Here is a 115,343-nt window from a genome sequence, read left to right as displayed (position 1 = left end):
AGCGGAGCCGGTTGGTGCGGAGGACGGAGCAGCGGCGGGAGCGGCCGAGGCGGGGGGCGCGGCGGCCTCCTTGGCCCGCGGCTTCTCGCGCTCGACCGGCTTGCGGCGCTCGGCGACGCGTGGCTTGGGCGGCGTCGGCCTGCGTTCGACGACCTTCGGCTTCTCGGGGGCAGGCGGAGGCGGGGGAGCGAGCACAGCTGCGGCATCGGGCAGCTGTGGCAGTTCGGGCAGCTTGATCTCAGGCTCGGGCAGATGGACCGGCTCGGGTGTCACCTCGGGCTCCGGAGGCGGCTCCGGCTCCTTGATCGGCTCGGGGACAGGCTCCGGGGTGGGCGGGGGCGGCTCGGCCTCGGTCGCCTGAGGGGCAGGGGGCAGGTCGGCAGCGGGCGCCTCGGGCGCAACGGAAACCGCGGCAAGCTCGATCATCACGGCAGGCTCGGGCGCGCCGGCCGCAGCCTCTCCCGGCCGCCAGCTCAAGGCCAGCCAGGCAATGCCGCCATGGGCCGCCACGACGACGAGCCCCGCCGAGCTCCAGCGCAGCAGCGCCGGCCAGACGCGTCGCGAGACGCCGCCATCAACAGGCCCGGTCTTCATGGCTTTGCACCCGCACCCGGCACGGCCACCTGGCCGGTATCCTCGAGCCCGACCAGCGCGATCTTCAGATAGCCGGCATTGCGCAGGAGGTTCATCACATCCATCAGCTCGCGATAGGCGACGGTCCCGTCGGCGCGCAGGAAGACCCTCTGCTCACGGTCGCTGCTGGTTTGCCGGTCCAGGACACTCTGCAGCGTTTCGCGCGGGACAGGATCGTTGCCGAGCGCGAGCGAGAGATCGCCCTTCACGGTAAGAAAGACGGGCTTCTCGGGGCGCGGCTGCGGCTGCGCGTTGGAGACGGGCAGATCGACGGCGACATCGACGGTGGAGAGCGGGGCCGCGACCATGAAAATGATCAGCAGCACGAGAATCACGTCGATGAAGGGCGTGACGTTGATCTCGGAGACCTCAGCCAGATCGCCGTCCTGCGGATCCTTGAGCGAAACGGCCATCGTTCACTCCGCCGACATCAACGGCGGCACCGCATGCAGCGAGCGGCCAGGGCGCTGCGCCGCGCGCCGAGCGCGCTCGAGGTCGCGCGAGAGGTGGCGCAGGACATCGCCCGAGGCGTCCGACAGCACGGCGCGGTAGCCTGCGATCGAACGCGAGAAGACATTGTAGATGATGACGGCGGGGATCGCCGCGACGAGGCCGATCGCAGTCGCCAGCAGCGCTTCGGCGATGCCGGGCGCGACCACGGCGAGATTGGTGGTCTTCGACTGCGAGATGCCGATGAAGGAGTTCATGATGCCCCAGACAGTGCCGAACAGGCCGACGAAGGGGGCAGTGGAGCCGATCGTCGCGAGCAGGCCGGTGCCCTTCGCCATGTCCCGGCCGGCGCGGGCCTCGCGCCGTGACAGCGCGATCGCAACGCGCTCCTTGATGCCGTCATCCGAGAGATCAGCCGAACGGCGGACTTCATCGCGAGCGGCCTGAACCAGCTCGGCGACTACGCTGCGCCGTGCATGGCCGGCAGAGATCCTCTCGGCGGCAATCTCGAGGCTGTCCGCCTCGTCCAGCCGGCGTGCTGCCAGCCGCGCCCTGGTCTTGGCAGTCGTCAGCTCGAGGCTCTTTGCGAGCCAGATCGTCCAGGTCACCAGCGAGGCGAAGGCAAGCCCGAGCATCACCGCCTTAACGACGATGTCCGCCGCCATGAACATACCCCAGGGCGAAAGGTCATGAGGAATCGCAGCAGCGGCGACAGGGGCGGAGGCTTGCGGCGCAGGTGGCTGCTGGGGGACCGCCATTTGCTCATGGGCGCCGCTCGGGCTTGGGGCCATGCTCGGAGCCGGCGTCGCAGGCGTCGCGCTTGGCGGTGGCGCGGGCTGCTGGGCAGCCGGCGTGCTTGCGGGCGCCTGTGCGAAACTTGCGCCGATTGCGGGGCCAAATGTGAGGGACAGTGCCAGCAGCAGGCTGCCCGCTGCGCTGCGTTTTGCCCGACCGGCAGGAGTGGTCGTGGCTGTACTGCGGCGGGGCTCGTCCTGGGCACTCATACCGGTTGGCTCTCTGTTGTCAGAATGATGGGCGGTTCATTTCGTGGATGAAGGCAATAGTTGTACTATTAATTTAGAAAAAATCTAATCTATGAATACTTCTATGGGCGCGTTACTGGCGATTAACAAAGCGAATGTCAAAGATAAAGATTGTGGTTGTGCCGAGTTGTAACCATTGTTTGGGCAGTTCGCGCTCGGCGGCAGCCGCTGTCCGACGTAAGACTTTATCGCACCGCTGCTGCCGACCGGTCGTCCGCTCGCCCATGCCGATGATGTCAGCTCAGGTATTCGCAGGATGGCGTTGTCTCCGGCCGCGAGTCGAAGAATGGTCATCCGGTCGCACCCCGTGATGCCGTCAGCCGGATGATCTAATCTCGATGCCGAGCCTGCCTTCGCCCTTGCCGGTGCCCTCTACGGGACGTGGGCTCGGCCTCATCCTGACCCTCGGCGTGACACAGGTCGCCGGCTATGGCTGCCTCTACTATGCCTTCGCGGTGCTGGCCCCAAGCATGACCGCAAGCTTCGGATGGGCTCCTGAATGGACCTATGCCGGGTTCGCCGCGAGCCTTCTTGCCGGCGGTGTCGTTGCTCCCGTCGTCGGCCGGCAGGTGGACCGTCGAGGAGCACGCCTGGTGATGACGCTCGGTTCGGCTCTTGCCGGGTTGGCGCTGCTGGCGCTCGCCGAGGCACGCGGCGGCCCGAGCTATTTCGTAGCGATGATTGCCCTTGGCATGGTCTCGACCATGGTCTTCTACGACGCCGCCTTTGCGGCACTGACGCAGTCGCGCGGTGCCGGCGCGCGGCGCTCGATCAGCCAGCTCACTCTGATCGGTGGCTTTGCCTTGACGATCTTCTGGCCCCTGACGACGGCGCTGCTCGCACAGTTCGACTGGCGCGAGATCTACCGGTTCTACGGCCTGCTTCAGCTGGGGCTCTGTGTGCCCTTGCATCTCCTTGGGCTGCCAGGGCGTGTCAAACGGGCCGCAGAGCGCGAGCATGCCGCGAGCGTGCCGGCATTGCTCCATGCCGATTATCTCGAAGGCGAGGCGCGCCGGCTCGCCTTTGTTCTGCTCGCTCTCGCCTTCTCGCTGCAGGGCTTCGTCGTTTCGGCCATGTCGGTGCATTTGCTGAGCATATTGCAGGGGCTGGGCCTGAGCGCCGCTGTCGCGGTGGGTATCGGTGCCCTGGTCGGCCCCGCCCAGGTCGCCGGACGGCTGGCGGAGATGCTGTTCGGCGCTTCTCTCTCGCCGGTGACCACGGCATGGATTTCGGCGGCGATGATGCCGCTCGGTTTCATCCTGCTGATGACAGGCCAGACGACCGCAGTGCTCGCCGGTCTCTTTGCGATCGCCTACGGGATCAGCGTCGGACTGAGCTCGATCGTGCGTGGAACCGTGCCGCTCCAGCTCTTCGGCCCGGCGGGATACGGCGCGATGCTTGGCAAGCTCTCGGCGCCGGGGCTGGTGGTCAAGGCGGCGGCGCCGCTTGTCTGTGCGGTTTTGATCGAGCGGGCTGGCCTGATGCCAACGGCGGGGCTCATGGTGTCGCTGTCGTTGCTTGCCACCGGGGCCTTGTTCGTGCTCGCGCGCAAGGTCGCCTGACCTGCATCAGATCCGTCGTGCGCGCCACCATGAACGGACCGCGTCGCGCGTGCGCAGGATGAAGGCATGGATCGGACTGCGCCTCACCCAATCCAGCGCGCGCGCGCGCAATTCGGTGATGACAGCCATTCCGCGCGCGAACCAGCCGATGGTGAGGAGCTTCTCCCGGCCGGCATTGTAGATACGCTCGACGATCACGAAGCTCGTCAGATACGCCAGCCCGAGCATGATCAGGCCGCTGATCACATGGCCGCGCGCGATCACGATGAGGCTGACGAGCTTGAGAGGCTCAACGACTGCGAACGGCGCTGCCAGCAGCGCCAGGATCGCAAAACGCGGCATCTGGGCGATCGCCGCCTCGGCGCGTGCCACGAACCGCCGTTCCGACAGCCAGCGAATCGCCGGGCGGTAGAGCGGGCGCACGAGCTCGTCGAACAGGATCAGGAACGAGATCAGGCCTCGTAGCGGCAGCGCAGCAACGCGGCCGATCGCGACTGCCAGACGATGGAGAGGTGACGATGCCATCGATGCTTCCTTGCCGCCCGCGTGGCGGAACAGCAAGTGGAAACGCCACGCCTCCCAGCCGTGGACGGCTGGAAACCCGCTGTCATCCTCCCAGGCGTGGGAGGAATGCCGCAACGATTGAGACGACTCGGACCTCCCCGATCGCGGCGACCTCAGTCGGTGAAGACGACGGTCTTTTTGCCGTTCAGAACGACGCGGTCCTCGAGATGATGCAGCACGGCGCGCGCCAGCACCCGCCGCTCGATATCGCGGCCCTTGCGCACCAGCGCGTCGGGCGTGTCGCGATGCGAAATGCGCTCGACATCCTGCTCGATGATCGGGCCCTCATCGAGATCGGGCGTCACGTAATGGGCGGTCGCGCCGATCAGCTTCACGCCGCGCTCATGCGCCTGATGGTAGGGCTTGGCGCCCTTGAAGCCGGGCAGGAAGGAATGATGGATATTGATGCAGCGACCAAGCAGCTTGGCCGAGAGCCCGTCGGACAGGACCTGCATATAGCGCGCAAGCACGACAAGATCGGTCCGGGTCTCATGCACGAGCTGCCAGATCTGGGCCTCCTGCTCCATCTTGGTCTGTCGGGTGATCGGCAAATGATGGAAGGGGAGGTCGCCGATATCGGTCGAGGCGATGCTGTCGCGACCGTGGTTCGAGATGATGCCGGCGATCTCCATCGGCAGCTCGCCGATACGCCAGCGATAAAGCAGGTCGGCGAGGCAGTGGTCGAATTTCGAGACCAGCAGCATCACGCGCTTCCGCACATGCTGCTCGCGCAGGGTGAAATCCATGGCGAAGCGCCGGGACAGTTCGCCGAAGGCTTCCGTGATCTCGGCGTGCGACCTGCTCTCGGCGAGGCGCTCGAAGACGACGCGCATGAAGAAACGGCCGGTCTCGGTGTCGTCGAACTGCTGTGCGTCACGGATGTTGCAGCCGGCCTCGAACAGCAGCGTCGAGACGGCGGCGACGATGCCTGGACGGTCGGGGCAGGAGAGGGTGAGGATCGAAATGCGGTCGGACATGGCTGATGCTGCCCTTCGAGGGGCGGCCCTTCGCTGGGACAATGGGACGGGTTTCGGCTTGGAGGGCGCGCGACGCGCTGCGCTCAACCTCGTCCCGTTGCCGTCACCTTGCAGCCGAACTCCGCCGCGGAGGCGGAAAGCCAGGACCAGAAACTGCCTGCCATGCTGCGTGCGACCATGATCTCGAAAACGGCGTCACCGGTGTCCGGATCGTCAGCGATCCGCCAGAGATGCACACCCATATAGGCGATGCTTGTCAAGGCGGTAGCGCCGACCGGGAAGGCGGACGGGTGCAGATCGAGCATGCAGCCCTTCGCCAGGGCATCATGCAGCCTGGGTCCGGAAAGCCGCAGCGTAGCCCGCCCGTCGGACTGGTCGGAGATGGCGGCCAGCGGCGCGAGATCGCGCAGCAGTTCATCGAACCCGTTCCTGTCCGTCGCGATCAGATGCCACTGATCCGGGCCGGCCCAGACCAGACTGTGGCTCGTGCTGGAGACGATGCGCGGCGTCACAGGCAGGCCGAGTCCGGTGCGGCCCTGGAGCGCCTGCGCAAGCGCCTCAACCCGACCCTCCCCGACAATCAGGCTGGCGATGCCAAGGCCGTCGCGCGCCTCGATCGTGATGCCGGGCTGCCCGGCGGCACCAAAGGCGCCCGAGGCCAGAATGCCGGCCCAGGAGCCGCGTGGCGTCCAGGCAGTTGTCACGGCGTCAGCCATGGAGGCGCGCTCCTTCGGGATCGACGAAGACCGGATTGCAGATTTCGAGAACGATATCGCCGTGGCGCACCGGGTCGACGGCGCGGACGCGTTCGCCGATGCGTTTGGGGCCATTCTTCAAGAGGCCGAGGCCGATCCAGTGCTTCAGCACCGGGGAATAGGCGACCGAGGTCATGTAGCCCTCGTCATGCTCCATCGCCGCAGGCTTGCCGAGGCCGATGAAATGCGCACCGGCTCGCAGTCGCTGCCCGATTTCCACCGGCCTGAAGCCGACCAGGGCGGGACGATCCGACTCGATCTGGGCTTCGCGCCCAGCCATGACGCGACCGACGAAGTCCTTCTTGGCGGACATCATCCTGCCCAGGCCGAGATCGCGGGCCGTGGTCTGGCCGTTGAGTTCGTTGCCCGCGACATGGCCCTTCTCGATACGCATCACGCCGAGCGCCTCGGTGCCATAGGGCGTGATCCCGTACGGCGACCCCGCCGCCATCAGGGCGCGCATCATCGCATCGCCATGATCGGCCGGGACGGCGAGCTCATAGGCGAGCTCCCCCGAAAAGGAGATCCGGAACAGCCGTGCCGGGATGCCGCCGCCGACGGTGACGCTGCGCGCCGCGAGATAGGGACAAGCTTCGTTCGAGAGATCGTGCTGCGCATCGACGACGCCGCGCAGAACCTCGCGAGCCTTTGGACCGGCAACCGCGACCTGTGCCCACTGCTCCGAGACCGAGACCATGCGGACATCGAGCGTCGGCCAGAGCACCTGATGGCAGAATTCGAGATGCTGCATCACCTTGGCGGCGTTCGCGGTGGTGGTCGTCATCAGAAAATGCGTTTCGGCCAGGCGCGAGGTCGTGCCGTCATCCATGACGAAGCCGTCCTCGCGCAGCATCAGCCCATAGCGCGCCTTGCCTACGGGCAACGCCTTCCAGCCATTGATATAGACCCGCTCCAGGAACTCGGCGGCGTCATCGCCCTGGATGTCGATCTTGCCGAGGGTCGAGACATCGCAGATGCCGACGCCGTTGCGCACGGCCAGCACCTCGCGATTGACGGTGGTCAGCCAGTGGTCCTCGCCGGGCTTCGGATAATACTGCCCGCGCAGCCAGAGCCCGGTCTCGACGAAGACGGCGCCCTGGTCCTTCGACCATTGATGGGTGGGCGCAAGCCGCGTCGGCCGGAAATCCGGGCCGCGATGGTGGCCGGCCAGTGCACCGATGGCCACAGGCGTATAGGGCGGCCGGAAGATCGTCGTTCCCGTCTCGGGAATGGTCTTGCCTGTCTGCTCGGCCATGATCGCGAGGCCGGAGATGTTCGAGGTCTTGCCCTGATCGGTCGCCATCCCGAGCGTGGTGTAACGCTTCAGGTGTTCGACCGGTCGGAACCCCTCGCGCGCCGCCAGCTCGACATCTGTATCGGTCACGTCGTTCTGGAAATCGACGAAAGCCTTGCCCTTGCCGCCCTTGACCCGCCAGAGCGGAGAAACCGAGACCGCTTCGGGATCGGTCTTCGCTGCGGAAGCCGGCGGCTTCGCCGCGAAACCGCAATCGGCGGCAGCTTCGCTGCCGAGGCGGGCGCCGTCCGTCAGTGCCTCGGCCAGGCTGAAATGCCCGGCAGCGCTGCCGGCGGCGCTGAGGCCGGCGGGCATCGTGCCCGGCACGAAGGCCTGGATCGCCTCGTCCCAGACCGGCCGCGTGTTCTGATGCGAGGTCAGGTGCAGCGTCGGATTCCAGCCATTCGAGACGGCGAGCAGATCGCAGGCGAGGCTGGTCTCGCGGCCGGACGCTTCGCGGATCGTGACCTGTTTGAGGGCCTTGCCGCCGGTGGCGCGGCTGACCGCGCTGCCGGCGAAGACGCGCGCGCCGATCGCGTTTCCGAGTGCGACCAATGCGGAATCCACTTGCGGACGCGGATCGACGATCGCCGCGACCTTTGCGCCAGCCGCAGCAAGATCGCGGGCCGTGGCCCAGCCATCATTGCCGGTCGTGAAGACCACAGCATCGCGCCCGGGCAGTACGGCGTAGCGATTGACATAGGTTCGCACCGCACCTGCCAGCATGACGCCGGGGGTGTCGTTGCCGGCGAAGACGACAGGCCGCTCGATCGCGCCGGCCGCCAGCACCGCGCGTTTGGCGGTGATGCGCCAGGAGCGCTGGCGTGGCTGATACGCAGCTGGCACCGGCAGATGGTCGCAGACGCGTTCGACAGCGCCGTAGATGCCGTGGTCATAGACGCCAAACACTGTCGTGCGTGTCATGATCCGGACATCGGGAAGGCTGGCGAGTTCCGCCAGCGCGGCAGCAGCCCATTCGGAGCCGGCGCGGGCGTCGATCTCGCGCTTGTCGGCGAGCAGCCGGCCACCCGGTCGGAAATCCTCATCGCACAGGATGACGCGGGCGCCGCTGCGGCCGGCCGCCAGTGCGGCGGAGATCCCGGCCGGCCCGGCGCCAATGACGAGGACGTCGCAAAAGGCGAACGCTTTCTCGTAATGGTCGGGATCCTCCTCCATGGCGGCCCGACCAAGACCGGCGGCGCGGCGGATCAGCGGCTCGTAGAGTTTTTCCCAGAAGGCCGCCGGCCACATGAAGGTCTTGTAGTAGAAGCCCGCGGTCAGCGCCGGCGCGAGCAGCGAGTTGATCGACAGGATGTCGAAATCGAGCGAGGGCCAGCGGTTCTGGCTCTGCGCCTCGAGCCCGTCATAGAGCTCGGTCACGGTCGCTCGCGTATTGGGCTCGCGCCGCGCGCCGGAGCGCAGTTCGACGAGCGCATTCGGCTCCTCCGGACCTGCCGAAAGGATGCCGCGGGGCCGGTGGTACTTGAAGGATCGGCCGACGAGGCGCACGCCATTGGCCAGAAGCGCGGCTGCAAGCGTGTCGCCGGCATGACCCTGATAGGTGCGACCATCGAAGCGGAAGCTGACGGCGCTCGCCCGGTCGATCAGGCCGCCATCGTCGCGGCGGAAGGGCTGCTTCGGGCTCATGCCGCATCTTCCTTGGCGCGCGCCCTGGCGGTCTCGACGGTCTCAATGGCGTGGGTTCTCGTGTCGCGGGTCACGACCAGCCAGGCATGGCAGCCGGCGCCGTGATACCAGAGCTCGTGATGCCGCCCGGCCGGATTGTCACGCTGATAGACATAGTCGTGCATCGCCGCTTCCGTCGTTGCCATTCCCTCGGGCCGCTGCGGATTGGCGTCACCGAGATAGGTGAATTCCTGGACGTCGCGGGCGCCGCAATGTGGACATGTGATGCGCATGGAGAAGGTTCCTGAGCCGGCTCAGTGCAGGTTCGGCTGGGCGCCAGCGCCCTTTTCGTCGATGAGACGGCCCGTCGCGAAGCGGTCTAGCCGATAAGCAGTCGCGACCTCGTGGGGTTCGTCGCGGGCGATCAGATGGGCGAAGCACCAGCCGGAGGCCGGCGTCGCCTTGAAGCCGCCATAGCACCAGCCGGCATTGAGATAGAGGCCCTGGACCGGGGTGTGGTCGATGATCGGCGAGCCGTCCATCGACATGTCCATGATGCCGCCCCAGTGGCGCAGCATGCGGATGCGGCCAAGGCCTGGCCACAAGGCCATGGCCGATTCCATCACGTCCTCGATCACCGGCAGGTTGCCGCGCTGGGCGTAGGAATTGTAGCCGTCGATATCGCCGCCGAAGACGAGGCCGCCCTTGTCGGACTGGCTGATGTAGAAATGGCCGGCGCCATAGGTGACGACATTGTCGATCAGCGGCTTCACGCCTTCCGAGACGAAGGCCTGCAACACGTGGCTTTCGATCGGCAGCCGCATGCCCGCCATCCCGGCGAGCCGCGAGGAATTGCCGGCGACCGCCAGCGCGACCTTCCTGGCTCTGATCGCTCCGCGCGTCGTCTCGACGCCGGTGATGCGGCCGCCTTCGATCGTCAGCCCGGTGACTTCGCAGTTCTGCACGATATCGACACCGCGCTGGTCGGCTGCACGGGCGTAGCCCCAGGCGACGGCATCATGCCGGACGGAACCGCCACGGCGCTGCAGCAGACCGCCCTGGATCGGGAAGCGGCTATCGCGGTAGTTCAGGAAGGGCACCATGGCACGGACCTGCTCGCGGTCGAGCAGTTCGGCATCGACGCCGGCGAGCCGCATGGTATTGCCGCGCCTGGCATAGGCGTCGCGCTGGGGGTCGGAATGGTAGAGGTTCAGCACACCGCGCTGGCTGACCATCGCGTTGTAGTTGATATCCTGCTCCAGCCCCTCCCAGAGCTTCAGCGACCATTCGTAGAACGGCGTATTGCCGGGCAGCAGATAGTTGGAGCGGATGATCGTGGTGTTTCGCCCGACATTGCCGGACCCGATATAGCCCTTCTCGATCACCGCGACGTTGGTGATGCCATGCTGGCTCGCGAGGTAATAGGCCGTCGCCAGCCCATGGCCGCCGCCGCCGATGACCAGGACGTCGTATTCGGCCTTCGGCGCCGCATCGCGCCAGGCCGGGGTCCAGCCGCGGTGACCCTTGAGCGTCTGTGCGGCGAGGGAGAAAATCGAATAGCGCATCGGGGCACCCGGGACGTCTATGCCGGACAGGAATTCGCGCCGGGCTTGTCATCGTGAGATTGCCGAACATAGTCTCACGGACATGACCATCAGCGACGCGAATTTGCCTTCCAACGACTGTGACGAGCAAGAAGCGCCGATGCATATCGGCTTCCTGCTGATCCCCGATTTCGCCCTGCTGGCCTATGCCTCGGCGATCGAGCCGCTGCGCGCCGCCAACCGGCTCTCGGGGCGGAGCCTCTACCGCTGGAGCCATGTCTCGATCGATGGGGCCCCGGCTCCGGCCTCCAATGGCGTCAGCATCCAGGCTGATTATGGTGTCGGCGGCGATGTCCGCTTCGACTATGTCTTCGTTTGCGCCGGCGGCAATCCAGCGGCCTTCCAGCACCAACCGACCTTCGCCTGGCTCCGGCAACTCGCCCGGCGTGGCGTCAAGCTCGGCGGCGTTTCGGGCGGACCCTATATCCTGGCGCGTGCCAATGTGCTCTCCGGCTACCGCTTCACCATCCATTGGGAGCATGCGCCCGCCTTCATCGAGGATTATCCCGATCTCGACGTGCGGCGCTCGCTCTACGAGATCGATCGCGATCGGCTGACGTCGAGCGGCGGTACGGCTCCGCTCGACATGATGCATGCCGTCATCGCCCGCGAGCACGGCAGCGAGCTCGCGCTCGCGGTCAGCGAATGGTTCCTGCAGACCCATGTCCGGGAAGGCGAGGGGCCGCAGCGCATGCCGCTGCGCGAGCGGCTTGGCGTCAGCCATGCTCCGCTGCTGCGTGTCGTCGGGCGAATGGAGCAGAATCTCGAAACGCCGCTTTCGCGCGGCGAGCTTGCGCGAACAGCGGGCGTCTCGCTGCGTCAACTCGAGCGTCTGTTTCGGCTGCATCTCGGCCGCTCTCTCGGCGAGCATTATCTTGGCCTGAGGCTCGAGCGGGCACGCCATCTTCTACGTCAGACCAGCCTCTCGGTGCTGGAGGTTGCGCTCGCTTGCGGCTTTTCCAGCGCCAGCCATTTTTCTCGCGCCTACCGAGCCCGCTTCGACCACCCACCGCGGGGCGAGCGAGCCCCATATCGACCGACGCTTTGGCGTTGATTGTCAAGAAACCGTCGCATTACGACAATTCCAACCAGGCATAGACCGGAACTCTAGGCCCCAACAAAACAAAGGGGACCGGATGCCATGAAACGCACCTTCACGCTGGCGCTTGCCTGCGCCGCCATGCTGGCGGCCTTGCCCGCTCTCGCTCAGGACTCGCTCGCCAAGATCAAGGAAAAGGGCGTCCTCACCGTCGGAGTGAAAAACGACTACAAGCCTTGGGGCTTCCTTGAGCCATCCGGCAAGATTGTCGGGCTTGAGATCGATCTCGCTCAGGCGGTCGCCGACAAGATCGGCGTGAAGCTGGAAATGCTTCCGGTCATCGCCGCCAACCGCATGGAATTCCTGAAGCAGGGCCGCATCGACATGGTGCTGGCGACGATGGGAGACACGCCCGACCGCCGCAAGATCGTCGGCATGGTCGAGCCGAACTACTATGCGGGCGCCACCAATGTGCTGGCTCCCAAGAGCGCCAATCTGAAGAAGTGGGAGGACCTGAAGGGTCGCAAGGTTTGCGGCGTGCAGGGCGCCTATTACAATCGCCGCGTCACGCAGCTCTACGCGCCCGAGCTCGTCGTCTTCCCGTCCGTGCCGGATGCGCTCAACGCTCTGCAGGGCAACAACTGCGTCGGCTTCCTGTTCGACGACACGCTGATTGTCTCGACGCTCGCTGGCGGCGATCCGAAATGGGCCAATTACGAGATGCCGCTCGTCTCCGAGGATCCGCAGCTCTGGGCCATCGGCATCCGTATCGAGGACATGGACGGACCCTTCGGCAAGCTTGTGAAGGAGATGTCGGTCGACTGGCACAAGAGCGGCAAGCTGCTCGAACTCGAGACGAAATGGGGCATCAAGCAGAGCCCATACCTGATCGAGACCAACAAGAAGCTGAAGTCGGCCTCGTAGAGAAGCCGGCTTCGTCGATTCTTGCCGTCACTTTCGGGCGCAGCGAACCGAAGATCCGAGAGTGACGGGGAGGCGCTGGTTTCCGAGATGGTCGGGTCAAGCCCGGCCATGACGGCGCACGTTCTTGAAGGTTTGTCAGTGTGATCGCCTCCTATTTCCAGTGGCTGAACGATACGCACGGACTGAATTTCTCGGTCTTCTACGATGCGTTCGACCGGTCGCGCTTCCTGACTGGGTTGTGGACGACGACCTATATCTGCGTGGTCTCGATCATCGCGTCGATGGTGCTCGGCCTGATCGGTGTCTGGCTCGCCGGTGGCGATTCGCGTCTCGGTCGGCTTGTGGTGCGCGGCTATGTGCAGTTCTTCCGCAACACGCCACCGCTGGTCCAGCTCTCCTTCTTCTACTTCGCGGTGGCGGGCCTGCTGCCGACGGTGAGCGATGGCTCCGGTGGCCAGTCTCCGCTGGTGTCCGGCACGGGGTGGGCGATCATCGCCTTCTCGCTCTTTGCCGGAGCCTTCAACGTAGAAATCTTTCGCGCCGGCATCGAGGCAGTACCGTCGACGACGGTCGAGGCGGCGGAGTCGTTGGGCTATACCCGCCTGCAGCTCTATCTCCATGTCGTGCTGCCGCTGGCCTTCCGCATCTGCCTGCCGGCGCTGAACAACAACCTGATCAACCTGGTGAAGACGACGACGCTGGCCTACGCCATCGGCGTACCGGAGCTGCTCTACGCCGCCTCGCAGATCTGGTCCGAGATGTTCAATGTCCGCGAGATGATGAACGTTCTGCTCGTCACCTATGTCGCGCTGGTCGCCGTGCTGGTCTGGATCATGGGCCGCTGGGAGAAGGCGATGCGCATCCCCGGATATTCAACATGAGGAACGGCACAACCGACCTGCCGGTACTCAAGACCTTCCGCGCGCCCGCGCCGATCGCTCCCTCGGGTTTCGCTGCGCCGACCATACTTGGAGGCGGCACGCTCGCCGCTTTCGCGATGCTCTTCGGCGCCTCGCTGGCTCTTGCTCAGGTCACGGCGCGCCCCGTTGGCGAAAGCGCGGTGACAGTGCTGCTGCGCTGGGCGCCACTGATCTTTCAAGGCTTCCTGTTCAATATCCTGATCAGCTTCCTCTCGATGGCGCTCGGTACGGTCATCGGCGTGCTCGTCGGCATTGCACAGGTCTCCCTGGTCTCCTCGGTGCGCAAGACCGCCTGGGGCGTGACACAGTTCTTCCGCAATGCGCCGTGGCTGGTCCTGCTCTTCTACGCGATGTTCCTGTTGCCCTTCGAGTTCCGGCTATTTGGCTTCACGATCGCCTTTCCTGCCTGGGTCAAGGCGATCATCGGACTTGCGCTGCCAGTCGCTGCCAATGTCTCCGAGATCGTGCGTGGCGGCATCAGATCCATTCCCTCCGGCCAGTGGGAATCTGCCGAGTCACTCGCCTTCACGCGAGCGCAGACGATGTGGATGATCATCCTGCCCCAGGCCTTCAAACGGATGATCCCACCCTGGATGAACCTTTACGCCATCCTGACCATGGCCACGACGCTGATCTCGGTCGTCGGCATCCAGGACGGGTTGACCATCACCCGCGCGGCGCTCGTCGCTGAGAGCCGTCCGGAACTGATGATCCCGATGTATCTGCTGCTGCTCCTGATGTTCTTCGCCTATTGCTACCCGATCGCGCGAGCGACGCTGGCGCTCGAGCGCCGCTTCAACGTGAAAGCCTGACCATGGCAAGCCGTCATCAACTGGGCGAGCCCGTGGTCGTGGTCGAGGGCGTCGAGAAATCCTTCGGCAGCTTTCCTGTGCTGAAGGATGTCAGCCTCACCGTCAGGCGCGGCGAGACTGTCTGCATCATCGGCCCATCGGGCTCGGGCAAGTCGACACTGCTGCGCTGCATCAACGGGCTGGTGCCCATCAGCAAGGGCTCGATCAAGGTCGCCGGCCGTGAGGTCAACGACGCAAACCTCGACAAGCTGTCGCTGCGCCGCGATGTCGGCATCGTCTTCCAGCAATATAACCTCTTTCCTCACAAGACCGCGCTTCAGAACGTGATGATGGCGCCGATCCATGTGCTGAAACAAGACAAGGCAGTGGTCGAGGAGCGCGCGCGCCGCCTCCTTGCCAAGGTCGGCCTCTCGCAGAAACTCCTAGCTTATCCTGGCGAACTCTCCGGCGGCCAGCAGCAGCGCGTCGCCATCGCGCGCTCACTAGCGATGAACCCGAAGGTGATGCTGTTCGACGAGGTCACCGCCGCACTCGACCCCGAGACCAAGAAGGAGGTTCTGGTGACGATCCAGGACCTCGCGGCCGAGGGCATGACCTGCATCCTGGTCACCCATGAGATGGGCTTTGCTCGCGAGGTGGCCGACCATGTCTATTTCACCGATGGCGGATTGATCGTGGAGCATGACATTCCCGCCGAACTCTTCGGAAATCCGCGGGAGGATCGTACCAGGAGCTTTCTGGACAAGGTCCTCTGATCCCCAATCCGCGGCCTTGTCGCATCCGGGCAGGCGCCCGCCGTAAACGACCTGCCGGCCCCGAGGCCGGCGCGGACCAATGACCGCCATATCTCGGAGACGCGCACCATGTCTTCCCAGCAGCCACTCGATCCAAAATCCGTTGCCGGCAAGGATCTGCATCTCGACGAGCGCGCGCAGCTCCTGGTCATCGGCGGTGGGCGAGCGGGGCTCACGGCTGCGATCGAGGCGGCCGAGCTGGGCCTGTCGGTGATCCTCGTCGAGGAGAGCCCGGTTCCGTTCAGGACGATGGGCGAGGAGGTACCGCTGCATTACGGGCAGGGCATGGCCGGCGAGGCGCGCAACCGCAATGCCATGACGGAAGCCTTCATCGCCTCCGAGCCGCTGATCGAGGCCGCCTTCGAGGCGGGAGTCGACCTGCGTCTCGGAACCGCCTGCTGGGGGCTCTATGGCAACGGGCCAGGTGTCTCCTGGCTGTCGGGCACGGTGGCGGGGCTGATGGACGAGGAGCGCTCCTGGCTTGTCGGGGCTGACCACGTCATCGTGGCCGCTGGCCGCCGCGACATGGGGCTCGCCTTTCCCGGATGGGAGAAGCCTGGCGTGATGGGGGTGACCGCAGCGGTCTCGCTCGCGACGCGGTATGGCGCGCTCGCGCCGCGCCGGGTCGTCATGCTTGGCTCCACGACAGAGACGCTGGCCGCCGCACTCGCTCTGCGCGAGACCGGCGTCGCGATCGCCGCACTCGTCGAGCAGGCGGTGGCGCCGGTCGGTTCTGCGGAGCTCGTCGCGGCCCTGCGTGATGGTGGGACAGAAATACTCACCGGCCATGTCGTGCGCGAAGCAAGTGGGGGCGAAAGCGTCGAGGCCGCTGTCATTGCAGCGATCGATGCCGAGGGGCGGGCGATTGGAGCCGAGCGCCGCATCGCCTGTGAGAGCATCGTGCTCGGCGTCGGTGTGACGCCGGTGATTGACCTTCTCGACGCGCTTGGCTGCCGCGTCGCCTTCCAGCCGGAGCGCGGCGGCTACGCCCCGATCGTCGACGCCGATCAGAACACCTCCCGGCCGGGCATCTACGCGATTGGCGACTGTGCGGGTATCTGGCCGGCCAAGAGCTGCGGCGGAACGATCTCGGAGAATGAAGCGAAGCGCGCGGTGGCCGCAATCCTGGGCAGACTCGGTCTCGCCGACGAACGGACAATTCCGGCAGCTATCGCGCCCGAACCGCCCGCCTTCGATCTCGGCGCCTATCGCCTCGCCTGGGTGCGCGCCAGCGTCATCGAGGCACGCGGCGAAGTGCATGTCTGCCAATGCGAGGACGTCACGGCGCGCGAGATTCTGGAGGTCAGGCCGCCGCGCTATCTCAATTGGCAAAACGAACGCCGCAACGACCGCTCCTTGGCGGCACTTCTCGGCGAGGATCCGCCCAACCCGGACCAGGTCAAGCGCCTGACGCGAGCCGGCATGGGCGCCTGCCAGGGTCGGCGCTGCCGCGAGCAGGTCGCGGCCCTGCTGGCGCTCGGCGGCGCGGTGCCGCTTCCCTCGATCCCGCTTGCGAGCTATCGCGCGCCTGTCCGCCCGATTCCGCTGGCACTGGCCGGTCAGTTGCCGGAAGCGCCCGAGCAGGCCGAGCACTGGGACACCTGGTTCGGCATGCACGCGCAATGGCGGCCATTCTGGGACGTGCCTGAACTCTTCACCGTCGCAACCAATGACGCGACCGGCCCCGTGGCGAGCGAGTGAACGAGGTTGAGATGAGTGAGATCAAGGGAGCTTCGGTCGTCATCATCGGTGGCGGTGTCACGGGCTTGAGCGCCGGCTGGTGGCTGGCGCGCGAGGGTGTCGATGTTCTCGTCATCGAGAAGGGCATGATTGGTTGGGAGGCTTCCGGCCGCAATGGCGGTGGCTGCTCGCATCATCATTCGCCGCTCTTTCTCGAGGAGCAGCGACTCTGGCCGCAAATGGACGTGCTGCTGGGCTATCCGACCGAATTCGCGCCCAGTCGCATCCGTCTTGCATCCAGCGAACACCAGATGGCGCTTTATGGCCGTGCCCTGCGCAATGCCGAGCGGCAAGGCTTCAAATCCGAGATCCTGGATCCCAAGCAGATCCGCCAACTGGTACCGCTCGCGGGCGATACGATGATCGGCGGCTATTTCTATCATTTTGGCGGGCATGCCAATCCGCATCGCACGTTGCAGGGCTATGCCTGGGCGCTACAGGATCATGGCGGCCGCATCCTGCAGCATTGCGCGGTCACCGGCTTTCGCAGCCAAGGCGGCAAGGTCGTTGCAGTGGAGACGGAACGCGGCCTGATCGCCTGCGATCGGCTCGTGATCGCGGCTGGTCCGCAGACCGGCCGGCTGTCCGCGATGCTCGATCAGGAGGTGCCGATGGCCTCCGCCCGGGCCGAGATGATCATCACCGAGCCGCTGCCGTTGATGCCCTATGGCGGTGTCGATGGAAACGGGCTCTATGGCCGCCAGACCCTGCGCGGCAATCTTGCCTATGGTGGCGGCCCGCATGAATGGCTCGATGTGCCGGATCGTGTCGCTCCTGCCAAACCCTCGACACCGCTGATGGGCCATATTGGTCGCCGGTTGGCAGAGCTCCTACCCAGGGCGGCGCATGCCCGTATCATTCGGTCTTGGGCCGGCGTGATCGAGAACACGCCGGATGGCAGGCCAGTGATTGACCGCCTTTCGTCCCGCGACAACGTCGTGGTGGCGACGCTCTCGAGCGTCGGGTTCGGCCTCTCTCCCGCGAGCGGGCGCGCCATCCGGGATCTCGTCGTTGATGGAGCTTGCGCCTTCGCCGACATCTCTTCGTTCAAGCTCGCCCGTTTCGCCAAGCTCGAACCGAACTGGCGCGAATTGCAGGGCTGGCAGGCGCAGGCTGCCTAGTTCGCCGATGTCGCCAAAGCTGGCGTCCGGTTCTGCGCTCCGGCCAACCGACGGTTTCCGCGTGCCTGCCATGCAGTGGCGGGGCCTATGTCGTCTGCGGATGCCTCTCTAACACTAGAGGGGAAGCGAGGGAGAAATCATGCTGGACTGGACACGGGCCAAGGCGGAAGCCGCCGCGATCACGAAGAGCTGGGCCGATCAGGCTGGCCCCGGTGGTGCGGTCGTCATCTTCGATGCGGAGAGACGGCTTGAAGTCAGCGCCGGCGGTTTCGCCAACCTGGAACAGCAAACGCCCTTCACGGCGGATACGCCCAATCGCCTGGCCTCGATCAGCAAGCACTTCATGGCGGCGACGCTGCTGCTGGAGGGCATATCGCTCGACGCACCGCTCGGCAGCCTGCTGGATGGTTTGCCTGCGGCGGTCGCCGCCGTGCCTCTTGGCCGCGCACTGGATATGACCGGCGCGCTGCCGGACATGATGGAGACCCTGTGGCAGCTCGGCGTGCCCTACACGACGAGCCTCAGTGCTTCCGAAATTCATGGTTTTGCCCAGCGCCTGCCCGGCATCAATGCCGTGCCGGGCGAGGAGATGGCCTATTCCAATACCGGCTGGCGGCTGGCGCAGTCGGTGCTGCCGGCCCAACGCAGCATCACCTATCGCGAAGCCCTGCGGCTGCGCATGTTCGGGCCTCTGGCGCTGCCCTTCGTCTTCCCGGAGGACGAGAGCGAGATCGTGCCCGATCTCGCAACCGGTTATTGGCATGATGGCGTGAACTGGCGGCGTGGACGCTACGGCTTCCAGTTCTCTGCCTCAGGCGGGCTTGTCGGCAGCGCATCTGCCCTGGCGATCTGGGCCTCTGACCTGATGGCCGGGCGCGGGCCGCTCGCCGGCATCTTCGATAAGCTCACCGCACCGCGCCAGTTCGCGGATGGTCGCGAGAGCGGCTACCGCCTCGGCCTGGTCAGCACTTCGCTTCTCGGCACCACCGTGATCGGCCATGGCGGGTCTCTGACGGGCTACCGCAACCATTTCCTGATGGCGCCCGAGCATGGCGTTGGCGTCGTCGTGTTGAGCAATCGCGAGGAGGAGGTGCTCTGGCCGGCCCTGCGCGTGCTTGCGGCGCTTCTCGGCGAAGCGCTGCCCGAGGTACCGAAGGCTGGGCCGACCGGCCTGTATGTCGGCGAGGAAGGTTCCTTCTGGGCCGAGCTCGGTGGAGACTCGATCAGCGTCATGGGCGGCTATGAGCGTCTTGTCGTCGGCGAGAACGGCAGGTTGAGAAGCCTGCCTTCCTATCTCGACATCGAGCTCGGCACGCTCGGCGAAGACGAGATCCAGGCGCGGATCGGCGGCGTCGAGCGTCGTCTTCTGCGTGTTCCGGCCAGCACGCCGCTCGACCCGCGCCTCGTCGGCCGCTGGCGCGAGCGTAGCTTCGGCGCCGAGATCACGGTTGAAGCGGACGGCACGGCGCAATGGCCCTGGGCCGAGCCGGTCGGCATGACCACGCGGCTGACCCCCTTGCCGGGAGGCCGCGCGCTCGCCGATCTTGTTCATGGTCCCTGGCGGCACCGGCCTTGCTTGTGGTTGCAGCCGGACGGCTCCCTGCGCCTCGACAGCCATCGGGCGCGCGTCCTGCAATTCGATCGTGTCGACGACGTTGGAGGTACCCGATGATCCGTTCCCGCCTTGCCGGATTGTTGCTTTGCGCCGCGTCGCTGACGCTCGGCCTCGAGGCACAGGCCCAGCCGGCTCCCAGCCGCACCTTGCGTGTGGTGCCGCATGCGGATCTCAAGACGCTCGATCCTGTTGCAGCTTCGATCGTCATCACCCGCATGCATGGGCTGATGATCTACGAGACGCTGTTTGCCTGGGATTCAAAGCTGCAGCCGCACCCGCAGATGGTCGAGAGCTTCTCGACTGCTCCCGACAAGCTGTCCTGGAGTTTCACGCTGCGGCCCGGTCTCAAGTTCCATGACGGCCAGCCGGTCACAACCCGCGACGTCATCGCCTCGCTGAAGCGCTGGATGGCGCGCGATACGATCGGCGGCAAGCTCGGCGAGTATACGGAAGGATTGGAGGCGGTCGACGACCGAACCTTCACGCTGAAGCTGAAGCGGCCGATGGCGCTGGTGCCCTTCGCGCTGGGCTCGGCCGTGGGCCAGATCCCGGTGATCATGCGCGAGAGCGACGCCAAGAGTGATCCGATGAAGCCGGTCACCGAAGCGATCGGCAGCGGCCCTTTCCGCTTCAACCGGGCGGAATGGCGCAGCGGCGCGCGCGTCGTCTATGATCGCAACCCCGATTATGTGCCCCGTTCGGAACCGGCCGACGGCCTGGCAGGAGGCCGCGTCGTTAAGCTCGACCGCGTCGAATGGACCATCATGCCGGACGCGGCGACGGCTGCCGCTGCGATCCAGACCGGCGAGATCGATATCTGGGAGCAGCCGAGCCAGGACCTGATCTCGACCATCGCCAAGTCCCGAGACGTCAAGGTCGAACGCTACTCGAACCTTGCCAACCAGGTGATGCTGCGGCCGAACCACCTCTATCCGCCGTTCAACAATCCTAAGGCCAGGCTCGCCCTGGCCTACGCTACGGACCAGGCCGATTTCCTCGCCGCCGGCTTTGGGGACGAGGAGTGGTGGAAGCGCTGCAATGCCTATTTCGTCTGTGGCGCGCCGAACGGAACCGAGGTCGGCTCCGAAGCCTATGCCAAGCCCGATCTTGCAACTGCGAAGAAGCTGCTCGCCGAGAGCGGCTACAAGGGCGAGAAGCTGGTGCTGAGCACGTCGAACGACATCGCCCCGATCGGTCGCATGGCCGAGGTCGCGGCGCAGTCGCTCAAGGAAGTCGGCTTCAATGTCGATGTCCAGTTTGCCGATTGGGGCACCGTCACCACCCGCCAGCAGAATCGCGGCACCGTGGACCAGGGCGGCTGGAACCTGTTCGTCACCTACGCGTCGGGCGCGACGATGCAGTCGCCGATGACCAATATCGGCACCAATATGGGCTGCGAGAAGGCGTGGGCGGGCTGGCCCTGCGATGCCGAGGCCGAACGGCTGCGTGGCGCTGTTGTCGACGCTCCGGACGAGGCGAGCGGCAAGCTCGCGATCGAAGCGTTGCATCGGCGGCTCGCGGAAGTCCAACCCTATCGCGTGCTCGGTCAGTTCGATCAGCCCTATGCCCGCCGCAGCAACATTTCGGGCGTGCTCGCCGCGCCGGTGATGCTGTTCTGGAACATCGAGAAGAAGTAGGCAGCCAGCACTGACGGCCTCGGTGGATACGCGGTCCGGAGCGAGGCTTCTCTCGCCCCGGACCGTAAGATCGGAACATTCTGCCGGCGACAGGGCCAATCCCGGCAGGATGGGGCGCCTCCGGGCGCCAGACGGGCACGGATTGCGAGCTGCCCCTCTGCTAGAATTGCGCCTTCCCTCCTGTGCGGTCTAATCGACGGCCGCTTCAATCACGTGGCTTGTCATGACGACTGTCGAAACGGTTCTGGCCGATCTTGTGGCCTTTCCCTCTGTTTGCCGGACGCCGAATGCGGTAATCGTCGAGCATGTCCGCGGATATCTCGCGAGCCATGGCGTCGAGAGCGTCATCGTCCCGGGGCCGGAAGGGGATCGCTCCAATCTCTTCGCCACCATCGGGCCGCGCGAGCCGGGCGGGATCATTCTCTCGGCCCATCTCGATGTCGTGCCTGCAGCCCCCGAGGGCTGGGTCGGACAGCCCTTCGCCTTGCGCCGCGATGGCGACCGCCTGATCGGACGCGGCGCCGTCGACATGAAGGGTTTTGTTGCCAGCGTGCTGGCGAGCGTGCCGGACCTCGCCTCGCGCCGGCTGGCGCGGCCGATCCATATTGCGCTCTCCTATGACGAGGAGGTCGGCTGCGTCGGCGTTCGTCACCTGATTGCGCGGCTGCCGGAACTTTGTCCCCGGCCGGCCGGCTGCATCGTAGGCGAGCCGACCGATCTCCATCCCGTCTTGCGTCACAAGGGCAAGATCGCTCAACGCGTCACGGTCGACGGCAAGGCCGGGCACTCGTCGCGGACCGATCTCGGCGACAATGCCATTCACTACGCTGCGGAGTTGATGGCTGCCGTGCATGCCGAGGCGCGCCGGCATGCGGTGGAGGGTCCCTTTGCCGAGAGCTTTGCCCCGCCCTATTCCACGATCCAGGTCGGCACTGTGCAGGGCGGAACCGGCATCAACATCGTTCCGGCGCAATGCGTCTTCGAGGTGGAGGCTCGCGCCATCGCGGGGCAGGAGCCGGCCGGACTGCTTGCCTTCCTGCCGCGCGAGGCGGAGCGCATCCATGCTGCCGCTGTCGCGGATGGGCACAATGTCGTCTTCGGCTTCGAGACGATGAGCGACTATCCGCCGCTCGATCTGCCCGATGATGATCCGTTGGTCGGGTTGACGGAAGACGTTTGCGGGAGACCGCGCCAGCAGGCCGTCAGCTTCGGTACCGAGGCCGGGCTCTTTCAGGCCGCAGGCATCCCTGCGATCGTCTGCGGGCCGGGTGACGTGAACCGGGCGCACAGGCCCGAGGAGTACATCACCGATGCGGAACTGGCCGGCGCGATGGCCATGATCACGCGGTTGGCCGACCGGTTATCCTCCTGACGCAGGCTGTCAGCGCAGCTCTGGGCTGATCGGCTGAGCCCGTGCATGAATGCCGGCATGGGTCATCCGGAGGAGACTGATCATGCCTGATCGCCAGCGTGTCGAGGCCTTTGTCGCAGCCGTCGTGAGCGGCGATCATGTCGGCGCCATCCGCGATTTCTACTGCGAGGATGCCTCGATGCAGGAGAACGGCGCCGAGCCGCGCCGCGGACGCGACGCATTGATGGCGCATGAGGCCCGCGCGCTCGCCCGGCTCAACCGGATGCACACCCACCCCGCCCGTGCCGTGCTGGTCGATGGCGACCGGGTCGTCATCCACTGGGTCTTCGATGCCATCGATAAGGCGGGCGTGACGCGGCGGCTGGAAGAACTCGCGATCCAGCGCTGGCGCGGTGACCACATTGCCGAAGAGCGCTTCTTCTATGATACCGGCTCGGCCTGGCAGGTCGTCGAGCCCGTGCGTTAGATGTCGCTCAGGGCGGAGACCGCCAGCAAGCCGGAGCGGTTCAAGCTGGTCGTTGCGGTCTATGTGATCTTTCGGCGGGGGAGCGAACTCCTGCTGCTGCGGCGAGCGAACACGGGTTATGAGGACGGCAATTACGGTCTCGTGTCCGGACATCACGACGGCAGCGAGCCGCTGCGGGCAGCGGCCGCGCGCGAAGCCAGGGAGGAGGCGGGCGTCGAGATCGATCCCGCCAGCCTGACCTTCGCAACTGTGCTCCACCGATCGCAGGACGAGGAGCGGCTGGATTTCTTCTTCGAGGCGCGCAGCTGGCAGGGCGAGCTTCTCAACGCCGAGCCCGAGAAATGCGCCGAACTGGCCTGGTTCCCCATCGATGACTTGCCGGAGAACACGATCGCCTATGTCCGCACGGCCATCGTCCACTGGCAGTCCGGCACTCGCTATTGCGAGTTTTGGCGCGAGACCTGACTCGGCTTTCCCAGACAGTGCCTGCGGCCTCGCCGCTACGACAGCACTCCGCGATAGGGCGCAGCCACGATCAGGCAGCAATTGCCGGGCCGGACGCGGCCGGGCTGGCGGCGGCCGTAGAGGATGCCGTCGGCAGCGTAGTGCAGCGTCTCGGGCGGCCGGGTCGGGTCCCAGGTGCAATGGATGCGGCCGGCAGGCTGGCCCGCGCTGACCTTGGCGCCATTGGCATGAAACGGCTCGAAGACGCCGTCGGCGGTGGCATAGACATAGGCCGAGGTGCCGGGCAATTCGAGGATCTGGCCCTCGCCGCGCTTCGGCTCGGGCGTGTCGCGCGCGACGATGCCGAGGTGGTCGAGCACGTTGGCAACGCCGCGCCGGCAGACTTTCAGCGCCTCCAGCGAAACCGTGCCGCCACCCGCCATCTCGGTCCCGACAGTGACGAGCCCGCTGCGGCAGGCGGTTGCTGTTGCGGTGCGCGGCTCGCCGAGATTGCTGATCACCACCGTCATCGGCGCGTCGAATGCCTGGACTGCGGCGACATTGCGCTTGTGAAGCTCCGGATCGTCGGTCGGCTCGACGATCGCGCTCGGGATGATGTCGAGCGAGGAGCCGCCCGAATGCAGGTCGAGGAAGGCATCGCCGAGCGGCAGGATATGGTCGCTGACAAAGGCAGCGATCTGCTGGGTAATGGTGCCACGCGGGTCGCCCGGGAAGGTACGGTTGAAATTCAGGCCATCGACCGGCGACGTTCGCTGGCCGGCGATGACGGCGTGCGAGTTATTCGCCGGCATCAGGATCAGTCGGCCTTGCACGCGGCCGGGATCGAGATCGCGGATCAGATCGCAGATCGTGATCGGCCCCTCGTATTCATCGCCATGGTTGCCGCCTTCGAGGATCGCCGTCGGGCCGGAGCCGTTCTTGATGATCGCGATCGGAATCCGCGTCGCGCCCCAGGCGTCGTCATGCGGCGAATGCGGTATCATGACGAAGCCGACTTGCTTGCCGTCGCGCTCGGGATCGACTGTCAGGAAGGCGCTGGACGGACGGGGCGTGGGTTTCTGCTTGACGCTGGTCATGGCTGGCTCGCGGGCGCGCCGAGGCTGGCGGGCGGCAATCCGGCCCGGTGGCGCAGTCTGAAGGGAAAATGCCGGGCGCGGCCCGCGCCCGGCTGATGTCTGGCGTCGCTCAGAGCGTCGGCAGCGGGTCCATCGGTATGTCGAGATATTTGCGATGCAGCCGGTCGAGTTCGCCATTCATCGCATTGAAGAAGATGAAGCCGTCGAGCCAGCGCACGAGATTATGCTGATCCATCTGCACACCCATATGGGCCGGGCTGCGGCGGATGACGAACTTGCGCTCGAATTCCTTGTTCGGGTTCTGCTTGGCCAGCGCCTGCGCGACGATGCTGTTGGTGGCGAGCAGGTCGGCCTGGCCGGTGATATAGGCTGCCGCGGCCGTGGCATCGTCCTCGGTGCGCATCAGGCTCGCCTTGGGGGCGGTCGCCGAGATCGCCAGTTCCTGTGTCGTGCCCTTGGCGGCGGCGACCCGGGCGGAGCCGATGGTTTCGGGGCTGCTGACCGGCGAGGCCTTGGCGCCATAGACGGCCAGGAAGGTGTTGGCATAGGGCGCGGTGAACTGGATCTGCTTGGCGCGCTCCGGCGTCAGACCCATCACCGAGATCACGATATCGACCTTGTCGGTGAGCAGGAACGGAATCCGGTTGGCGCCGGTGATCTGCTGCATCTCGAGCTTCACGCCGAGCCCCTTGGCGACCATCTCGGCCATCTCGATGTCGAAGCCGATCGGCTTGCGGTTCTCGTCCTGGGCGCCGAAGGGCGGGGCATCGAGCGGCACGCCGATGCGCACCACGCCCTTGGACAGGATGTCCTGGAGCTTGTCGGCCCGGGCTTCGGCTCCGCCAAAGACGGCAACAGTCAGTGCAGCCAAACCTGCAAATAGCGAACGCATGTTTCGTCTCCCCTCGTTGTGCAACTGGTGTCGATCGGCCTCCTCAGTGCAGGACCGCGCTGAGGAAGGTCTGCAGTTCGGGCGTCTTCGGCTCGGCGAGCACCGCCGCGGCCTGGCCTTCTTCGTGAATGCGGCCCTCGTGCATGAAGACGACGCGCGAGCCGAAGCGGCGGGCAAAGCCCATCTCATGCGTGACGAGGATCATCGTCATGCCGTCCTGTGCCACCGATTCGAGCACCTTCAGCACCTCGCCGGTGAGTTCGGGATCGAGCGCCGAGGTGACCTCGTCGAACAGCATCAGCTTGGGCTGCATCGCGAGCGAACGGGCGATGGCGACGCGCTGCTGCTGGCCGCCGGACAGCTGGGACGGGAAGGCGTCGAGCTTGTCCTCCAGCCCGACGCGGCGCAGCACGTCGCGGGCGATCTCGCGGGCCGCGTCCGGCGCCTGCTTCTTCACGACCCGCGGCGCGAGCGTGATGTTGTCGCAGACCGAGAGATGCGGGAACAGGTTGAAGCTCTGGAAGACGATGCCGACCTCCTGCCTGAGCTTGCGCAGGTTGGTCTTAGGGTCGTTCACCTGCACGCCGTCGACCAGGATCGAACCGCCCTGGATCGGCTCGAGGCCGTTGATGCAGCGCAGCATGGTGCTCTTGCCAGAGCCCGAGCGCCCGATCACGGCGATGATCTCTCCCTTCGCGACGTCCAGCGAGACGTTCTTCAGAACCTGGACCGCACCATAGCTCTTGCTGATCCCCTTGATTTCAACGAGCGACATCGAGCTTCCGCTCGAGCGAGCGGCTCCATTGCGTGAGAGGGAAGCACATCAGGAAGTAGATGCAGGCGACGGTGATGTAGACGGCGAAGGGCTTGTAGGTGCCGGCGGCGGTGAGTTGGCCCTCGCGGGTCAGTTCGACGAGCCCGATCGTCGCGGCGAGCGAGGTGTTCTTGATGAGCTGGACGAGGAAGCCGACGGTGGGCGGGATTGCGACGCGGATCGACTGCGGCACGATGATGTGGCGCAACTGCTCCCAGAGCGACAGGCCGAGCGAGGCGCCGGCCTCCCATTGCGTCTTGGCGATCGAGATCAGCGCGCCGCGCCAGATCTCGCCGAGGAAGGCGCTGCCATAGACCGAGAAGGCGACGGCGGCTGCGAACCACGGATTGACCGAGATGCCGATCAGCGGCAGGCCGAAGAAGATCAGGAACAGCCAGACCAGCAGCGGCGTGCCCTGGACGATATGAGTGTAGCCGGCCGCCAGCCAGCGCAGCGGCGCGAAAGGCAGGATGCGGACGACGGCGATGACCAGGCCGAGCAGGGCGGCTCCGGTGAAGGCGGTGACGGTCAAGGCCACGGTCCAGCGCGCCGCCGCGACCAGGTACATCACATCGATCAGGCCGAAGGAACGGATCATCGCCTGACGAACGCCCAGTAATAGATGCCGGCAAAGAGGCCGCGGAAGGCCAGCGCGAGGCCGAGATAGAGCACGCTGATCACGGTGTAGACTTCGAAGTCGCGGAAGGTGCGCGACTGCACGATCGAGGCCGCGTGGAACAGGTCCTCGACAGAAATCTGCGAGACGACGCTCGTCGCCAGCATCAGCAGCACGAATTGGCTGGCGAGCGCGGGGAACATCGATTTAAGCGCCGGGAACATCACGATGTAGCGGAAGACCTGCAGGCCGGAGAGGCCGAGCGAGTGGCCGGCCTCGGTCTGTGCCTTCGGCACAGCTTCCAGTCCGGCTCGGACGATCTCTGTGGTATAGGCGCCGAGATTGATGACGAGCGCGATGATCGCCGCCGTCAGGCCGTCGAGCCGGAGGCCGAAGCTCGGCAGGCCGAAGAAGATCAGGAAGAGCTGGACCAGCAGCGGCGTGTTGCGGATCACCTCGACATAGCCACCGACGATCCGCTTCAGCGAGCCCGGGCCATAGACACGCGCCGCAGCACAGGCGACGCCGATGGCGAGGCCGCCGAGCATCGCGCAGGCCGAGAGCAGAAGCGTGATCCAGACGCCGTCGAGGATCGATTCCCACGCCGCAAACACGTCCCGAAATTGCAGGCCGTACTTCATCGCGCTCAGACCGCCATGGCCGCAGGCGGCGTGACGGCACGCCCACAACATACCGACAGAGTGATCAGCGATGGTGTCATTGAGCCTCCCCTTTACAAGAGGCTAGGTTGGCTTCTTATTTGATGTCAAGCTTCACATATGAAACGAGGCAGCATGCCTGACCTTCCGGAAACAGATGACGGCGAGAAGGCCTCTTATTCCGCTCCGGCTCTGGAGAAGGGGTTGGATATTCTCGAGCTGCTGGCGGATGTCGGCGAGCCGCTTTCGACCCGCACCATTGCCGAGCGGCTGGAGCGCTCGAAAAGCGAGATCTTCCGCATGGTCTTCGTGCTGCAGCAGCGCGGATATCTGGTGCGGGAGGCGGGAACGGACAGGCTCGCACTATCGCGACGATTGTTCGATCTCGGCATCAGGACGCCCAGCGGGCGGCAACTGACCTCGGTCGTACTGCCTCTGATGGAGCGCTTCAGCGAGGAGAGCGGCCAGGCGGCCCATCTCGTCGTGCTGAGCCGTGCGCAGACCGTGGTACTTGCGACGACCTCCGGACATCTCGACGCGACGGTTACCGTGCGGCCGGGCTATGGCAGGCCGGCGCTGGAAGCCAATTCCGGATTGCTCATCCTGGCGTTCCAGACACGGGCACGGCGTCTGACCCTGATGAAGGATGCCGATCATGAGGCGCTGACGCGGCTCGAGAGCACCGGCGTTGCGGCCATCTTCGAGATGATCAGGGAGCAGGGACACCAGATCGCACCAAGCCGCGACATTCTGGCGGTTACCGACATCGCCTGCCCGGTCATCGGACCGGCGGGCTATGCGCAGGCGGCGATCCTGGTGCCATGCCTGCAGCGCCATGGCGTGCAGACCGATGAGAAGGCGATCCTTACCAGCCTGAAGGCCTGCTGCCACGAGGCGGGGTTGCGCCTGGCCTATAGCTGACCAGGCGCAGGATGTTGGATCAGGCGGTGACGGGCTGCGGCGTGTAGCCGGCCGCCGTGACGATCGCCGCGATGGCGGCGCGGTCGCTGGTGCCCTGGACGCTGACCAGTTTCGAGGCCGGGTCGGCCTGGACGCGGGTTCCGGGAAGGCCAGTTTCGATCGCCTTCGTGATCGTACCGGCGCAATGCCCGTAGGTCATGTCCTCGACGCGGAAGCTGAGCGTTCCCGCGCCCTGAGGCTGTGTCTGTGGTGTCGTCTTCTCGCTATGGCTCTGGCATCCGCACATCGTGCTGCGTCCTTTCCTAGGGTTATGAAAGGAGCCTAAAGCTTCCAATGGTGGGAAGGTCAAGCGTCTTTTGCGGGCTGCCGACGTACGTCCAATGGCGTCTCCTGGCCATCTCGCGGAGTGTTGAAAATTGGCCTTGACCTTCCCATCATGGGAAGGATCATAACCCTCGCCATCAACATGCGGAGATCAAGCCATGGCGATGGCACGGACAGCGGGAAGCCCCGTTAGAGAATTTGAGATCGAGATCGGCGGGATGACCTGCGCCTCCTGTGTCGGGCGCGTCGAACGCGCCGTGAAGGCCGTCGACGGCGTCAGCTCAGTCGCAGTCAACCTCGCGACCGAACGAGCCCGCGTTACCCTGTCTTCCGGCGGTAGCGATGCTGGCGCGATCGCGGCTGCGATCCGCGGCGCCGGCTACGAACCCGCGGAGCGCGTCGTCGAGTTGAAGATCTCCGGGATGACCTGCGCGTCCTGCGTCGGCCGGGTCGAGCGGGCGCTCAAGGCGGTGCCGGGCGTGCTCGACGCGACCGTGAATCTCACGACCGAGCGTGCCACCGTGCGGGCTCTCGGCGGTGCGGACCAGATGCAGCAACTCGTTGCGGCCGTCGCAGGGGCTGGCTATTCCGCCGAAGCGGCGAGCATTGATGCCGGAGCCTCGGATCGCGAGCAACTGGCCCGCGAGGCGGAGCAGGCGGGTTTGAAGCGCGCGGTCCTCATCGCCGCAGTCGCGACAATCCCGCTGCTCGTCTTCGAGATGGGCTCGCATATGTACGAGCCGCTGCACCATTTTCTCGCAGGGCGTGTCGGCGAGTTCAACATCAAGCTCCTGTCCTTCCTGCTCGCAACATTCGTCCAGTTCGGGCCGGGTCTGCGCTTCCTGAAGAAGGGCTGGCCGGCCTTGCTGCGTGGCGCGCCGGACATGAACTCGCTGGTCATGCTCGGTACCAGCGCGGCCTATCTGTACTCGACGGTGGCGACCTTCGCGCCGGAGTTCCTGCCTGACGGTACGGACTACACCTATTTCGAGGCCGGCGCGGTCATCGTCACGCTCGTCCTGACCGGGCGTTGGTTCGAGGCCAGAGCCAAGGGCCGGACCAGCGAAGCGATCCGGCGACTGATGTCGCTGCAGGCGAAGTCGGCGCGTGTCCTGCGCGACGGCATCGAGGCCGATGTCGGGATCGAGAGCGTTGTTCCGGGCGATGTCGTCATCGTGCGTCCGGGTGAGCGCATCCCGGTCGATGGTGAGGTTCTCGACGGCGTGTCCTATGTCGACGAGGCGATGATCACCGGTGAGCCGGTGCCCGCACGCAAGGAAGCGGGAGCGGCTGTGACCGGAGGCACGATCAACGGCACGGGCGCCTTCCGTTTCACCGCCACCAAAGTCGGCGCCGATACGCTGCTCTCGCAGATCGTCCGCACCGTCGAGGCGGCGCAGGGCTCGAAGTTGCCGATCCAGGCCATGGTCGACAAGGTGACGATGTGGTTCGTTCCGGCCGTGATGGCGCTCGCGCTTGTGACGTTCGCGGCCTGGTTCGCCTTCGGCCCCAGCCCCGCCTTCTCCTATGCTCTCGTCAACGCGGTCGCCGTGCTGATCATCGCCTGCCCCTGCGCGATGGGATTGGCGACTCCGACCTCGATCATGGTCGGCACCGGCAAGGGCGCCGAGCTTGGCATCCTGTTCCGCCAGGGCGATGCGCTCCAGGGTCTGAAGGATGCGAAGATCGTGGCGCTCGACAAGACCGGAACCCTGACCAAGGGCAAGCCGGAGCTGACCGATCTCGTCACCGCCGAGGGCTTCGAGGAGGCCCAGGTGCTGCGGCTGGTCGCCTCGGTCGAGGCTCGCTCGGAGCATCCGATTGCGGAAGCGATCGTTGGCGCTGCCCGCCAGCGCGGCCTCGCCCTCGCAGAGGTGTCGGAGTTCGCGGGTGAAGCGGGCTTCGGCGTCAAGGCTGTCGTCGAAGGCCGGACGATCGAGATCGGTGCCGACCGGCTGATGCGGCGTCTCGGGCTCGACCTGTCGCCCTTCGCGGAGGCGGCAGGCCGCCTGGGCGATGCCGGCAAGACACCGCTCTATGCGGCGATCGACGGCAGGCTCGCTGCCATCATCGCGGTTGCCGATCCGGTCAAGGCCACGACCCCCGAGGCTATCGCATCGCTGCATCGGCTCGGCCTGCGCGTCGTGATGATTACCGGCGACAACCGGCGTACGGCGGAGGCGATTGCCGCGAGGCTTGGCATTGACGAGGTCGTGGCCGAGGTTCTGCCGACCGGCAAGGCCGAGGTGGTGGCCGGGCTCCAGGCCGGTGGCGCCAAGGTCGCCTTCGTCGGGGATGGCATCAACGACGCGCCCGCCCTGGCCAAGGCCGATGTCGGCATTGCCATCGGCACCGGCACGGACATCGCCATCGAGAGTGCCGATGTCGTGCTGATGTCGGGCGATCTGAATGGTGTCGCCAATGCCATCGCGCTGTCACAGGCGACGATCGCCAATATCCGCCAGAACCTGATCTGGGCCTTCGGTTACAACGCCCTGCTGATCCCGGTGGCTGCCGGCGCGCTCTATCCGAGCTTCGGCATCCTGATGTCGCCGATGTTCGCCGGACTGGCCATGGCGCTGTCGAGCGTCAGCGTCCTGACCAATGCGCTACGCCTGAAGCGCTTCCGCGCTCGCACGCCGGCCCCGGTGCAGGACCAGCGCGCCGCCAGGCTCGCGCTGGCGGGGTGAGACTGTAGGAGGAGCATGAGAGATGAACATCGGACAAGCGGCCACCGCCTCGGGCGTCAGCGCAAAGATGATCCGCTACTACGAGAGCATCGGGCTGATCGAGGCTCCGGTGCGCACCGAGGCGGGTTATCGGGTCTATGCCGGTGACGACGTCCACACGTTGCGCTTCGTTAAGCGCGCCCGGAATCTCGGGTTCTCGATTGAGGAAACGCGTGAACTCCTGGCGCTCTGGCGCGACAAGAGTCGGGCGAGTGCCGATGTGAAGGCGTTTGCCCTGCGCCACATCGGCGAGCTCGAGGCGCGGATCGGCGAGCTTCAGGCAATGGTGAAGACGCTCGGCCATTTGGCGCATCATTGCCACGGTGATGGCCGCCCCGATTGCCCGATTCTCGAGGACCTCGCCGATGCTCCCGTCCGGCAAGCGGCGGTTCCGGCAGGCTCTCGCGGCAGGGTACGGCATCACGCCTGAAGCCGGACATGGCGGGCGCCCCGAAAAGGCGCCCGCCTCACATCGGCGGCTCAGGTTTCCCGGAAAGCGCGCGCCATGCTGTCCTTCAGCGGCTGCATCAGATATTCGAAGAACGTACGTTCCTTCGTCTGGATGTAGACCTCTGCCGGCATGCCGGCCGTCGGCTGGAAATCGCGGATCGCGGCGACGCTGCTGTTCTCGAGGCGGACCCGTACGACATAGAGATCGGACGTATTCGGGTATCCGCGCTGCCTTTCATCCGGCAGGGCATCTGCCGAAATATAGATCACCTTGCCCTTGATCATCGGCGTCGTGCGCTGGTTGAGAGCGCTCAGGCGGACGGTCGCGATCTGACTGTGCTTGATCTTGTCGATATCCTGCGGACGGACATGCGTCTCGATGACGAGCTCTTCCTGCAGCGAGACGATTTCCATGATGCTCTTGCCTGCCTCGATGACGCCGCCGGCAGTGTGGTAGCGCAGCTTGACCACGGTTCCCTTGACCGGAGTGACGATCCTGGCGCGGTCGAGAACTCCCTTCACCGTGTGGATGCGTTCGCGGACATCGTTCAGATCGGCGCTGACGTCCTGCAACTGCTCCGATGCGGCCTTGATCGCGTTCTTTCTGACACCATCGATCTGCTCGACTGCGCGAGCGATGCGCTCCCGCGCGTCGCCGATATCCCCGGTGATCCGGCCGGCCTCGCCGCGGAGATTGGCCGCGTTGCGCTGAAGCGCGAGGACGTCGGGCTTGCGGATATAGCCACGGTCCAGCAGGGCCTGTTTGCCAGCGAGCTCTTCCTTGAGGAGTTCGCTCTGCTGGGCGACGGCGGCAAGCTGGGCCTTGCTGCCTGCGATTCTTTCCTCCAGCCCGTCGATGCCCTTTTGCTGAGCCGAAATGTCATTGGCGATGTTGTTCTGGCGGGCAATGAAAGTCGCCGTCTGCGCCTGGAGCATCGCGGCGACATCGGGGTCGGTGCTGCTCGCAATCAGGTGGGCGGGGAATATCAGTTGAGACCGACCGGCCGCCTCGGTGTTCAGCCGCGCCTCGACCGCTTCCAGCCGCATCTGCTTGAGCAGGTGCCGGCGGAGTTCCGCCCGGGAAGAGGTGTCGTCGAGCTGCACGAGCAACTGGCCGGGCAGGACGACGTCGCCCTCTCGCACCATGATCTCGCGGATCACGCCGCCTTCAAGATGCTGGATCGTCTTGTTCTGTCCCGTGGTCACGAAGACCCCCGGCGCGATCACTGCGCCTGAGATCGGTGCGGTATTGCCCCAGACGCCGAAACCCATGATCGTCATCAGCATGATGGCGATGCCGCTGAGTTTCGCCCAGCGGGTGTTGCGCGGGACGTCGCCATACCAGGGTTGAGCTGCGATCATTGCGGTCATCGTGCGTCTCTCCACCCTTGCAAAACGCCTGACTGCCCGCTGGGCAGGAGCGTGGCGGCACAGAACCTCAGTTCGGCCTTGGCGTGCTGTCGATGCTCCGCTGCCCGACGATCAGCGGCAGGATGTCGTCGCGTGCGCCGATCGCCTGGACCGCGCCGTCCTTGATCATCATGATCTTGTCGACGCTGCGCAGCAGGGCTGGCCGCTGCGTTACCGCCACGACTGTCATGCCTCGCGCCTTGGCGCGCTCGAAGGCTCGTGCCAGCGCGGCCTCGCCGATCGTATCGAGATTGGAGTTGGGCTCGTCGAGAACGACCAGTCTCGGATTTCCGAAGAAGGCGCGGGCGAGCCCGAGCCGCTGCTTCTGCCCACCGGAGAGCGGGCTGCCATCGATGCCGATCTGCGTCTCGTAGCCATGGACGAACTGGGCGACCATTTCGTGGATATCGGCGATCTCGGCGGCCTCGTACACGTCTTCGTCGCGCGCATCGTCGCGCATCCGGGCGATATTGGCCTTGATCGATGCCGGGAAGAGCTGGGTGTCCTGCGGGAGATAGCCGACATTCTCGCCGAACTGCCGTGGGTCCCAGTTGCGCTGCTCCATCCGGTCGAGCCGCACCGTGCCAGCCGTGGGCGTGATCGAGCCGACCAGCATGCGCGCGAGCGTCGACTTGCCGCTGCCCGAGGCGCCGACGATGGCAAGCGAGTCGCCGGGTTCGAGGCTGAAGCTGATGCCGTTCAGGATGACCTTCTTGTTCGGTGGCGGCACATAGAGGATGCGCTCGACATCAAGGCGGCCCTTGGGGTTCGGCAACCGCAGCCGATCGAGATTGAGCGGCGAGGCCTGCAACAGGGCCTGAACGCGGGAATAGGCGGCGCGCGCGTGGATGAAGCTGCGCCAGCCCTCGATCGTGCCTTCAAGCGGTGCCAGCGCGCGGCCAGCGACCACTGATGACGCGATGACCATGCCGCCGGTGAGGGATCCTTCCAGGGATAGCCAGGCGCCCCAGCCGAGCATGGCGATCTGCGTACCGAGCCGGAAGAATTTCGACAGCCCGGTCATCATGATGTTGCGATCTTGGGCGCTGACCTGCGCCTTCAGGGATTCCGCGGTCTCGCGGCCCCAGATCAGCACGCCCTCCGGGATCATGCCCATCGCGTTGATCACCTGGGAGTTCCGCGACATCGCTTCCGACTGCAGATTGGCGCGCGTCGCGAAGGCGCTTGACCTTGCGAAGGGGACGGCGGTCAGCTTCTGGTTGAAATAGGCGACCACGAACAGGACGATGGCGGCGACCGTGACGATGTAGCCCAGATGCGGGTGGATCAGATAGACCGCCAGCAGGTAGATCGGCGCGGTCGGCGCATCGAGCATCGTCAGGATGACTGGCCCGGTCAGGAAGCTCCTGATCTGCTGAAGATCGGCGAGGATCTGGAATTCCCGGTTCGAGCCGCTCTGGGCCGCCTTGGCCGCGGCGCTGAGAACGGGACCACCGAGCCGGCTCTCGACATCCACGGCAACCCGCATCAGGATGAAGCGGCGCATCATGTCGAGCAGGACATGGGCGAGGATCGCGACCATCACGATGACCGAGAGCATCGCCAGCGTATCGAGGCTGCGGCTGGTCAGCACCCTGTCCGACATCTGGAACAGATAGATCGGCACAGCCAGCACCAGCGTGTTCACGACGATCGAGAAGATCCCGACGATCACGAGGTTGTGCCGCGCCTCCGCGAGCCCCTTGCCGAGGACCTGCTGGAAATCGCGGTCGCCGAGACGTTGCTCGAGCGGCGATCTACCGCCACCGCCACCGCCACCGCCACCTCCGCCGCCACCGGTTCCGCCCTTGCCGCCTCCAGGACCGTTCGATGTCGTTGTGCCTTGCGGGCTGCCGGCGCCTCCAACCGGGTGCAGATTGGTGACGCCGCCGGCGGGAGGAGCGCCATGCTTCGCCTCAGCCCGCAGCGGGGCTTGTACTGGCGGGGCCTGGCTAACTCCGCCGGCCAGGCGGTCGTTAGTGTTGACGACCAGGGTGAGGGGAGGCGGGGGCCTCCCAATGGTGGTCCCCAGTGCCGTGGCCCCGGGCACCCTGACGTCATCTGGGCGGTTCAATGGCGTGGCTGGAACGGCTTCGTCGGTCATGAAGTGCCCTCGGATGCGTGCTGGCCTCAAGTCATGATGTTCGATGTGAGGTGATCGTGCTGGGACGGATCGGGTATCACCGGTCGCGAACCGGAGGAGTCCGATCCGGAGTGCGAATCCACGTCGTGAGCGAAGGCGACGAGCTCGGGCACCAATGTCTGGGTGTCGTGAATGGTGACCTTGTCAGTGTCGGTGATCATGTTGGTCTGGATCAGCACGCTCTCCTCATAGGCCTGCCCACCCAGGTATTTCGACGCAGACAGCGTGCCGGGGTCGATGATATGCGCTTCGTTCAGCACCGTGTTTGCGCCGGCGGCGACGCCTTGTGTCGTACCGGGCTGAGCATTGGCCTGGATGACCTGGTCAGCGTCGTTCAGCACATTGATCTGGGTGATGACGTTCACATCGTAATAGTCGCCGGGCACGTAGAGGACGTGCAGCGTCCCCGACCTGTTGCCGTTGAGCTCCCAGTCGGTATTCGGGGTCAGGATCGTGTAGTGCCGATCGAGCGCGTCTATAAGGTCGTAATGGGCCTGCAGCATCGGCTTGAATGCGGCGCTGTCATAGGTCGTGATGCTTGCGAGATTGGTGAGGTTGTTGAAGCCGGTGGTCACAACGGTGCTATCGCTGCTGTGGCCGGTTGCAAATAGCTTGGCGCTGTCTGGGTCCAGCACGATGTTGTACTGATAGATCCAGTCGGCGCGGTGATAGTCGCCGCCGATGATGATGATGTCATAGCTGTCGAGGCCGGTGAGCAGTGCGAGGTTGAGCTGGGCGTTCTCGCCGCTCTTCACGTCGAAATAGGTTCCGTTCTCCGCCTGAACGATCCGGTCGCTATCGTTCAGGCCATTGAACTGAACGACGGATTTCACATCATAGAAGCTGCCCGGCATGACATCGACCGACCAGAATGGGGTCGCTGCGGCTCCGTTTGGCGCAATCGTCATTGTGTTCGTCGCGAATTCCGCGATGTTGTGGACTTCGTTGCCATGGGTCTGAACCAATGGGGTCAGGGCACCATCGACGGCGACGTCGACATGATCGTTGTCCACGAGGACGTTCACCTGCGCGATGCCGCGGCTGAAGAAATAGTTGCCGCCCACGATCATGGAACCGGTGGCTTCGTTGGCGTCGACAATCACGGCAGCATTTGCCAACGTATTCATGCCGGTTTCGGAGATGACGGCAACGCCACCGGTGGGCTCGGCCGCTGATATGGATTTGGTGATGCTGTCGGCCGGGGCCTCCTCGGCCAGGCGCCATGGTGCAACCTCGGCAATGCTCGGCACTGACGGATCACCCGAGTTGAGCGCGCCATCGACGGTTCGGCCTTCCACGGCATGTGAGACAGGGCTGCCATCGGAATATGGGCTCCCCGTCTCGGCCCAGCGGCTATCACGGCTTTCGATGGCCTCGATCACGCTCTGTGTCGTGCCGCCTTGAAGGACCGCAACCTCCCTGGGAACAGCGTTCTCCGCCTGGTGCAGCATGCTGTCCAGCACGCCGTCGAGATGAAGCTCGGGGGGCACGACGAGAGTACCGTCAGGATAGTGGATGGCGTCGGACGTCAGCAGGTCCCGGTCGTCCGCCTGATTGACCTGGTGGATCGAGAGCAGTGTCTCCGTGCCGCCGCCCTGATACCCGACGGTGATGATCCTGTGGTTGGTGACGGCATAGCCGTAGTCGTAATCGACGCTGTCAGGCGCATCGAGGCGATGCGGAAACGGATGGCTCGATGGCAGAATTTTGGCCGGTGGAGTGAAGGGCGTGGGCGCCGGGCTGTGAAGGGCGGGACTGTCCTCGATGACGTTCCGCGCTTGAAAGAGCACGGATTGCGAGATCGTTTCATCGGCGGCGACGGGCGGGGTCCGATCGTAGAAGCGATCGTTGCCTTCGTCTGCTCCGACCCGGGATGTCTCGCCGTCATAAATCTCGCGCGCCCGGACTTCGTCAACGAAGACGCGGAGATAGCCGGCAAAATGCCATATGGTCTCGGTGAACCCGCCGGTATTCATGGCGCACTCTGCAATGTCGCCTGGTAGGGCCGATCGTGGAGGGCTCCAGGCATTGCGTGGGCTCAGCGGGGCAACTTACCCCGGGCAGGGATCGCGCGGGGCCGACCCCCGCGCGTCCGAGCATGGTTTGCCTTCTAAGCGTTGGGACGCTCAGAGCGTGCCGATGTCGTGACCGGCGACGGTCAGGTGATCGACGGAATTGAACTGGACATTCGCGCCCATGGCGATGTGCTGGGTGAAGGCTTCCTGGGTCAGGGCGACGTTGGCAGCAGCGGCGCCGATGCCGGAGTAGCCGTCGCTTCCGCCATGGATATCGCCGAAGCTCGACGATGCCGAGCCGCCGGTGGCCGTTGCGGTCATCGAGAAATCGCCAGCTGTTTCCGGCATATGGCCCGGAAGATAGCTGGATGGCTCGAGCCCACCCGAGTTGAAGTTCACCGATGGGTTGGACAGGCTATCATTGTCGGCCAGGTTGTTGACCTGCGTGATATTGAAGTTGTTGCCGTCATCGGTCGTCTGCGTCACGACGGAAGGCATCACGATCGAGTCGTGGATGTCGTGGATCGAGTCGATATCCATGACCCTGTTATCGGCAGGTGGCACGAGAGCGCCACTGAGGTCGAGGTCAACCTTCACATTGACAGTGGTGTCGACCGCGGTCTGAACATGGTTGATGTTCTCGTTATAGTTGAGATTGCCATTGGCATTCAGATTGCCGTTGCCGTTGAGATTCAGATTGCCGTTGTCATTCCAGACGGAGGTGTCAACGGCCTGCGCAGAGTACTGCGCCTGCCCTTGCCCTTGCCCTTGTCCCTGACCTTGCCCCTGGCCCTGGCCCTGCAGCTGGGCCTGAAGCGCGGCCTGCGCCTGCGCCTGGTCCTGATCCTGGTTTGGATCCTGCGGGTGATAATTGTTGCTGTTGGACATGATACTTCCCCGTTAAAAAAGGAGAAGGCACCCTTCAGCTTGTTGATCGCCGCATCTCTTCTGCGCTGCGTCGATCCACTCGCGTCGGATGCCATTAGTGCCTAATATTGATAATTAAGATCGATTGAATGTCCCGCCATCTTACGGAAAGACGTTCATCGTGATTTTGAGCTGAGGGTAGCCGAAATTCCAAATAAAGCTAAGTCATTCTGCCTTTCTCCTGATTTTATTTCTGTAATGTAGGTAATAAATATCACGATATACCGAGATAAATCGCCAAATAGAAATATATCTAATAGTACGATATTATTCTACAACGATATAAAGTTTATATTTTAATGTATATATATAAATACGTGGTATTTATTATAACAACTTACAATATCTTAATCGGTAATCAGTTGCTTTCTGATACCTAAATTAACAGAGTATCTCAGAAATAGTGTGACAACCGAGTGGCTGTGTGCATTATTTCCGAGCGGCAAGCATCCAACTATGCCCATGCGGCGTCAATGTATCGAATTATTACCCATTTTCAGACTTTATTGACTTTCATTTACCCATCTGGGACCATGCTTTTGGGGTTGGAGGTGCGCCATGCCGAACGCCATCCGCTTGCAGAACGAGCGCGTCGTCCATTTGTCGCTCGAACGAATGGTCTGGCCGTCCGGGCCGGTTTGCCCGCATTGCGGCGAGGCCGGCCGGCTCGGCCGGCTCAACGGCCTGAGCACCCCCATTGGCGCGTGGAAATGCTATTCCTGCCGGAAGCCGTTCACGATCAGAAACGGAACGATCTTTCACAATAGCCATGTACCGCTTCATGTCTGGCTCCAGGCCCTCTACCTCCTGACGGCTACCCGACAAAAGATGGGGTCGCAAAGGCTGGCGCAGACCCTGGGTGTGTCCGTCAGAACGGCATGGCACCTGAAGCAGAAGATTGTCGGCGGCCTCGCGGTCTCTCCGCTCGAGGTGGCCTGCTATGCCCCATGGCAGCATAGCGAAACGGTCGTGCGTTGCGAGTTCCTGGATTGTCAGGTCGATGGGGGTCCGGGCAGCGCGAGCTGCGTCGCGCGTTTCGAACGCTTCATGGCGGCGCTGGAGGGTATCGCGACCGCGGAAACGGACACCCTGTTCATTCAGGCGCTGCGGCGGCTTCTCGCGACCCGGCCGGAGCGGCTGGAAGAGGCGGGCGAGGCGCTGACGGAAGTTCAGCTCGAACTCGGGCTGCTCGATGATGAGCCGCCTGCGTCGAAAGTCCGAACTGCGGGCTTCGGTGGTTTCGGCATACCGATATCTCAGGTCAAGAACTGACCTTGGCGCATATGGCGCTCGACATGGTCGTGCCAGAGTTCATCCAGCGTTCTGCGCCCGGACACGCTGGAATTTGCGTCGAGCGGCTCCATTACGACCAGTTCACCTGCCGCTGGCCGGGCGGCGTCCAATGCTTCCAGAAAGGCAAGTGCTCCCGTCGATCCAGCCGTGAAGGCCGGGTCCCGGCGGCTGCTCAGCAGGCAGATTTCCTCGCCGACAAGTTCCGGACCGATCCCGGTGAGCGCATTCAGCACCGATGACTGGACCGAGGCAAGCGCGTGCGTTTGCAACTCGCCGCATCTGCGCTCGACGATCAGCGTGACCACGGTCGCCAGGAAGCCGAGAATCTGGGGCTGGAGCCAGTCGCCTGCTTGCAGGCCGGCGCCATTCGCGGAAGTCTTCAGAACGAACGGCTCGAGGACTGAATAAGCGGCCTTGCGTGCCGGTCGGGCTCTCAGAAGATCGAACATGCTGGCTCTGCCGTATAGGAGCCCTCAGGAGCGGTGGACGACATGCCTAGGCACAACCGGAACGGGCCATCCACGCTGCCGCCCCGCCCTGATTTCACCGCGCTGGAACAGGCTGCGCAACGCTCGGGCGAGCAAAGGATAGCCTTCCTGTCGTTGATAGGCGATCTCAATTTCGCCTGGTCCAACAATGAGAGCATGTTCATCTATGTGCTGATGCTGCTGCTGGACACCGATGAGGCCGCCGCAGCGATCGTCTTTTCCACGCTCAACACGACGCGGGCGCGCCTCGACCTGGCGCAGCGCCTTGCCAAGATCCGGATCGCGGATAGGGCGCTGCGCGTCGAGCTCGACGCGGTTGTCGAGGCCTTCTCCGCGGCGACGCGGCTGCGCAATGATCTCAACCACGCGACCTTCGTCGTCGACGCGAGCGGGGCGATCACCCACACACAGAGCATGAAGCTGGAGGAGGCCCGGGGCAGGTTGCGTTTCGGCACCCGCCGCGCCGTCGATCAGGCGCGGCTCGACGAGATCGCGGCGGCGACGCAGGAGCTCTATGCCCTGAACCGCCGGATCTGGGATCTTCTCCCGCAACTCGAACGGGGCGTGGCCACGTCCTGACCTTGCTTGGGGCATCGGCCCGAAAAGTGGATTGCGGTTTTCGGGAAAGCCGATGCAAGCACAGGAGGTTAGATCACCGGTTCGGAGATCTAGGGAAGGCGTAGCCGCGTCTGCGCATCGAACAGGTGCAGCCGGTCGAGATCGCATGCGAGTTTCACTGGGGCTCCAGCCGCGGGCACGAAACGGCCATCCGCCATGCCGACCACTTCGCGGCCTGCCAGTTTGACGATGACCTGCGTCGTGACGCCGAGGGGTTCGGCTACGACCACCGTGGCATCGAGCTTCTGCCGCCCCACGGTGACGTCGGGTGCATCGATCGGCTCGACCGTGAGATTGTCGGGCCGCAGGCCCATCAGAACCTTGCTGCGGTCGCCGAGACGTGCGGCTGCGTCAGGGGCGAGAGTGAGTGCCGCACCGCCGGGCTCCAGTACCAGTGCGGGAGCCCCGTTCTGCTGGGCCACCGAAACCTCGAGCAGGTTCATCGTCGGCGTGCCGATGAAGCCGGCAACAAAGGCGCTCGCAGGAGTGTGAAACACGTCGAGCGGCGTGCCGACCTGCTCGATCCGTCCATCGCGCATGATCACGATCCTGTCAGCGAGTGTCATCGCCTCGATCTGGTCATGCGTCACATAGACGATCGTGGTGCCGATCGACTGGTGCAGCCGCTTGATCTCGGTGCGCATCTGGCCGCGCAGCTGGGCGTCGAGATTGGAGAGAGGTTCGTCGAACAGGAAGACGGTGGGATCGCGCACGATGGCGCGGCCCATGGCGACGCGCTGGCGTTGGCCGCCGGAGAGCGCATTCGGCCGGCGCTCGAGCAGGTCGGTCAGCCCGAGCAGCGCGGCCGCTTCGCGCACCTTGCGGTCGATTTCGGCCTTTGGCAGTTTTGCGGCGTAGAGGCCGAAGGCGATGTTCCGGTGCACCGTCATGTGCGGGTACAGCGCATAGTTCTGGAACACCATCGCGATGTTCCGATCCTTGGGCTCCAATGTGTTCACGACGCGCCCGCCGATCGAGATCGTGCCGTCGCTGAGGCTCTCCAGCCCGGCGATCATCCTGAGTGTCGTCGACTTGCCGCAGCCCGAAGGGCCGACCACGACGATGAACTCGCCATCGGCGATCTGAAGGTCGATGCCGTGGACAATGCCGACATCGCCATAGCGCTTGACGACCTTGCTGAGCGAAACGCTGGCCATCGGCTCAAAGTCCCTTCGGCACGGAGAATGAGGCGATGGCGTCGGACAGCATCCTGCCCGCTGCGGCGTCGCGTGCAGCGTGGCGGGCGATCAGCTCGCGTGCCTCTGCAGCCTCCGCCTCGTAGTGGGAGAGGCTCTCGGCGATCGCGGCAGGCGCCGGTCCGCCTGGCAGGGTCCGCACCGAGACGAAATATTCGGGCGTCACGGCCTCGCGGAATTCGGCCTCGGTCAACACCGGGTCGCGGTCGACGACCTGACGGAACAAGGCGGCGAATTCAGCATAGGGCACCGTGCCGAGGGTCTGTCTGGTCGCCTGCAGATGCTTTGCCATCGCGGCAGCGACATGATGCGTGATGGCGAAGGGCAGCTTCTCGCGGCGGACCAGCGTATCGGCGAGCTCGGTGATCGTGGCGTAAGACGCCTCGATATTCGCCCGCGCCCGCGTCTCGTCGACCTTGGCGGATGCGAAGACCCCGCCGAGAAGGCTGAGCGCGCGTTCGGCCATGACGAAGGCTTCGTAGCCCTGACCGTGCACCTCGTGCTCGTTGTCGTTCATGTCGGTGAAGGGCGTATTGTGCAGGGCGAGCAGCACCGCGTCGCATTTGCCCGCGGTGAGCGAGGCCATCAGGCGCAGATGCTCGACGGGAACCGGATTGCGCTTCTGCGGCATGATCGAGGAGATCTGCACGAAGCCGTCGGAGAAGCGCAGTTGCCCGACCTCGAACGAGGTCCAGAAGGCGAGGTCCTGCGCGAAACGGCCGAGATTCAGCGCCAGCACCCTCAGGGCCGAATAGACGCCAGCGGTATAGTCGCTCGAGGCGATGCAGCCATAGGAGTTGCGCAGGAAATCGGGGAAGCCGAGCAGGCCTGCGACGCGGGCGCGGTCGAGCGGGAAGCCTGTCGTGGTGATGGCAGCCGCGCCCATCGTGCTGAGGTCGACGACCTCGCGCGCCTGCATCAGCCGGGTCACGTCGCGCAGCAGCACCTCGATCACTGCGCCGAGATAGTGGCCATAGGTCGAAGGCTGGGCCGGCTGGCCGTGCGTATAGGCGAGGATCAGCGTGCCGGCCTCCTCGCGCGAGCGCCGGATCAGCGTTGTGATCAGGTCGAGCAGCTGCAGGCCGAGCGCATCGAGCCGCTCGCGCAGAGCGAGCTTGAACAGGGTGTGGTCGATATCGTTGCGGGAGCGCCCGGTATGCAGGCGCCCGGCGATGTCCTTGCCGATCAGCGCCGCGAGCTTGGTCTCGATGAAGAAGAACAGGTCCTCATGCTCGCCGGTATAGGCGGCGGGTTCGGCTCCGGTGAGTTCACGCTCTACGATGTCGAGAGCGCCAAAGATCGCCGCCGCCTCGGGGCGGGTCAGCAGGCTTTGCTCGGACAGCATGACGCCATGGGCGCGGTGCAGGCGCAGGAGATGCGCGAGATGATGCATCTGGCTATGGGCAAAGCCCGGCGCCAGAACGGTGCGGGCATAGACCGGCGCCGGAAAACGGTCGTCGCTGCCGGAATGGGCGTCGGGCGTAAGCGCGTTCATGCGAGAATCAGCCTTTCAGGCCCGCGAGCACGACGCCGCGGATGATGTAGCGCTGGAAGATGACGAAGACGACGAGCGTCGGCAGCGTCGCGATAGTGGCGCCGGCCATGATCAGCTCCCAATCGGTCAGGAACTCGCCGGAGAAGGAGGCGAGGCCGACCGGCAGCGTGTAGAGCGCACGATCATTGGTGGCGATCAGCGGCCAGAGGAAGGCGGTCCAGTTGCCGAGAAAGGTGAAGATCGCCAGGGCCGACAGCGCCGGTGTCACCAGCGGCAAAGCCACCTTCCACCAGATCGCGAATTCGCCGAGCCCGTCGATACGCGCGGCGTGGATGTAGTCGTCGGGCACGCCTGCGAAGAACTGCCGCATCAGGAAGACGCCGAAGCCGGTCATCAGCCCGGGAAACATGATGCCCCAATAGCTGTTCAGCCAGCCGAAATTCTTGGCCATCAGATACCAAGGCACGACCAGCATCTCGGTCGGGATCATCAGCGTCGTCAGGATGGCGATGAACACCACCTCTCGGCCGCGGAACTTGAACTTGGCGAGTGTGTAGCCGATCAGCGAATCGAAGAAGAGCACGGACAGGGTGACCAGGAGGCTCGTCACCAGCGAGTTGACGAACCACAGGCCGAAGCGCGTGTTCTTGAAGATATAGATGTAGTTCTCGAAGGTCGGTTCGCGCGGGATGATGTTGAGTTCATAGACCTCGTTGGAGAGCTTCAGCGAGGTTGCGACCATGTAGACCAGCGGCATCATCATCGCGATGGCGCCCATGGCGAGGAGCGTCCAGGCGAGCACTTGGCCGGGACGGGCGGCGAGCTGCAGCCGCCAGTTCGGCATCGGGGATGCGGCGGAGGTTGCCGTGCTCATGATTTCTCCCGCATCAGCCAGAGTTGGAGGAGGCTGACCGTCAGAAGGATCACGAACAGCACTAATGTCTGCGCTGCCGCATAGCCCATCTGATAGGAGCGGAAGGCGGTCTCATAGATGTAGAGCACCAGAGGCTTGGTGCTGTTCAGAGGTCCGCCGGCGCCGTTGTCGGTCATGTTGTAGACCGTGTCGAAGATGCGCAGGAAGCCGATCGACGAGATCACCACCAGGAAGACGATGGTGGGCTTGAGCAGGGGCAGGGTGATTTGGCGCAGGATCATCCATTTGCCCGCTCCGTCGATCCGCGCCGCCTCGTAATAGCTCGACGGAATGGCACGCAAGCCCGCCATGAACAGCACGATCTGGAAGCCGAGCCCGGCCCAGATTGCCGGTGTGAGCACCGCATAGAGCGCCTGCGTCGTCGAGCGCAGGAAGGGCTGGGCATCGAGACCCACCGAATTCAGCATGTTGTTGAGCAGCCCGATCGGTGGCGGCTGGTAGAACCAGCGCCAGACCCAGGCCATCGCGACCGTCGTCGTCAGGTGCGGGATGAAATAGCAGGCCCGGATCAGGCCATGCGCGAAGCGGACCTGGTCGAGATAATAGGCGATGACGAAGGACAGGAGCAGGCTGAGCGGCGTACCGACCATGAGGTAGATGAACGTGTTCTTGAAGGCGAGCCAGAACACCGGATCGCCCATCATCTTCCGAAAATTGTCGAGCCCGATGAAGACCGGTTTCGAGAGCAGATTCCACTGCATGAAGGCGATGCCGAACGATTCCAGTGCCGGATAGAACCGGATCACCGCGAAGAATGCGATCGGCACGGCAAGGAACGCCCAGGCCGTGAGTGCCTGCTTCGTCTCGATCGTCAATCCCGCGTAGCCTCGCATTCGTCGCATCCCCGTTCCGGCGTCCCCGCTTTGTGTCGTCCGATTAAATCAAGTCCGTTGATTTAATACGAAGCCGGCGACATGATGCAAGCCCTGCTTCGCGCCAGGCCCACAGGCTCTGCATTTCCATCGGAAGGTTCGCGCCGCTCATGAGCGTATCCGGTCTCGCCCCGTTCGATCGCCGCGGCCATCATCGCCGCGTGGTGATCGAAGCGTTGCGGCGTTCCGGTGCGGCCTCGCGAGCGGAGATCGCCGAAGCGACCGGGCTTTCGGCCCAGACCGTCTCGACCGTGACTGACGAACTGTGCCGCGAAGGACTGGTGAGCATCGTCGGCCGCCGCGCTTCGGCGCGCGGCCAGCCGCCGATCGACCTCGCGCTGGCGCTCGATGGCGGCTTCGCCGTCGGTGCGCAGGTCGAACCTGGCCGCATGACCGGTATCCTCGTCGATCTCGGCGCCCATGTCCGGGCCGAGCGCAGTATCGATTGCGATACGGGGCGCCCTGATCTCGCCCTCCCGAGCCTGATTGCGCTGGTCGCCGAATTGGTCGAGCAAGGCCGCATTGCGCGGGCCCGGCTCTGGGGCGTCGGCATCGCATTGCCGGGCCCGTTCGGCGATGTCGCGGAGAGCGAGCAGGATCCGCTGGCCATGGCGGCCTGGTCACGGCTTCCGTTTCGTGAAGCCTTCTCTGCGGGGCTGAACCTGCCCGTCATCGTCGGCAACGACGCGACGGCTGCGGCAATCGGCGAGCATCTGCATGGGGTTGCGCGCGATTTGCGCAGCTTCGTCTATCTCTATCTCGCCGAAGGCATCGGTGGCGGCCTCTTCGTCGAGGGACAACCGGTGACCGGCGCCTTCGGCAATGCCGGCGAGATTGGCCGCATGATCGTCGGCCACGACCCTGATCGGGGTGGGCTTGTGACGCTGGAGGCAAGGGCTTCGCTGCATGCGTTGCGTCGGATGCTGGGTGAGGCCGGCGTCGGGGACGCGGACAACTGTGCCGTTGAGCGTCTCTTCGAAGGTCACGAGGCGATCGTCGCATGCTGGATCGCCGAGGCCGCGCGCCATTTGCGCATCGCCATCGCCAACATCGAGAACCTGCTCGATCCGGAGACCATCGTGATTGGTGGGCAGGTGCCGGAACGGGTCCTGGCTGCGCTGATGCAGGCCATCGCGCCGTTGCCGGCCTCCGTCAGCCAGCGCAAGGGCCGGCTGCAGCCGCGCTTGCTGACCGGACGCGCCGGCCGCAATTCGCCGGCGCTCGGCGGCGCAACCTTGCCCTTGTTCAGTGGCCTGACGCCGCATCCGCGTGCAGCAAAGCTGCCGAAGCCGGCGCGCGCGGCGAGAGCATCGGAGCTAGGAAAAACCCGTCCGGCCAATGGCAGGCGGGATCTGGCGGCGGGGAGCTGAGGCCATGGTGCCGACTTGTCCCGCAATCGAGATCGAATCGGCCAGCTTATTGGTGAAGCGGTTGGTAGGCGAGGGCGCCCGTCGCCGCGTCCTGTACGATCTGGCCGAAGGCCTCGGACTCGATGAAATGTCCGGCGGCAACGACCGCCCCGGTTCTGGCTGCATGCTCCGCCACGGCGCGGCGGCTCTGCCGCGCCAGATCCTGGTCGCGGTCGGCACGATGGCACCACTCGGGAACCGCGATCTGGGCCGGGTTGTGCCAGCTGTCTCCGGCGATCAGGATGGGGCGGCCCGCTCCTTCTATCAGGATTGCGTGATGGCCGGCGGTGTGTCCGGGTGCCGGCAGGAGCGAGGCGGTGATTTCGCCATTGCTGAAGATCGGCAGCCCGGCCTCCGCGGCCTCGAGCCGGCCGCTCTCGACGATGGGCGCAAGGCTGCGCCGGAAGGCCGCGACATGGTGCGGCAGGGCCGCCTCCTCGCCCTGATCCTGCCAATGCGCAATCTCGGCCGCCGGTGCGAGATAGCGCGCCTCGCGGAAGCGGGGAGCGCCCGTCTCGTCGAGTGCCCAGCCGACGTGATCGAGATGGAAATGGCTGAAGATCACGAGCGAGACTGCGTTCGGATTGAGCCCAGCGGCCTTGAACTCCTCTGGCAGCCGGCCGCCGAGGCCATCGAAATAGGGGCTGGGGCCGGGGCCGAGGCCGGCATCGACCATGAGGATGCGGCCATCGTGGCAGCACAGCGCGAACACGCCGAAGCGCGTGTGGAACATCCCGTCGGGGAACCAGCGCGCCGTCAATTCAGGATGCGCCGCGAAGTCGGCTTCAGGAAACGCATAGCTCGATGCAGCCGGCGTTGGCGCGGCATCGGTCAGCGCAAACAGCGTTGCGCCATCGAGGTCCAGTCGCCGCATTTCAGTCTCCAGCCACAGATGCGGGCCAGCGCCCGCCTGTTCCACGCCTGCCATCCTTCACCAGGGACAACAAGGGAGAGTAGACCATGACGACAGACAACCAGGGCTTCCGCCTCAGCCGGCGCAGCTTTGCGACCGGAGCCGCGGCCGCCGGCCTGACCGTGGCGGCGCCGAGTGTGCTGCGCGCCCAGACGGTGCAGATCGAGTACTGGCAGTACTTCTTCAAGGAACGCGTCGAGGCGATGGATGCGCTCATCCAGCAGTTCGAGGCCGCCAATCCAGGCATCAAGGTCAAGCACACGCACTTCCCCTACGCTCAGTACCGGACCAAGACGGCCGCTGCCGTGCCGGCGGGCGAGGGCCCCGATGTCCTGCAGCTCTTCTTCGGCTGGATGCGCGAATATGCCAAGTCGAAGCTGATCCAGCCGCTGCCGGCCGAGCATTTCAAAGTCGCCGATATCGACAAGAACTATTTCGAGTTCGTCCGGATGATGCGGACGAACGAGGGATACTGGGCTCTTCCGACCGCTGTCCGCAGCCTCGGCCTGTTCTACAACAAGACCCTGCTGAGCAAGCCGGGCGCGTCCGGAGGCAAGCCGCCGGTGACGCTTGACGACATGCTGAAGAACGCGCTGGCCGTCACCGAGCGCGACGCGCGCGGCAACATCACCACGGCCGGCGCGACGATCGGCATCCCGTCGCAGGACTACCATTGGTGGCGCGAGATCCTGCTGCGTCAGTTCGGCGGCAAGCCCTACTCGGACGATGGCCGCACCGTGACCTATGCCAACGACGCGGGGGCCGCCTCGTTCGGCTGGTATACCGATCTGCAACGCAAGCATAAGGTCGCCGCGGCGGGCTTCCTCTCCGAGAGCCAGGCGGCCTTCAAGGCCGGCAAGGCGGCGCAGCATGTCGACGGTTCGTTCCGCCTCGGCACCTTCAAGAGCGCGCGTGGCTTCGATTGGGGCGTCGCGGAAATGCCGACCCATAACGGCATTGCCAGCAACTACGCCTCCTATTGGGTCAATGGCCTGGCGTCGAGCGCGACCGGAGCCAAGCGCGATGCGGCGCTCAAGTTCCTCGCCTTCATCACCACCAATGACGCGATGCAGCTCTGGTTCGAGAAGACCGGCGAGCTGCCGGCCAAGCCCGAGGTCGCGCTGAGCGCCAAGAACCTGGCCGATCCGCTGTCCGGCCCGATGCTGGCTGGCCTGAAATACGCCCATGCCACCGATTTCGTGGCGGAAGAGGCTCAGGGCCAGATCTTCCAGGACATGCTCGACCGCGTGTTGCTGCAGAACCAGGATCCGCTCGCGGCCCTGAAGGAGGCTGCCGCTGCCGAGCAGAAGCTGATCGACGACTACTACAAGGCCTGATCCAGGGCCTTCGACCAAAGGCGCTGCCGCCCGGTTCTCCCGGGCGGCAGTACTGATCTCAGGCCGCTGGCCGCGCGACGACGGGGACGTATTCGTCCAGATCCTCATCGGCGAAGTTCACGGTCCGGCCGAGTTCCGCCGAGCGATAGAGCGCCATCAGCATGTGCACGACGGCGACGCCGTCGGCAAAGGTCTCCTCCGGCATGGTGCCGCGCCGGAACGCCTCGACGAAATGCCGGTTCTCCAGCGTGTAGCCATAGACGCCGGCTTCGTCCTCCAGCACGGGCATCAGGCCGTGCTCGGCATTCTGCTTCTCGACCAGGTCCTCGCCGCTTGCGCCGCTGACCGCGCGCGAGATGAAGACCTTCAGTCCCGTGTTCAGAGAGCTGAACTCCATCGCATATTCCGGCCCGAGCAGTTCGAGCGTGATTCTGAGGCCGGGGCCGACATAAGCCCATGAGGTCGTCGCCTCGATCATCAGCTCGTTGCCGTCGGGGTCCCGCAGCGTGATCAGCCCGCGCGCAAAATCCTCCGACGGCCGCTTGGCATAGTCGACCTCGGGCCCCATCCCGGCCTTGAGCTGCTTGACATAGGCGGGCCGGTTCCATTTCAGCGTTGCGACCGTGGCATTGGCTGAGACCAGGGTCAGCGCATCGCGCGGCTCGCCCGGCGCGGTCAGCAGATGGCGGGCGACCTCGACGCTGTGGCACATCATGTCCGAGAGCACGCCGCCGCCCTGCTTCTCGCCCTGCCAGAACCAGGGTTCGTGCGGGCCGCTATGTTCTTCGGCGGCGCGCGCGATATAGGGCCGACCGGCGCCGGGCACGGCGCGACGCCAGATGATCTCGCGCCCGCGCTGCACCGCCGTCGAGAACAGCTGGTTCTCGAGATAGCCGTGCAGCAGCCTGGCATCCTCGGCTAGCCTCAGCATCTCGCGCGCCTCGCGCAGTGTCCGGCCCAGAGGCTTCTCGCAGGCGATGGCGCGCAGGCGGGAGCGGCCGGACGTGACCGCCGCATGGATCTCGCGCATCGTCTCAACGCGCGTGTGGTTCGGGCTCAGCAACCAGATCGCGTCGATCTCGCCTGAGGTCAGCATGGCCTCCAGGCTGGAGAACGCCTTGCACGGGCCGAGATCGAGTTCGTTCGCGCGGGCCGCGAGGGCCTCGCGGCGTTCCGCGCGCGGCGAGTAGACGCCGGTGACCGCGACATTGCGAACTCCCATCAGCGCAGTCAGATGGAAATGCGCGATGAAGCCGGAGCCGACGAAGCCGATCCGCAGGGTGGGAAGCAGGGAGTGATCGGGCATGGCCACCTCATGATCAGTCGCGCGGGTTGAGAACGTCATTGAGCGCATCGCCCAGCAGGTTGAAGCCGATCACGACGACGACGATCGCAAGCCCAGGCCAGATCGCCATCCAGGGAGCCTCCACCAGGAACTGCCGCGCGGCGTCGAGCATGCTGCCCCAGGACGGATCGGGGGGGGCCTGGCCAAGGCCGAGAAAGGCGAGGCTCGCCTCCGCAAGTACAGCGATCGCCGTGGTCAGCGTTGCCTGCACGACGAGCGGCGGCATGATGTTGGGCAGGATATGCGAGATGATGACCTTGCGATGCGAAGCGCCGAGCGAGACCACCGCGCTGACATAGTCTTCTTCCCGCACGATCAGGGTCTGCCCGCGTGCGAGCCGCACGAAGATCGGCATCGCCGAGATGCCGATGGCGATCATCGCGTTCTGCAGGCTTGGGCCGAGGAAGGCGGCAAGCGCGATCGCCAGGACCAGGAACGGACAGGCGAGCAGCGCGTCGGTCAGCCGCGAGATCACGATGTCGGCAACACCGCCGAAATATCCGGCGATCAGGCCAAAGGGCACGCCGAAGACGAGTGCGATCGCCACCGAGAGGAAGCCGGCCGCGAGCGAGGCCCTCGCGCCGAAGATGATGCGCGACAGGACGTCCCGACCCAGATCGTCGGTGCCGAAGGGGTGGGCGAGTGTCGGGCCGAGCCGGATCGCCGACCAGTCCGAGGCATTGGGATCGTAGGGGGCGACCCAGGGGGCGAAGACGGCCATCAGCGCGAAGACGAGCACGATGCCCCCGCCGATCAGCGCCGAAGGTTCGCGCAGCAGGCGCTCCCACCCCGTACGGGTCCGCACCGGGACAGACGGCGCAATGATCTCGACCTGGCTCATCCGCGCAGCTTCGGATTGAGCGCCGCATAGGCGATGTCGGCGAGAAGGCTCATCAGCAGAAAGAAGCCGGCGGCACACATCACCACGGCCTGGACCACGGCGTAGTCGCGGCTGAAGACGCCGTCGACGATCATCTTGCCGAAGCCGGGAATGCCGAAGACCTGTTCCGTCAGCACGGCGCCGGAGAGGAGCTGTCCGAATTGCAGCGTGCCAAGGGTTACGACCGGGATCAGCCCGTTGCGCAGCGCATGGCGGACCACGACGACATGCTCGCTGAGGCCCTTGGCGCGCGCCGTGCGGACGAAATCCTGTTTCAGCACGGTCAACATCGAGCTGCGGGTATGGCGCATGATGATGGCGCCGGAGGCGGCGCCGAGCACGAGGCTCGGCATGGCCATGGTCTTCAGGTTGCCGAGTGGACTTTCGAAGAAGGGGACGTAGCCGCCTGACGGCAGCCAGCCGAGCGAGACCGAGAACAGCAGGATCAGCATGATCCCGAGCCAGAAGCTCGGAATCGAGAGGCCGGCGAGGCCGAACAGACTGACGGCGTGGTCGAGTACGGAGCCGCGCCACAGGGCGGCGATGATGCCGGCCGGGATTCCGATCGCGACCGCGATCAGCATCGAAAGCGTCGCGAGTTCGATCGTGACCGGCAGTTTCTCGGCGATCATCGTGCCGATCGGCAGTCGGGTTCGGATCGAGAGACCGAAATCACCCTGCACGAAGGCGCTCAGCCAGCTCCAGTATTGCACCGGCAGCGGCTGGTCGAACTGGTACTTGGCGCGGAGATACGCGATGATCTCGGGGCTGCGATCCTCGCCGGCGAGTGCGAGCGCCGGGTCGCCGGGCAACAGCTTCTGCAGCCCGAACACCAGGATCGAGACCAGCAGCAGCGTCGGCACCGCGACGGCCAGACGCCCCGCCAGGAAGTTGATCATTCCGCGCCCCTCTCGGCCGCCGGCAAGTGCCTCACGGCGCTGGCTTGACGCCCTTCAGCCGCAGCAATCCGTCGGGATATACGCTGAGGCCGTCGACATTGGCGCGCGCCGCGAAGAACCAGTTCGGGTGATAGAGCGGGATGCTGGGCAGGTCGGCGAGATAGAGGCCGGTGGCCTTCTCATAGAGCGCCTTGCGCTTGCCGGCGTCACCCTCGGCTCGGGCATTATTCAGGACGGTTTCGAGATCGCGGTTGCAGTACTTGTTGAAATTCTGCCCGCCTGCGCAGGAGAAGAAGGCGTAGAGGGTCGGGTCCGGATCGCCGCGCCCGCTCCAGTTGCCGATATAGACCTCGAAATTGCCTGCGAGATAGCGCTGGATCGCACTCGCCGTCTCGAGCGGCAGAAGCTTGACGTCGAAGCCCGCCTCCTTGGCCATGGATTGCACGATCTGTGCGACGCGCGCATCCGTGAGAGCGTTCTCGAAGGTGATCTCGACCGGCACGCTCGTCACGCCTGCCTGCGCCATCAGCGCCTTGGCCGCGGCGACGTCACGGGCCGGAATCGGATGCGCCTTCGAATGGAACGGGTCCGAGGGCGGGATCATCTGGTTGTCGGCGGTGTATTCACCGTTGAAGGCAACGCGGTTGATGATGGCGCGATCGAGCGAGAGCTCGAAGGCCTTGCGCAGCCGGGCATCCTTCGCAAGGGGGCCGTTGGCCTTCTCGCCATTGCCGAGATTGACCATCAGATGCGAGACGGCGAGACCGGGCGCGCCGTGCAGCTTGAGGCCCTTGTCGTCACGCACGGTCTTGAGATCGGTCGGTGCGACGCGCTCGACAAGATCGAGATCGCCGGCGCGAACGCGCGACAGGCGAACAGTTGAATCCGGCACGTAATAATAGGCCACGCTGTCATAGCCGTAATTGGCGGCGTCCCAGTAATCCGCGAACTTCGTCAGCTTGATCAGGTCGCGGGCCTTGCGCTCCACGAACTTGTAGGGGCCGGCACAGACAGGCGCGTTGGCGAAGTCGTCCTTCGCACCGGCCGCAGGCGAGACCATCATGCCGGCGCGGTCGCTCAGCACGGAGAGCAGGGGGGCGAAAGGCTCCTTGAGCGTCAGGCGCACCTGATCGGGGGCTACGACCTCGACGCTGGCCACAGCTGAAAGCTCGGCCTTCCGGCGTGAGTCCTTCATCGTCAGCATGCGCTCGATGTTGAACTTCACAGCCTGCGCATCGAAGGTGGTGCCGTCGTGGAACTTCACGCCCGGGCGGAGCTTGAAGGTGATCGCTTTCTGGTCCGGCGCCCATTCCCAGCTTTGGGCGAGCTGCGGTGCGATCGTCAGGTCAGGCGCAATATCGACGAGCTTGTCGCACATGGCCGCGAACACGAAGCGGCCGGCATAGGTCCCGCTCGTCGCCGGATCGAGCGCATCGGGGTCGTCCTGGATGCCCACCCGCAGATTGGTCCCCTGGGCCGAGGCGGCGACTGCAGCGCCTGCCAGGCTTGCTGCGAGCGCAGCGGCAAAAACCAGTGGTCTAGAATTTCGCATGATCCAGCCTCCCGAGCCGTCTCGTCACCGGCAGCCGCCGAGGCGGCGCCGTCTTGAGCGTGATGCTGACGGGAATGCATGCACGTGCTCTCGAATTTGTAAAGACGCCTGACGAACAATGCCGCTCGGAGAGAGGATTTAGTCGCATCTTGCATGTGCGAGATTGACAATTGGCAAGAACGATCCGTTATTAGTTCGCATGGTTGACGAATTGACGGATGAACCGCCTCGCCATGAGGCTTACTCCACACCGGTTGCGCGCCAGATGTCGGTACGCTCGGTGATTGAGGCCGTGCTGCATCGCGGCCCGATTTCGCGTGCCGAGCTGGCCCGCATCACCGGCCTGTCGAAGCAGACGACCTCCGAGGTCGTGCGCGCGCTGGAGGATAGCGGCTGGTTGCGTGTGCGTGGGCAGACGCAGGGCGCGGTGGGACGAAGCGCCGTGACCTACGAGATCCAGCAGGACGCCGCTTTCGTACTCGGCGTGGATCTCGGGGGCACCAAGATCCACGCCGCGCTTGCCAATGTGGTCGGTACGATCGTCGCGGAAGAGATGGAGCCGACGGATTCGCGCGGCGGCCTTGCGGTGGTCGAACAGATCGGCGCACTGGCTGAGCGGCTGGCGCGTAAGGCCGGCCTCGCGCCCGGCGGCCTGCGCTGCGCCGCTATGGGCAGTCCGGGCGTCGTCGATCCACGCTCGGGTAAGATCGAGATCGCGCCCAACATCCCTGGCTTCGACCGCATCCGGGTGGCGGACGAGCTCGAGCGCCGTCTCGGCTGCGCCGTGGTGATCGAGAATGACGTCAATCTCGCAGCGATGGGCGAGCAATGGCAGGGCTGCTGCAAGGATGTCCGCAACTTCGCCTTCATCGCAATGGGCACCGGCATCGGCATGGGCCTTGTTCTGGATGGGCGACTTGCCCGCGGCGCCAGCGGGGCTGCCGGCGAAATCGCCTTTCTGCCGGTTGGCGGCGATCCTTTCGACTCGCGCGGCCAGTTCCATGGCCCCTTTGAGACCGCGATCGGCAGCGTAGCCATCCTTCAGCGTTACCGCGGCTTTGGCGGCCGCATGGCGCAGGATGTGCGCGGTGTCTTCGCGCAACTCGCCCAGGGCGAAGAGGCCGCGATCGCGACACTCGACGAAACGGCGCGCGTCATGGTCCAGGGCATGATGGCGATCCGCGCTGTGGTCGACCCTGAACTGATCGTGCTCGGCGGCAGCATTGGCGTGCGCGAAGAGCTGATCTCGCGACTGCGTTTGCTCGTCGCCCGGCATCTCGGGGGAGCCCTGCGGATCGAGCCGAGCGCGCTTGGCAGCCGCGCGACCCTCGTCGGAGCCGTCGGCACGGCGCTGTCACGAATCCATGACAGCCTGTTCGGCCTGACCAGCCTCCAGAGCGACTTCGCTCTCCCTGCCGGGAAGGCGACCGAGACAGCATGAACGCCCATGTCACTGCCCCCGGCCTCGTCGTGCTCGACGATGCCGCTGCCGTTGCCGCGGATGTCGCGAACAGGATCGTGGCGGACCTCTCGTCGCGGCCTTCGACCGTGCTCGGCCTGGCGACAGGCGAGACGATGCGCCCGGTCTACGGCGAGTTGGTTGCGGCCTATCGCGCCGGGCGGGTCTCCTTTGCCGGGAGCACAAGCTTCAATCTCGACGATTATGTCGGTGTGCCGCCGCAGCACCCAGCCTCGTTCTCGCGTTTCATGAATGAGACGCTGTTCGACAAGGTCGATGCCGATCGCTCCCGCACCTTCATGCCAGACGGCAACGCGTCCGATCTCGCTCGTGAGGCGGCTGCCTATGAAGCCGCCATCGCGGCGGCCGGCGGCATCGACCTGCAACTGCTCGGCATTGGCTCCAACGGCCACATCGCCTTCAACGAACCCGGTTCTGCTTTTACCTCGCGCACGCGCCAGGTCTCGCTCGCGGCCTCGACCCAGGAAGCGAACCAGGGGCCCTTCGCCGGAAGCGAAACGGTGCCGGAGTTCGGCATCACCATGGGGATCGGGACGATTCTGGAGGCGCGCCGGATCATCCTGATCGCTACCGGAGCGGGGAAGGCGGCGGCGGTGGCCCGCGCGGTCAAGGGGCCGCTCGATCCTGCCTGCCCTGCGTCGATCCTCAGGACACATCGCGACGCGATCATGATATGCGACCGCGCAGCAGCAGCCGGTTTGAGCTGACGACAAAGGGAAGAGACGATCATGTTTGGGACGCGGGATTTCACCAGGCCGGGGCGTTCGCTGGCGGTGGCAGAGAACGGGATGGCGGCAACCTCCCACCCCGCGGCCACATTGGCGGCGCTCGGCATCCTGAAGGCGGGCGGCAATGCGATTGATGCGGCGATCGCCGCCGTGGCGATGCAGGGCGTCATCGATCCCCACATGACCGGCATCGGCGGCGACTGTTTCGCGATCTACGCTCAGCCCGGCAAGGCGCCGATCGCGCTCAATGGCTCAGGGCGTGCACCCGCGGCTGCGACGCTGGCTTGGTTCCGCGAGCAGGGCATGACGTCAATTGCCGATAACTCGCCTCATGCTGTGACCGTTCCAGGCGCGGCCGATGCCTGGTGCCGGCTCTCGGCCGACCATGGCCGCCTCAGCCTCGAGGAAGTGCTGCAGCCCGCCATCAAGGCGGCGGAGGACGGCTTCCTGGTGACCCCGCGCGTCGCCCACGACTGGGCGATCTACGCCAATCGCCTGCGCAAATATGAAGGTGCGGCGGCTGTCTATTTGCCGGGCGGCGAAGCCCCTCGCGTCGGCGATCGCATGGCCCATCCCGCGCTCGGGCGGACGCTGCGCCGGCTCGGCCAGCAGGGACGCGACGCCTTCTATCGCGGGCCAGTGGCGGACGAGATCGTTTCCGTCCTCAATCGCAACGGCGCTCTGCACGTCGCGGATGACTTCGTCGGCCAGACCTCCGACTATGTCGAGCCGATTTCAGCCGAGTATCGTGGCTATCGCTTGCATGAATGCCCGCCGAACGGCCAGGGGCTGACGGCACTGATCATCGCCCGCATCCTCGAGGGTTTCGATCTCGCCGAGGGGCGCGTCAGCGAGGCCGATCGTATCCATCTTCTCGCGGAGGCGACGAAGGCTGCCTATCACCAGCGCGACCTGATCGTTGCCGATCCGGCCTTTGCGCCTGTCGATGTGCAGCAGGTTCTGTCGGATGCCTTCATCGGCCGCCTGCGCGACCGGATAGACATGAAGCGGGCGCAGCCCGCCGTCGACGACGACATGCCGGTGCATCGCGATACGGTCTATCTCACCGTGGTCGATCGCGATCGTAACGCCGTCTCCTTCATCAATTCGTTGTTCTGGGCCTTCGGCAGCGGCATCTATGCGCCTGAATCGGGTGTGATGCTGCAGAACCGTGGCGCCGGCTTCCGTCTGATCGAGGGCCATCCCAACGCGATTGCGCCGCGCAAGCGCCCGCTCCACACCATCATCCCGGCGCTGCTGACCAAGGATGGCCGCACGCAGATGACCTATGGCGTGATGGGCGGCCAGTATCAGGCGACCGGCCACGCGCATGTCCTGTCTTCGATGCTCGATCGTGGCGACGACCCGCAGCAGGCGGCCGACCGTCCGCGCAGCTTCGTCGCCGAGGGCAAGCTCACGGTCGAGTCGACGATCGGCCCCGAGATCCGCGCCGATCTCGCTGCGCGCGGCCATGATGTCTCGGTGCTGCCCGAGCCGACCGGCGGCTGCCAGGCCATCTGGATCGACGAGGCGCGGGGCGTCCTGCTCGGCGGCTCCGATCAGCGCAAGGACGGCATGGCGCTCGGCTACTGAGCCCGGCGCCGGCGCACCGAGCCCGCTCGGCCGATGATATGAACACGGCCCGCCTGACACAGGCGGGCCGCTTTGCAAGAGCTGTCTATCGCCTTGTAAGAGCTGCCTATCGCGGTCTCGGCCCGATATCGGGCATGGATGGTGGCCGTGTGCTGCGCTCGGAACCGAGGCTTGCCGCCGGCGGCTTTTTCAGCAGCCGCACTGCGAGATAGCCGACGAGGCCGGCCGAGAGCAGGCCGATATAGGCCAGCAGCGCCTGCGGCCCGAACACTTGCATGAACCCGGTGGCGACGATCGGGCCGATGGCTGCGCCCGTCCCCCAGAGGAAGAGCAGCCCGGCCGAAAGACCGACCGCTTGATCCTGTCCCAGCCGGAGATAGGCATGCGTAACCGCGACGGTGTAGAGCGCAACGCTGCAGCCCCCGATCAGCGCGAAGAGCGTGTAGGACCAGAGCTTGGCGTGCGGAGCATGGGCGAAGAGCACGGCGCCGAGCGCTGCAGCAGCGAGCGTCACGATGGTTGCCGCGCCCAGCATGATGATGCGGCTATCGATCCGGTCCGCCATCAGGCCGATCGGCCATTGCAGGATCAGCGCGCCGATCTGGATCGAGGCGGTCAGCAGGATGGCCGATTGCTGGTCGAGGCCGATCAGGATGCCATAGGCCGGGGCGACATTGGTCAGCACCCCGCCCATCAATCCGACGTAAAGACAACCGACGACGGCAGCCGGGGCCTGGAGCCAGAGCGTCTTCAGCTTGACCGAGACGAGTTCGTGCGATTCCGGGGCTCTCGTGCGCGTCAGCCCGACCGGGATGAGCGCCAGCGAAAAAGCGGCGCTCGCGATCAGGAAGATATCGTGGGATTCGATGGCGACATAGCCGATCCCGATCTGCGAGCCGATGAGTGCGAGGCGATTGAGGATCTGGTAGGCGCCGAAAATCCGGCCGCGGTGGCTCGAAGGCGCTTGTCCGCTGATCCAGCTTTCGATGCAGATGCCGTGCCCGGCCGCGGCCACGCCCATGATGAAGCGCGAGACGCCCCACCATTCCACCGGCATGGCCGGAAAGCTCAGCGCAAGCACCGATTGCACCGCGGCAAAGACCGCAAAGCCACGGATATGGCCGATCCGCCGGATCAGCGAGGGGATGGCGAAACAGCCGAGCAGGAAGCCGAGCGAATAGGCGGAACCGACGATGCCGATGAGGAGAGGAGGCTGCTTTTCGACCGCCAGGCGCAGGGGGACGACCGTATGAATGATCGTGCTTGCGATCTGCAGGATCAGGGCGCCGGTGACGATCGCGCCGAGAGCTGCAACAGAGCCGGTCTGGCTTTTCTCCGTCACCGGCCTGTCCACCCGTCGGCGAGCCGCTCATCACGGAGCTGGGGCAGCGAAGACCTGGCGGCCGGGGCGAGGATCCTCATCGAACTATTTTCGTCAGGCGGGCTGATTCGGGGTGAGCGCCGGAGATGAATAACATCGTGACCGATGCTTCGCTTAGGAAAACTGTTTCCGAGGGCGGGATTATTCCGTTGCCGGCTCGCCCGATGCTAAGCGCGCAGCCCCTTTGCCAGGAACGAGACGACCGCGCGGACGCCGGGGAGCTGCCCGCGCCGATGTGTCGTCAGGATCGAGGTCGTGACCGTGCCGGCTGTCCAGTCCGGCAGGACGCGCATGATCTCGCCGGCATCGATGGCCTTTCGGCAGGCGACCTCCGGCAGACACGCGATCCCGAGCCCGGCCTTGGCAGTTCCGAGCAATATCTGCGTTTCGTCGGCGATGAAGCGCCCGAAGGGGGTGGCGAGCACCTCCTGGCCTGCGCTGTCGTGCAGTCGCCAGATTTTGGCGGAGGGGGAGACCAGGAGCCCGTCATGCACACTGAGATCGCCCGGCACGGCAGGAGCGCTCCGCTGGCTGAGATAGCCCGGAGACGCCACCAGGATGATGGTCTCCGTGGCGACCTGCAGCTGCACGAGCCCTGAATCCGGCAGTGGCGCGAAATGGCTCCGCACCGCGATGTCAAATCCCTCCTGGGCCAGATCGACGAAGCGATCGGTGGCATGAAGCTGCACCGTCAGCTTCGGATAGGCTGCCAAAAGCGCCGGTAGGCGTTCCGCCAGGTACAGCTGCGCCGTCGGAACCGACGTCGTGACCCGCACGGTGCCGCTGGGCTCGGCCTGGCGCCGGCGGACGATGTTCTCGGCGGCTTCCGCCTCGATCAGCGAGGCGCGCGCATGCTCGTAGAAGTCCCGCCCGAGTTCGGTCAGCGTGAAGCTGCGCGATGTCCGGTGAATCAACCGCGTGGCGAGACTGGCTTCAAGCACGGCGACGCGCTTGCTGATCGTCGATTTGGGCATGCCGAGGCGGCGTGACGCCGAAGCGAAGCCGCCGCTGTCGACAGCCAGGACGAAGAGATGAAGGTCGTTGAGATTGAGCATGGGGCGATCTCATCATCCACGAATGTGGACTTTCGGCTCTGGTATGGGCGACGGCCGCTGCAAGGTCCATGAATTCGTCGCAGGCGAGTCAGGGGGGAGCGCTCCGGGACTGGCCCGTCTGCTGCGGCTTTCTTTCGAATGACGGTTGCGAGGCGGCCTTTCTCCGCCCATTTTGCCGTGCTCATGCCGGCGCTGCCCCGGGCAACCGAACTTCGGGCACGGAACTTCGAATGGGGAGGCTGCGGATGCGCCCGGTCCTGTCGCTACGATCCTACCCGCCGCACGAGACGGAGCACGCGCACGACTGGCATCAGATTGTCGTGCCCGTCGATGGCACCATGCAGATGCGCATCGCGGGGCAGGATGGCATCGTCGATGACAGCAGCTTCGTGATTGTCGCCTCGCAGGCGCGTCACCGTTTCACGACACCGCATCATGGCCATTTCGTCGTGCTCGATGTTCCGACCGGAGCGGGCTTCTTTGGCCTGCCTGACCGCCTCGTCCACCAGGCGGAGGAGCAGCCATTTCACCCCCTCGACGCCGGCTTGCGGCATCTCGCGCATTACATCGCCCATGATGCGGCGGCGCGCGCGCGTCCGTCGGACCTGCTTGATCGCCTCGGCGGCATGTTACTCGAGGCGGTGGCTGAGCGGGCTGGTGGTCGGCTGCGTTGGCCGCCAGCGCTGGAGCGTGCGGTCTCGCTGCTGCGTCATGGCTACGATGCGACGCTGACAGTCCAGCAACTTGCCGTTGCCGCCGGCGTGTCGGTCAGTGGCTTGCACGCGCTGTTCCAGCGCTGGATCGGCATGTCGCCGGGGCGCTATCTGGCCGATCTGCGCCTGCGGGAAGCCGAGCGACTGATACGCGAAACCCGGCGTCCGCTTGCCGAGATCTCGCTTGCAGTCGGTTTCAGCGATCAAAGTGCGCTGACGCGAAGCCTGCGCCGTCGGCGCTCGACGACTCCCGCGGCATTGCGGCGTGGAGATTGAGCCCAAAGGTTTGGAGATCGGGACAAGAGCGGAAATCGCCGCGGGTCTATGACCGTCACCAGAGAGATGATGGAGACGGTCCATGAAGCTGCGTGATTTCACCACCCTGACCTTCGATGTCTACGGCACCCTGATCGACTGGGAGACCGGTCTGCTGGCGCAATTGCAGCCTTGGCTGAACGCTAGGGGGATTGTCGTCCGTGACCAAGGCCTGCTCGCCGAGTTTGCCCGGCTCGAAAGCCAGTGGGAGGCACAGCAGCCGCGTCTGCTCTACCCCGAGATTCTGGAGCGCGTGCACGGCGACCTCGCCAGGCATCTCGGCACGTCGCCCGATCAGTTGGCAGCACGGGAATTCGGTGCTTCGGTCGGGAACTGGCCGGCCTTCGCCGATAGCCGCGAGGCTCTGCAATATCTGTCCCGGCACTATCGCCTGGTCGTGCTCTCCAATGTCGATCGCGCGAGCCTTGGCCGCAGTGCGGCCCTGCTCGGCACGGAGTTCGACCTTCGGTTCACCGCGCAGGATATCGGCTCCTACAAGCCATCGCTCGCCAATTTCGAGTATATGCTGGCCAATGTCGGCGAGGAGCAGGGCAAGATCCTCCACGTGGCGCAAAGCCTGTTCCATGACCACGTGCCGGCCAGCGCGATGGGTATCAGCAGCGCCTGGATCGACCGCCGTCACGACAAGGAGGGTGGTGGCGCGACGCTGCCGCCGAAGGACATGCCGCGCCCGGCCTGGACCTTCCGAAGCCTGGCTGAATTCTGCGAGGCGCATGCTGCGGAGCGGTGAGGGGCAGGCTTGACCTTCCCACAATGGAAGGTTGCACGATGCCGCCGCTATCGCGGCGGGATTGTGCAAAGGAATATCATGGCGAATGCCCCGAAGGAGACGTCTCACGGTGGTCGCGAGGCCCATGCGGGCCATGGCGCCCATCATGGTCACCACGGACATGGTGCCCATGTCGGGCACCATGATGCCGGGACTACGAATGAGGGGCAGGTCAAGGACCCGGTCTGCGGGATGGCGGTCGATCCGCACGAGACCACACACCGCGCGCAGCACGGGGGGCGGCCCTACTATTTCTGCTCCTCTGGCTGCCTGTCGAAATTCGAGGCTGACCCGGCACGTTACGTCGATCCAAAGCTAGCCGCGGCAACCGATACCGCGCCGGAGGGGGCGACTTATACCTGTCCGATGCATCCCGAGATCAGGCAGATCGGGCCGGGTTCCTGCCCGATCTGCGGCATGGCGCTCGAACCGGTTCTGATTACGGCTGAAGCACAGCCCAATGCGGAGCTGGTCGACATGAGCCGGCGCTTCTGGATCGGCCTCGTTCTCGCCCTCCCGGTCGCGGTCCTGGAAATGGGTGGGCATCTGCTCGACCTCGACCACCTGATTCCGCGTCACCTCTCCAACTGGATCCAGCTCGCCCTAGCGACGCCGGTGGTGCTTTGGGCTGGCTGGCCGTTCTTCGAGCGCGGCTGGCATTCGCTGGTCAGCCGCAACCTCAACATGTTCACCCTGATTGCGATGGGAACGGGCGTTGCCTGGGTCTACAGCGTCGTGGCGACGCTGATGCCCGGGATCTTCCCGTCTGCCTTCCGCGGGCATGACGGCTCGGTCGCAGTTTATTTCGAGGCGGCGGCCGTCATCACGGTGCTGGTCTTGCTCGGGCAGGTGCTCGAGCTGCGCGCGCGGGAAAGCACGGGCGGCGCCATTCGCGCGCTTCTCGATCTTGCTCCCAAGACGGCCCGGCGCCTGAATGCCGACGGCTCCGAGGAGGAGATCCAGCTCGATACGGTGCAATTGGGGGATCGTCTGCGGGTTCGGCCTGGCGAGAAAGTGCCCGTGGACGGCGCAGTGGTCGATGGCCGCAGCGCTGTCGACGAGTCCATGGTGACCGGCGAATCCATGCCGGTGACCAAGACTGTCGGCGCCGCAGTGATCGGCGGCACGATGAACCAGTCCGGCGGTCTCGTCATCGAGGCGCAGAAGATCGGGCGCGACACCATGCTGTCGCGGATCGTGGCGCTGGTCTCGGAAGCCCAGCGCAGCCGCGCGCCGATCCAGCGCCTGGCCGATCAGGTCTCTGGCTACTTCGTGCCGGCTGTCATCGCCATTGCTCTGCTTGCCTTTGCCGCCTGGGCCATCTGGGGGCCGGAGCCGCGCCTTGCCTTCGGCCTGGTGGCCGCGGTCTCTGTCCTGATCATCGCCTGCCCCTGTGCGCTCGGCCTCGCGACGCCGATGTCGATCATGGTCGGTGTCGGGCGGGGGGCTCGGGCCGGCGTGCTGATCAAGAATGCCGAGGCGCTTGAGCAGATGGAGAAAATCGACACACTCGTCGTCGACAAGACCGGCACGCTCACCGAAGGGCGGCCGGCGGTCACTGCGATCCGGCCGGCGTCGGGATTCTCCGAGGCCGACATTCTGCGCCTTGCCGCCAGCGTGGAGCGGCCGAGCGAGCACCCCCTGGCGGTTGCGATCGTTGCATCTGCCGAAGCCAAGGGCGTTACGACGGCGGCCGTGACGGACTTCGATTCACCGACCGGCAAGGGGGCGTTGGGAACGGTGGAGGGACAGCGGATCGTGCTCGGCAATGATCGCTTTCTGGCCGAGCACGGCGTCGATGTGTCGGGTCTTGTCCAGACTGCGGAGGTCCTGCGCAGGGACGGCGCGACGGCGATTTTCATGGGCGTGGACGGCAAGCCAGCAGGCGTGATCGCCATTGCCGACCCGGTCAAGGCTTCGACGCCCGAGGCTCTGTCGGCGCTGCGGTCCGAAGGGATACGCGTCGTCATGCTCACCGGCGACAACCGCACCACGGCGCAAGCCGTCGCCCGCAGGCTCGGCATCACCGAGGTCGAGGCCGAGGTTCTCCTCGAGGACAAGAGCGCGGTCGTGGCGAAGCTCAAGCGGGAGGGGCGCGTGGTCGCGATGGCGGGCGACGGCGTCAATGACGCGCCGGCTCTGGCTGCGGCAGATGTCGGCATCGCGATGGGCTCCGGGACCGATGTCGCCATCGAGAGCGCCGGCGTCACATTGCTCCAGGGCGACATGACCGGGATCGTGCGTGCCCGGCGTCTGTCCGAGGCCACGATGCGCAATATCCGGCAGAACCTGTTCTTCGCCTTTGTCTACAACGCGTTCGGGGTGCCGGTGGCGGCAGGCGTGCTCTATCCGATCTTCGGCTTGCTCTTGTCGCCGATCATCGCTGCGGCTGCGATGGCTTTGTCCTCGGTCAGCGTGATCGCCAATGCCGCGCGGCTGCGGGCGGTGAAGTTGTGACCGATGCGAGCCGGCCGTGCGGGCGTAACCCCGCCCCGGCGCGCTGGCGGCTTGCCGGTGGCAAGCCCCCGAGAGGGCGCAGGAACACGGACATGTCCTCGGGCCGGAATGCGCCCGGACGGTGCGCCCATTCTTCGTCCTCGTTCGGATTTGAGTTCCTGACGCAGATCTGAGGGAAGCATCTCCCAGCGTCACTGCAGCATTGCCTGCGTCAGTCGTTTGAGAGATGCTGTGATCGCGGTTTGGGATGGTCGCGCCGTCGTTGCCCCATCCCGTCCGGCCTGTCGCTTGGACAAGCGAGCCTGCCTTACCTGCGGAATGTAGGAGCGTTCTCGACCGGAGGCGAAATGAGCTACGTCGCTGATCGTGATAAGCAGCAGCTCGCGCAGCTCGACGAGCAGATTTCGCAGTTCATCGCGCGCTACAGGCAGCACAGACCGGCGCGGCGCAAAACGGTCATCCTGTTCCCGGGAGGCATGGGATCCAGCATCAAATGGGCGACCACGAGCCAGGGCAATACGCCCTATTTCTACAATCTGATCTGGCTCGATTGCCCCATCCTGACCGGGGGCGCGCTGCTGCTCAAGATGAAGGGCGATGACGATGCGGGCCGGCATTTCGTGATCGCCGATGGTTGCGTCCGGTTTCCTCCGGTGCTTACCCCCTACGATGATTTCCTGAGCTGGTGCACAGCCAGGAAATTCGATTGGTTCGTCTTTGGCTGGGACTGGCGGCGCGATCCCGAGCTTGTGGCGCGCTTCTTCCTGAAGAGCTTCGTGCCGAAGTTCCGTCAGCGGGTCAGTGCGGAATGCGGCGCCGATCCCTTCGCCGATGTTACGCTGATCGGGCACAGCTTCGGCGGCATGGTCGTCAAGCTGGTACTGAACCAGGGCGGCTCGCATGTCGCTGCGGTCAGGCGGGCCATCAGCGTCGGGTCGCCCTTCTACGGCTATGCCGGGCAACTGAACCGCTATTTCAAGGGCGACCCCGACCTGGACCGGCTCTCATGGTCCTACGACCCGCGGAATCTGACCCAGTTGATCTCGTCGTTGCCGGGGCCATACACGCTTCTCTACCTGGACCAGGCGACCTTCCAGCGTGACCAGGCGGCGTTGGCTGCCGATCCGAGCTATCCGCTGTTGCGATATCCGGTCAGGGATCGCGATACCGGCGCGATCGCCGATCCTTACAACCCCCAGAAGAGCGGAACCCAGGTGCGCTATCCCGAGAACTGGGGTTTCAGCCATGTCGCCCTGGACCGGGGCGAGGCGATCTATCGGAAGGTGGCGCTGCCTCTCGGCGCGGCCACGAACAGCAAGTACTACAACATCCGTGGCGTTCAGCAGCGCAATGGCTGGACCGTCGACGAGACGACCCATGAGCAGACATGGGGCTGGATCGACCCCGCTTTCGATCCGAACTCGGATCCGTCGCCGATCGTAGATTACTCCTATTGCCCGGGAGACGGCGTGATCCCGGCCTGGTCCGCGCGTCTGGTCTCGACCCCCGCGGCCAATGTGCGCACTGTGACCGGAGACATCGACCAGGATGGTTTCGAGCATATGGATCTGATGCTGAGCCCGCAGATCCGCGCGCAGATCCTCACCATCATGCAGTAGCTCGGCGAGGTACGTCATGGCCCTGAGATCACGCAAACCCAAGTCCCCGCCGCCGCCTCCGTTGCGCGCCTCCCGGGACGAGCTCAACATATTTCTGAACGGTCTTCAGGCAGCCCAGGCGGAGGCCGCCGGAGACAGCGCGAAACTCCGGACCACGACGCTCGCGTATATCGCGAAATACAGCCTGCCTGAGCTGCAGGGGCTCCTGGGCCGGGCCTATGTCGATGCGCCCAAGAGCGCCAGCCAGAAGCTTGGGACGATGCCGACGGGAGAGGGGGGGGCGCCGAGCGAGGAACCACCGCGCGCTCCATCGGCGAAGGGGCAAGCCCGCCCAAGGCCGAAAAGCAGGTGAGTCCGGGAATCTTGCGTTATTTCTCCGGCCGCATGGCGACGATGCCGGTGTCCAGGGGAGGCGAAACCGGCAGAGGTCGTGCCGTCGGCTTGGGTTTCCGGCGGGCTTCGGCATAGGGAATGAGCCAGAGGCTCGGTTTCCCGTCGCCATCGGTGAGCGCGATAGGCTCGAAATAGCGGACGCGATCCTCCGGCGATAGATCATCCGGATGTTCGCCATATTGCGGGTCGAGCGTATCGCTCCCGGCCAGATAGGTGCGCGGTCGGGCTGGCGAGGTTTTTGACCAGGTAAAGCAATGAAAGCTCGCCGAGGCGATGATGTACCATCGCATCGGGTTGAACGAACGGCTGTGGCGGAGCCTCCGCAAGGTCTTGAGCAGGATGCGCATGCGCCCGACCACGGTCCAGGGGCGCCGGAAGATCCGTTCGAGAAAGGCGACGATCGGCTGAGCCGGCTCGGCAAGCTGCGCGTAGCAGATCGTCTCGCCGTCCAGGTCCCGGAAGCGAAGGTTGGGAGCCAGGCGCCCGCTCTCCAGATCCTCCCAGAAAAGCTGGGTTCCGGCGAGGGGAGCAACGACGCTGAGATAGGTCGGCATCGGCATCAGCGGGTTTTCGGCGATGGCTTCCATGGCCTGCTGCATCTCCGCAGCCGTCTGGTAGCGAGGGTCGAAGAGATAGCCGTAGCCGACGGCAATGCCGTGCCCCTCGGCGAAGGCGACGTCATCGATGACATTCTGGCGTCGGCTGAGGTTCTGGGTCTTGTTGTAGCGGCGCAGAAAGCTTGCATCGAGCGATTCAATTCCGACGAACAGCCCGACGCATTTGGAGGCGGCGAAGGTCTCGATGAGCGCGCGATCCTGGACGACGTTCTGGGTGACCAGCGCGCCCCAGCCCCGCACCTTGGGATGGTCGCGCAGGAACTCGCAGATGGCCAGCATATGGGCCCGGTCATCCGAGAAATTATTGTCCAGCAGCATGACCATCGGATACCAGCTGCGCATGCTGAAGCGGGGGCTCGATTCCAGCGCGCTTTCGAGCGACGCCTTGAAGCTGGCCAGCCCATGGCGCACATGCGCCCCGACTTCCGAGGGAATGACGCAAAAGCTGCATTTGAAGCTGCATCCGCGCGAAGTCTCCGCAAGATGTGTGGTCGGATTGATGCCGCTTTTGCGCAAAAGACTATAATCGACCGTGTAGTCGGAGATCTGTGCAATCGGAGAGCGGTAGATTGGTTGGAGTGAGCCGGCCAAATAATCGCTAACGACATCCCTGACGCTATCGACGCCGCCGGCGCAGACGACGTCGAAGAACTGCTGGGCGAATTCCGGGAAAAGCGTGCACACGCTCCCGCCGGCAACGACCGTCGCTCCGCTGCGTCTGAAGTGATAGGAGAGTTGCCGCAGCCGATCGAAGTCGGGCTGAAGCCCTGTGAGGAATACGAGGTCGTACTTGTTGCAATGTGCAGGGTCGAATGGGCCGTGCCAGTCTTCATGATAAAGCACGACATCAAATCGCTTTGCATCGATCAGTGCAGCAATATGCAAACCCGCGATAGGTTGCATGAAATGCGTCGAGCGCCGTTTGTCGCGACCAGGCCGAAGATGGGCGCAAATGACGACCGTTTTGATCTTTTGTGGTGCGTCGGAACTGGCTTCGGCTGATGTTCGGGAGAAAAGACGCGCTATCGTTGAGGTAGGCATGCCCGATCGCCCCCCGTATACTGGCTGAAAAACTAGAGACAGCTAGGTAATGACTTCACTCTATGCGCATATGCGGCCATATTCAAATTGACGAGACAGTAACAGAGCGTCGACGTTCCCGACACAGGAGCCTGTGCGATGACGATGAGCGAAGCCGAGCCTCGAAAACTTGTGTCGGAGAGGCGCTACGTCACGATCGTCTTCGTCGACCTCGTTGGCTACACCCAGTTGTCGGAGCAGCTTGATCCGGAAGAACTCGGTCTCGTCCAGCGCCGCTACCAGCAACTGACCCTGACGACCATGGAGCGCTATGGCGGCTTCGTTGCGAGTTACACGGGCGACGGTGTCCTCATCTTCTTCGGCTATCCCACGGCCCGCGAGAACGACGCGGAACGGGCTGTCCGTGCCTCCCTCGAGCTGATGGGGCGGATCAAGACGCTGAACACGAGCATCGAGGATGGCACCGTTCCGGACATCGCAGCGCGTATCGGCGTTCACACAGGCCTCGTCGTGATGGCTCCGGCCCGCGTCAGCAGCGGCTCCAGCGAACTTGGCGCGGTGGGCGAGGCCATCAATCTCGCGGCTCGACTGCAGGCCGAGGCTGCGCCTGGGACGGTCGTGGCGACCCGGGAGGTCACCGACCTCACCGCCGGGCTGTTTGAAGTCAAGGCCCTCGGGCCAAGACCCATCCGGGGCCTTTCGCGTGAGATCGAAGTCTTCGAGATCGCTCGTGAGCGATTGGGGACGGCACGGCGCCACGGCAGGGTCGCGAGCAGTGTTCCCATCGCTGTGGGCCGCGAAAGCCATCTCAAGAGCATCCTTGCGCGCTGGACCGGTGCAACGAGCGACAGGCGGGCGCAGTTCGTTCTCGTGGCCGCGGATGCCGGAGTTGGAAAGACGAAGGTCATCACGGAGATCTGCGGTCATCCCGCGCTGTCCGATGCGGCGATCTATATGACCTATTGCCATGAGCTGTTCGCGAGTACGCCGCTCTACCCGGTCGCGAGCTTCCTCTGGGCACGGGCTGGTCTCAAGTTCGAGGACGACAACAAGGTGCGCGGCGCAAAGATCGGCGCCGTCCTAGACGAAATCGGCCTCAATACGCCGGAGAACAACGAAATATTGGCGAGCCTGATCGGTCTGGCTGCAACCGGCATCCGCGAGCAGTTTGCCCCGGCCCCGACGATGTTCAAGCGCAAGCAGTATGAGTTCGTCATCTCGGTCATCGTGCGCACGGCCCGCCGACAGCCGACCCTTGTGGTGATCGAGGATGCGCATTGGCTGGACCCGTCCTCGGCGGAGCTCTTGCGGGAGCTCCTGGCCGCCGGCAGCGATGAGGCGCTGATGGTTGTGGCAACCGCACGGCCGTTCCCCCGCACCGAGGGGTTGCCGGAGCCGGACGAAGTCGTGACGCTGGAGCCGCTGTCAGGGGAGCAGAGTCTCGCGCTGGCGCACGCGATTCCGGGGTCGGAGGAGCTGCCTCCCGAGAAGATCGCGCAGGCGGTCGCTGCCGCCGAGGGGGTTCCGCTCTTTGTCGAGCAGTTCGTGCTCTCTTTGATCGACGAACACATCCAGACGCCTCATCCCATCCGCAAGCCGTCGAATGTCCCGCTGCTCCTCGCGGAACTCATGTCCGAGCGGCTCGATCGGCGGCCGGGCGCGCGACCCGTCGTACAGGCCGCGGCCTGTATCGGTCGTTCCTTCACCCCGGTATTCCTCGCCCACGTCCTGGAGAAGGGCATCAGGGAGGTGATTGCGCCTGTCGAGGCGCTGGTCGACGCCGAGATTCTTCTGCCCAAGCGCATAGGCGGGGAAATCCGCTATGAGTTTCGGCATTCATTGCTTCAGCGCATGGCTCATGAATCGATGCTCGCCACCGAACGGCGCGCGATCCATGACCGCATTCTGGGCCTGCTCGATCAGGGGGACGGCGTCGATATCCCCTTGCCCGAGGTCACTGCGCACCATCTCACCGAGGCGGGCCGCTACCAGGAGGCAGTCAAGGCCTGGCTGAGGGCCGGAGCGAGCGCCGGACAGCGTTCCGCCCATATCGAGGCGATCGGGCATATTCGCCACGGCTTGTCGCTGCTCGACAAATTGCCGGACGACATGGTGCGGACGACGCTCGAGCGCGGCCTTCAGGCGGCGCTGGTTGGCTCCATCACCGCCGCGCAGGGGCCGACATCGCCCGGTTTGCTGCAATGCTGCAAGCGCGGGCTGGAGCTTTGCAGCGAAGATGAGCCCTCCGCATTGATGTTTCCGTTCCTGTTCGGAAAGTTCACTTTCGCCAATTGCAGCGGCGATGTGCCAGAAGCCGCGTCCCTGGCCCAGAACTTCCTCGATCGATCCGAGCGGGCGGATTATAGTTCCGGCCGAGCCATCGGGCACCGTCTGATTGGCATGGTGCGGCTCGGCCAGGGCAAGGCCGACGAAGCGATCGAGCATCTCGAGCACTCCCTGCTCATCGGAGAGCGCGATCGCGACGAGGCCAGTACATTCATGTTCGGCCAGAACACCGAGATTCACACCAGATCACTGCTGAGTCTCGCTCATTTCTGCCTTGGCAATGTTGGCGAGTCCCTGCGCATAGGCATCGATGCGCTTCGCTCCGCAGACGCCTTGCGGCATCCTCATTCCGCGGCGATTCCGATGTCCTATGTCGGCGGCTGGGTCTTCGGGCTGTCGAACGCGACCAATGAGCTGATGCAGGAGGCGGGGCGGCTGGTGGCCTTGTCGGAACAGCACGGGCTCGCAGGCTTCCGGGCCCATGGCGCGGCGTTTCTGGGCTGGGGGCTCTGTCAGAAGGGTGATCTCGCGCGCGGCGCAGCAACCATGCAGCGGGCGATCGCGGCATTCGAACGCGTCGGTTACGTACTGTCCCTATCCGGCTATCTCGCCAATCTCGCCGAAGCGCAGCTTCAACTTGGGCAGCTGGTGGAGGCACAAGCCTCCTGCGACCGGGCGATTGCGCTGATGTCGCGAAGCGGTTCGCTGTGGCTGGAGCCGGAGCTGGATCGGATCCAGGCCGGCATCATGGCCAGGGGCGCACGGGCGCAACAGCAGGATGCAGAGGCGGCACTGCGCTCGGCGGTGGCGAAGGCAAGGCGGCTGAACTCTCCCGTGCTGGAGCACCGGTGCCTGGCTTCGCTCCGGGAGCTCCTCAGGCCAGAGGGCCCCGACCCCGGGGTCGAGGCGCGTCTAGAGGCTCTCGCACGCTTTGACGATCTGTCCGGGACTGTGTCGCGCGCCTTGCGGAAGACGGGCGTCGCGGCTGACCTGTCTCGCGTCGCTAGCCAGATGGTGTCATAGGCCGCTGCCGCGGCGAGATCTCCCGTCGGGCGCTACAGGCAGGCATAGCAGATCGCCCTGACATGGCGCAGGTCGGTGCCGCAGCAGCCTCCGAGGACACGCGCGTTTTTGAGCTGCTTGCGCAGGCTGCGATAGCGATGGGCGAGGTCGAGGGGGTCGCCAGCATCGAGTTCGGTCGCCATGTCGAGTTCGGTGTGGCTCAAGGTCGAGGCGTTCGCCCTCAAGCCTCCGATCCTGTCTAGCCAGGGCGCGCTGCCGGAAATTACCCGCTCGAAATGCAGGGGATGCACGCAGTTGATCATGTAATAGAGGGGATAGGCCTCGGTCGCCTCATCGACGCGCTCGATCGCACGGCCCAAGGGCTCTCCGCTCGGGAGCCTGCCGTCGGTCTCGAGGGTGAAGGAGATGACGGCAGGCATACGATGCGCCTGCGCAGCGGCGGCGATGCCGATCGCCTCGTTGCTGTAGGTCATCGTGATGGCGCTCACCATGTCCGCTTCGGTGCGGGCGAAGGTCTTGACCTGATCCTGATGGTAGAGCTGCGCTTGCCGCGCGCTCATGCGCGTATCGATCCGGTAACCGTCCGCACGCGGCCCGATCACGCCGTTGATCACGATCCTTGAATCGCTGGTTTCGTAGTGCGGACGCAGCTCCATCGCCAGCTGAACCGAGGCTCTCTGAACCTCCTCGAGCATGGTGCGCGAGTAATCCAGCTTGCGGCCCCAATCGGGATTGGCGCGCCAGGTCGGCGTATCCAGAATGAAGCCCTTGCCGTACTCTGCGGCGAGAGTGAGATAGGGCAGGAAATAGGCCTTGAGGCGGGCCCGGCCTTCTTCGCTGCGCACGAGCGGGAACGCGGCGAAGAACGGCAATTCAAGCCCATCACGAAAGGCGAGTGTCGTTTCCAACCCGCCGTCCGTGAGGAACTCTTGCGCCAGGACCTGCGGAAGGATCGCCCTGTACTTGGCCATGGCCTTTCCCCTGTGTGGAACTGTCGCCGAACCCTTCCCGGAACGGCGGATGCATTCTGTGATCTGGATCACAGATGCTGTCAGACGCCCCACAGCGCGACGGAGATGCGTTGGCGCCTGCCGCGAATCTCGACGGTGCGAATGCTGTCGGGTTCGCGGTGGCGCTTCCGGATGTCGCCGGATGCGACGAGGAGCTCTGCTGAAACGGCAAGCGCGGCGCCTTGCTCCTTCGCGATTTCCATCAAGCGGCTCGCGACATTGACGCTGTCCCCGGTCGCAGTGATGTGCTGATGCGCTTCGTGCCCGAGACGAGAGACGATGACCGGGCCGAAATGGACACCGACACGAAGATCCGGATGGCCAATCGAAACCTCTTCGCCGGTGGCCCACTCCTGCATATCCCTGAGCAGTGCCCAGGCCGTGGAGAGGGCGCGGCCGGCATCATCGGCGTGAGGATCTGGAATACCGAACGCGATCATTGCACCGTCGCCCATGAATGAGATGACGAGCCCGTCATGCGCGGTCACCTCGTTTTCGATGAGCGTGTGAAACGCCTTGAGAAATTCACGTGTCCGCGTGAGGCCGGCCTGCTCGCTCAGCCGCGTGAAGCCCGAGAGGTCCACGAACAGGATCGCAACCGTCTGTTGCACCGGTTCGCGCAGGAACTCCGGGTCCCGTGCAATCCGATCTGCGAGCAATGGCGGCTGAAACTGCCGTAAAGCGGCCTCAGAACGGGCGATGTCCGTGGCCTGGCGGCGGTCCCATGTCTGCCGGAAAACCATTGCGAGGACGACAGGTGGAATGACTGACGCCAGCGGGAGCGCCGAACTGAGCCAATAGCCTGCGGCGAAGAGCGCCGTGGTGGCCAGCAGCCAGGCGGCGAGACCGAAGACCACTACGCCAACGCCGATCCCGAGCGGAGCAGAGGCGATGAGCAAGACGGAGCCTGTGGCCAGCACGAGTGCCACGCCTGCGTCGAGCAACCTCACCTCGTGATCCCGGACCAGTCCGGTGCCGGCGATCAAATGAGCGATGCCGGTCGCCAGGACCTCCACGCCCGGCGTCACGGGATCGAAGGCGGTGCTGAAGGTGTCGCCGATGGCTGTGGCGGTGACGCCGACAATGACGATACGGCCCCGCAGGCGCTCTGCGGGCACGGTGCCCGCAAGCAGACGGGTTGCACTGATCGTTTCGAAGCTGCCCCGCGGGCCGTAAAACCGGAGCGGCAGATGGAAGCCGAGGTCGAGCTTCACCGGGCTGCCTGCCACGCGCACGGTGTCGACGCCGAACACTGGAGCCTCGCCCTTGAAGCCTGCCGCCGCACTTAGGACGAATGATGGCATGACCCCGCGGTCGGTCCGGAAAAGCAGCGGCACATGCCGCGGCGTGCCGCTTGCGTCGGATGAAATATTGACGAGACCGACGGCTGCGAACGGGTCGAACGGAGACAGCGGCCAGAGCATCTGTTTCGGTGCCGGGATTTGCGAGCTTCCTTCCTCGTCCCGGTCGAAGCTGCCGGCCGCGGCGACAAGTGAAGGCGTCCGTTGGAGAGCCTGGGCAAGCGCCTCATCTGCCTCGGGCGAGGTCGGGTCGACGAGCAGCAGATCGAGTGCAAGGGTGCGTGGGGCCGCAGTTCCAATGGCGAGGATCATCCGAGCCAAAGTAGAGCGCTGGAGCGGGTAGCCGCGTTGCTGAGCCACGGTTTCATCATCTATGGCGATGATGACGATTTCGCCGGGGGGTGAGCGTCGACCCGCAATAAGCAGGCGCATGTCGGCGAGTGCCGCCTCGACGCGGTCGAGAGGATTGCGCTCGCCCGCGAGATGCATTCGCCCCAGAAAGCCGGACCAGAGCGCGGCGATCACGAAGCAGAGGATGGTGATCGACGCGGGCAGGCGGACACTGCGCGTCGAGGTCACCGCCCGAACCGAGCAAGCAACCCTGCGGCGCGCTCGCGGGACCAGCGGTGCACGTCGAGCCGCTTTTCCTGGGAGACGTCAACGCCATCGCCGGGATTGAGTTCGACGGGGTCCGTGCCATCGCGGCGCGTGACACGCACGCGCCCTTGGGCGACGAACACCGATGTCTTCGAGGTCGTTACGTCGACGGCATAGATCGTGCCGCGGACCGAGGCGATGGCGTGGGGCGTCAGGATCTGGAGGGGCCCGCGGCGACGGGGCAGCTCGACCAGCAGGCCTTTGCCATCCAACGCGATTGATTGAATCGCGCGGCCGGGCTGTGGCGATTGGACCTGGAAGCGGGTGGCGGCCTCCGCTTCGATGATCAGGCCACCGCTGCACTGGAACACGGTTCTTGGCGGATCGGTCCGCACTGACGGGATGCAGCCCGTAGGTTGTTGCGCGGCGGCGGGCGGGATCGATGCGCAGATGGCGCAAGCGGCAATCGAGAAACGGAGGAAGCGCATGGCAAGCCTCTCATGCTCGGCATTCAGATCGCGCCGGACTTCGCCAGCTGCCGAAAGCTATCGATATTATGAATCACGAGGCGGCCCCGTCCAAGGGAGAGAATGCCGATCTGTTTCCAGCGCTGCAGCTGGCGGTTCACGGTTTCGCGGGTGACGCCGGTCAGCGCCGCCAGTTCCTCCTGGGAAATATGCAGCTCGCTACCATAGTCGGTGATGAGCACATCGATGCGTCGCGCCAGCCGTGATGCGGCTGGAAGGAAGGCGGCGTCCTCCATGCGCTCGCTCATGCCGCGCAGACGCTCGCAGAGCAATTCGATCAGCCGGATCGCAATCAGTGGCTCATTGTCGAGCAGGTTCAGGAAGTCACGCCGCGGCACGAAGAACATCTCGGTGTCTTCCAGCGCAATGGCGTCGGCGCTGCGGGCGCGCCCGTCGAGGAGGGCGATCTCCCCGAAGACGTCGCCGCCCCCCAGCAGGTTCATCGTCAACTGCTGGCCGGCATCGTCCGTGGTGCCAATTCGGATCCGGCCGTGTCGGATGGCATAGAGGCCATCACCGGGATCGCCCTTCAGGAACAGGACCTCGTGCGGTGTCAGGTGCTTTGGCAGGCAAATTGCGGCGATCTTGACCAGGGCGTCGTGAGCAAGCCCAGCGAAGAACGGATTCACCGATAGAAGCCGAACGACCAGATGCGGCGCACTGCGCATGCCTCAATCCCCCTGTTCTCTCCATTGCTGCGAAAGGTCGGCGCCTATGTGACCTGTTTCACAGAAGATAGCATGGGAACGGTCGAAAACCCCGCTCGAAGGCCGCAGCGACTGCAGCCCGCAGTCGCTGTGTGTGTCGCTCCGAACGGGAGTCTCGCCGTGCACCACACCGCCAACACCCATTCCACGCCGTTCAGGACAACCTCGCTCGAGCCGCTGTGCGAGCCCGAGACCATCTTGCAGGCAGGCGAATGCCCCTTCCTTGGCAAGGTGACGCGCGTGAGCCGGGCGCTGGTCACGTCACTGGCGCTCGCCTTTGGCGCGCAGCGTGGGCAGTCGCAGAGCGTTGCCATGGATGCCCATACATTGAACGATATCGGGCTGAGCCACGCCGAGGCCGCCCAGTGGGGGCCGCTGAGCCGTCACATGCCGCGCCCCTGGGGGGAGACGGATACCCTGAACTGATGCGCAGTGGCAGGGAAGCTATTGTCCGCAACACAAGAGAATTGCGGTACGCTGGAGCGCAGCGCTCACATCACAGGCCGGATGCGCTCCATGGTGGATGGTTCCTTACTGCAGGCGGCACAGCGCCTGCGCTCGCGGCCAGGACAAGCGGCGGCGCAAGCCGCGCCTCAGGCGCAGGTTGAGGCGAGCGCGGCAACAACAGGCCTGTTTGCCTATATCTGGCGCAACAGCCAGCGCCAGCAGATCCAGATCATCGCGATCGTGCTGCTGTCCTTCCCCTTCTACTATCTTTCGCTGGAGCTGCCGAAATACATCATCACCGACGCCATTCAGGGCCGTGCCTTTTCCGGTGGGCAGGAGACGGCGCGGCTCTTCCGGCTTTCCCTCTCCCTTCCTGCCTGGCTCGGCGGTAGCCGTGAACTTCTGAGCGGCTTCACGCTCGATCGCATCAGCTATCTGTTTGCGCTGTCCGGTCTGTTCCTGCTGCTGGTCCTCATCAATGGCGGCTTCAAATACGTCATCAACATGCGCAAGGGGGCCTTGGGCGAACGGCTGCTGCAGCGCCTGCGAGCCGACCTCTTCGCGACCCTGTTGAGTTTCACGCCGGAGGCACGGCGCCGGCTCAAGCCCTCCGAGGCCGCAACTGTCATCAAGGACGAGGTCGAGCCGATCGGCGGCTTCGTCGGTGATGCCTTCATCCAGCCGGTTCTGCTCGGTGGTCAGGCCCTGACCGCACTGATCTTCATTCTGCTGCAGAACCTGGCGTTGGGCTCGATCGCGGCAGGCATCGTACTTGTTCAGGCCGTCATCATTCCCCGGATGCGGCGCGAGCAGATCCGGCTTGGTCGACAGCGCCAGATCGAGTCACGGGCTCTTGCCGGCAAGATCGGCGAGGTCGTCGAGTCGCTGGACGAGGTTGCTGGCCACGGCACCTCTGCGGTCGAGAAGGCACTTGTCGCGGTGCGACTCGAGAGGCTGTTCGGCATCCGCTACCAGCTCTATGGGCGCAAATTCGCGGTCAAGTTCCTGAACAACCTGTTGGCCCAGCTGACCCCGTTCCTGTTCTACACGATCGGGGGGTACTTCGCCCTGACCGGCCGGCTCGACATCGGCCAGCTCGTCGCGGTCATCGCCGCTTATCGCGACCTGCCGACGCCAGTAAAGGAACTGATCGATTGGGATCAGCAACGTCTCGATGTCGAGGCGCGGTTTCAGCAGGTCACCCAGCAGTTCTCGCTGGACGATACCCCTGCGCCGGAACGGCCGCAGGCTCCGCTGCCCGGGGAGGGCATCGTGCCTGGTGAAGGCATGATCGCGGCCAAGGGGTTGACGGTTCTTGGGCCGGCCGGCGACCGGCTGCTCGAGCGCATTTCATTTGCTCTGCCTTTGGGGGGGAATATCGCCTTGATCGACAAGGCGGGGGAGGGGGCGGCTGCTTTCGCTTGTGTGCTCGGGGGCAGCATGGCGCCGTTCGACGGCACGGTGACGCTGGCCGGAATTCCTCTGGCCTCGTTGTCACCCGAACGGAGAGGGCGGGTGCTGGCCTATCTTGGAGGCGAACCCGTCATTCTCGATGCGTCCTTGCGCGACAACATACTCTACGGCCTGCGCCGCCCGATTTCGGCTCAGGCGGGCGGGCAGCCCTGGTCGCTCGATTTCGACGGCGCCGGCGTCGCGAGCAGGGACGAGCTCGAAAGGCTCCTGGTCGAGGTGCTGGATGTGGTCGGACTTGCCGAAACGGTGTTCCGTTTCGGCCTGCAGCGCCAACTGAGTGCGGATGACCCGACCGAGATCGTCGACAGGGTTGCCGAGATCCGTACGAGAATTCGCTCCAGGCTGATTGGGCGCGGGGCGGGCAATGCGGTGGAGCCCTACGATCCCGAGCGATACACACGGAACGCGACCATCGGCGAGAATATCCTCTTTGGTGTCGTCACCGATCCCGGGCTCGCCGGGGATCGCCTCGCCAGTCACGAGCTGGTTCGCTCCATTCTGGACGCGCAGGGACTGACCACGTTCCTGACCCAGATAGGACGGCGTATCGCAGCGACCATGCTTGAGATCTTTCGCGATCTTCCAGCCGATCACGTCCTGTTCGAGCAGTTCTCTTTTATCTCAGCTGACCAGTTCCCGGACTATCAGGTCATCCTCGGGCGGGCCGAAGCCCACACGCTCCGGGAGGGCGATCGCTCCCGGTTGATCGCGCTGGCATTTCTCTATGCGGAGCCGCGGCATCGCCTGGGTCTGCTGGGCGAGGCGGACGAGGTCCGCATCCTCGCGGCGCGGCGCGCCTTGCGCGCGCAGGCCAGCCCGGAGATGGCAGACGCCATCGCCTTCTACGATCCTGCCCGTTACTGCCCGGCAGCGCCCCTGCGCGACAATCTCTTGTTCGGCTGCGTTGCCAGCAGCAGTGCCGCCGATGCGGAGCGCGCGCTCGAGGCCATCCGTGAGAGCCTGATCGAGCTGGGCCTGGAGCGTGATGTCTATCGCTGGGGGCTTGATCAACAGGCCGGCTATGGCGGGCAGTTCCTGTTTCCGGCGGCCAAGGCGGCCGTCGCTCTGGCCCGCTGCCTGATCAAGCGCCCGCAGATCCTGATCCTGAACGACGCGCTGGCGTCTTTCGGGCAGGCCGAGGCTGCCAGGCTGTTCGCGCGGATCGCGACCTTCATGAAGGGGCGGACTATTCTCGTTGCCGGCCGGCAAATCGCTGAACTGGGCCGCTTCGATGCCAGCCTCGAATTCCATGGAACAAACTCCGTCAGTTCCACCGACGCGGCGGTTCAGACGCAGGCTCAGTCGGACGAGGTCTTTGCCGGCGATCCTCTGGACGCGGGCAATATCGAGCTGCGTGCCCTGCGCTCCGTGCCGATCTTTGCCGATGTCGATACGGTCCGCCTGAGGTTGCTGGCCTTCACTGGCGAGCGGGTCGAGTTTGCGGCGGGAGATGTCATCTTTCGACAGGGCGACGAGTCGGACGCCGCCTATCTGCTGATCACGGGCTCGGCTGACGTTTTGTCCGAGGCGCCGGGGCCGCCTGTCCGCATTTCGACCATGAACGCCAATAGCCTGTTCGGTGAAATGGGAATCGTGACCGATGATCCCCGCTCGGCAACGGTCATCGCGACCACGCCGCTGACGGTGCTCCGCTTGCGCAAGGACGTCTTCGTCGCTTTGCTGACCGAGTTCCCGAGCATGGCGCTGTCGGTGACGCGGTTGATCGTCAGGCGCCTGCAGGACAACGTCGTTACGCTCAGCCAGCGGCACTGAACTGGCCCCTGGCATGGTGCATCACGGCAGTTGCAGCGGATCGACCGAGATCGCCCGCTTCAGCGTCCTGAGCCCGAAGGTCGTGCGTGACTGACGAATTCCGGGGATCCTATAGAGCGTCTCACGGAGGAAGCGCTCGTAGTGGTCGGTGCCGCTGACCACGACCTTGACGAGATAGTCGTACTCGCCGGTGACGAGATGAGCCTCGACCACTTCGGGAATGCGCGCCAGCGCGTCCCCGAACGTGTCGAGCACCTTGTCGTCGTGCTTGTCGAGCGTGATCTCGACAAAGACGGTGTTGTTGAGCCCCAGGGCCGCGTGATCCAGCACTGCCACATAGCGCTCGATTGCGCCGCTTTCCTCCAGCCGCCTGACCCGCGTCCAGCAAGGCGATGGCGAGAGCCCGACCATCTCGGCCAGTGCGCTCGTCGTCAGGCGGCCATCGGCCCGCAGGGCGGACAGAATCCGCCGGTCGATAGGGTCGAGAGCGTCGCTGCGCCTGGACTTGCCGGTCATCGGTTGAATCTTCTGTAGATGGAGATAATAGCGGAAGGATTTGCCGAGATTGAGCCGAATGTCGAGTATCTTCAGGAAATAACTTTCTGTTTGCCGGATTAACGTCGTTGCGGCGATTGGGAGGTGTGATGACCGGGCGAACGCAACGGCGAATGGTGGTGAAAGCGTCGACCAGCAACGCCTATGACGGGTTGGCCAGGCTCCTGCTCGATGCCCAGCGCTTCGGCTTCGCCCTTGTCGAAATGTCGAGCTCCCGCCAAGATGACGGACGAACCGCGATCCGCATGGTCATCGAGACCGAAGGCGTCTCGGACTGTGCGGAGATCGGCTTCCGCCTTGCCCGCCATCCGGCGCTCGCAGCTGTTGAGGCTTTCGAGTGCGGCGACGAGCCGGGTTCATTCTATGTCGGCTCGCTGCATGCGGGTCGGCAGGGCGACCTTGCCGGAGTGCGGGCATGACCGATCAGCCGTTGCGCTTTCATGTCCCCGAACCCGCCAGCCGCCCGGGCGGCAGGCCGGATTTCTCCAATGTCGTTATCCCTGAAGCGGGCTCGGTCCGCAGGCCTCCGGTCGATATCGATCCCAAGGAAATTCGCGATCTCGCGTATTCGATCATCCGCGTGCTCGACCGGGAGGGGCAGGCCGTCGGCCCGTGGGTGCCCGCTCTCGATAGCGATGCTCTGATCCGGGGCATGCGCCACATGATGACGCTACGCGCCTTTGATGCACGCATGCAGATGGCGCAGCGCCAGGGCAAGACCTCGTTCTACATGCAGCACACCGGGGAAGAGGCGGTGAGCTGCGCCTTTCGCATTGCGCTCGGCCCGGAGGATATGAATTTCCCGACCTATCGGCAGGCCGGGCTCCTCATCGCGCATGATTATCCGCTCGTCGACATGATGTGCCAGATCTACTCGAACGAGCGAGACCCGATCAAAGGTCGCCAGCTTCCGGTCATGTACTCGTCGAAAGCGCACGGCTTCTTTTCGATCTCCGGCAATCTCGCCACCCAGTTCGTCCAGGCGGTAGGCTGGGCCATGGCCTCGGCGATCAAGGGCGATCGCAGGATCGCGGCCGCCTGGGTCGGCGACGGCTCGACAGCGGAGTCCGATTTCCACGCCGCCCTGGTCTTCGCCTCGACCTACAAGGCCCCGGTCGTCCTCAATGTCGTCAACAATCAGTGGGCGATCTCGACCTTCCAGGGCATTGCCCGCGGCGGCTCCGGCACTTTCGCGGCGCGCGGACTCGGCTTCGGCATTCCGGCCCTGCGCGTCGACGGCAACGACTACCTTGCGACCTACGCAGTGGCGCAATGGGCAATCGAGCGTGCGAGGCGCAATCTCGGGCCCACGCTGGTCGAATACGTCACCTATCGCGCCGGCGCCCACTCGACCTCGGACGACCCCTCCGCCTATCGGCCCAAGCATGAATCGGAAGGTTGGCCGCTCGGCGACCCGCTGATCCGGCTGAAGCAGCACCTGATCGCATTGGGCGCCTGGACTGAAGAGCGGCACAAGCAGGCCGAGGCCGAGATACTCGCAACCGTGATCGCCGCGCAGAAGGAGGCCGAACGCCACGGCACCCTGCATGCCGGCGGCAAGCCATCAGCACGCGACATCTTCGAGGATGTCTATGCCGAGCTGCCTCCGCACCTGCGCCGGCAACGTCAGCAGATCGGAGTCTGACGCGATGGCTCGAATGACGATGATCGAGGCGATCCGTTCGGCGCTCGATGTCTCGATGGGCCGCGACGAGAATGTCGTGGTCTATGGCGAGGATGTCGGCTTCTTCGGCGGCGTGTTTCGATGCACCCATGGCCTGCAGCAGAAATACGGGGTGAACCGCTGCTTCGACGCTCCGATCAACGAACTCGGCATCGTCGGCACGGCAGTCGGCATGGCGGCCTATGGCCTGCGCCCCTGCGTCGAGATCCAGTTCGCCGACTACATGTATCCGGCTTACGATCAGATCGTCTCGGAGGCGGCCAGGCTGCGCTACCGTTCGGCCGGCGATTTCACCTGTCCGCTGGTGATCCGCATGCCGACCGGCGGCGGCATCTTCGGCGGCCAGACGCATAGCCAGAGCCCGGAGGCGCTCTTCACCCATGTTTCCGGGCTGAAGACTGTGGTGCCCTCCAATCCGCATGATGCCAAGGGCCTCTTGATTGCCGCAATCGAGGATCCCGATCCCGTCATCTTCCTCGAACCGAAGCGGCTCTATAACGGCCCGTTCGACGGTCATCACGATCGCCCGGTGACACCCTGGTCCAAGCATGAGCTGAGCGAGGTGCCTGACGGCCATTTCGTGCTGCCGCTCGGCAAGGCCGCGATCCGGCGCGAGGGCGCGAGCGTCACCATCATCGCCTATGGCACCATGGTTCATGTCGCCGAGGCAGCCACCGAAGAAACCGGCATCGACGCCGAGGTCATCGATCTGCGCAGCCTGCTGCCGCTCGACCTCGATACGATCGTGGCCTCCGTGCGCAAGACAGGCCGCTGCATTGTCCTGCACGAGGCGACGCTGACCTCGGGGTTCGGCGCAGAGCTCACAGCCCTGGTGCAGGAGCATTGCTTCTACCATCTCGAGGCGCCCGTCATGCGCGTCGCCGGCTGGGACACTCCCTATCCGCATGCCCAGGAATGGGCCTATTTCCCCGGCCCGGCGCGCGTCGGCGCCGCCCTGCGCGAGATCATGGAGAGCCGGTGATGGCGGAACGGGTCATCAAGCTTCCGGATGTCGGCGAGGGCATTGCCGAGGCCGAGCTCGTCGAGTGGCACGTCAAGGTCGGCGACATCGTGCGCGAGGACGATCTCCTTGCAGCCGTCATGACCGACAAGGCGACAGTCGAGATTCCGTCACCGGTCGAGGGCGAGGTGGTCTGGGTCGGTGCCGATATCGGCGACACCGTCGCGATCGGCTCGGCGCTGGTCCGGCTGAAGGTTGCCGGCGAAGGTGCGGCGGATGCCGGCGAGGCGGAGGGGAACGAGGCTCCCGAGCCGGTTGCTGTCGAGAAACCCGCCGCTGCACCGAAGAAAGAAGCGCAGGCTTCCGCACTGGTTAAGCCGGCCGAGATCAAACCCGCTGCACCGCCCCTGCCGCGGGCCGTCTCTTCTCCCACGCTGAGCGTCGCACCGAGGCGGCAGGCCGGCGAGAAGCCGCTCGCCTCGCCAGCGGTCCGACTGAAGGCGCGCGAGGCCGGGATCGACCTGCGCCAGGTCGTGGGCTCCGGCCAAGGCGGGCGCATCACTCACGAGGACCTCGACAGCTTCGCGCTGCGCGGTCCCGAGGCCGAACGTGCGCCAGGATTGGCGCGAAGGACCGCGGTCACCGACGTCAAGATCGTCGGCCTGCGCCGCAAGATTGCCGAGAAGATGGCGCTGTCCAAGGCGCGCATTCCGCACATTACCATCGTCGAGGAAGTCGACGTCAGCGCCCTCGAGGACTTGCGCGCCGTCCTCAACAAGAAGCCGACGCCGGAGCGACCGAAGCTGACGCTCCTGCCCTTCGTGATGCGGGCGCTCGTCAAGGCGCTGGCCGAGCAGCCGAACCTGAACGCGCTGTTCGACGACGAGGCCGGGATCGTTCACCAACATGCCGGCATCCATATCGGTATCGCGACCCAGACTCCGACCGGGCTGATCGTGCCGGTCGTGAAACATGCCGAGGCTCGTGATCTCTGGGACTGCGCCCGGGAACTCGGCCGCCTCGCCGAACGGGGACGCGAAGGCATCGCGACCCGGGACGAATTGACGGGTTCCACAATCACGGTCACATCGCTCGGTGCGCTCGGCGGTATCGCCACCACGCCGGTGATCAACCACCCCGAGGTCGCCATCGTCGGCGTCAACAAGATGATGATCCGGCCGATGTGGAACGGCACGAGCTTCGTCCCGCGAAAGATGATGAATCTGTCGTCGAGCTTCGACCATCGTGTCATCGATGGCTGGGATGCGGCCGTCTTCGTGCAGCGGCTCAAGGAGCTTCTGGAAAACCCGGCAACGCTCTTCGTGGATGCCTGACGCCATGACCGAGATCACCTGCAAATTGCTTGTCATCGGCGCGGGCCCGGGCGGTTATGTCTGCGCCATCAGGGCCGGCCAGCTCGGCATCGACACGGTGATCGTCGAGAGCACGAAGCTCGGCGGCAGCTGCCTCAATGTCGGCTGCATTCCGTCCAAGGCGCTGATCCATGTCGCCGACGAATATGAGAAGCTGGCCACGGCCGCGCAGGGCAAGACACCGTTCGGGCTCACGGCCTCGGCGCCGGCGCTCGATTTCAAGCAGGCCATCGGCTGGAAGGACGGGATCGTCCAGCGCCTGAACAACGGCGTCGCCGCGCTCTTGCGCAAGTCCAAGGTCAAGATCGTGCATGGCCGGGCTCGCTTTCGCGACGGCAAGACCGTTGCCGTCGAGACCGAGACGGGCCCGAAGCTGATCCGGGCCGAAACAATCGTCATCGCCACTGGCTCTGCACCGGTCGAGCTGCCCTTCCTGCCCTTTGGCGGCACCGTGATCTCGTCGACTCAGGCATTGTCGCTGCCCGCGGTTCCGGGGCGGCTGGCGGTCGTCGGAGCCGGCTATATCGGCCTGGAACTGGGGATCGCCTTTGCGAAGCTCGGTTCGCGGGTCACCCTCGTCGAGGCGTTGCCAAGGATTCTTCCGCTTTACGATGCCGAGTTGACCGCGCCGGTCGAGAGATCGCTGTCGAGGCTCGGCGTCGAGCTTCTGCTCGGGGCGAAGGCGCGCGGTGCGGTTCCTGACGGCAAGTCCCTGCTGGTCGAAACGGTGGAAGGCGCGGAGCGGCGGATCCCGGCGGACGCGATACTCGTCACCGTTGGCCGCAAGCCGGTGCTGTCCGATCTCGGGCTCGAGGAACTGGTGCTAGACATGGATGGCAGCTTCATCCGCATCGGCGAGCGCTGCGAGACCTCGATGCGCGGTATCCATGCGATCGGGGATGTCACCGGCGAGCCGATGCTGGCACACCGCGCCATGGCGCAAGGCGAGTTGGTGGCGGAGATCGTCGCAGGGCTGCCGCGCGCCTGGGACAAGCGCTGCATTCCGGCGATCTGCTTCACCGATCCGGAGATCGTCTCGGCCGGTCTTTCACCGGACGAGGCGCGTCGAGCCGGCTTCGAAATCAAGACCGGGCAGTTTCCGCTTGCTGCCAGCGGCCGCGCGATGACGCTCCACAGCGAGCAGGGCTTTGTCCGCATCGTCGCCCAGGCCAATACCCATGTGATCCTGGGTATCCAGGCGGTCGGGCAATCCGTCTCCGAACTCAGCGCGGCCTTTGGGCTCGCCATCGAAATGGGCGCAACGCTCGAGGATATCGCGGGAACGATCCACGCTCATCCGACGCTCGGCGAAGCCGTGCAGGAGGCGGCGCTGAAGGCGCTCGGCCACGCCATCCATATCTGAAGCGATCGAGGCCGTGACTGTGCTTCGGCCTGGGCTTCACTGCGCTGAAGTGGTTCTGCCCGGGGTCATGTCGGCTGCGCGGCCTAGTGGATGACTGCAGGTCTCAGCTTCACCACAGCCTCTCCCTGCTTTCGTTCGCCGCGCCGGGGCGGTTCGATTTCGAACGAGATGGCGCAGCCGGTTTCAGTGTCGGCGATGACGAGTTCCCGACCGTATTCGGCCAATGTATCCGATACGATCGCAAGACCCAGACCTGACGAATGGTGACTGTCCGGAGCGAAGTGGACACCGCGCTGCAGGACCAGTTGGCGTCGGTCTCCCGGCACGCCGGGCCCGTCATCGCTGACCGAGAGAACGGTGCCGCCGCCGTCATTGGTGTGGACCTGCACCGTGACGGCACTGCGCGCCCATTTGCGGGCATTGTCGAGCAGGTTGCCGACGACCTCGGCGAAATCGTCGGTTTCCATGGCAGCGCTGGCGTTTTCGGGAATCTCGACGCTCCAGGTGATGCTGTTGGCGCTGTCGATGCGGCTCATCAGATCGACCAGCCGGTCGACGATCGGCAGCACGAGCGTCCTCACGCTGACCGCCTGTATCGCACCGTGGGTCCGCGCCCGTGCAAGCTCGCGCTCGACATGCGCACTGATCGCTTCGCATTGTTCACGCAGGATGGCCGCATGCGCGTGCTGTCCGGACCGCTCCAGGCGTGCCACTTCGCTCGACAGGATCGTGAGCGGCGTCTTCAGTCCGTGTGCCAATAGGCCCGCCCTGTCACGCGCCTTGCGCACCAGCTCATCCTGGCGATCGAGCAGCCTGTTCAGATCATCGACCAGCGGCTTGATTTCCTCCGGAAGCGTCCCTGTCAGGCGGGACGTGCGGCCTTCGCGCACGGCGGTGAGGCTCGCGCGCAACTGGTGAAGGGGCCGCAGGCCGAACCGCATCTGCAGCCAGGCCCCACCGATCAGCAATAATGCGAGCAGGAACAGGATCTTCGCGACATCGAGGGAGAAGGCATGGCGCAATTCGCCGATGTCGGCATGGTCAAGCGCGACAGCGAGATGGAATGTCCGCGGGCCATTGGCGCCGTCGAGCCTGACCGCGCGTTCGAGCACATAGAGCTCGGAATTGTTCGGCCCGTCGATCTCGAACGCGCCCTTGCTCTTCTCCTCCCCCTTGACCGTGCTCGTATCGAGGATCTGGTCCCAGAGCGAGCGCGAACGCAGATGCTGCACCTCCCCCTCGCTGATCTGCCAGTAGGCGCCGCCATAAGGCAGCTGATAGCGCGCATCGGCGAGATCGTGGTTGATCAGTGGGTTGCCGTCCGCATCGAGCTCGAACGCCTTGGCGAGTTCACTGGAGCGGATCTCCAGCTCAATCGCGATACGCTTCAGGACATGCTGTTCGAACACCAGGATGAGAGCCGCGCCTGCAGCCGCGAGCGTCACGGCAATCGTCAGGGCTGCGATCATCAGAATGCGTTTGCGGATCGAGCCCGAGCTCATCGACTCAGCTCCCGATGATGTAGCCGTGACCACGCCGGGTGCCGATCGTCTCGGCCCCAACTTTCCGGCGCAAGCGCCCGACCAGCACTTCGACGGCGTTGCTGTCGGGTTCATGATCGCCGCCATAGACGTGATCGATCAGCTCGCCCTGCGACACGACCCGGCCCTGATTATGCACGAGGTAGCGCAGCAGCCGGTATTCCAAGGGAGACAGCTCGACATTGCGCCCGCCGACCGCAACCGTTCTGCGGCGCGTGTCGATGTTGAGGTCACGATAGACCAGTTGAGGCGTCAGGTGACCTCCGGTCCTGCGAATGAGTGCGCCGACCCGGGCGACGAGTTCTTCCGCCTGAAAAGGCTTGGGCAGATAGTCGTCGGCGCCAGCGTCGATTCCTTCGACGCGCTCCATCCAGGCGCCGCGCGCGGTGAGGATCAGTATGGGGGTCCTGACCGAGGCTGCCCGCAGCTTGCGCACAACCGAGAGCCCGTCGAGCTTCGGCAGGCCGAGGTCGAGCACGAGCGCATCGAAATCGTCCGTCTCGGCGCGAAACCAGGCGGCCTCACCGTCATGGACGACTTCCGGAACATAGCCCGCTTCCGCAAGCGCGGAGGCGACATCGTCGGCTATGCGCCGCTCGTCCTCCACGACGAGAATTCTCATCATCGCCTCCGCATTTGGAGGATCCGGTTGCGCCTGGCATCGACCACGACTTCGCGGTAGCGGCCTGTGCCGTCGAGAACCAGTAATTCATAGCGCCATTCGCCCGTCGACGCGAGGCGCAGATCGACCTCGAGCACGTCACCGGGAACAGCCGCGCGCACCACCGACAGGACGGCGCCGAGCGACACGACCTGTCCGCCCTGGGTTGCTTGGCGCGCGAAGTCGGCGCTCGTATTGCCCCAGTGCTGGCCGGTGCTGACCGCATCTTCACCGTTCCTGCCGCCACGACCCGAGCGACCGCGCTGATTGTCTCCCGAATTCTGGCTCGCGGCGGATCCACCGTCATTGCCTGATCTGCCGCTGCCGGAATTGCTTCCGCTGTTGCCGGAACCTCCACCGCCGCTGCCACCAGCGGAGCCGCCTCCGCCTCCGCCGGAGCCGCCGCCCCCACCGGAACCGCCACCTCCGCCTCCGGAACCACCTCCACCTCCAGAGCCTCCGCCACCGCCGCCGCCTCCGGAGCCACCACCGCCGCCGCCACCGCCCCCATCGCCGCCGCCGTCTTTGGCGAGAGCGGGAACAATCCAGGCCGGGCTTGTCGCGACGAGCGTAAACGCGACCAAGAGGGCCGGAATCGCGCGCCAGAAGGCGATGTTGCGTGAATGTCGCATGGTAACTTCCGAGGCTACGACACCCAAGCTGACATTTCGCTGACGGGCCGCGTCAGGCTGGGGAGGTTCGAGGGCGCGCAAACTCTGCTTCGTCACCGGGGAGAGAATGATCAGCGGTGGCTATGGCAAGGAGATACGACCATGACATTGCGATCACTTATGCTGGCAACCACCATCCTAGTGGCAACCACCGGCTCGCAAGGCGTTAGTGCCGCCATCAGTGACGACAGCTCGCTTCAACTACAGAGCACTGCCTCCCTGGAGACAGCTATCCTGGCCCGAAGCGGTGAGGACCAAAGCGCTTCCACAGATCACAATCGCGCGTCATCCAATGACGGAGTAGCCCGCATCATCCTGGCGGCCGGCGGCGGCGATGGTGGCGGTGGTGGTGGTGGTGGCGGTGGCGGCGGCTCCGGAGGTGGCGGTTCCGGCGGTGGCAGCGGCGGCGGCTCCGGAGGTGGCGGTTCCGGTGGTGGCAGCGGCGGCGGCTCTGGCGGAGGCAGCGGTGGAAGTGGCAGCGGCGGCGGCGGCTCCAGTGGCGGCGGCGGTCGTGGCGGCGACAGCGGTGGCGGCCTTGGCGGTTCGTCGAGCGGCGGCAGCAGCGCTGCCGATAGTCGTGGCCGAGGCGCGGATGGTGGAGCCAGCCATGCCCGGGGCGGTCGCGGTGCAGATGACGGCGTCGGCCATGCTCGGCATGGACGCGGGGCGGATGATGCGGTCGGCCATGCGCGGCAGGGCCGTGGCGCGGACAATGCCGTCGGTCAGGCGCGGCGCGGGCGCGGGGCGGATGACCCGGCCGGCCATGTGCGGCAGGGACGTGGCGCGGACGATGCCGTCGGCCAGGCGCGGCGCGGGCGCGGGGCGGATGACCCGGCTGGCCATGTGCGGCAGGGACGTGGCGCGGACGATGCCGTCGGCCAGGCTCGGCGCGGGCGTGGGGCGGATGACCCGGCCGGCCATGTGCGGCAGGGACGCGGGGCAGACAATCCGGTTGGCGACGTGCGTCGCGCCCGCGGCGCCGATGACCCGGCGGGGCATATTCGGGGTGGCCGCAGGGCGGATGACCAGCCTGGTCATCTCTGAGACAGACCGATGCGCGAGGCCGCACGCCGCCTCGCGCATCGTCCAGTGTACCGTCGACAAGCAGGACGGTGGAGAGGCCGGCTGTCTCGGCCTGAGGGGCGCAGAGAGCGCGACGGTGACGGCAGAGGGCTTGCGCGATAGGTTGGCCTGAACTAGGCGCACCTCGTGAAGCAACGTTTCCTCGCTTTTCTCGGATTGTGGATACCGCTCGCGCTCATCGCCCTTGCCTTGGTGGCTGGTGCCGAGTTCGTCCGGGTGCGGGACGGGCTTGAGCGCGATGGCGGTACGTTGCACCGCATCCTGTCGCAGCGCGTCGATCAGCATGACGCCCATCTCACCAGCCTCGCAGCGGTCCTCGCAAGCTCGGGCGCGTCATCCGCAACCTTCCAGGCCGTGGTGGAGGCGATGCAGCGCTTCTACCCCCGCATCGCTGCCGTCGCCCTGATCAGTTTCACGGGATCCTCCGAGATGGCGTCCGGCAGCCCCCCAGCTGCTCTCCGGGATTTCGAGATGGCGGCGCTGGCGGAAAGGCTCCGCGAGCTCGGAGCCGGGCAGGCCGGGACAGTCGCCAGCCGGACGGGGACGCCGTTCTATGCGCTGGTCAAGCGCCTCCCTGACAATGCTTCCGAAGTCGGCGCGCTCGTCCTGGTGATCGACGGCAAGCTCCTCGTCGAACCAGAGGGCGGCCTGCCGCACGAGATCGCCCTCGTGCTTCGGGATGGTGCCGGAACGGTCCTCGTACAGACCGGCGCAACCCTTCCCCATCAGGGAGTGATCCCCCGTCTCTCCTATGAAGGGGCCCTTGGCAGTCGGTCACAGCCGCTCGTGCTGCACCTCGCAGGGCAGCCGGTACTGGCGGACCTCCTCCCGCCGCGGACCGCATTCGTGGTTCTGACCGCGACGGGGCTCGCGGCCTTCCTGCTCTTGGTGATCCTGCGCGAGAGACGACGTACCGCGGGCGCGAGGGAGGCCATGCGCCTGCACCAGCATGAGGCCCGGCTGGCCCATGCGATGCGGGTCAACACAGTCGGTGAAATGGCGTCCGGTATCGCCCATGAGATAACTCAGCCCCTGACGGCGATCCTCAGCCAGAGCCAGGCGGGCCTTCGCCTGGCCCGGTCGGAAGCGAAGACCCCCGACGAACTCGTGGGCGTGCTTGAAGCGAATGTCCGTCACGCGCGAAGGGCGGGCGAGATATTGGAACGGCTGAGGACTTATGTCTCACGCCGCGATCCAGTCCGGCAGCCTGCCGATCTCAACCAGATTACCCGCAATGTCGTCGAGTTGGTCCAGCGCGACCTGCAGGAGCGCGCGATCACGCTGCGGTTGGAACTGAGCTCCATTCCGCCATGGGCGGTGGTGGACCGCGTTTCCATCGAACAGGTCGTGCATAATCTCGTTCGAAACGCCGCGGAGGCGCTCGACGCCATGCCGGAGGAGCGGCGCGTGATCACAATCACGGTCCGGGAGGTTGCAGGGGAGGCCGAGATTTCGGTCGCGGATCAGGGCAGCGGCATCGCGGATGCCGATATGGCACGCCTCTTCGAGCCGTTCTTTACCACCAAGAGCGGCGGAATGGGCCTTGGCCTGCCCTTATGCGAGCGCTTGGTCGAAAGCGCGGGCGGGCGCATCGAAGTCCGGAACGGAGCGTCGAGTGGGGCCGTCTTCACGATCCGTCTTCCCGCCTGGGTCGCGGAGCGGAAGGTTGCTGCGGAATGAAACCGGCTGCACGCACGGTCTATCTGGTCGATGACGACAGCGATGTCAGGGAAGCGCTGACCCTGCTCTTGAAGACCATGGGATTCGCCGCGAAGCCGTTTTCGAGCGCGCAGGCTTTCCTTGATCGTCCGGATCCGCGGCAGGATGGCTGCGTGGTCGTCGATATCCGCATGCCGGGGGTTTCGGGGCTGCAGCTGCTCGAACGGATGGCCACTGAGGCAGCGCGCATGCCGACGGTTGTGATCACCGGCCACGGCGATGTCAGCGCCTGCCGGCGTGCATTCAAGGCGGGGGCCGTCGATTTCCTGACCAAGCCGGTCGATGAGCAGGTTCTGCTCGAGGCGATCGAGGCCGGTTTCGCGCAGCGCGACGACCTCAGCCGGGATCAGGCAGAGAGGACCGAACGGGCTGCTCTCCTCGCCCGCCTGACTCCACGCGAGCGCGAAATTCTCGATCTGGTCGCGCAGGGCCGGTCGACCAAGGAGATCGCACGCTCGCTCGACCTCTCGCCTCGCACGGTCGAGACCCATCGTGCCAATATTGGGGAAAAGCTTGGCGCGACCTCGGTCGCCGCCATGGTGCGGGCCGCGCTTTAGGGCTCGGCCCTCCGGCAGGCCTCCGTATGATTACGGAGATGGCTCCGGCACCGCACCGATAATCTTTGCCGTCGCCTCGGGCTAACCTTCTTCCGTCGAGCACAGGGTTCGATCTTGCTCAGTACCGGAGAAATCATGTCCACGATCCGCCTTGCTGCCGCTGTGGCCCTTGCGCTTGTCCCCGCCGCCGCCGGGGCTCAGGTTCTTCAGGAGCGGAACATGCCGCTGGCCATCGCCCAGGAACTCGCTCAGGCCACAGTCGAGGCGTGCGCGGCAAAGAACTTCAATGTGACTGCAACAGTCGTTGACCGTGCCGGGCTTGTGCGCGCCATGCTTCGCGCCGATCGGGCCGGACCGCACACTGTCGAGGCCAGCCGCGCCAAGGCCTTCACCTCAGCCTCCGCCCGCAACGCCACCTCGGCGATCGCGGAAGGCGCCGAGAAGAATCCGGCAGCCCGCCATCTCGCATCTATCGAAGGCTTCCTGCTGCTCGGCGGCGGCGTGCCGGTCAAGGTCGGTGACGAGGTCATCGGCGCGGTGGGAGTCGGGGGCGCTCCTGGCGGGCATCTGGATGAAGAATGCGCCAATGCCGGCATCGAAAAGGTGAAGGCGAAGCTGCGCTGAGACTATTCTTGGGCATGTCGACGAAGGTGGCCGGCGCTTCGGCCGCCTTCGGGATTGTCGGAGTGGGGCCATGTCGAGAACGCTGTTCGCCGTCGTGATCCTCGCGGCCGCGACCCTGTCAGGCCAAATACGGGCGCAGACGCCGCCGAGTGCCGCGGAATTGTCCGTCTATCAGGGCCTCCACGCCGCCGCCGCGTCCGGCGACGTCGCCCAGGTCAGCCGCCTCGCCACGACCGGCGCTGATCTGAACGCCCGGGACGGCAACGGCCGCACACCGCTCCATGTCGCGGCCTTTCGCGGGCAGGGGGCCGTGGCGCGCGCGCTGATCGTCGCGGGAGCGAACCCGGCGCTTCTCGACCACCAGCGTTATGATGCCGTCACCATCGTGGCAGTCAGTGACGATGTGCCGACGTTGAAGGCTCTGCTGGCTGCGGGCGCGGCGGCGACCCTCGTCACCAGCCGCTATGACGGCACCGCGCTGATCGCGGCCGCCCATCTCGGTCATGAGGGCATCGTGGAAGAACTGATCAAGGCGAAGGCGCCCCTCGATCACGTCAACAATCTCGGCTGGACAGCGCTGATGGAGGCGGTGGTGCTCGGCAATGGCGGCCCACGGCATGTCGCGACCGTGCGGGCCCTGGTCGCCGCTGGCGCCAATCCCGGGATTGCGGATCGGGAAGGCCTTACGCCGCTGCAACATGCCCGCGCACGCGGCTACCAGACCATCGCCGAGGCGCTTGAAGTCAGGCGCGTTCGCTGATCTGCGCCGGGCCTGCCAAACCTCACGGACGGCTGGTTTCCGCCGGGCTCACGTCAGGCGGCCGTCCTCAGGCCTTCCGTGGCCTGGGAATCCTCGACAGGGCGAAATGAGTGGCCTGGCTGTCCGCGCGGATTATCGACGCCACGCTGGCCCTGGGCGGTGAGTGCAACGTTCCCGACCTTCTTGGCTGGAAGCGCGATCCTGCTTCAATCAGCCAAGCGGTGCTCAAGCACTTGATAGAAATCATCATTCGCGGGATCCGCAGCCAGCGCGAGTGTGGTCTCGTCCGAGGGGACACTCAGCCCTCCGGCAAACGCCTCGAACGCATGGGCCGAGTCTTCTTCCAGGAAGCAGAGCCGTATCGCCATCTTGTCCCGGGGCAGGGCGACAACGCGATAGGGGATTTCCCGCAGACTGAGCCACGCATCCATGGCGTCGAGCTTGAGGCGAAGATTCACATCGTCCGTCGTGACCAGGACGTGATGAATCCAGTGGGGGGCATCAACGACATCAAGGCATGCCATGCCAATTCCCCCAGTTCACAGATTTTCTCACCGCGCTGCTCTTAAATCTGCGATTTCTCGCTTAGGTTGTATAGAACGAATTCCTGATTGTTAACAGGATTGACGTGCCCCGCGGGGAAAATTGCGGGATGTGCACGGTCGGTTGTCGGAGTGCTCGTTCAGTCCTGGATCGACCGGCCAGGGGCGGGCTCGCTTGCTGCAGCCACAGGCGCGGTGCAGGCGCCATGACGCGAGACGCGAGACGCGAGACGCAAGCGCAGCCATCTGCGTCGCTCGCTTCACCTCAGCTGTACCCCGGATCTCCAGAATTCGAAGAGGTTCTCGGCGGCTCTTGCTGGCGAGCGGAGAGCGGTGAGCTGGATCGAAGCGTTCATGGGCTTGACTCCGATTTGACCATATGGAACGTTCCAGTTCGAAGCTGGAACGTTCTAGAAGCCCGGCTCATGGAAACGCGACATGGAGAAAGTGCATGGACGAGCATAATCCGTCACGCCGCGCCGCTTTGGGCGCGCTAGCCTTAGGGACGGCCGCCGCTGCTGCGGTCACTGCAAGCACGACGACAGCCAGCGCCTCGACGCCTGAGGAATTCACCAAGCGCGGCAGCATTGCCATCGGCGTCGTGTCGGGCGTGCCGCCTTTCGGCATCGTCAATGAGCGCGGCGAAGCATCGGGTTATGATGTCGATGTCGCCAATCTCATCGCCAAATACATGGGCGTGAAAGCGGAGATCACCGCGCTGGCGCCGCCGGCACGCATTCCAGCTTTGCAGGCCAAGCGCGTGGACCTGCTGGTCGCGACGCTCGGACCGACGCCGGAGCGCGCCAAGACCATCGTCTTCCCGATGCCTTACAGCGCCTTCCGCATGTCGATCATGGGCGCTAACGATCTGGCCGCGAAGTCTCTGGCTGATCTCGCCGGCAAGCGTGTCGCGGTTCCGCGCGGCAGCCCGCAGGACACCACACTGACGCGTATGGCGATGCCGGGTACGAACATCGTGCGCTTTGATGACGATGCGATCTGCGCCCAGGCGGTCTTCAGCCGCCAGGTCGATGCCGCGGCCCTTCCGGACACCACGGTCAATCAGATTCTGGGTCAGAACAAGGGCGCCAACGCCGAGCTCAAGTTTGCCTTCGCGCTGCAGCCCAACTCGATGGCTGTCCGCAAGGACCAGATGGAGCTGCATCAGTGGCTCAACAACACGATCTGGTTCATGAAGAACTCTGGAGAGCTCGACGAAATCTCCAAGAAGTGGCTCAACGCGCCTCTGCCGGAGCTTCCGGTCTTCTGAGCTAGCGCACCGGTGCGCCCTGGCGGCGCACCGGCTTCGTCTTCTCCCGCGATCGAAATGTCAGCACTATGCCAAGCCTCGTCTTTTCCGACGTTTGGGCGCAATTAGACACGCTCCTGAGCGGCCTTCTGCAGACCGTCTGGATCTCCGCTGTCGCAATCGTGCTCGGGGTGGTAATCGGCGTCCTGTGCGCGGTCGCGCGCAGCGCACGCAGCCGGATTCTGCGCGTTCTTGCGGCCGGATATGTCGAGGGCATGCGCAACACGCCCTTTATCGTCCAGCTCTTCCTCGTCTTCTTCGGGCTTCCCGGCCTGGGCATTCAGATCACGGCGATCCAGGCCGGGCTGATCGCGCTCACCCTCAATCTCGGCGCCTATTCGGCAGAGATCATCCGCGCTGGAATCGAGGCCACCCATCGCTCGCAGATCGAGGCTGGTGCGGCACTCGGACTGAGGCGCCGCGATATTCTGCTCCACGTCGTGCTTCTGCCGGCCCTGGAGCGGGTCTGGCCGGCGCTGTCGAGCCAGTTCGTTCTCACCATGCTCGCCTCATCGATCCTCTCCCAGATTTCCGTCGAGGAGCTGTCCTCTGCGGGAGCGCTGATCGACAGCCGCACCTATCGCTCGATGGAGGTCTACATCATCCTCGCCGGCTTCTATCTCGGCCTCACGATGCTGTTCCGCCTGAGCTTCGATCTCGCCGGCCGCTTCCTGTTCCCGCGCCGTCGCGCGGTGGCGGTGCGCCGATGATCCGTTCCTTCGGTCCTGCCGAATTCACCTTTCTTGTCGAGGCGGCGCGTTGGACCGTTCTGCTCTCGCTGCTGGCCTTCATTGGCGGCGGCGCGATCGGCATGGTCGTCGCGCTGATGCGGGTGTCGCGCAACGCCATGCTTAGGAACATCGCCGCGAGCTGGATCAGCGTGGTGCAGGGCACGCCGGTACTGATCGTGCTCTTCCTCGTCTTCTACGGCCTGCCGTTCCTCGGCTTGCGCTTTCCGCCCCTGGTCGCGGCGGCGCTCGGGATGACGGTCTATGCCAGCGCCTTCCTGGGCGACATCTGGCGAGGCTGCATCGAGGCCGTGCCGCGCCAGCAATGGGAGGCGGCGTCCTCGCTCGCACTGAAACCGGCGCAGCGCATGATCTATGTCGTGCTGCCGCAGGCCGTCAGGCTGGCGGTGCCGCCGACGGTCGGCTTCATGGTGCAGATCGTCAAGAACACCTCGGTGGCGTCGATCATCGGCTTTGTCGAGCTGACACGGGCCGGCACTCTCATGAACAACGTGACATTCCAGCCCTTCTGGGTCTTCGGCTCTGTCGCACTTCTTTACTTTGCCATGTGCTGGCCGCTGAGCGTGATGAGCCAGCGGCTCGAGAGGAGGCTCCATGCCGGTCGTCGTAGCTGAGGACGTTCGCAAGTCGTTCGGATCGCTCACCGTCCTCGACGGTGTCTCGCTGAGCGTTTCCGAAGGGGAGCTAATCGCGGTGATCGGCCGCAGCGGCTCGGGCAAGAGCACCTTCCTGCGCTGCCTGAACGGCTTGGAGACACCTGATTCCGGGCAGATCATCGTTGCCGGTCACGCGCTTGCTCCGGGTGAGGAGGCCCTGCGTGCGCTGCGCCAGGATGTCGGCATGGTGTTCCAGTCCTACAATCTCTTTCCGCACCTGACGGTCGGCAAGAACATCGAGCTGGCGCCCAGGCTGGTGAAGAAGATCGGCAAGGCCGAGGCTTCGGATATTGCCCGTTCTGTTCTCGCCGAGGTCGGGCTGGCCGAAAAATACGACGCATTCCCGGAGCAGCTCTCAGGCGGGCAGCAGCAGCGTGTCGCGATCGCGCGCAGCCTGGCCATGCGTCCCAAGGTGATGCTCTTCGACGAGGTCACATCGGCGCTCGATCCGGAATTGACGGGCGAGGTGCTCAAGGTCATGGAGGGCCTGTCGCGGTCCGGCATGACCATGCTGCTTGTCACGCACGAAATGGCCTTCGCGAGGAAAGCCGCGAGCCGGGTGGTCTATTTTCACCAGGGACGCATTCACGAGCAGGGGCCACCAGAGGAGTTCTTCGGTGCGCCGAAGACTCCGGAACTGCAGCAATTCCTCGGAGCCGTTCTCTAGCGATGTCCCGGCCCACGCTGATCGAAGTCGCGGAACAGGCGGGCGTGTCGAAGTCGACCGCTTCGCTCGCGCTACGCGGCGCCCCGGTTTCGGCCGAGGCGCGCGAGCGGGTTCAGCGTGCCGCGTCCCAGCTGGGCTACATCTATGATCGTGCCGCTGCCGCGATGCGGGGTGCTCGTTCGGGCACGATCGGGTTGATCGTCTTCGATCTTGCCAACCCCTTCTATTCGGAGCTCGCCGCCGGCGTGTCCGAGAGCCTGGAGGCCGAGGGCGCGCTCGTCCTGATCGCCGACACGCGCGAGGATTGCGCACGGCAGTCACGAATCCTGACCCGGATGCGCGAACATCGGCTCGACGGGCTGATCCTCTGTCCGTCGACCGGCAGCGATGCGTCGGAACTGAGAGCCCAGATTCCGTCCGACCTGCCGCTGGTCCAGGCGTTGCGCCATGTCGAGGGATTGGTCTCGGATTATTCCGGCGCTCAGAACGCGGCAGGGACGCAGGCCATTGGTCGCCATCTGCTGGGTCTCGGTCACAGGCACATAGCCTTTGCCGGGCATAATGACGAAACCTCGGTCCAGCGCGAACGTTTCGCCGGCCTGAGGCAGGCGACCGACGAGGCGGGGTTGCCGCCGCCGATCTCCATCGCCTGTCCCCCGACGCTCGCAGGCGGCGTGGCTGCTGCGGAGATCGTTCTGGCGTTTGGTCCGCAGCCGACAGCGCTCGTCTGCTTCAACGATCTCGTGGCGATCGGTGCGACGCTGGCGCTGGCGCAGCGCGGCATGACACCAGGCCGTGAGCTCTCGATCACCGGCTTCGACGACATCATGGAGGCGGCCTTGCGGACGCCCGCCCTGACCACGGTCGCGATCGAGCCCCGCAACCTCGGACGCAAGGCGGCCGAACTCGTGCTCGAGCGCCTCGACGATCCGAACGCGCCGCCGAAGACCTGCCTTCAACCCGCTCACCTCATCGTCCGGAACACGACGGGCGCCCCCTCCCTCCCTGGACATCGCCATGTCTAAATCTGTCATCACCGCGCAGGCCGCGGCCCGTCTGATCCCCGACGACGCCGTCGTCAGCGTCTCATCCTCGTCGGGGTTGAACTGCCCCGACGCCGTGCTCAAGGCGATCGGCGAACGCTTCAAGGCGGAGGGCCATCCGCGCAATCTGACGACGCTGCACCCGATCGCCGCCGGCGACATGTACGGCATCGACGGCATCGACCATCTCGCACAGCCCGGCCTGCTCAGTGCGATCCTGGCCGGCTCCTATCCGTCCGGCCCGTCCTCGCTTCCGTCCCCGCGGATCTGGTCGATGATCGGCAGCAATGAGGTTGCCGCCTGGAACGTTCCATCCGGAATTCTCTTCGACATGCACCGCGATGTCGCGGCACGACGAGCCGGTGTTCTCACCAAGGTCGGGCTCGACACCTTCGTCGACCCGCGCCGCCATGGCTGCGCGATGAACGACGCGGCACGCGCCCGCGCGCCGGTGGTGAACGTCGTCGCGTTCGGGGGCGAGGAGTGGCTGCACTTCCCCAACATCGTACCGAAGGTCGCGATCATCCGCGGCACGACCGCCGATGAACGCGGCAATATCAGCATGGAACATGAGGGCGCACCGCTCGGCGCGCTCGACCAGGCCATGGCTGTCCGCAACCATGGCGGCATCGTCATCGCCCAGGTGAAGCGTATCGTCGCAACCGGTTCGCTGCCGACGCGCCAGGTTGTGGTGCCGGGACATCTTGTCGACCACGTCGTCGTCGACCCCGACCAGCGCCAGACCACCGGAATCGACTATGATCCCGCGATCAGCGGCGAGGTCCGCGTGCCGGCTTCGGCCTTCGAACTGCCGGAGTTCGGCATCGAGACCGTGATCGCCCGGCGCGCGGCGATGGTGCTGCGCTCGGGCTGGGCAGTGAATCTCGGCTTCGGCGTCTCGGCCGTGGTTCCACGCGTGCTGCTCGCCGAAGGGCAGGCCGACAGCGTCACCTGGGCGATTGAGCAGGGTGCGGTCGGCGGCATGCCTTTGACAGGCTTCGCTTTCGGATGCGCGGCCAATGCCGACGCGATCCTGCCTTCGCCCCAGCAGTTCACCTATTTCCAGGGGGGTGGCTTCGATTGCGCGCTGCTCTCCTTCCTCCAGGTTTCCGCCGCGGGCGACGTCAATGTCTCGCGGCTGGGGTCGAGGCCCTATCTCACGGCTGGCGCCGGTGGGTTCGTCGACATCACGGCTCACGCCAAGCGCGTTGTCTTCAGCGGGACCTTCACCACGGGTGGGCTCGACGTTGCGATTGCCGATGGCGGTTTGACCATCAAGCGCGAGGGCAAGCTCAGAAAGTTCGTGCCGGAGGCCGAGCATGTCACCTTCAGCGGCCGCCGCAGCCGAAGCGTCGGCACGGACGTGCTCTATGTCACCGAGCGCTGCGTGTTGCGCCTCACCGATGAGGGGCCGGAGGTGATCGAGATCGCCAACGGCATCGACCTGAAGCGCGACGTTCTGGAGCAGGCTGACATTCCGCTGAAGGTCGCCGCCGATCTCAGGCCGATGGATCCTCGCCTGTTCGATCCGGCCCCGATGGGCCTCGTCCTTGGAGCCAGGCCATGAGCGAAGAGCTTTCATTCGACATCCACGGACCTGTCGCCAGCATCACATTGCGGCGCGCGGCCAAGCTCAATGCCTTGACGCCGGCGATGCTCGACGGACTGATCCGTGCCTGCGACGCCATCGAGGCCGACCCGGCTATTCGCTGTGCCGTGCTGCTGGCGGAGGGCAAGGCCTTCTGCGCGGGGGCCGATATCAACGCCTGGTCGGGCCTGACGGCGATCGAGATGTGGCAGCGCTGGATCGTGCCCGGTCATTCCGCGTTTGGCCGTCTCGCTGCGTTGCGCGTTCCGACGCTCGCGGTCGTCGAGGGCGCCTGCTTTGGTGGCGGCCTCGAACTCGCGCTGTGCTGCGATATCAGGATTGCGTCGCATCAGGCGATGTTCGCGATGCCTGAGGTTTCGATAGGGACACTGCCGGGCTGGGGCGGAACCGGGCGCTTGCCGCGCGCAGTCGGGCTGCCTCGCGCCAAGCAGATGATCTTCTCCGGTGAGCGGATCGATGCGGCGCGGGCGGAAAGCTGGGGTCTCGTCAACGGTGTCTTCGAAGGCGAAGGGGCACGCGCCGAGGCGTCGCGCCTGGCGGAGCTGATCGCGGGACGCGCACCAGTCGCGGTCGCGGCTGCGAAGCTCGCGCTCTCGGTGCATGAGAACGATGCGCCGTCACGCGCGCTCGAGGCGCTGGGCGGAGCGATCGCGTCGGCGACGCAGGATGCGCGCGAGGGGCTGGCATCATTCCGTGAGAAGCGGGCTCCGAACTGGCAGGGGCTCTGAGACATGGCGGTCGCCAGCGTCACGGGAGCAGGCCGCGGCATCGGTCAGGCCATCGCCATCGCGCTGGCCAGGGCCGGCTTCGATCTCGTCCTGAACGATCTCAGCGAAGAGGCATTGGCCGAGACCGCGGCGGCTGTCGTCGCGTGCGGTCGTCGCCATGCGCTGGTCGCCGGTGATATCGGAGCAGACGCTGCGCGGATCGGCGACAGCATGGCCGGCGCGCTTGGCCCGCTGCATTGCCATGTCAACAATGCCGGCGTGCCGATGCGCCAGCGCGGAGACCTTCTCGAAGGCGGCGCTGACGAGTTCGATCATGTGATGGGGATCAACCTGCGCGGCACGTTCCTGCTGACGCAGGCGATCGCCCGGCGCATGGCCGGCGAGGCTGAGCTGCCGGAGACCGCGCGCAGCATCATCACCGTTACCTCTGCGAGCGCGGTTCTGGCGTCACCCGAGCGCGGTGCATATTGCATCTCCAAGGCGGGCGCCTCGATGATGGTCAAGCTCTTTGCCTTGCGGCTCGCCGAACATGGCATCATGTGCCACGAGATTCGACCCGGCGTGATCCGCACGCCGATGACAGCGCCCGTCTCTGCTCGCTATGACGCGATGATCGCCGACGGCCTGACCCCGGTTGCCCGCTGGGGCGAGGGCGAGGATGTGGCTCGTACCGTCACCTCCCTTGCGACCGGCGCACTCCCCTTCAGCACGGGCGACGCCTTCCATGTCGATGGCGGGCTCCATCTCCACCGCTTGTGACAGCGCCGAGGTCTTCAATGCCGAACCTTGTCCTACCCGTCGCGCCTGGGCGCAGCGAAACCTTCACCCTGTCGCCGGCGCGCGCCTTCGAGCGGCACGAGGGCCCGTTCGCACGCGTGGCCTATGCTGCGCCCCATGTCGTGGTGGATGCATTGGCTGAGCACGATCCCTGGCTCGACGCAGCGATCGACTGGGAGCGCACCATCGCCTTCCGTCGGCACCTCTGGTCGCTGGGTCTTGGTGTCGCCGAAGCGATGGATACCGCGCAGCGCGGCATGGGACTTGGCTGGCCCTCAGCGCTGGAGCTCATCCGCCGCAGCGTCGAAGCGAGCCGGGATTTTCCGGGGGCGCTGATCGCTTCGGGCGTCGGAACCGACCATCTTGAGCCGGGTCCGGGCGTCACGGTCGATGACGTGCTGCGGGCCTATGAGACCCAGTGCGAGGCCGTCGAAGCGCTCGGTGGGCGCATCATCCTGATGGCGTCGCGCGCGCTGGCCGCCGCGGCACGCGAACCGGCCGATTATGCCCGCGTCTATGGGCGCATCCTGTCGCAGGTGCGCGAGCCGGTCGTCCTACACTGGCTGGGCGACATGTTCGATCCCGCCCTCGCAGGATATTGGGGTGGGGCCGAATTCGAGACCACCATGGTTACAGTGCTCGACATCATCGCTGCCCATGCCGACAAGGTTGCCGGCATCAAGATCTCCCTGCTCGACAAGGACAAGGAGATCCTGATGCGCCGCCGCCTGCCGGCCGGGGTGCGCATGTTCACCGGGGACGACTTCAACTACGCCGAGCTGATCGAGGGAGACGAGCAGGGGCACTCCGATGCGTTGCTTGGCATCTTCAATCCGATTGCGCCGGCTGTGAATGCTGCGCTGGGGGATCTTGCGCGCGGTGAGCAGGAGTGCTTTCGCAGAACATTGGCGGCGACCGTTCCGCTCAGCCGCGAAATCTTCACGGCCCCGACACGTTTCTACAAGACGGGTGTGGTCTTCATCGCCTGGCTCAACGGTCATCAGGACCATTTCACAATGCTGGGCGGGCAGGAGAGCACGCGCTCCATCCTGCATCTCTCGCGTGTCTTCAGACTGGCCGATCAGGCCGGCGTCCTGATCGATCCCGAGAAGGCAACCGCACGGATGCGGCATCTGCTGGCGACACATGGCGTGGCTTGAAAACGTGACGATGAATTCTGCGGCAGCCGGAATGCCTGATTTCGCTTCTCCCAGAGGCCGCGCCGGACGGTGGCTGACCGAGGAGCTGCTTCCGGGCTGGGCACGGAGTGCCCGTCATCCCGCCGGCGGCTTCGTGAGCGGGCTGTCGGCATCCGGCGAGCCCTTGATCGGACAGCCGCGGATGCTGCTGGTCCAGGCTCGCCTAGCCTACAGCTTTGCAGTGGCACACAAGCTCGGCGCGCCGGGCGACTGGGCGCTGACCGCGGCGAAGGAGGCCTTCGCTGTGATCGTCGATGCGTTGCGCTCGGCCGATGGCGGCTTCAGGCAAAGCACCGGGCCCGAAGGGGCGACCCGCGACTTCTACGATCATGCCTTCGTCGCCTTCGCCTCTGCCTGGATGGAGCACGCGACCGGCGATGCCGGCTATCGTTCCGTTCTGCGCGAGACCATCGCCTTTCTTGACGATCGGATGGCTCATCCTGCCGGCGGCTATCGCGAGAGCCTCGAGCCCTCCGCTGCGCCGCGTCGCCAGAATCCTCATATGCACCTGCTCGAGGCGCTGCTTGCCGCATGCCGGGTCACCGGCGAAGCCGAGTGGCTGCTGCGCGCACGGGGCATCGTCGATCTCTTCCTGGCGCATTTCTTCGACGCGCGCACGGGTTCGCTGATCGAATTCATGACCGAGGACCTGGCGCCCTGCCCTGGGGAAAAGGGCGACTGGCGCGAGCCGGGGCACCATTTCGAATGGGTCTGGCTCCTGCTCGAGTACCATGCTCTCTCTGGCGATGAGCGGGTGCTTGCTCCCATCGACCGGCTCTACGCTTCGGCGATGCAGCATGGCGTTCGGGGCTTCGCGGATGGTCGGACGGGGGTCATCGAGGCGATGAGCGCGGCAGGTGACCCTCTGTCTCTCGATCGTCTGCTGTGGCCGCAGACCGAGTATGTGAAGGCCGAGATCGCGCGGGCGCGGCATTTCGGCGACAGCGACGCGGCGAAGCGCGCGGAACGTCACTTCACGGAGATCCGCGAGCTCTTCTTCGGCAACGGCGCATTGCTCTGGGCGAACCGCCTCTGTCCTGACGGTGGTTCGCGCGAGGACATCGTCCCGACGCGCGTCCTCTACCATGTCGCCTTTGCGGCGGCGGAACTGGAGCGCGGCGCCTGATCCGCCCTCCTGACGGCTGAAGTCGCGACGTTTCGCGCGGCGTCGAGTTCCGTGAAGCGAGAAGGATCTTCTCCGCGCCCGAGGGGCGCGCGGGGCGGGCTGAACCACACCCAGCCAGTGCGCGAGCGACGGCGATGGGCTGTCTGCTCGCTTGCATGACATGCCCGGGGGCGATCTGACGCCGAGGCGCTGGCCATAGGGTTGCAGTTGCCCGGTTTGCAGGCTCAGTATGATCCCGCTCTGGCTGCGGGCGACACGGGGTATGCAAGACCCGTTGGGCGTCCGGCATGGTGTCGGTGACGAGGGGGCGGATGAGCGCGGGCGACCCAGCAGATCCAAGCCCCGTTGCCGAGCGCGCTGGACCCGGCGGCGATGCCAGCGATTATGACGACTTCCCGTATCTCTCGCTGCCGATCGCCTACACCTATCCCGCGACGCTCGGCGCGCTTGCGACCCTCCATGGTCTCGACGCTCCTGCGGCTGAGCCCGCGCGCGTGCTGGAGCTCGGCTGTGCGTCGGGGGGTAATCTCATCCCGATGGCCGCGCGTTTCCCGTGCTCCCGCTTCGTCGGGATCGATCTGTCCTCACGACAGATCGCGGACGGGCGCCGCAGGATCGCTGGGCTGGGCCTTGGCAATATCGAGCTGATCGAGGCCGATCTCGCTAATACCGGCAGCGCCCGCGGGCATTTCGAGTATGTGATTTGCCACGGTGTGTTCAGCTGGGTTCCGGGGCATGTGCAGGATGCGATCCTGCGCATGATCGAGGCGTCGCTTGCCGATAACGGCATCGCGGCCGTCAGCTACAATGTTCTGCCGGGCTGGCATCTGCGCAGCCCGGTCCGCGACATCCTGTGCAGCCAGGTCGGCAACAGGGGCACGCCGCGGGAGCGCGTCGAGCGGGCCCGCGCGGTCCTCGAAACCCTGCGGAGCGCGACTGCGGGAGGTTTTGCTTTTGGGCAGATCATGCGCGCGGAAGCGGCACGCCTGCTGCGGATGCCGGGCTCCTATCTGCTGGGCGAGTTCCTGGCCGAGCATAACGCGCCGTGCTCGTTCGGCGACTTCATGGAGCGGGCGGGCAGGCACGGGCTGGGTTTCCTGTGTGAAGCCGACCTCGATGCCGATGCTCGCGAGCTGCTTGCACCAGGCATGCGGGGCAGGATCGCGGAACTGGCGGTGCAGGAGCCAATGCGGGCGGGCGCGTTGCTCGACCAATATGGCGGCAGGCCGTTCCGGCGCTCACTGCTCGTCAAGGCAGGCGCGGCCCGCGCGATCCGCGCGCCGACGCTGGCCGATCTCCGCCACCTCCATGTCTCGATGCGACTCGAGCGGATGGCGCCGGCAGCCGGCGGGACGGCATCGTTCAAGGATGCGCGGGGGCGCCGACTGGGGACCAGATGCGCGGCTGTTGCGCAAGCACTGTTCCGCTTGGCCGAAGCATGGCCGGGTACGCTTCCGGTCACCGAGCTCGCGGCCGGGGGGGAGGGGACCAAAGTCGCGCGCGTGCTCATGAGCCTCATCCAGGAAGGCCGAGCAGAGCTGTCTCTGTTGGCGCTCTCGGTCGGACGGGAAGACGCGTCACGCCCCGTTGCCTGGCCGCTTGCGCGAGCGGAGGCGGCCTTCGGGCTTCCGTCGGTGACCGGTTTGCGCCACGTCGCGGTTCATCTGACGAAAATGGGACGAGCGATCACCGCACGGCTGGACGGCACGATGGACAGGGCCGCGCTGGCGCAATGGCTGGCCGGCGAGATTGCCGCCGATCAGGGCCAGTTTCACGAAACCGGGGAGCCTGCATCTTGGAGTAATGAGCAGGAACTGCTGGCGATGGCCCGCCGGCATATCGACGAAACGATCGCCCATCTCGCCAGCGGCTCTGTGCTGCTGGCGTAGCCGTAGCAACAATACGCGCGCTGAAGAAGGCGTCGCTCGCCGCGTATCAGCGGACAGCGCGAGGATGCCTCCGTCGCGCTGTCCGCTCTCTGTCCTCACAGGATGAAATCGCCGGCTGCGAGACTGTGAAGCCCCGCGAGCTTGATCTCCATTTCGATCGTGCCGAGATTGTTGTTCGTGTTGAGCTGGACGATCGTATCGCCGCCGCTCTGGACGACGCGGACCTGTCCTGCGGCGGAAAAGGCGGCGTTGCCGATGAAGGTAAAGGCCTGATTCCCGCCGGAGCCGGTATTGGCGTCGATTGCCGAGAGATCGATGACGTCGCCACCGGCGACGCCAGCCCCCTCGAAATCAGTGATGACATCGTTGTTGCCGACCCCCACGCCGGACTCGCTGGTCGTGTTGAAGACGAAAGTGTCGCTGCCTGCGCCGCCGGTCATGACATCATTGCCACCGCCGCCGGTGAGGGTGTTGTTGCCGCTGTTGCCGACGATGACATTGGCGGCGTTGTTTCCTGTCCCGTTGATGTTGCCATTTCCGGTCAGGCTGAGGTTCTCGAAGTTGTTGGCAAGCGTGAAGGTGACCGAACTCCGCACCGTGTCCGTGCCTTGGTTGGCCGCTTCCGTGAGGGTGTCGTTGCCATCGGTGATGTAGATATCGTCGCCCGCACCTCCGATCATCGTATCGGCACCACCGGCTCCATTGAGTGTATCGTTGCCGAGGCCGCCGGTCAGGGTGTTGTTCCCGCTATTGCCCGTCAGGACATCGTCACCACTGCCGCCGGTGACGTTCTCGATATTGGCGATCGAGGTGAAGCCGGAGGCTGTCCCAGCTCCGAGATTGACGGTTACGGCGGCCGTCGTTCCAGCGTAGGACAACGTGTCGCCCGACCCGCTATTGGAGCCGAGATCCGCGGTGACCTGCTCGATGCCCGTGATGGTTCCGCCCTCGAAGGCGGTCAGCGTGGTGCCGCTGAAGACGACATTGAGGGTGTCGGACGCGTTGGTGCCGGTGATGACCAGCCTGTCGGAGCCCGCACCGCCGTCGACCGCATCGGCACCATGACCGATGGTGTAGATGAAGCTGTCGTTTCCGGCGTCGCCGAACAGCGCATCGTTGCCGGTGCCGCCCGTGATGATGTCATCGCCCGAGCCACCATGGACGGTATCGTTGCCGCCGCCGGCATCGATGATGTCGTTGCCGCCCTGGCCGTCGATGATGTTCACGCCGCCATTGACGGTGATGGTGTCGGAGCCCTGGCTCCCGATGATATTCTCGATGCCGTTCAACGTGTCGTTGCCGATCTGGCCGCTCGTCGCGCTGGTCGTGGTGATGATGGCCCCAGCGGTCGTTGCCGACAGGTCGTAGGTGTCGATGCCGGCGCCGCCGGCATAAGTGTCGTTGCCGTCGTTGATGGTGGCAATGAAGAGATCGTCGCCAGCGCCGCCTGTAAGGCTGTTGGCGTTGGCATCGCCGGTCAGGGTGTCGTTGCCTGAACCGCCGGTCACGTTCTCGATCGACACATATTTGTCGCCGAAAGCGATGCCGGTGTTCTTCGTCGGGTCGAGAAGGTTCACCGCGACGCCTGAGGTGTCACCCGCATAGGAGACTGTATCGACACCACCCAGGCCCAGGAAGGTCCGGTTGTGTCCATTGGCGAACAGGCCGGCCGGAACGTCTCCCGACAAGGTGTTGCCGCCGCCGTTTCCAACCACGAAGGTCTCCGGCGAGATCATTGCCGAGGGGGTGTTGGCAGGGTTGTTCGCCCCGAACATGTCGCTGTAGCTGGCCGTGAGACGGACCGTCTGGTTTGCTATCGTCAGCGACGGCGCCGTGCCGGCTGCGCCCGTGATGTTGACCCAGGCCGTGCCGTTCCATTGCTGCCACTGGAACGGGGTGGCGGTTCCGGCCGGATTGATGCCGGCAATCTGGCCGGTGGGGTTGGCTGCCGTGATCAGGTCTGGATCGGCGAGCGTGTCTGAGCCGGCAAGCGCCGCGTTGGCGGCATTGGCGGTGAAGCCGCCGACATGGACCGCTCCCGAGGCCGCCTCGTTGACGTTCTCGATCCGGACGATCTCGGTCTGTATCGCCGTCTGGTCGCCATCGCTCACCTGCAGCTGGATCGTGAAGGTGATCTCGGTGCCGGCGGCGTTGATCGAGGCATTGGGATTACCTCCGAGCTGTTGCTTGATCGCCTCGAAGTCTGGGGCCTGGTTGAACACCAGCGTCGCAGCACTGGTCACGCCCGCTGCCGTGATCGCGTTGCTGGTGCCTCCGATCTTGAACAGTCCCTGTGTCAGCGCATCGCCGTTGACAATGCTCCAGGCGAGCGGTGCCGCAACCTGGTGATTGGCGATCTGAAATGCTGTCAGGGTGTCCGTCGCGCTCAGATTGGCGATGAGCGTACCCGCGGGCGTGTTGAGATTCTGCGCGGCGACGACAGCCGCTGTCGTGAACTCGTTGAACTGGGTATTGACGGGATTGCTGCCGAAGACCGGCGTGCCATTGCTGCGGCCGAGCACATCGATCGTGAAGTCATTGGTGACGGCGAGGCCCTGCGGGTCGGTCGCCGTGATCCGCACCGTGATGCCGCCCGTGAAGCCCGCCGGTGGCGTGCCGGTGATATGACCGTCCGTGACAGCGCCCGTCGCGTCCCGATCGACCGTGAAGGACAGGCCCATGAACGATGTCGCGGTCGTGATCGGATGCGCGGTGCCGTTGGCATCGACGATGGCTGCCGTATAGGTGAGCGCCGTCGCGGCCGTCTCGCGATCGCCGAAGACCGTCGTCAGCGGCAGGAACATGTTGGTAATCGGCTTGTCCTGCACGGCTGCGGTATTGGGCAGCCCGACAAGTTCCTGCTGCGCCACGACGAATGGCGCCGTGTTCGCGGCAAGTGGATCGGGAACCAGGACCGCCGTGGGCGCCGAGACGACGCGCTCGATAAAACCAGCCTGAGCCGCCGGGTCGGCATAGGTCACGACGACACGAAGCTGCTGGCCGAGGAAGAAGTCGGTCGGGGTGAACGTCGCCGTGGTGGCTCCGTTCGGATGAAGCGCCGGATCGGCGATGTTGACCCAATCGCCGCGCAGGATGTTCAGGTACTGCCACTGGTAGGACAGCGGATTGGTGATCGTGCCGCCGGCGAAGTCGAAATCCACCAGGTTCGTCACGTCGGCGGTCAGTGCACTGTTCACCTGCGGGGCGGCCAGCCCAGCGGCAAGTACGACCTGGAGGGCGGCTCCTCCGACCGAGGGGTTGGCTTGCGGAATATGATTGTGTGTCGTCACGGCGAAGTCGATTTGGGACACGTCGATTGTCGTGTCGGCAAATTGCAGCCGCTCGATATTGCGCAGCCGGTCGGTGCCGTCGCGTCCGGCCACGCTGTCCACGACAGTGATGAAGCCCTCGGCGTCCTCATTGCCGTCGATCGTGTAGTCGGAGGCGTTGCCGGTGAACACGGCCGTGTCGATGTTGCCGGGAGTCGTGTCGTAGCGAATTTCGCGCAGGATCTGGCTGCCCAGGCCGACGACGCCGTGGGCGTTCGGCAAGAGCTCAACGTGTAGCCAGGCGTCACCGTCGATGACATCGTCGCCCCTGCCGCCCTCGATGATATCGTTGCCGCCGCCGCCGAGGACGATATTGCCAGTGATGCCCACCGCCGTGCCGGGCTTGAAGAATGCCCCTTCCGTCGTGCCGTTGACGAAGGACAGGGCAGGGTTGCCGAAGCCGTCCACGGGTCCGTCCGCCAGCCCCTTGATCAGGCCGGGATTGTTGAGCTGGTTCTTGGCGAGCGGCACGATAGGTGCACGTGCATTGTTATCTGCGGTCAGGATGTCGTCGAAGCGGGAGCCGCTCAGGCCCTCGGTCTGGGTGAAGATGTCGCGGATGCCATCGGCGCCGAGAGGTGCGTCGGGCGCAATGAACTCCTTGATGCTCATGTCGACGGCGACGGACTGCGTCTCCTTCTCGAACGAAGCCCAGTCGAAGCCCAGCCCGCCGAGGAATTTGTCGAAGCCGCCGACGCCGAGCATGATGTCGTCGCCGCTGAAGCCCTTCATCACGGTGCCGACGCCGCCGATCAGCACGTCGTCCCCGGCATAGAGCGGGAACTGCCCGGTCGGTGCGCCGACGTCACCGACGAGCACGTCGCCGCCGTCGGGGCCGCCATCGATCCAGTCGTCGCCTTCGTCGCCCTGGATCTCCTCGCCGCCCTCACCGCCATAGATGATGTCGTTACCCGAGCCGCCGACGATGTCGTCGACACCCTGGTTGCCGTAGATCAGGTCGTTGCCTGCGCCGCCAAAGATGAGGTCGTCGCCCTTGCTGCCATAGATGGTGTCGTCGCCGCCATCGCCATGGAACGACGAGCCGATGGAGCTGTTGGTGTTGCTCAGGATGTCATTGCCGTCGCCACCGAACAGGTTGTCGTTGCCGCCACCGCCATCGATGATGTCGTCGCCGGCATCGCCCCAGACCGTGTCGTCATCGGCCTGGCCAGCCATCAGCCGATCGTTGGCCGAGGTGCCACCGAGTACCATCGTGTTGCCGAAGAAGTTGTCCTCGCCAAGGAAGTGGACGGTCCCATCGCCCTGGATCTCGACCAGCGGGTGCAACTGCCCGTCCGCGCCGGTGAAGGATGGTATGGCCGGACCGACCGCGAAGATCGGGTTGTTGTGGCTGTCGACCGCGACGCTGCCATCCGCATTGTGCTGATAGAAGTCCGTAGCCTCGATCTTGTATTCCGGCGTCAGGAATATGCTGGCCGATATGTGGTGCACACCGGTGGCGTTCATCACCATCTCGGCGAAGGAATTGTTCTCGATCTGGTCGGAGAACTGCATGCCCTCGATGCGCGGCAGATAGTAGAGCCGGTCGGCGTCCTGCAGGTTTTCCATCTGCAGCTTGAAGACATAGTCGAATGTCGTGCCGAGCAGGCCGCCATGCAGGTTCTGCTTCTCGGCCAGACCGCCGATCCACAAATCGACCGCGTCGAGGCCGGTGACCGAGCCCGTGCTGTAATGCGGCGGGGTCTGATCGAGCATCGGCTGATGCGTGATCGGGTCGATCTGAGCCGAGCCGGTGGCAGGGTCGATCAATGCGCCATGATAGGCGCGTGGATCATTGACGTTGTTCGCGTAGATGCCGGTGCTGTGCATGAAGTCATAGGCATCGGTGCCGCGATTGGTTTCGTCCTCGCCGGCGCTGACGAGCGCCAATGCAGCCGCACGTTTGTCGGCGAGCGTCGTAGCGTTGACGATGGTCGGGTGGGTGCCGTAGGCGGCGACGAAGTTGATCAGGGACGCAGGGTGCTTCAGGAACTGGCCGAACTCGTGCCAGCTCTCGTATGGCTTCAGGGACGCGTCGTTGGTCTGGCTATAGAGTTCGTTGCGAACCAGGTTGATCCCCGGCACCCCCTCGGACCGGCCGCGCGCGATATTGAGCGAGGCGAGGTCAAGCGGCAAACCGAGCAGGTTGTTGCGCAACGTACCGGTGACGAACTCGTCGATCTCGTTGCCGACCTGGGCCATGGAGCCGAGAGCAAGCTGGCCGGATGCGTCGGCGCCGCCATTCAGATAGGCAAGCGGGTTGGTGAAGGCGGTCAGCAGGGCGATATTGCTCGAAACCTGATTGCCATTGCCGTCGAGCAGGATCGGGTTGCCGTTGGCATCCAGCTCGGGCGTGCCGTTCAGCGGATCTCCGGGGGCGCCATGGTGCAGCGAATACCGCTGCAGGTTTTCGTCCAGCATCGAGTGGCCGAAGCGATAGACGGTGTGGGCGAACTCGGCGAACACGGCCGGGTCGAGGTGGATGTTGGTGTCGCCGGAGACATGGATGTCGGGCGCGATCTTGCGCGCGAATTCCTCGAAGACGAGGTGCTGATACTGCGTTTCTGTGCCGAAGCGGGCAACCTGGAACAGGCGCTCGCCATTCCATTCAGTGGCTGTGATCTGATGTGGCGCCCCGCCGGCGCCAGGCGCGAGATTGACGCTTGGCAGAACCCATTCCGATGCGAATGAGGTATCGCCCTTGTCGAGCTGTGCTTGGATGAAGGCCTTCGTCTGCTCGACCAGCCGATTATGCTCGGAATGGAAGACATCATGGACGGCGGTGAGGCCGATATTCTCGTTCACGCGCCCGTCGCCCGCAATGTAGTGCGCGTCGAGGAGTTCGTTGTCGTAGACCAGATTTTGGCCCGTGGCCGGATCGACTGGCAGCGCATTGCCAGCGACGCCGTCGCCATCCGCGGTCAGAGCCTGGCCGAAATCGTTGAACGGACTGGCGTTGTGGGCCATGTCGTTGATGAAGGCGACGCCGGCGCCGACATACTGCGTCGACAGCGTTGCGTTCGGCGGCGCTGCAAGGCCGGCCGGCACCGCGATATGGTCGATGTCGAGGCCGGCTGCGGTCCCCTCGATGGTCCGCTCGGCCAGCAACGTCGTGATATGGGTCGTGTTGTCGGTGGCGAGCACCTGGTAGACGACCTGCGCAAAGCCGTTGGGGCCGCGAATGACGTTGCCATAGGCGTCGGCCTGGACCAGCGGCACGCTGACCACGTCGTAATCGGACAATTTGAGCCCGAGATTGTCGAGCGCGTTCTTCTTGACGTCGGCCCAGGTCGGCATGTGGTGCGAGAGGTCGGTGGTTGCCGCCGTCGCGTTGGCATTCCCGGCCTGTGTCGCTCCGGCCTGGTTGACATGGTCGAGCATCCGTCCGGTCGAGTGGATGTTCGGAGGCTGGCCAGCGCCAGCGACATTGATGTACTCGCGCAGGAAGACCTGATGCGAGGGATGCGAGGAATAGGTCTGGCTCTGGTCGACCGGCGGCGTGATCGCGTTGGTGGTTTCGTGGGTGAAGGTGTCGTCCGACGTGCCGACGATCCCGTCGGCGCCGGCCGTGCGCTGGATCATGGTTCCGCGCGTCAGCACCATGAAATTGGTCGGGCTGCCAGCCTTGTAGAGCGGGTCGTCCGGCAGCAGCGGGATGATGACACTGCCATTGCCGCCCTTGTTGACGAGGTCGAGGCCATGATCGAAGAACTGGCCGAACAGCGTGAACCAGGTGTTGAACGGCGCTGAAATGCCACCATCCGGCGTCACGTTCGGGATAGAGTAATTCTGCAGGCCGGTGGTCGGGTCAACGCCGTCGAAGGCCGCGACCTTGTTCGGGTCCTGCACCGCGGGCATCACCGTGGCCTGGGACGTGGCAGCCTCGAGCGCGGCAGGATTGGCAGTGCTCTGGTCCACGATCAGGTTGCTGATCATGCGCGGGTTGGAATCGTAAACGCTGCCATGCGTCTGCGCATAGCTGGTGAGGTTGAGGCCGGGCGCGAAGGGGTTGTCCTGGGCGAGCCCCAGAACCGGGGTGGTCAGTCGCAGGAATGACTGGTCCGAGGCGCCGAACGTGCCCTGGCCGGACACCGCGCTGTTGTTGGTTGCGGCGACCTCGCGCAGCCCGAAGGCCAGATGCGGATTGACCGGTGGCTGATGGGCCTCCGCCATCTTGATATTGTTCAGGATCCAGTCGAGATCGACGCGGTCGAAGCTCACCCCCATCGGATCCGGTGCCGGTGCAGCAGGGGCCGCGGCCGCGGTGACGGCGGCGGCTGGATTGTTGGCGACATTCCCGGTGGTGTTGAGAACGTTGATGGCGAAGTCGGCTGTCGCGGTATGCGCGGGCAGGACCACGCCTGCCGGCGTCGTGATCGCATCATCCGTGGCATAGAACCGCAGGTCGATCGCTCCGTTGAAGCCTGCCGGAAGGGTGCCGGTGATGGTGGCGCCGGTGACGCCGGTCGCATCGGACTGAAGCGTGAAGTGCAGACCGAATGCGGCCGCGGAGCCATCGAGAACCTGGCCATTGGCGAGCGATGCGGCAAAGTGGAGTGCGGTGTTCGCCGTGTGGTCGTCGGTCCAGAAATTCGTGATCGGGACGAAGACGTTGACTGACTCGCCCTGATAGGCGTCGATATTGGGCACGAGCTGGACGACGCGCTGGTTCTGCGTGGGCCCGAAGTTCTTGCTCGGGTCGGCGGCGAGCACGGGTGTCGGCGCGCTCGTCACCGTCTCGGTGTAGCCATGCGTATCCGTATAGGTGGCCTTCAGGCGGATCTGCAGGCCGCTCTCGAAGTCGCCGGGAACAAACGCGTTGGGATTCGTCGCTCCCGTAATGTTGATCCACTCCGCCCGGATCAGGTCCTGATATTGCCATTGATAGGAGATCGGACTGGTGATGATCCCGCCGGCGAAGTCGGCATCCTTGATAACGCCGGCAGTGGCGAAGTTCGAGGACAAGGTGTCTCCGACGGCAGGCGCCGCGATGTTGCCGGCCGGATCGGTGACGGTGAGCGTGCTGACCGGGAGGTGGTTGCGGCCACCGGAGACGTCGACGGTGACATCTGCAAATTCGAGCCGCTCGATATTGCGCAGGCGGTCGGTGCCGTCGTCGACGGCGTTCTTGGTTGCCGCGACCAGGCCCGTGGGGGTGTGCGCGACGGTGATGAAGCCTTGCGCATCGGGCGCGAGCTGAATTGCGCCGCTCGCCAGCCCGGCGATCGTTGCTGCATCGAGTTGACGGACGATGGTTGCGCCGCCCGCGCCGCGCACCGTGATCGTGTAATTGGCCGCGTTGTCGGTGTAGACGGCGGTGTCGACGTTGTTGGGGTGGGTGTCGTCGTAGCGGATCTCACGCAGGATCTTGCTGCCTGCTCCGATCACGCCCTGGGCGTTCGGCTGCAATGCGACATGCAACCAGGCATCGCCGTCAATGATGTCGTCGCCGCCGCCGCCAGTGATGCGGTCGTTACCGGCGCCGCCGAGCAGAATGTCACCGCCGGCGAAGCCAAGCGCACTGTTGGGGCCGCCGACGCCCGGCGCGAAGAACGAGCCCTCAAGGGTCCCGTTGTGATTGGTGTAGGTCTTGCCGGAGGCGTCGGCCGGCGTGTCGGCAAGTCCGAGGATCAGGTTCGGATTGAGCAGGGCATCCTTGGCGGCCGCCCGCACCGCCCGCGGATCATTGGCGCCGAGGATCTCGTCGTCGAATTGCGAGCCGCTGACGCCCTCGGTATGGCTGAACACATCGCGAATGCCGTCGCCGCCCAGAGGATTGATCGGCGAGATGAATTCGCGCCGCTTCATGTCGACGCTGACGGCCTGGGTCTCGAGCTCGAAGGAGGCCCAGTCGAAGCCGGTGCCGCCAAGGAACTTATCGAAGCCGCCGACGCCGAGCATGATGTCGTCGCCGCCGAAACCTTTCATGACGGTGCCGACGCCACCGATCAGCACATCGTTGCCGGTGTAGAGCGGAGTCTGGCCGGTCGGTGCACCGACGTCGCCGACAAGCACGTCGCCGCCATCCTTGCCGCCATCGATCCAGTCGTCGCCCTGATCGCCCTGAACCTCCTCGCCGCCTTCGCCGGCCAGGATGATGTCGTTGCCCGCGCCGCCGACGACGTCGTCAATGCCGCCGCCCGAGGAGATGTAGTCGTCGCCCGCGCCGCCGAAGACGATGTCGGCGCCCTTGCCGAGCAGGATCGTGTCGTTGCCGTCATCGCCGTGCACGACATTGTCGCCGGCCTGGTCCGTGATCAGGTCGTCGCCGCTGCCGCCGAACAGATTGTCATTGCCGCCACCGCCGTCGATCGTGTCGTTGCCGCCGTCGCCCCAAACCGTGTCGTCATCGGCATTGCCGGCCAGCAGCTTGTCATTGGCGTCGGTGCCCCCCAGCACCATGGTGTTCCCGAAGTAGAAATCCTTGCCGATGAAATGAAGCGTTCCGTCCTTCGTGATCTCGACGAGGTTGTGCACGATGCCGCTGGCATCCGTCCAGGTCGGGAATATCGGGTTGGCGCGCAGAAGGGGGTTGCCATTGGCATCCATCAGCACATTGCCGTTGGCATCGAGCTGGTAAAAGTCCTTGGCCTCGATCTGGTATTCCATTGCCTGGAAGATCGAAGCGGGGAGATGATGTGTGCCGGGGATATTGGCCTGGATCATCTCCGCGAACGAGTTGTTCTCGATCTGGTCGGAATAGTGTGTGCCTTCGATCCGAGGCAGATAGTAGAGCCGGTCGCCGTCCTGCAGGTTCTCCAGCTGCACCCGGAAAATGAGCTCGAATGTCGATCCGAGCAGGCTTCCGTTCAGGGCCTGCTTCTCGGCAAGGCCGCCGATCCACATGTCGACCTGGTCGAGGCCGGTGATCGAGCCGGTGCTCCAGGGAGCGACAGCGCCATCGGCGTCGTGGATGAGGTGGGCATCGGTGGAGGTTGCCGGATTGGCGTTGCTGTAGGCGCCCAGACTGTGCAGGAAGTCGTAGGCATCCTGGCTGAAGTCGTTGTTGGTGACCGAGATCTGGTGTCCGGCGGCGTCGAGTATTGGCTTGCCGGCATCCTGCGACGGGTCGGCATTGCCAATATTGTCGGCATTGAGGGCGTTCGCCGTATTGGCGATGTTGGTGATTCCAGCCGCATCCAAAGCGCTGTTGGTCAGATGGCCGGCCGTGTCGGTGAAGCCATAATCGGTGTAGCGGCCGGTCTGATCGACGAAGGCGAAG

The 115,343-nt window shown here is 65.1% G+C and carries 94 protein-coding genes (2 of these 94 only partly in view); 52 read left to right on the top strand and 42 right to left on the bottom strand.

Features of this window, described 5'->3' with window-relative positions; genetic code table 11:
• The 3 genes in view from BIWAKO_RS06635 to exbB are tightly spaced (at most 3 nt apart) and all read right to left on the bottom strand, a layout consistent with a single transcriptional unit that may run on beyond the window.
• Positions 1-594, bottom strand: partial view of an energy transducer TonB gene (locus BIWAKO_RS06635; RefSeq protein WP_069877864.1) — the 5' portion only. 291 nt of this gene lie to the left of the window's left edge; the window shows 594 of its 885 coding nt (coding positions 1-594); the start codon lies at positions 592-594; its stop codon lies off the left edge, out of view.
• Positions 591-1,046: a TonB system transport protein ExbD gene (gene exbD / locus BIWAKO_RS06630; protein WP_069877863.1), complete on the bottom strand. Its 456-nt coding sequence runs from the start codon at positions 1,044-1,046 to the stop codon at positions 591-593. Before exbD ends, BIWAKO_RS06635 begins: the two co-directional genes overlap by 4 nt.
• Before the next feature lie 3 nt (positions 1,047-1,049).
• Positions 1,050-2,087: a tonB-system energizer ExbB gene (exbB, locus tag BIWAKO_RS06625; protein ID WP_074471517.1), complete on the bottom strand. Its 1,038-nt coding sequence runs from the start codon at positions 2,085-2,087 to the stop codon at positions 1,050-1,052.
• A gap of 377 nt (positions 2,088-2,464) precedes the next feature.
• Between exbB and BIWAKO_RS06620 the strand changes: the two genes are divergently transcribed.
• Positions 2,465-3,688 carry an MFS transporter gene (locus tag BIWAKO_RS06620; RefSeq protein ID WP_084651194.1) on the top strand — a complete coding sequence of 408 codons (1,224 nt, stop codon included), beginning with the start codon at positions 2,465-2,467 and terminating at the stop codon, positions 3,686-3,688.
• Between the two features lie 6 nt (positions 3,689-3,694).
• Here BIWAKO_RS06620 and BIWAKO_RS06615 read toward each other — a convergent pair whose 3' ends face one another.
• From BIWAKO_RS06615 to BIWAKO_RS06590, 6 genes are all read right to left on the bottom strand, one after another.
• Positions 3,695-4,213, bottom strand: coding sequence for a hypothetical protein (locus tag BIWAKO_RS06615; protein WP_074471655.1), 519 nt, complete (start codon positions 4,211-4,213; stop codon positions 3,695-3,697).
• Between the two features lie 152 nt (positions 4,214-4,365).
• Positions 4,366-5,229 (bottom strand): formyltetrahydrofolate deformylase, encoded by an 864-nt coding sequence (purU, locus tag BIWAKO_RS06610; RefSeq protein ID WP_069877862.1) that lies wholly within the window; start codon positions 5,227-5,229, stop codon positions 4,366-4,368.
• An 83-nt stretch (positions 5,230-5,312) separates the two neighbouring features.
• Complete coding sequence (locus BIWAKO_RS06605; protein WP_069877861.1) at positions 5,313-5,945, bottom strand: sarcosine oxidase subunit gamma; 633 nt, start codon at positions 5,943-5,945, stop codon at positions 5,313-5,315.
• Positions 5,938-8,925, bottom strand: a complete 2,988-nt coding sequence (locus BIWAKO_RS06600) for a sarcosine oxidase subunit alpha family protein (RefSeq protein ID WP_069877860.1) — start codon at positions 8,923-8,925, stop codon at positions 5,938-5,940. Before BIWAKO_RS06600 ends, BIWAKO_RS06605 begins: the two co-directional genes overlap by 8 nt.
• Positions 8,922-9,197, bottom strand: coding sequence for a sarcosine oxidase subunit delta (locus BIWAKO_RS06595; RefSeq protein WP_069877859.1), 276 nt, complete (start codon positions 9,195-9,197; stop codon positions 8,922-8,924). Before BIWAKO_RS06595 ends, BIWAKO_RS06600 begins: the two co-directional genes overlap by 4 nt.
• A 21-nt stretch (positions 9,198-9,218) precedes the next feature.
• A complete protein-coding gene (locus BIWAKO_RS06590; RefSeq protein ID WP_069877858.1) occupies positions 9,219-10,469 on the bottom strand; it encodes a sarcosine oxidase subunit beta family protein in 1,251 nt (416 codons plus the stop codon).
• 139 nt (positions 10,470-10,608) lie between these two features.
• On the opposite strand from BIWAKO_RS06590, the gene BIWAKO_RS06585 reads away from it, so the two are divergent.
• From BIWAKO_RS06585 to BIWAKO_RS06530, 12 genes are all read left to right on the top strand, one after another.
• The gene (locus BIWAKO_RS06585) at positions 10,609-11,562 is read left to right on the top strand and encodes a GlxA family transcriptional regulator (protein WP_069882229.1); all 954 of its coding nucleotides are present in this window, start codon (positions 10,609-10,611) and stop codon (positions 11,560-11,562) included.
• An 87-nt stretch (positions 11,563-11,649) separates the two neighbouring features.
• On the top strand, positions 11,650-12,471 hold the full coding sequence (locus tag BIWAKO_RS06580; protein WP_069877857.1) for a transporter substrate-binding domain-containing protein: 822 nt from the start codon (positions 11,650-11,652) through the stop codon (positions 12,469-12,471).
• A 140-nt stretch (positions 12,472-12,611) separates the two neighbouring features.
• Positions 12,612-13,352: an amino acid ABC transporter permease gene (locus BIWAKO_RS06575; RefSeq protein WP_069877856.1), complete on the top strand. Its 741-nt coding sequence runs from the start codon at positions 12,612-12,614 to the stop codon at positions 13,350-13,352.
• Entirely contained in the window at positions 13,349-14,203 is an 855-nt protein-coding gene (locus BIWAKO_RS06570) for an amino acid ABC transporter permease (RefSeq protein WP_084651192.1), read from the top strand. Before BIWAKO_RS06575 ends, BIWAKO_RS06570 begins: the two co-directional genes overlap by 4 nt.
• Positions 14,204-14,205: 2 nt before the next feature.
• Positions 14,206-14,958 (top strand): amino acid ABC transporter ATP-binding protein, encoded by a 753-nt coding sequence (locus tag BIWAKO_RS06565; RefSeq protein ID WP_069877855.1) that lies wholly within the window; start codon positions 14,206-14,208, stop codon positions 14,956-14,958.
• A gap of 6 nt (positions 14,959-14,964) precedes the next feature.
• The gene (locus BIWAKO_RS06560; RefSeq protein WP_371332163.1) at positions 14,965-16,698 is read left to right on the top strand and encodes an FAD-dependent oxidoreductase; all 1,734 of its coding nucleotides are present in this window, start codon (positions 14,965-14,967) and stop codon (positions 16,696-16,698) included.
• Between the two features lie 11 nt (positions 16,699-16,709).
• Positions 16,710-17,858, top strand: a complete 1,149-nt coding sequence (locus BIWAKO_RS06555; protein ID WP_069882227.1) for an NAD(P)/FAD-dependent oxidoreductase — start codon at positions 16,710-16,712, stop codon at positions 17,856-17,858.
• Between the two features lie 139 nt (positions 17,859-17,997).
• On the top strand, positions 17,998-19,530 hold the full coding sequence (locus BIWAKO_RS06550; RefSeq protein ID WP_069877853.1) for a serine hydrolase domain-containing protein: 1,533 nt from the start codon (positions 17,998-18,000) through the stop codon (positions 19,528-19,530).
• Positions 19,527-21,110, top strand: a complete 1,584-nt coding sequence (locus BIWAKO_RS06545) for an ABC transporter substrate-binding protein (protein WP_069877852.1) — start codon at positions 19,527-19,529, stop codon at positions 21,108-21,110. The genes BIWAKO_RS06550 and BIWAKO_RS06545 overlap by 4 nt, the downstream gene beginning before the upstream one ends.
• A 223-nt stretch (positions 21,111-21,333) precedes the next feature.
• Positions 21,334-22,482: an acetylornithine deacetylase gene (gene argE, locus BIWAKO_RS06540; RefSeq protein ID WP_069877851.1), complete on the top strand. Its 1,149-nt coding sequence runs from the start codon at positions 21,334-21,336 to the stop codon at positions 22,480-22,482.
• A gap of 82 nt (positions 22,483-22,564) precedes the next feature.
• Positions 22,565-22,948, top strand: a complete 384-nt coding sequence (locus tag BIWAKO_RS06535; RefSeq protein WP_069882226.1) for a nuclear transport factor 2 family protein — start codon at positions 22,565-22,567, stop codon at positions 22,946-22,948.
• Positions 22,949-23,413, top strand: a complete 465-nt coding sequence (locus tag BIWAKO_RS06530) for an NUDIX hydrolase (RefSeq protein ID WP_069877850.1) — start codon at positions 22,949-22,951, stop codon at positions 23,411-23,413.
• 35 nt (positions 23,414-23,448) lie between these two features.
• Here BIWAKO_RS06530 and BIWAKO_RS06525 read toward each other — a convergent pair whose 3' ends face one another.
• The 5 genes from BIWAKO_RS06525 to BIWAKO_RS06505 all read right to left on the bottom strand — a co-directional run bounded on the left by BIWAKO_RS06525 (position 23,449) and on the right by BIWAKO_RS06505 (position 27,452).
• A complete protein-coding gene (locus BIWAKO_RS06525; RefSeq protein WP_069877849.1) occupies positions 23,449-24,489 on the bottom strand; it encodes a succinylglutamate desuccinylase/aspartoacylase family protein in 1,041 nt (346 codons plus the stop codon).
• A 109-nt stretch (positions 24,490-24,598) separates the two neighbouring features.
• Entirely contained in the window at positions 24,599-25,381 is a 783-nt protein-coding gene (locus BIWAKO_RS06520; protein ID WP_069877848.1) for a transporter substrate-binding domain-containing protein, read from the bottom strand.
• Positions 25,382-25,424: 43 nt separating this feature from the next.
• The gene (locus tag BIWAKO_RS06515; RefSeq protein ID WP_069877847.1) at positions 25,425-26,156 is read right to left on the bottom strand and encodes an amino acid ABC transporter ATP-binding protein; all 732 of its coding nucleotides are present in this window, start codon (positions 26,154-26,156) and stop codon (positions 25,425-25,427) included.
• On the bottom strand, positions 26,143-26,793 hold the full coding sequence (locus BIWAKO_RS06510; protein ID WP_069877846.1) for an amino acid ABC transporter permease: 651 nt from the start codon (positions 26,791-26,793) through the stop codon (positions 26,143-26,145). Before BIWAKO_RS06510 ends, BIWAKO_RS06515 begins: the two co-directional genes overlap by 14 nt.
• Positions 26,790-27,452 (bottom strand): amino acid ABC transporter permease, encoded by a 663-nt coding sequence (locus BIWAKO_RS06505; RefSeq protein WP_069877845.1) that lies wholly within the window; start codon positions 27,450-27,452, stop codon positions 26,790-26,792. The genes BIWAKO_RS06510 and BIWAKO_RS06505 overlap by 4 nt, the downstream gene beginning before the upstream one ends.
• 153 nt (positions 27,453-27,605) lie before the next feature.
• Between BIWAKO_RS06505 and BIWAKO_RS06500 the strand changes: the two genes are divergently transcribed.
• Complete coding sequence (locus tag BIWAKO_RS06500) at positions 27,606-28,391, top strand: IclR family transcriptional regulator (protein ID WP_069877844.1); 786 nt, start codon at positions 27,606-27,608, stop codon at positions 28,389-28,391.
• Positions 28,392-28,410: 19 nt separating this feature from the next.
• On the opposite strand, the gene BIWAKO_RS06495 is transcribed toward BIWAKO_RS06500, so the two are convergent.
• Positions 28,411-28,677 carry a heavy-metal-associated domain-containing protein gene (locus BIWAKO_RS06495; RefSeq protein WP_069877843.1) on the bottom strand — a complete coding sequence of 89 codons (267 nt, stop codon included), beginning with the start codon at positions 28,675-28,677 and terminating at the stop codon, positions 28,411-28,413.
• 202 nt (positions 28,678-28,879) lie between these two features.
• Here BIWAKO_RS06495 and BIWAKO_RS06490 point away from each other — a divergent pair, with 202 nt between their 5' ends.
• Together BIWAKO_RS06490 and cueR are read left to right on the top strand one after the other, a co-directional pair.
• Positions 28,880-31,405 carry a heavy metal translocating P-type ATPase gene (locus BIWAKO_RS06490; RefSeq protein WP_141740335.1) on the top strand — a complete coding sequence of 842 codons (2,526 nt, stop codon included), beginning with the start codon at positions 28,880-28,882 and terminating at the stop codon, positions 31,403-31,405.
• A 22-nt stretch (positions 31,406-31,427) separates the two neighbouring features.
• Complete coding sequence (gene cueR, locus BIWAKO_RS06485) at positions 31,428-31,874, top strand: Cu(I)-responsive transcriptional regulator (protein WP_069877841.1); 447 nt, start codon at positions 31,428-31,430, stop codon at positions 31,872-31,874.
• Positions 31,875-31,924: 50 nt separating this feature from the next.
• On the opposite strand, the gene BIWAKO_RS06480 is transcribed toward cueR, so the two are convergent.
• The 4 genes from BIWAKO_RS06480 to BIWAKO_RS06465 form a co-directional block, all read right to left on the bottom strand.
• Positions 31,925-33,265 carry an HlyD family type I secretion periplasmic adaptor subunit gene (locus BIWAKO_RS06480; RefSeq protein ID WP_074471516.1) on the bottom strand — a complete coding sequence of 447 codons (1,341 nt, stop codon included), beginning with the start codon at positions 33,263-33,265 and terminating at the stop codon, positions 31,925-31,927.
• Positions 33,266-33,332: 67 nt separating this feature from the next.
• Complete coding sequence (locus BIWAKO_RS06475; protein WP_084651190.1) at positions 33,333-35,408, bottom strand: type I secretion system permease/ATPase; 2,076 nt, start codon at positions 35,406-35,408, stop codon at positions 33,333-33,335.
• A 26-nt stretch (positions 35,409-35,434) separates the two neighbouring features.
• Positions 35,435-37,423 carry a hypothetical protein gene (locus tag BIWAKO_RS06470; protein WP_069877839.1) on the bottom strand — a complete coding sequence of 663 codons (1,989 nt, stop codon included), beginning with the start codon at positions 37,421-37,423 and terminating at the stop codon, positions 35,435-35,437.
• Positions 37,424-37,573: 150 nt separating this feature from the next.
• Positions 37,574-38,350, bottom strand: a complete 777-nt coding sequence (locus tag BIWAKO_RS06465; protein WP_069877838.1) for a hypothetical protein — start codon at positions 38,348-38,350, stop codon at positions 37,574-37,576.
• A 597-nt stretch (positions 38,351-38,947) separates the two neighbouring features.
• On the opposite strand from BIWAKO_RS06465, the gene BIWAKO_RS06460 reads away from it, so the two are divergent.
• On the top strand, positions 38,948-39,661 hold the full coding sequence (locus BIWAKO_RS06460; RefSeq protein WP_069877837.1) for a transposase: 714 nt from the start codon (positions 38,948-38,950) through the stop codon (positions 39,659-39,661).
• Here the strand turns inward: BIWAKO_RS06460 and BIWAKO_RS06455 are convergent.
• Positions 39,646-40,131: a hypothetical protein gene (locus tag BIWAKO_RS06455; protein WP_069877836.1), complete on the bottom strand. Its 486-nt coding sequence runs from the start codon at positions 40,129-40,131 to the stop codon at positions 39,646-39,648. The genes BIWAKO_RS06460 and BIWAKO_RS06455 overlap by 16 nt on opposite strands.
• Positions 40,132-40,173: 42 nt before the next feature.
• Between BIWAKO_RS06455 and BIWAKO_RS06450 the strand changes: the two genes are divergently transcribed.
• Positions 40,174-40,749 (top strand): hypothetical protein, encoded by a 576-nt coding sequence (locus tag BIWAKO_RS06450; protein WP_069882225.1) that lies wholly within the window; start codon positions 40,174-40,176, stop codon positions 40,747-40,749.
• Positions 40,750-40,838: 89 nt separating this feature from the next.
• On the opposite strand, the gene BIWAKO_RS06445 is transcribed toward BIWAKO_RS06450, so the two are convergent.
• Genes BIWAKO_RS06445 through BIWAKO_RS06430 form a run of 4 tightly spaced genes read right to left on the bottom strand, consistent with a single transcriptional unit; the run spans position 40,839 to position 45,246 of the window.
• Complete coding sequence (locus tag BIWAKO_RS06445; protein WP_069877835.1) at positions 40,839-41,945, bottom strand: ABC transporter ATP-binding protein; 1,107 nt, start codon at positions 41,943-41,945, stop codon at positions 40,839-40,841.
• A gap of 4 nt (positions 41,946-41,949) precedes the next feature.
• Positions 41,950-43,479, bottom strand: a complete 1,530-nt coding sequence (argH, locus tag BIWAKO_RS06440; RefSeq protein WP_069877834.1) for an argininosuccinate lyase — start codon at positions 43,477-43,479, stop codon at positions 41,950-41,952.
• Between the two features lie 7 nt (positions 43,480-43,486).
• Positions 43,487-44,353 (bottom strand): carbohydrate ABC transporter permease, encoded by an 867-nt coding sequence (locus BIWAKO_RS06435; protein ID WP_069877833.1) that lies wholly within the window; start codon positions 44,351-44,353, stop codon positions 43,487-43,489.
• Complete coding sequence (locus BIWAKO_RS06430; protein ID WP_210185085.1) at positions 44,350-45,246, bottom strand: carbohydrate ABC transporter permease; 897 nt, start codon at positions 45,244-45,246, stop codon at positions 44,350-44,352. Before BIWAKO_RS06430 ends, BIWAKO_RS06435 begins: the two co-directional genes overlap by 4 nt.
• Positions 45,247-45,395: 149 nt before the next feature.
• On the opposite strand from BIWAKO_RS06430, the gene BIWAKO_RS06425 reads away from it, so the two are divergent.
• Positions 45,396-46,655 (top strand): ROK family transcriptional regulator, encoded by a 1,260-nt coding sequence (locus BIWAKO_RS06425; protein WP_069877832.1) that lies wholly within the window; start codon positions 45,396-45,398, stop codon positions 46,653-46,655.
• Between the two features lie 46 nt (positions 46,656-46,701).
• Here BIWAKO_RS06425 and BIWAKO_RS06420 read toward each other — a convergent pair whose 3' ends face one another.
• Positions 46,702-47,568, bottom strand: coding sequence for an MBL fold metallo-hydrolase (locus BIWAKO_RS06420; protein WP_176733277.1), 867 nt, complete (start codon positions 47,566-47,568; stop codon positions 46,702-46,704).
• Between the two features lie 86 nt (positions 47,569-47,654).
• Here BIWAKO_RS06420 and BIWAKO_RS06415 point away from each other — a divergent pair, with 86 nt between their 5' ends.
• Positions 47,655-48,944: an extracellular solute-binding protein gene (locus BIWAKO_RS06415; RefSeq protein WP_084651188.1), complete on the top strand. Its 1,290-nt coding sequence runs from the start codon at positions 47,655-47,657 to the stop codon at positions 48,942-48,944.
• 58 nt (positions 48,945-49,002) lie between these two features.
• Here the strand turns inward: BIWAKO_RS06415 and BIWAKO_RS06410 are convergent, their stop codons facing one another.
• Genes BIWAKO_RS06410 through BIWAKO_RS06395 form a run of 4 tightly spaced genes read right to left on the bottom strand, consistent with a single transcriptional unit; the run spans position 49,003 to position 53,620 of the window.
• Entirely contained in the window at positions 49,003-50,250 is a 1,248-nt protein-coding gene (locus BIWAKO_RS06410) for a Gfo/Idh/MocA family protein (RefSeq protein ID WP_069882222.1), read from the bottom strand.
• A gap of 13 nt (positions 50,251-50,263) precedes the next feature.
• Positions 50,264-51,130 (bottom strand): ABC transporter permease, encoded by an 867-nt coding sequence (locus tag BIWAKO_RS06405; protein WP_069877830.1) that lies wholly within the window; start codon positions 51,128-51,130, stop codon positions 50,264-50,266.
• Positions 51,127-52,068 carry an ABC transporter permease gene (locus BIWAKO_RS06400; protein WP_069877829.1) on the bottom strand — a complete coding sequence of 314 codons (942 nt, stop codon included), beginning with the start codon at positions 52,066-52,068 and terminating at the stop codon, positions 51,127-51,129. Before BIWAKO_RS06400 ends, BIWAKO_RS06405 begins: the two co-directional genes overlap by 4 nt.
• Positions 52,069-52,099: 31 nt before the next feature.
• A complete protein-coding gene (locus BIWAKO_RS06395) occupies positions 52,100-53,620 on the bottom strand; it encodes an ABC transporter substrate-binding protein (RefSeq protein ID WP_074471515.1) in 1,521 nt (506 codons plus the stop codon).
• Positions 53,621-53,885: 265 nt separating this feature from the next.
• Between BIWAKO_RS06395 and BIWAKO_RS06390 the strand changes: the two genes are divergently transcribed.
• From BIWAKO_RS06390 to ggt, 3 genes are read left to right on the top strand one after another with little or no spacing between them, the layout of a single operon-like run.
• Positions 53,886-55,061: an ROK family transcriptional regulator gene (locus BIWAKO_RS06390; protein WP_244523368.1), complete on the top strand. Its 1,176-nt coding sequence runs from the start codon at positions 53,886-53,888 to the stop codon at positions 55,059-55,061.
• Positions 55,058-55,807 (top strand): glucosamine-6-phosphate deaminase, encoded by a 750-nt coding sequence (nagB, locus tag BIWAKO_RS06385; RefSeq protein WP_069877827.1) that lies wholly within the window; start codon positions 55,058-55,060, stop codon positions 55,805-55,807. Before BIWAKO_RS06390 ends, nagB begins: the two co-directional genes overlap by 4 nt.
• Before the next feature lie 21 nt (positions 55,808-55,828).
• Positions 55,829-57,421, top strand: coding sequence for a gamma-glutamyltransferase (ggt, locus tag BIWAKO_RS06380; RefSeq protein WP_069877826.1), 1,593 nt, complete (start codon positions 55,829-55,831; stop codon positions 57,419-57,421).
• Between the two features lie 106 nt (positions 57,422-57,527).
• On the opposite strand, the gene BIWAKO_RS06375 is transcribed toward ggt, so the two are convergent.
• Both BIWAKO_RS06375 and BIWAKO_RS06370 read right to left on the bottom strand, forming a co-directional pair.
• Positions 57,528-58,763, bottom strand: coding sequence for an MFS transporter (locus BIWAKO_RS06375; protein ID WP_176733276.1), 1,236 nt, complete (start codon positions 58,761-58,763; stop codon positions 57,528-57,530).
• A 206-nt stretch (positions 58,764-58,969) separates the two neighbouring features.
• The gene (locus BIWAKO_RS06370; RefSeq protein ID WP_069877824.1) at positions 58,970-59,857 is read right to left on the bottom strand and encodes a LysR substrate-binding domain-containing protein; all 888 of its coding nucleotides are present in this window, start codon (positions 59,855-59,857) and stop codon (positions 58,970-58,972) included.
• Positions 59,858-60,102: 245 nt separating this feature from the next.
• On the opposite strand from BIWAKO_RS06370, the gene BIWAKO_RS06365 reads away from it, so the two are divergent.
• The 5 genes from BIWAKO_RS06365 (at position 60,103) to BIWAKO_RS06345 (ending at position 66,103) form a co-directional block, all read left to right on the top strand.
• The gene (locus BIWAKO_RS06365) at positions 60,103-60,846 is read left to right on the top strand and encodes a helix-turn-helix transcriptional regulator (RefSeq protein WP_069877823.1); all 744 of its coding nucleotides are present in this window, start codon (positions 60,103-60,105) and stop codon (positions 60,844-60,846) included.
• Between the two features lie 82 nt (positions 60,847-60,928).
• Positions 60,929-61,636, top strand: coding sequence for an HAD-IA family hydrolase (locus BIWAKO_RS06360; protein ID WP_069877822.1), 708 nt, complete (start codon positions 60,929-60,931; stop codon positions 61,634-61,636).
• Between the two features lie 78 nt (positions 61,637-61,714).
• Entirely contained in the window at positions 61,715-64,132 is a 2,418-nt protein-coding gene (locus BIWAKO_RS06355; protein WP_069877821.1) for a heavy metal translocating P-type ATPase, read from the top strand.
• A 347-nt stretch (positions 64,133-64,479) separates the two neighbouring features.
• Complete coding sequence (locus BIWAKO_RS06350; RefSeq protein WP_069877820.1) at positions 64,480-65,751, top strand: alpha/beta hydrolase; 1,272 nt, start codon at positions 64,480-64,482, stop codon at positions 65,749-65,751.
• 16 nt (positions 65,752-65,767) lie between these two features.
• Complete coding sequence (locus BIWAKO_RS06345; protein WP_141740009.1) at positions 65,768-66,103, top strand: hypothetical protein; 336 nt, start codon at positions 65,768-65,770, stop codon at positions 66,101-66,103.
• Between the two features lie 16 nt (positions 66,104-66,119).
• Here the strand turns inward: BIWAKO_RS06345 and BIWAKO_RS06340 are convergent, their stop codons facing one another.
• The gene (locus tag BIWAKO_RS06340; protein ID WP_141740008.1) at positions 66,120-67,604 is read right to left on the bottom strand and encodes a B12-binding domain-containing radical SAM protein; all 1,485 of its coding nucleotides are present in this window, start codon (positions 67,602-67,604) and stop codon (positions 66,120-66,122) included.
• Positions 67,605-67,940: 336 nt separating this feature from the next.
• Here BIWAKO_RS06340 and BIWAKO_RS06335 point away from each other — a divergent pair, with 336 nt between their 5' ends.
• Positions 67,941-71,111: an ATP-binding protein gene (locus BIWAKO_RS06335; RefSeq protein ID WP_069877817.1), complete on the top strand. Its 3,171-nt coding sequence runs from the start codon at positions 67,941-67,943 to the stop codon at positions 71,109-71,111.
• 32 nt (positions 71,112-71,143) lie between these two features.
• On the opposite strand, the gene BIWAKO_RS06330 is transcribed toward BIWAKO_RS06335, so the two are convergent.
• The 4 genes from BIWAKO_RS06330 to BIWAKO_RS06315 all read right to left on the bottom strand — a co-directional run bounded on the left by BIWAKO_RS06330 (position 71,144) and on the right by BIWAKO_RS06315 (position 75,214).
• Positions 71,144-72,082, bottom strand: a complete 939-nt coding sequence (locus tag BIWAKO_RS06330) for a homocysteine S-methyltransferase family protein (RefSeq protein WP_069877816.1) — start codon at positions 72,080-72,082, stop codon at positions 71,144-71,146.
• 80 nt (positions 72,083-72,162) lie between these two features.
• Complete coding sequence (locus BIWAKO_RS06325) at positions 72,163-74,001, bottom strand: CHASE2 domain-containing protein (protein ID WP_084651186.1); 1,839 nt, start codon at positions 73,999-74,001, stop codon at positions 72,163-72,165.
• Positions 73,998-74,507: a FecR domain-containing protein gene (locus tag BIWAKO_RS06320; protein WP_069877815.1), complete on the bottom strand. Its 510-nt coding sequence runs from the start codon at positions 74,505-74,507 to the stop codon at positions 73,998-74,000. Before BIWAKO_RS06320 ends, BIWAKO_RS06325 begins: the two co-directional genes overlap by 4 nt.
• A 23-nt stretch (positions 74,508-74,530) precedes the next feature.
• Positions 74,531-75,214: a Crp/Fnr family transcriptional regulator gene (locus tag BIWAKO_RS06315; protein ID WP_069877814.1), complete on the bottom strand. Its 684-nt coding sequence runs from the start codon at positions 75,212-75,214 to the stop codon at positions 74,531-74,533.
• Between the two features lie 159 nt (positions 75,215-75,373).
• Between BIWAKO_RS06315 and BIWAKO_RS06310 the strand changes: the two genes are divergently transcribed.
• Both BIWAKO_RS06310 and BIWAKO_RS36545 read left to right on the top strand, forming a co-directional pair.
• The gene (locus BIWAKO_RS06310) at positions 75,374-75,679 is read left to right on the top strand and encodes a hypothetical protein (RefSeq protein ID WP_141740007.1); all 306 of its coding nucleotides are present in this window, start codon (positions 75,374-75,376) and stop codon (positions 75,677-75,679) included.
• A 90-nt stretch (positions 75,680-75,769) separates the two neighbouring features.
• A complete protein-coding gene (locus tag BIWAKO_RS36545) occupies positions 75,770-78,946 on the top strand; it encodes a cyclic nucleotide-binding domain-containing protein (RefSeq protein ID WP_069877812.1) in 3,177 nt (1,058 codons plus the stop codon).
• A gap of 21 nt (positions 78,947-78,967) precedes the next feature.
• Here BIWAKO_RS36545 and BIWAKO_RS06300 read toward each other — a convergent pair whose 3' ends face one another.
• Positions 78,968-79,462 carry an Lrp/AsnC family transcriptional regulator gene (locus BIWAKO_RS06300; RefSeq protein WP_069877811.1) on the bottom strand — a complete coding sequence of 165 codons (495 nt, stop codon included), beginning with the start codon at positions 79,460-79,462 and terminating at the stop codon, positions 78,968-78,970.
• A 128-nt stretch (positions 79,463-79,590) separates the two neighbouring features.
• On the opposite strand from BIWAKO_RS06300, the gene BIWAKO_RS06295 reads away from it, so the two are divergent.
• The 5 genes from BIWAKO_RS06295 to lpdA are packed head-to-tail and all read left to right on the top strand — an operon-like array spanning position 79,591 to position 84,882.
• Positions 79,591-79,920, top strand: coding sequence for a hypothetical protein (locus BIWAKO_RS06295; RefSeq protein WP_141740005.1), 330 nt, complete (start codon positions 79,591-79,593; stop codon positions 79,918-79,920).
• Positions 79,917-81,146 (top strand): 3-methyl-2-oxobutanoate dehydrogenase (2-methylpropanoyl-transferring) subunit alpha, encoded by a 1,230-nt coding sequence (locus BIWAKO_RS06290; RefSeq protein WP_069877809.1) that lies wholly within the window; start codon positions 79,917-79,919, stop codon positions 81,144-81,146. The genes BIWAKO_RS06295 and BIWAKO_RS06290 overlap by 4 nt, the downstream gene beginning before the upstream one ends.
• 4 nt (positions 81,147-81,150) lie before the next feature.
• Positions 81,151-82,167: an alpha-ketoacid dehydrogenase subunit beta gene (locus BIWAKO_RS06285; protein WP_069877808.1), complete on the top strand. Its 1,017-nt coding sequence runs from the start codon at positions 81,151-81,153 to the stop codon at positions 82,165-82,167.
• Positions 82,167-83,480 carry a dihydrolipoamide acetyltransferase family protein gene (locus BIWAKO_RS06280; protein ID WP_069877807.1) on the top strand — a complete coding sequence of 438 codons (1,314 nt, stop codon included), beginning with the start codon at positions 82,167-82,169 and terminating at the stop codon, positions 83,478-83,480. Before BIWAKO_RS06285 ends, BIWAKO_RS06280 begins: the two co-directional genes overlap by 1 nt.
• 4 nt (positions 83,481-83,484) lie before the next feature.
• Entirely contained in the window at positions 83,485-84,882 is a 1,398-nt protein-coding gene (lpdA, locus tag BIWAKO_RS06275) for a dihydrolipoyl dehydrogenase (RefSeq protein WP_069882219.1), read from the top strand.
• Positions 84,883-84,965: 83 nt separating this feature from the next.
• Here the strand turns inward: lpdA and BIWAKO_RS06270 are convergent, their stop codons facing one another.
• The 4 genes from BIWAKO_RS06270 to BIWAKO_RS35880 form a co-directional block, all read right to left on the bottom strand.
• Positions 84,966-86,384 (bottom strand): ATP-binding protein, encoded by a 1,419-nt coding sequence (locus BIWAKO_RS06270; protein WP_069877806.1) that lies wholly within the window; start codon positions 86,382-86,384, stop codon positions 84,966-84,968.
• Between the two features lie 4 nt (positions 86,385-86,388).
• The gene (locus BIWAKO_RS06265; RefSeq protein ID WP_069877805.1) at positions 86,389-87,045 is read right to left on the bottom strand and encodes a response regulator transcription factor; all 657 of its coding nucleotides are present in this window, start codon (positions 87,043-87,045) and stop codon (positions 86,389-86,391) included.
• Entirely contained in the window at positions 87,045-87,716 is a 672-nt protein-coding gene (locus tag BIWAKO_RS35885) for a PepSY domain-containing protein (protein ID WP_176733275.1), read from the bottom strand. The genes BIWAKO_RS06265 and BIWAKO_RS35885 overlap by 1 nt, the downstream gene beginning before the upstream one ends.
• 324 nt (positions 87,717-88,040) lie before the next feature.
• Entirely contained in the window at positions 88,041-88,793 is a 753-nt protein-coding gene (locus BIWAKO_RS35880) for a hypothetical protein (RefSeq protein ID WP_210185084.1), read from the bottom strand.
• A 171-nt stretch (positions 88,794-88,964) separates the two neighbouring features.
• Here BIWAKO_RS35880 and BIWAKO_RS06245 point away from each other — a divergent pair, with 171 nt between their 5' ends.
• The 16 genes from BIWAKO_RS06245 to BIWAKO_RS06170 all read left to right on the top strand — a co-directional run bounded on the left by BIWAKO_RS06245 (position 88,965) and on the right by BIWAKO_RS06170 (position 104,792).
• A complete protein-coding gene (locus tag BIWAKO_RS06245; RefSeq protein ID WP_084651184.1) occupies positions 88,965-90,518 on the top strand; it encodes a sensor histidine kinase in 1,554 nt (517 codons plus the stop codon).
• Positions 90,515-91,114, top strand: a complete 600-nt coding sequence (locus tag BIWAKO_RS06240; protein ID WP_069877802.1) for a response regulator transcription factor — start codon at positions 90,515-90,517, stop codon at positions 91,112-91,114. Before BIWAKO_RS06245 ends, BIWAKO_RS06240 begins: the two co-directional genes overlap by 4 nt.
• A gap of 135 nt (positions 91,115-91,249) precedes the next feature.
• A complete protein-coding gene (locus BIWAKO_RS06235; RefSeq protein WP_069877801.1) occupies positions 91,250-91,738 on the top strand; it encodes a GlcG/HbpS family heme-binding protein in 489 nt (162 codons plus the stop codon).
• 70 nt (positions 91,739-91,808) lie between these two features.
• Positions 91,809-92,498 (top strand): ankyrin repeat domain-containing protein, encoded by a 690-nt coding sequence (locus BIWAKO_RS06230; protein ID WP_069877800.1) that lies wholly within the window; start codon positions 91,809-91,811, stop codon positions 92,496-92,498.
• A gap of 110 nt (positions 92,499-92,608) precedes the next feature.
• Positions 92,609-93,067 carry a hypothetical protein gene (locus BIWAKO_RS35255; RefSeq protein ID WP_141740003.1) on the top strand — a complete coding sequence of 153 codons (459 nt, stop codon included), beginning with the start codon at positions 92,609-92,611 and terminating at the stop codon, positions 93,065-93,067.
• A gap of 424 nt (positions 93,068-93,491) precedes the next feature.
• Positions 93,492-94,310, top strand: coding sequence for a transporter substrate-binding domain-containing protein (locus BIWAKO_RS06220; protein ID WP_069877798.1), 819 nt, complete (start codon positions 93,492-93,494; stop codon positions 94,308-94,310).
• Between the two features lie 68 nt (positions 94,311-94,378).
• Complete coding sequence (locus BIWAKO_RS06215; protein WP_069877797.1) at positions 94,379-95,059, top strand: amino acid ABC transporter permease; 681 nt, start codon at positions 94,379-94,381, stop codon at positions 95,057-95,059.
• Positions 95,056-95,712 carry an amino acid ABC transporter permease gene (locus BIWAKO_RS06210; RefSeq protein WP_069877796.1) on the top strand — a complete coding sequence of 219 codons (657 nt, stop codon included), beginning with the start codon at positions 95,056-95,058 and terminating at the stop codon, positions 95,710-95,712. Before BIWAKO_RS06215 ends, BIWAKO_RS06210 begins: the two co-directional genes overlap by 4 nt.
• Complete coding sequence (locus BIWAKO_RS06205; RefSeq protein ID WP_069877795.1) at positions 95,693-96,421, top strand: amino acid ABC transporter ATP-binding protein; 729 nt, start codon at positions 95,693-95,695, stop codon at positions 96,419-96,421. The genes BIWAKO_RS06210 and BIWAKO_RS06205 overlap by 20 nt, the downstream gene beginning before the upstream one ends.
• A 2-nt stretch (positions 96,422-96,423) precedes the next feature.
• Positions 96,424-97,446 carry a LacI family DNA-binding transcriptional regulator gene (locus BIWAKO_RS06200; RefSeq protein WP_069877794.1) on the top strand — a complete coding sequence of 341 codons (1,023 nt, stop codon included), beginning with the start codon at positions 96,424-96,426 and terminating at the stop codon, positions 97,444-97,446.
• Positions 97,439-99,031 (top strand): acyl CoA:acetate/3-ketoacid CoA transferase, encoded by a 1,593-nt coding sequence (locus BIWAKO_RS06195; protein WP_069877793.1) that lies wholly within the window; start codon positions 97,439-97,441, stop codon positions 99,029-99,031. Before BIWAKO_RS06200 ends, BIWAKO_RS06195 begins: the two co-directional genes overlap by 8 nt.
• On the top strand, positions 99,028-99,801 hold the full coding sequence (locus BIWAKO_RS06190; RefSeq protein ID WP_069877792.1) for an enoyl-CoA hydratase/isomerase family protein: 774 nt from the start codon (positions 99,028-99,030) through the stop codon (positions 99,799-99,801). Before BIWAKO_RS06195 ends, BIWAKO_RS06190 begins: the two co-directional genes overlap by 4 nt.
• A 3-nt stretch (positions 99,802-99,804) precedes the next feature.
• Positions 99,805-100,560, top strand: a complete 756-nt coding sequence (locus BIWAKO_RS06185; RefSeq protein WP_069877791.1) for a 3-ketoacyl-ACP reductase — start codon at positions 99,805-99,807, stop codon at positions 100,558-100,560.
• A 17-nt stretch (positions 100,561-100,577) separates the two neighbouring features.
• Positions 100,578-101,738 carry a dihydrodipicolinate synthase family protein gene (locus BIWAKO_RS06180; protein ID WP_069877790.1) on the top strand — a complete coding sequence of 387 codons (1,161 nt, stop codon included), beginning with the start codon at positions 100,578-100,580 and terminating at the stop codon, positions 101,736-101,738.
• 31 nt (positions 101,739-101,769) lie between these two features.
• Positions 101,770-102,903, top strand: coding sequence for an AGE family epimerase/isomerase (locus tag BIWAKO_RS06175; RefSeq protein WP_176733272.1), 1,134 nt, complete (start codon positions 101,770-101,772; stop codon positions 102,901-102,903).
• 311 nt (positions 102,904-103,214) lie between these two features.
• Positions 103,215-104,792, top strand: coding sequence for a class I SAM-dependent methyltransferase (locus BIWAKO_RS06170; RefSeq protein WP_069877788.1), 1,578 nt, complete (start codon positions 103,215-103,217; stop codon positions 104,790-104,792).
• Between the two features lie 95 nt (positions 104,793-104,887).
• Here BIWAKO_RS06170 and BIWAKO_RS06165 read toward each other — a convergent pair whose 3' ends face one another.
• Positions 104,888-115,343: the 3' portion of a peroxidase family protein gene (locus BIWAKO_RS06165; protein WP_069877787.1), read on the bottom strand. The gene runs 2,207 nt beyond the window's last position; only the last 10,456 of its 12,663 coding nucleotides appear in the window; the start codon falls outside the window, past its right edge — the gene reads right to left on this strand; it ends in the stop codon at positions 104,888-104,890.

It is taken from the genome of Bosea sp. BIWAKO-01 (assembly GCF_001748145.1).
GTDB lineage: Bacteria > Pseudomonadota > Alphaproteobacteria > Rhizobiales > Beijerinckiaceae > Allobosea.
This window is presented reverse-complemented; position numbering and strand designations above follow the sequence as displayed.

Excerpts from the sequence above, each read along its gene's own strand:
- exbD (WP_069877863.1), bottom strand. The coding sequence starts at position 1,046 with ATGGCCGTTTCGCTCAAGGATCCGCAGGACGGCGATCTGGCTGAGGTC.
- exbB (WP_074471517.1), bottom strand. The coding sequence starts at position 2,087 with ATGAGTGCCCAGGACGAGCCCCGCCGCAGTACAGCCACGACCACTCCT.
- BIWAKO_RS06620 (WP_084651194.1), top strand. The coding sequence starts at position 2,465 with ATGCCGAGCCTGCCTTCGCCCTTGCCGGTGCCCTCTACGGGACGTGGG.
- BIWAKO_RS06615 (WP_074471655.1), bottom strand. The coding sequence starts at position 4,213 with ATGGCATCGTCACCTCTCCATCGTCTGGCAGTCGCGATCGGCCGCGTT.
- purU (WP_069877862.1), bottom strand. The coding sequence starts at position 5,229 with ATGTCCGACCGCATTTCGATCCTCACCCTCTCCTGCCCCGACCGTCCA.
- BIWAKO_RS06605 (WP_069877861.1), bottom strand. The coding sequence starts at position 5,945 with ATGGCTGACGCCGTGACAACTGCCTGGACGCCACGCGGCTCCTGGGCC.
- BIWAKO_RS06600 (WP_069877860.1), bottom strand. The coding sequence starts at position 8,925 with ATGAGCCCGAAGCAGCCCTTCCGCCGCGACGATGGCGGCCTGATCGAC.
- BIWAKO_RS06595 (WP_069877859.1), bottom strand. The coding sequence starts at position 9,197 with ATGCGCATCACATGTCCACATTGCGGCGCCCGCGACGTCCAGGAATTC.
- BIWAKO_RS06590 (WP_069877858.1), bottom strand. The coding sequence starts at position 10,469 with ATGCGCTATTCGATTTTCTCCCTCGCCGCACAGACGCTCAAGGGTCAC.
- BIWAKO_RS06585 (WP_069882229.1), top strand. The coding sequence starts at position 10,609 with ATGCATATCGGCTTCCTGCTGATCCCCGATTTCGCCCTGCTGGCCTAT.
- BIWAKO_RS06580 (WP_069877857.1), top strand. The coding sequence starts at position 11,650 with ATGAAACGCACCTTCACGCTGGCGCTTGCCTGCGCCGCCATGCTGGCG.
- BIWAKO_RS06570 (WP_084651192.1), top strand. The coding sequence starts at position 13,349 with ATGAGGAACGGCACAACCGACCTGCCGGTACTCAAGACCTTCCGCGCG.
- BIWAKO_RS06565 (WP_069877855.1), top strand. The coding sequence starts at position 14,206 with ATGGCAAGCCGTCATCAACTGGGCGAGCCCGTGGTCGTGGTCGAGGGC.
- BIWAKO_RS06555 (WP_069882227.1), top strand. The coding sequence starts at position 16,710 with ATGAGTGAGATCAAGGGAGCTTCGGTCGTCATCATCGGTGGCGGTGTC.
- BIWAKO_RS06550 (WP_069877853.1), top strand. The coding sequence starts at position 17,998 with ATGCTGGACTGGACACGGGCCAAGGCGGAAGCCGCCGCGATCACGAAG.
- BIWAKO_RS06545 (WP_069877852.1), top strand. The coding sequence starts at position 19,527 with ATGATCCGTTCCCGCCTTGCCGGATTGTTGCTTTGCGCCGCGTCGCTG.
- argE (WP_069877851.1), top strand. The coding sequence starts at position 21,334 with ATGACGACTGTCGAAACGGTTCTGGCCGATCTTGTGGCCTTTCCCTCT.
- BIWAKO_RS06535 (WP_069882226.1), top strand. The coding sequence starts at position 22,565 with ATGCCTGATCGCCAGCGTGTCGAGGCCTTTGTCGCAGCCGTCGTGAGC.
- BIWAKO_RS06530 (WP_069877850.1), top strand. The coding sequence starts at position 22,949 with ATGTCGCTCAGGGCGGAGACCGCCAGCAAGCCGGAGCGGTTCAAGCTG.
- BIWAKO_RS06525 (WP_069877849.1), bottom strand. The coding sequence starts at position 24,489 with ATGACCAGCGTCAAGCAGAAACCCACGCCCCGTCCGTCCAGCGCCTTC.
- BIWAKO_RS06520 (WP_069877848.1), bottom strand. The coding sequence starts at position 25,381 with ATGCGTTCGCTATTTGCAGGTTTGGCTGCACTGACTGTTGCCGTCTTT.
- BIWAKO_RS06515 (WP_069877847.1), bottom strand. The coding sequence starts at position 26,156 with ATGTCGCTCGTTGAAATCAAGGGGATCAGCAAGAGCTATGGTGCGGTC.
- BIWAKO_RS06510 (WP_069877846.1), bottom strand. The coding sequence starts at position 26,793 with ATGATCCGTTCCTTCGGCCTGATCGATGTGATGTACCTGGTCGCGGCG.
- BIWAKO_RS06505 (WP_069877845.1), bottom strand. The coding sequence starts at position 27,452 with ATGAAGTACGGCCTGCAATTTCGGGACGTGTTTGCGGCGTGGGAATCG.
- BIWAKO_RS06500 (WP_069877844.1), top strand. The coding sequence starts at position 27,606 with ATGCCTGACCTTCCGGAAACAGATGACGGCGAGAAGGCCTCTTATTCC.
- BIWAKO_RS06495 (WP_069877843.1), bottom strand. The coding sequence starts at position 28,677 with ATGTGCGGATGCCAGAGCCATAGCGAGAAGACGACACCACAGACACAG.
- BIWAKO_RS06490 (WP_141740335.1), top strand. The coding sequence starts at position 28,880 with ATGGCACGGACAGCGGGAAGCCCCGTTAGAGAATTTGAGATCGAGATC.
- cueR (WP_069877841.1), top strand. The coding sequence starts at position 31,428 with ATGAACATCGGACAAGCGGCCACCGCCTCGGGCGTCAGCGCAAAGATG.
- BIWAKO_RS06480 (WP_074471516.1), bottom strand. The coding sequence starts at position 33,265 with ATGACCGCAATGATCGCAGCTCAACCCTGGTATGGCGACGTCCCGCGC.
- BIWAKO_RS06475 (WP_084651190.1), bottom strand. The coding sequence starts at position 35,408 with ATGACCGACGAAGCCGTTCCAGCCACGCCATTGAACCGCCCAGATGAC.
- BIWAKO_RS06470 (WP_069877839.1), bottom strand. The coding sequence starts at position 37,423 with ATGAATACCGGCGGGTTCACCGAGACCATATGGCATTTTGCCGGCTAT.
- BIWAKO_RS06465 (WP_069877838.1), bottom strand. The coding sequence starts at position 38,350 with ATGTCCAACAGCAACAATTATCACCCGCAGGATCCAAACCAGGATCAG.
- BIWAKO_RS06460 (WP_069877837.1), top strand. The coding sequence starts at position 38,948 with ATGCCGAACGCCATCCGCTTGCAGAACGAGCGCGTCGTCCATTTGTCG.
- BIWAKO_RS06455 (WP_069877836.1), bottom strand. The coding sequence starts at position 40,131 with ATGTTCGATCTTCTGAGAGCCCGACCGGCACGCAAGGCCGCTTATTCA.
- BIWAKO_RS06450 (WP_069882225.1), top strand. The coding sequence starts at position 40,174 with ATGCCTAGGCACAACCGGAACGGGCCATCCACGCTGCCGCCCCGCCCT.
- BIWAKO_RS06445 (WP_069877835.1), bottom strand. The coding sequence starts at position 41,945 with ATGGCCAGCGTTTCGCTCAGCAAGGTCGTCAAGCGCTATGGCGATGTC.
- argH (WP_069877834.1), bottom strand. The coding sequence starts at position 43,479 with ATGAACGCGCTTACGCCCGACGCCCATTCCGGCAGCGACGACCGTTTT.
- BIWAKO_RS06435 (WP_069877833.1), bottom strand. The coding sequence starts at position 44,353 with ATGAGCACGGCAACCTCCGCCGCATCCCCGATGCCGAACTGGCGGCTG.
- BIWAKO_RS06430 (WP_210185085.1), bottom strand. The coding sequence starts at position 45,246 with ATGCGAGGCTACGCGGGATTGACGATCGAGACGAAGCAGGCACTCACG.
- BIWAKO_RS06425 (WP_069877832.1), top strand. The coding sequence starts at position 45,396 with ATGAGCGTATCCGGTCTCGCCCCGTTCGATCGCCGCGGCCATCATCGC.
- BIWAKO_RS06420 (WP_176733277.1), bottom strand. The coding sequence starts at position 47,568 with ATGCGGCGACTGGACCTCGATGGCGCAACGCTGTTTGCGCTGACCGAT.
- BIWAKO_RS06415 (WP_084651188.1), top strand. The coding sequence starts at position 47,655 with ATGACGACAGACAACCAGGGCTTCCGCCTCAGCCGGCGCAGCTTTGCG.
- BIWAKO_RS06410 (WP_069882222.1), bottom strand. The coding sequence starts at position 50,250 with ATGCCCGATCACTCCCTGCTTCCCACCCTGCGGATCGGCTTCGTCGGC.
- BIWAKO_RS06405 (WP_069877830.1), bottom strand. The coding sequence starts at position 51,130 with ATGAGCCAGGTCGAGATCATTGCGCCGTCTGTCCCGGTGCGGACCCGT.
- BIWAKO_RS06400 (WP_069877829.1), bottom strand. The coding sequence starts at position 52,068 with ATGATCAACTTCCTGGCGGGGCGTCTGGCCGTCGCGGTGCCGACGCTG.
- BIWAKO_RS06395 (WP_074471515.1), bottom strand. The coding sequence starts at position 53,620 with ATGCGAAATTCTAGACCACTGGTTTTTGCCGCTGCGCTCGCAGCAAGC.
- BIWAKO_RS06390 (WP_244523368.1), top strand. The coding sequence starts at position 53,886 with ATGTCGGTACGCTCGGTGATTGAGGCCGTGCTGCATCGCGGCCCGATT.
- nagB (WP_069877827.1), top strand. The coding sequence starts at position 55,058 with ATGAACGCCCATGTCACTGCCCCCGGCCTCGTCGTGCTCGACGATGCC.
- ggt (WP_069877826.1), top strand. The coding sequence starts at position 55,829 with ATGTTTGGGACGCGGGATTTCACCAGGCCGGGGCGTTCGCTGGCGGTG.
- BIWAKO_RS06370 (WP_069877824.1), bottom strand. The coding sequence starts at position 59,857 with ATGCTCAATCTCAACGACCTTCATCTCTTCGTCCTGGCTGTCGACAGC.
- BIWAKO_RS06365 (WP_069877823.1), top strand. The coding sequence starts at position 60,103 with ATGCGCCCGGTCCTGTCGCTACGATCCTACCCGCCGCACGAGACGGAG.
- BIWAKO_RS06360 (WP_069877822.1), top strand. The coding sequence starts at position 60,929 with ATGAAGCTGCGTGATTTCACCACCCTGACCTTCGATGTCTACGGCACC.
- BIWAKO_RS06355 (WP_069877821.1), top strand. The coding sequence starts at position 61,715 with ATGGCGAATGCCCCGAAGGAGACGTCTCACGGTGGTCGCGAGGCCCAT.
- BIWAKO_RS06350 (WP_069877820.1), top strand. The coding sequence starts at position 64,480 with ATGAGCTACGTCGCTGATCGTGATAAGCAGCAGCTCGCGCAGCTCGAC.
- BIWAKO_RS06345 (WP_141740009.1), top strand. The coding sequence starts at position 65,768 with ATGGCCCTGAGATCACGCAAACCCAAGTCCCCGCCGCCGCCTCCGTTG.
- BIWAKO_RS06335 (WP_069877817.1), top strand. The coding sequence starts at position 67,941 with ATGACGATGAGCGAAGCCGAGCCTCGAAAACTTGTGTCGGAGAGGCGC.
- BIWAKO_RS06330 (WP_069877816.1), bottom strand. The coding sequence starts at position 72,082 with ATGGCCAAGTACAGGGCGATCCTTCCGCAGGTCCTGGCGCAAGAGTTC.
- BIWAKO_RS06320 (WP_069877815.1), bottom strand. The coding sequence starts at position 74,507 with ATGCGCTTCCTCCGTTTCTCGATTGCCGCTTGCGCCATCTGCGCATCG.
- BIWAKO_RS06315 (WP_069877814.1), bottom strand. The coding sequence starts at position 75,214 with ATGCGCAGTGCGCCGCATCTGGTCGTTCGGCTTCTATCGGTGAATCCG.
- BIWAKO_RS36545 (WP_069877812.1), top strand. The coding sequence starts at position 75,770 with ATGGTGGATGGTTCCTTACTGCAGGCGGCACAGCGCCTGCGCTCGCGG.
- BIWAKO_RS06300 (WP_069877811.1), bottom strand. The coding sequence starts at position 79,462 with ATGACCGGCAAGTCCAGGCGCAGCGACGCTCTCGACCCTATCGACCGG.
- BIWAKO_RS06295 (WP_141740005.1), top strand. The coding sequence starts at position 79,591 with ATGACCGGGCGAACGCAACGGCGAATGGTGGTGAAAGCGTCGACCAGC.
- BIWAKO_RS06290 (WP_069877809.1), top strand. The coding sequence starts at position 79,917 with ATGACCGATCAGCCGTTGCGCTTTCATGTCCCCGAACCCGCCAGCCGC.
- BIWAKO_RS06285 (WP_069877808.1), top strand. The coding sequence starts at position 81,151 with ATGGCTCGAATGACGATGATCGAGGCGATCCGTTCGGCGCTCGATGTC.
- BIWAKO_RS06280 (WP_069877807.1), top strand. The coding sequence starts at position 82,167 with ATGGCGGAACGGGTCATCAAGCTTCCGGATGTCGGCGAGGGCATTGCC.
- lpdA (WP_069882219.1), top strand. The coding sequence starts at position 83,485 with ATGACCGAGATCACCTGCAAATTGCTTGTCATCGGCGCGGGCCCGGGC.
- BIWAKO_RS06270 (WP_069877806.1), bottom strand. The coding sequence starts at position 86,384 with ATGAGCTCGGGCTCGATCCGCAAACGCATTCTGATGATCGCAGCCCTG.
- BIWAKO_RS06265 (WP_069877805.1), bottom strand. The coding sequence starts at position 87,045 with ATGAGAATTCTCGTCGTGGAGGACGAGCGGCGCATAGCCGACGATGTC.
- BIWAKO_RS35885 (WP_176733275.1), bottom strand. The coding sequence starts at position 87,716 with ATGCGACATTCACGCAACATCGCCTTCTGGCGCGCGATTCCGGCCCTC.
- BIWAKO_RS35880 (WP_210185084.1), bottom strand. The coding sequence starts at position 88,793 with ATGACCAGGCTGGTCATCCGCCCTGCGGCCACCCCGAATATGCCCCGC.
- BIWAKO_RS06240 (WP_069877802.1), top strand. The coding sequence starts at position 90,515 with ATGAAACCGGCTGCACGCACGGTCTATCTGGTCGATGACGACAGCGAT.
- BIWAKO_RS06235 (WP_069877801.1), top strand. The coding sequence starts at position 91,250 with ATGTCCACGATCCGCCTTGCTGCCGCTGTGGCCCTTGCGCTTGTCCCC.
- BIWAKO_RS06230 (WP_069877800.1), top strand. The coding sequence starts at position 91,809 with ATGTCGAGAACGCTGTTCGCCGTCGTGATCCTCGCGGCCGCGACCCTG.
- BIWAKO_RS06220 (WP_069877798.1), top strand. The coding sequence starts at position 93,492 with ATGGACGAGCATAATCCGTCACGCCGCGCCGCTTTGGGCGCGCTAGCC.
- BIWAKO_RS06215 (WP_069877797.1), top strand. The coding sequence starts at position 94,379 with ATGCCAAGCCTCGTCTTTTCCGACGTTTGGGCGCAATTAGACACGCTC.
- BIWAKO_RS06210 (WP_069877796.1), top strand. The coding sequence starts at position 95,056 with ATGATCCGTTCCTTCGGTCCTGCCGAATTCACCTTTCTTGTCGAGGCG.
- BIWAKO_RS06205 (WP_069877795.1), top strand. The coding sequence starts at position 95,693 with ATGCCGGTCGTCGTAGCTGAGGACGTTCGCAAGTCGTTCGGATCGCTC.
- BIWAKO_RS06200 (WP_069877794.1), top strand. The coding sequence starts at position 96,424 with ATGTCCCGGCCCACGCTGATCGAAGTCGCGGAACAGGCGGGCGTGTCG.
- BIWAKO_RS06195 (WP_069877793.1), top strand. The coding sequence starts at position 97,439 with ATGTCTAAATCTGTCATCACCGCGCAGGCCGCGGCCCGTCTGATCCCC.
- BIWAKO_RS06190 (WP_069877792.1), top strand. The coding sequence starts at position 99,028 with ATGAGCGAAGAGCTTTCATTCGACATCCACGGACCTGTCGCCAGCATC.
- BIWAKO_RS06185 (WP_069877791.1), top strand. The coding sequence starts at position 99,805 with ATGGCGGTCGCCAGCGTCACGGGAGCAGGCCGCGGCATCGGTCAGGCC.
- BIWAKO_RS06180 (WP_069877790.1), top strand. The coding sequence starts at position 100,578 with ATGCCGAACCTTGTCCTACCCGTCGCGCCTGGGCGCAGCGAAACCTTC.
- BIWAKO_RS06175 (WP_176733272.1), top strand. The coding sequence starts at position 101,770 with ATGCCTGATTTCGCTTCTCCCAGAGGCCGCGCCGGACGGTGGCTGACC.
- BIWAKO_RS06170 (WP_069877788.1), top strand. The coding sequence starts at position 103,215 with ATGAGCGCGGGCGACCCAGCAGATCCAAGCCCCGTTGCCGAGCGCGCT.